At 45.1% G+C, this 115,343-nt stretch carries 85 protein-coding genes (1 of these 85 running past the window's edge); 31 read left to right on the top strand and 54 right to left on the bottom strand.

Annotated features, from left to right (window positions below; translation table 11 throughout):
* Window positions 1-156: 156 nt before the first annotated feature.
* The 6 genes from H9626_RS05660 to rpmH form a co-directional block, all read right to left on the bottom strand.
* Window positions 157-1,821, bottom strand: coding sequence for a nucleoside kinase (locus tag H9626_RS05660; RefSeq protein WP_225230897.1), 1,665 nt, complete (start codon window positions 1,819-1,821; stop codon window positions 157-159).
* Window positions 1,822-2,043: 222 nt separating this feature from the next.
* Entirely contained in the window at window positions 2,044-4,008 is a 1,965-nt protein-coding gene (gyrB, locus tag H9626_RS05665) for a DNA topoisomerase (ATP-hydrolyzing) subunit B (protein WP_178257324.1), read from the bottom strand.
* A gap of 216 nt (window positions 4,009-4,224) precedes the next feature.
* Window positions 4,225-4,665, bottom strand: coding sequence for a hypothetical protein (locus H9626_RS05670; RefSeq protein WP_191709877.1), 441 nt, complete (start codon window positions 4,663-4,665; stop codon window positions 4,225-4,227).
* Window positions 4,662-5,075, bottom strand: a complete 414-nt coding sequence (locus H9626_RS05675) for a PqqD family protein (RefSeq protein WP_191709878.1) — start codon at window positions 5,073-5,075, stop codon at window positions 4,662-4,664. Before H9626_RS05675 ends, H9626_RS05670 begins: the two co-directional genes overlap by 4 nt.
* A gap of 355 nt (window positions 5,076-5,430) precedes the next feature.
* A complete protein-coding gene (locus tag H9626_RS05680; RefSeq protein WP_191709879.1) occupies window positions 5,431-5,973 on the bottom strand; it encodes a GNAT family N-acetyltransferase in 543 nt (180 codons plus the stop codon).
* Between the two features lie 253 nt (window positions 5,974-6,226).
* Complete coding sequence (gene rpmH, locus H9626_RS05685) at window positions 6,227-6,388, bottom strand: 50S ribosomal protein L34 (protein ID WP_007571228.1); 162 nt, start codon at window positions 6,386-6,388, stop codon at window positions 6,227-6,229.
* 191 nt (window positions 6,389-6,579) lie between these two features.
* On the opposite strand from rpmH, the gene efp reads away from it, so the two are divergent.
* The 12 genes from efp (at window position 6,580) to H9626_RS05745 (ending at window position 23,166) form a co-directional block, all read left to right on the top strand.
* Window positions 6,580-7,146: an elongation factor P gene (gene efp, locus H9626_RS05690; RefSeq protein WP_178257320.1), complete on the top strand. Its 567-nt coding sequence runs from the start codon at window positions 6,580-6,582 to the stop codon at window positions 7,144-7,146.
* 309 nt (window positions 7,147-7,455) lie between these two features.
* Window positions 7,456-8,445 (top strand): glycosyltransferase family 2 protein, encoded by a 990-nt coding sequence (locus H9626_RS05695; RefSeq protein WP_191709880.1) that lies wholly within the window; start codon window positions 7,456-7,458, stop codon window positions 8,443-8,445.
* Window positions 8,442-9,131 carry a RadC family protein gene (radC, locus tag H9626_RS05700; protein ID WP_178257318.1) on the top strand — a complete coding sequence of 230 codons (690 nt, stop codon included), beginning with the start codon at window positions 8,442-8,444 and terminating at the stop codon, window positions 9,129-9,131. Before H9626_RS05695 ends, radC begins: the two co-directional genes overlap by 4 nt.
* 48 nt (window positions 9,132-9,179) lie before the next feature.
* Window positions 9,180-9,500, top strand: coding sequence for a metal-sulfur cluster assembly factor (locus tag H9626_RS05705; protein WP_178257317.1), 321 nt, complete (start codon window positions 9,180-9,182; stop codon window positions 9,498-9,500).
* A gap of 23 nt (window positions 9,501-9,523) precedes the next feature.
* Window positions 9,524-10,288 carry a UDP-2,3-diacylglucosamine diphosphatase gene (locus tag H9626_RS05710; protein ID WP_178257316.1) on the top strand — a complete coding sequence of 255 codons (765 nt, stop codon included), beginning with the start codon at window positions 9,524-9,526 and terminating at the stop codon, window positions 10,286-10,288.
* A 134-nt stretch (window positions 10,289-10,422) separates the two neighbouring features.
* Entirely contained in the window at window positions 10,423-10,812 is a 390-nt protein-coding gene (locus tag H9626_RS05715) for a hypothetical protein (protein WP_178257315.1), read from the top strand.
* Window positions 10,813-11,425: 613 nt separating this feature from the next.
* Window positions 11,426-14,464, top strand: a complete 3,039-nt coding sequence (locus H9626_RS05720) for a SusC/RagA family TonB-linked outer membrane protein (RefSeq protein ID WP_225230904.1) — start codon at window positions 11,426-11,428, stop codon at window positions 14,462-14,464.
* Window positions 14,465-14,486: 22 nt separating this feature from the next.
* Complete coding sequence (locus H9626_RS05725) at window positions 14,487-16,379, top strand: RagB/SusD family nutrient uptake outer membrane protein (RefSeq protein ID WP_191709882.1); 1,893 nt, start codon at window positions 14,487-14,489, stop codon at window positions 16,377-16,379.
* A 162-nt stretch (window positions 16,380-16,541) separates the two neighbouring features.
* A complete protein-coding gene (locus tag H9626_RS05730) occupies window positions 16,542-19,559 on the top strand; it encodes a SusC/RagA family TonB-linked outer membrane protein (protein WP_191709883.1) in 3,018 nt (1,005 codons plus the stop codon).
* Between the two features lie 26 nt (window positions 19,560-19,585).
* Window positions 19,586-21,268: a RagB/SusD family nutrient uptake outer membrane protein gene (locus tag H9626_RS05735; protein WP_191709884.1), complete on the top strand. Its 1,683-nt coding sequence runs from the start codon at window positions 19,586-19,588 to the stop codon at window positions 21,266-21,268.
* 39 nt (window positions 21,269-21,307) lie between these two features.
* The gene (locus tag H9626_RS05740) at window positions 21,308-22,186 is read left to right on the top strand and encodes a discoidin domain-containing protein (RefSeq protein ID WP_306666766.1); all 879 of its coding nucleotides are present in this window, start codon (window positions 21,308-21,310) and stop codon (window positions 22,184-22,186) included.
* 131 nt (window positions 22,187-22,317) lie between these two features.
* Window positions 22,318-23,166, top strand: coding sequence for a glycoside hydrolase family 16 protein (locus H9626_RS05745; protein WP_191709885.1), 849 nt, complete (start codon window positions 22,318-22,320; stop codon window positions 23,164-23,166).
* 82 nt (window positions 23,167-23,248) lie between these two features.
* Here H9626_RS05745 and H9626_RS05750 read toward each other — a convergent pair whose 3' ends face one another.
* Window positions 23,249-23,503: a type B 50S ribosomal protein L31 gene (locus H9626_RS05750; RefSeq protein WP_178255657.1), complete on the bottom strand. Its 255-nt coding sequence runs from the start codon at window positions 23,501-23,503 to the stop codon at window positions 23,249-23,251.
* A gap of 371 nt (window positions 23,504-23,874) precedes the next feature.
* A complete protein-coding gene (gene lptB / locus H9626_RS05755) occupies window positions 23,875-24,693 on the bottom strand; it encodes an LPS export ABC transporter ATP-binding protein (RefSeq protein WP_191709886.1) in 819 nt (272 codons plus the stop codon).
* 153 nt (window positions 24,694-24,846) lie between these two features.
* On the opposite strand from lptB, the gene H9626_RS05760 reads away from it, so the two are divergent.
* Window positions 24,847-25,590: an MlaE family ABC transporter permease gene (locus H9626_RS05760; RefSeq protein WP_178255655.1), complete on the top strand. Its 744-nt coding sequence runs from the start codon at window positions 24,847-24,849 to the stop codon at window positions 25,588-25,590.
* Window positions 25,587-26,354 (top strand): ABC transporter ATP-binding protein, encoded by a 768-nt coding sequence (locus H9626_RS05765; RefSeq protein ID WP_178255654.1) that lies wholly within the window; start codon window positions 25,587-25,589, stop codon window positions 26,352-26,354. Before H9626_RS05760 ends, H9626_RS05765 begins: the two co-directional genes overlap by 4 nt.
* A 97-nt stretch (window positions 26,355-26,451) precedes the next feature.
* Here the strand turns inward: H9626_RS05765 and der are convergent, their stop codons facing one another.
* The 16 genes from der to H9626_RS05845 form a co-directional block, all read right to left on the bottom strand.
* Window positions 26,452-27,765, bottom strand: a complete 1,314-nt coding sequence (gene der / locus H9626_RS05770) for a ribosome biogenesis GTPase Der (RefSeq protein ID WP_178255653.1) — start codon at window positions 27,763-27,765, stop codon at window positions 26,452-26,454.
* A 34-nt stretch (window positions 27,766-27,799) separates the two neighbouring features.
* Complete coding sequence (gene era / locus H9626_RS05775; RefSeq protein ID WP_178255652.1) at window positions 27,800-28,681, bottom strand: GTPase Era; 882 nt, start codon at window positions 28,679-28,681, stop codon at window positions 27,800-27,802.
* Window positions 28,682-28,763: 82 nt separating this feature from the next.
* The gene (locus tag H9626_RS05780) at window positions 28,764-29,768 is read right to left on the bottom strand and encodes a beta-ketoacyl-ACP synthase III (protein ID WP_178255661.1); all 1,005 of its coding nucleotides are present in this window, start codon (window positions 29,766-29,768) and stop codon (window positions 28,764-28,766) included.
* 112 nt (window positions 29,769-29,880) lie between these two features.
* Window positions 29,881-30,066, bottom strand: a complete 186-nt coding sequence (gene rpmF, locus H9626_RS05785; RefSeq protein ID WP_178255651.1) for a 50S ribosomal protein L32 — start codon at window positions 30,064-30,066, stop codon at window positions 29,881-29,883.
* 13 nt (window positions 30,067-30,079) lie between these two features.
* On the bottom strand, window positions 30,080-30,592 hold the full coding sequence (locus H9626_RS05790) for a YceD family protein (protein ID WP_191709887.1): 513 nt from the start codon (window positions 30,590-30,592) through the stop codon (window positions 30,080-30,082).
* Between the two features lie 261 nt (window positions 30,593-30,853).
* Window positions 30,854-33,964 (bottom strand): beta-galactosidase, LacZ type, encoded by a 3,111-nt coding sequence (gene lacZ / locus H9626_RS05795; RefSeq protein WP_178255649.1) that lies wholly within the window; start codon window positions 33,962-33,964, stop codon window positions 30,854-30,856.
* A gap of 79 nt (window positions 33,965-34,043) precedes the next feature.
* Complete coding sequence (locus H9626_RS05800) at window positions 34,044-35,012, bottom strand: lytic transglycosylase domain-containing protein (protein ID WP_191709888.1); 969 nt, start codon at window positions 35,010-35,012, stop codon at window positions 34,044-34,046.
* Between the two features lie 13 nt (window positions 35,013-35,025).
* Window positions 35,026-35,496: an amidohydrolase family protein gene (locus H9626_RS05805; RefSeq protein WP_178255647.1), complete on the bottom strand. Its 471-nt coding sequence runs from the start codon at window positions 35,494-35,496 to the stop codon at window positions 35,026-35,028.
* The gene (locus tag H9626_RS05810; RefSeq protein WP_178255646.1) at window positions 35,493-35,723 is read right to left on the bottom strand and encodes a DUF2007-related protein; all 231 of its coding nucleotides are present in this window, start codon (window positions 35,721-35,723) and stop codon (window positions 35,493-35,495) included. The genes H9626_RS05805 and H9626_RS05810 overlap by 4 nt, the downstream gene beginning before the upstream one ends.
* A gap of 102 nt (window positions 35,724-35,825) precedes the next feature.
* Complete coding sequence (locus H9626_RS05815; RefSeq protein ID WP_191709889.1) at window positions 35,826-36,515, bottom strand: S24/S26 family peptidase; 690 nt, start codon at window positions 36,513-36,515, stop codon at window positions 35,826-35,828.
* Between the two features lie 803 nt (window positions 36,516-37,318).
* Entirely contained in the window at window positions 37,319-40,378 is a 3,060-nt protein-coding gene (locus H9626_RS05820) for a DUF4906 domain-containing protein (RefSeq protein ID WP_191709890.1), read from the bottom strand.
* Window positions 40,379-40,389: 11 nt separating this feature from the next.
* Window positions 40,390-41,334: a DUF4906 domain-containing protein gene (locus tag H9626_RS05825; protein WP_191709891.1), complete on the bottom strand. Its 945-nt coding sequence runs from the start codon at window positions 41,332-41,334 to the stop codon at window positions 40,390-40,392.
* Window positions 41,335-41,363: 29 nt separating this feature from the next.
* Window positions 41,364-42,332, bottom strand: a complete 969-nt coding sequence (locus H9626_RS05830; RefSeq protein WP_191709892.1) for a FimB/Mfa2 family fimbrial subunit — start codon at window positions 42,330-42,332, stop codon at window positions 41,364-41,366.
* Window positions 42,333-42,469: 137 nt separating this feature from the next.
* Window positions 42,470-43,501 (bottom strand): hypothetical protein, encoded by a 1,032-nt coding sequence (locus H9626_RS05835; protein WP_191709893.1) that lies wholly within the window; start codon window positions 43,499-43,501, stop codon window positions 42,470-42,472.
* Between the two features lie 68 nt (window positions 43,502-43,569).
* Window positions 43,570-45,033, bottom strand: a complete 1,464-nt coding sequence (locus H9626_RS05840) for a DUF3868 domain-containing protein (protein ID WP_225230898.1) — start codon at window positions 45,031-45,033, stop codon at window positions 43,570-43,572.
* A 17-nt stretch (window positions 45,034-45,050) separates the two neighbouring features.
* Window positions 45,051-45,611, bottom strand: a complete 561-nt coding sequence (locus H9626_RS05845) for a DUF3575 domain-containing protein (protein WP_178255640.1) — start codon at window positions 45,609-45,611, stop codon at window positions 45,051-45,053.
* A gap of 322 nt (window positions 45,612-45,933) precedes the next feature.
* On the opposite strand from H9626_RS05845, the gene H9626_RS05850 reads away from it, so the two are divergent.
* Entirely contained in the window at window positions 45,934-47,181 is a 1,248-nt protein-coding gene (locus tag H9626_RS05850; RefSeq protein ID WP_191709894.1) for a glutamate-5-semialdehyde dehydrogenase, read from the top strand.
* Between the two features lie 137 nt (window positions 47,182-47,318).
* Window positions 47,319-48,284: a Rossmann-fold NAD(P)-binding domain-containing protein gene (locus H9626_RS05855; protein WP_178255638.1), complete on the top strand. Its 966-nt coding sequence runs from the start codon at window positions 47,319-47,321 to the stop codon at window positions 48,282-48,284.
* A gap of 360 nt (window positions 48,285-48,644) precedes the next feature.
* On the opposite strand, the gene H9626_RS05860 is transcribed toward H9626_RS05855, so the two are convergent.
* On the bottom strand, window positions 48,645-49,802 hold the full coding sequence (locus H9626_RS05860) for a glycoside hydrolase family 43 protein (protein ID WP_191709895.1): 1,158 nt from the start codon (window positions 49,800-49,802) through the stop codon (window positions 48,645-48,647).
* Between the two features lie 233 nt (window positions 49,803-50,035).
* On the opposite strand from H9626_RS05860, the gene ruvB reads away from it, so the two are divergent.
* Window positions 50,036-51,067, top strand: a complete 1,032-nt coding sequence (gene ruvB, locus H9626_RS05865; protein WP_178255636.1) for a Holliday junction branch migration DNA helicase RuvB — start codon at window positions 50,036-50,038, stop codon at window positions 51,065-51,067.
* A 5-nt stretch (window positions 51,068-51,072) separates the two neighbouring features.
* Window positions 51,073-52,563 carry an oligosaccharide flippase family protein gene (locus H9626_RS05870; protein ID WP_191709896.1) on the top strand — a complete coding sequence of 497 codons (1,491 nt, stop codon included), beginning with the start codon at window positions 51,073-51,075 and terminating at the stop codon, window positions 52,561-52,563.
* Between the two features lie 99 nt (window positions 52,564-52,662).
* On the opposite strand, the gene H9626_RS05875 is transcribed toward H9626_RS05870, so the two are convergent.
* A complete protein-coding gene (locus H9626_RS05875) occupies window positions 52,663-54,498 on the bottom strand; it encodes a DEAD/DEAH box helicase (RefSeq protein ID WP_191709897.1) in 1,836 nt (611 codons plus the stop codon).
* Between the two features lie 124 nt (window positions 54,499-54,622).
* Window positions 54,623-55,426, bottom strand: a complete 804-nt coding sequence (locus H9626_RS05880) for a CPBP family intramembrane glutamic endopeptidase (protein ID WP_178255633.1) — start codon at window positions 55,424-55,426, stop codon at window positions 54,623-54,625.
* Window positions 55,427-56,069: 643 nt separating this feature from the next.
* On the opposite strand from H9626_RS05880, the gene H9626_RS05885 reads away from it, so the two are divergent.
* Both H9626_RS05885 and H9626_RS05890 read left to right on the top strand, forming a co-directional pair.
* A complete protein-coding gene (locus tag H9626_RS05885; protein ID WP_191709898.1) occupies window positions 56,070-58,178 on the top strand; it encodes a glycoside hydrolase family 97 protein in 2,109 nt (702 codons plus the stop codon).
* 103 nt (window positions 58,179-58,281) lie between these two features.
* Window positions 58,282-59,595, top strand: a complete 1,314-nt coding sequence (locus tag H9626_RS05890; RefSeq protein WP_418833725.1) for a glycoside hydrolase 5 family protein — start codon at window positions 58,282-58,284, stop codon at window positions 59,593-59,595.
* A gap of 366 nt (window positions 59,596-59,961) precedes the next feature.
* Here the strand turns inward: H9626_RS05890 and H9626_RS05895 are convergent, their stop codons facing one another.
* From H9626_RS05895 to H9626_RS05935, 9 genes are all read right to left on the bottom strand, one after another.
* Window positions 59,962-62,307 carry a glycoside hydrolase family 3 N-terminal domain-containing protein gene (locus H9626_RS05895; protein ID WP_191709900.1) on the bottom strand — a complete coding sequence of 782 codons (2,346 nt, stop codon included), beginning with the start codon at window positions 62,305-62,307 and terminating at the stop codon, window positions 59,962-59,964.
* A 63-nt stretch (window positions 62,308-62,370) separates the two neighbouring features.
* Window positions 62,371-63,798: a sialate O-acetylesterase gene (locus H9626_RS05900; protein ID WP_191709901.1), complete on the bottom strand. Its 1,428-nt coding sequence runs from the start codon at window positions 63,796-63,798 to the stop codon at window positions 62,371-62,373.
* A 169-nt stretch (window positions 63,799-63,967) separates the two neighbouring features.
* The gene (locus H9626_RS05905; protein WP_191709902.1) at window positions 63,968-65,161 is read right to left on the bottom strand and encodes an AGE family epimerase/isomerase; all 1,194 of its coding nucleotides are present in this window, start codon (window positions 65,159-65,161) and stop codon (window positions 63,968-63,970) included.
* Window positions 65,154-66,545 carry an MFS transporter gene (locus H9626_RS05910; protein ID WP_191709903.1) on the bottom strand — a complete coding sequence of 464 codons (1,392 nt, stop codon included), beginning with the start codon at window positions 66,543-66,545 and terminating at the stop codon, window positions 65,154-65,156. The genes H9626_RS05905 and H9626_RS05910 overlap by 8 nt, the downstream gene beginning before the upstream one ends.
* A 24-nt stretch (window positions 66,546-66,569) precedes the next feature.
* Window positions 66,570-67,742: a glycoside hydrolase family 130 protein gene (locus tag H9626_RS05915; protein ID WP_191709904.1), complete on the bottom strand. Its 1,173-nt coding sequence runs from the start codon at window positions 67,740-67,742 to the stop codon at window positions 66,570-66,572.
* A gap of 7 nt (window positions 67,743-67,749) precedes the next feature.
* Window positions 67,750-68,874 (bottom strand): glycoside hydrolase family 26 protein, encoded by a 1,125-nt coding sequence (locus tag H9626_RS05920; protein WP_191709905.1) that lies wholly within the window; start codon window positions 68,872-68,874, stop codon window positions 67,750-67,752.
* Window positions 68,875-68,887: 13 nt separating this feature from the next.
* Window positions 68,888-70,687, bottom strand: a complete 1,800-nt coding sequence (locus tag H9626_RS05925) for a RagB/SusD family nutrient uptake outer membrane protein (RefSeq protein ID WP_191709906.1) — start codon at window positions 70,685-70,687, stop codon at window positions 68,888-68,890.
* An 11-nt stretch (window positions 70,688-70,698) separates the two neighbouring features.
* Window positions 70,699-73,926, bottom strand: a complete 3,228-nt coding sequence (locus H9626_RS05930) for a SusC/RagA family TonB-linked outer membrane protein (protein WP_191709907.1) — start codon at window positions 73,924-73,926, stop codon at window positions 70,699-70,701.
* A 416-nt stretch (window positions 73,927-74,342) separates the two neighbouring features.
* Window positions 74,343-75,236, bottom strand: a complete 894-nt coding sequence (locus H9626_RS05935) for a helix-turn-helix domain-containing protein (protein ID WP_191709908.1) — start codon at window positions 75,234-75,236, stop codon at window positions 74,343-74,345.
* A gap of 184 nt (window positions 75,237-75,420) precedes the next feature.
* Here H9626_RS05935 and H9626_RS05940 point away from each other — a divergent pair, with 184 nt between their 5' ends.
* From H9626_RS05940 to H9626_RS05950, 3 genes are all read left to right on the top strand, one after another.
* Complete coding sequence (locus H9626_RS05940) at window positions 75,421-75,990, top strand: Crp/Fnr family transcriptional regulator (RefSeq protein ID WP_191709909.1); 570 nt, start codon at window positions 75,421-75,423, stop codon at window positions 75,988-75,990.
* Window positions 75,991-76,106: 116 nt separating this feature from the next.
* Window positions 76,107-77,267 carry an acyltransferase family protein gene (locus H9626_RS05945; RefSeq protein WP_191709910.1) on the top strand — a complete coding sequence of 387 codons (1,161 nt, stop codon included), beginning with the start codon at window positions 76,107-76,109 and terminating at the stop codon, window positions 77,265-77,267.
* 199 nt (window positions 77,268-77,466) lie between these two features.
* The gene (locus H9626_RS05950; RefSeq protein ID WP_191709911.1) at window positions 77,467-79,674 is read left to right on the top strand and encodes an alpha-galactosidase; all 2,208 of its coding nucleotides are present in this window, start codon (window positions 77,467-77,469) and stop codon (window positions 79,672-79,674) included.
* 136 nt (window positions 79,675-79,810) lie between these two features.
* Here H9626_RS05950 and H9626_RS05955 read toward each other — a convergent pair whose 3' ends face one another.
* The 5 genes from H9626_RS05955 to dut all read right to left on the bottom strand — a co-directional run bounded on the left by H9626_RS05955 (window position 79,811) and on the right by dut (window position 85,456).
* Window positions 79,811-80,818 (bottom strand): class II fructose-bisphosphate aldolase, encoded by a 1,008-nt coding sequence (locus H9626_RS05955; RefSeq protein WP_178255618.1) that lies wholly within the window; start codon window positions 80,816-80,818, stop codon window positions 79,811-79,813.
* A gap of 280 nt (window positions 80,819-81,098) precedes the next feature.
* Entirely contained in the window at window positions 81,099-82,391 is a 1,293-nt protein-coding gene (locus tag H9626_RS05960) for a murein hydrolase activator EnvC family protein (RefSeq protein ID WP_191709912.1), read from the bottom strand.
* Window positions 82,388-83,227 carry a lipoprotein insertase outer membrane protein LolB1 gene (lolB1, locus tag H9626_RS05965; RefSeq protein ID WP_178255616.1) on the bottom strand — a complete coding sequence of 280 codons (840 nt, stop codon included), beginning with the start codon at window positions 83,225-83,227 and terminating at the stop codon, window positions 82,388-82,390. Before lolB1 ends, H9626_RS05960 begins: the two co-directional genes overlap by 4 nt.
* Window positions 83,224-85,011, bottom strand: a complete 1,788-nt coding sequence (locus tag H9626_RS05970) for a tetratricopeptide repeat protein (RefSeq protein ID WP_191709913.1) — start codon at window positions 85,009-85,011, stop codon at window positions 83,224-83,226. Before H9626_RS05970 ends, lolB1 begins: the two co-directional genes overlap by 4 nt.
* A 10-nt stretch (window positions 85,012-85,021) precedes the next feature.
* Window positions 85,022-85,456: a dUTP diphosphatase gene (gene dut, locus H9626_RS05975; RefSeq protein ID WP_178255614.1), complete on the bottom strand. Its 435-nt coding sequence runs from the start codon at window positions 85,454-85,456 to the stop codon at window positions 85,022-85,024.
* A 390-nt stretch (window positions 85,457-85,846) separates the two neighbouring features.
* Here dut and dgt point away from each other — a divergent pair, with 390 nt between their 5' ends.
* A complete protein-coding gene (gene dgt, locus H9626_RS05980) occupies window positions 85,847-87,178 on the top strand; it encodes a dGTP triphosphohydrolase (RefSeq protein ID WP_191709999.1) in 1,332 nt (443 codons plus the stop codon).
* Window positions 87,179-87,182: 4 nt separating this feature from the next.
* Here the strand turns inward: dgt and recO are convergent, their stop codons facing one another.
* Window positions 87,183-87,914 (bottom strand): DNA repair protein RecO, encoded by a 732-nt coding sequence (gene recO, locus H9626_RS05985; protein WP_178255613.1) that lies wholly within the window; start codon window positions 87,912-87,914, stop codon window positions 87,183-87,185.
* 4 nt (window positions 87,915-87,918) lie between these two features.
* On the bottom strand, window positions 87,919-88,650 hold the full coding sequence (locus tag H9626_RS05990) for a class I SAM-dependent methyltransferase (RefSeq protein ID WP_191709914.1): 732 nt from the start codon (window positions 88,648-88,650) through the stop codon (window positions 87,919-87,921).
* 161 nt (window positions 88,651-88,811) lie between these two features.
* On the opposite strand from H9626_RS05990, the gene argR reads away from it, so the two are divergent.
* Genes argR through H9626_RS06015 form a run of 5 tightly spaced genes read left to right on the top strand, consistent with a single transcriptional unit; the run spans window position 88,812 to window position 93,280 of the window.
* Complete coding sequence (gene argR / locus H9626_RS05995) at window positions 88,812-89,294, top strand: arginine repressor (protein ID WP_178255611.1); 483 nt, start codon at window positions 88,812-88,814, stop codon at window positions 89,292-89,294.
* 15 nt (window positions 89,295-89,309) lie between these two features.
* Window positions 89,310-89,879, top strand: a complete 570-nt coding sequence (locus tag H9626_RS06000) for a GNAT family N-acetyltransferase (RefSeq protein WP_178255610.1) — start codon at window positions 89,310-89,312, stop codon at window positions 89,877-89,879.
* 60 nt (window positions 89,880-89,939) lie between these two features.
* Window positions 89,940-91,148, top strand: coding sequence for an argininosuccinate synthase (locus H9626_RS06005; RefSeq protein WP_191709915.1), 1,209 nt, complete (start codon window positions 89,940-89,942; stop codon window positions 91,146-91,148).
* Window positions 91,145-92,113, top strand: coding sequence for an N-acetyl-gamma-glutamyl-phosphate reductase (argC, locus tag H9626_RS06010; RefSeq protein WP_178255608.1), 969 nt, complete (start codon window positions 91,145-91,147; stop codon window positions 92,111-92,113). Before H9626_RS06005 ends, argC begins: the two co-directional genes overlap by 4 nt.
* A 42-nt stretch (window positions 92,114-92,155) precedes the next feature.
* Entirely contained in the window at window positions 92,156-93,280 is a 1,125-nt protein-coding gene (locus H9626_RS06015) for an aspartate aminotransferase family protein (RefSeq protein WP_191709916.1), read from the top strand.
* 198 nt (window positions 93,281-93,478) lie between these two features.
* Here H9626_RS06015 and H9626_RS06020 read toward each other — a convergent pair whose 3' ends face one another.
* The gene (locus H9626_RS06020) at window positions 93,479-93,985 is read right to left on the bottom strand and encodes a TlpA family protein disulfide reductase (protein WP_178255606.1); all 507 of its coding nucleotides are present in this window, start codon (window positions 93,983-93,985) and stop codon (window positions 93,479-93,481) included.
* 106 nt (window positions 93,986-94,091) lie between these two features.
* On the opposite strand from H9626_RS06020, the gene yaaA reads away from it, so the two are divergent.
* Complete coding sequence (gene yaaA, locus H9626_RS06025) at window positions 94,092-94,853, top strand: peroxide stress protein YaaA (protein ID WP_178255605.1); 762 nt, start codon at window positions 94,092-94,094, stop codon at window positions 94,851-94,853.
* Between the two features lie 79 nt (window positions 94,854-94,932).
* Here the strand turns inward: yaaA and H9626_RS06030 are convergent, their stop codons facing one another.
* The 10 genes from H9626_RS06030 to H9626_RS06075 all read right to left on the bottom strand — a co-directional run bounded on the left by H9626_RS06030 (window position 94,933) and on the right by H9626_RS06075 (window position 112,295).
* Window positions 94,933-96,483 (bottom strand): TlpA family protein disulfide reductase, encoded by a 1,551-nt coding sequence (locus tag H9626_RS06030; RefSeq protein ID WP_191709917.1) that lies wholly within the window; start codon window positions 96,481-96,483, stop codon window positions 94,933-94,935.
* A 21-nt stretch (window positions 96,484-96,504) separates the two neighbouring features.
* Window positions 96,505-98,493, bottom strand: coding sequence for a DUF4954 family protein (locus H9626_RS06035; protein ID WP_191709918.1), 1,989 nt, complete (start codon window positions 98,491-98,493; stop codon window positions 96,505-96,507).
* A 13-nt stretch (window positions 98,494-98,506) separates the two neighbouring features.
* Window positions 98,507-99,763: a GTPase HflX gene (gene hflX, locus H9626_RS06040; protein WP_178255602.1), complete on the bottom strand. Its 1,257-nt coding sequence runs from the start codon at window positions 99,761-99,763 to the stop codon at window positions 98,507-98,509.
* 452 nt (window positions 99,764-100,215) lie between these two features.
* Window positions 100,216-100,695 (bottom strand): lipid-binding protein, encoded by a 480-nt coding sequence (locus H9626_RS06045; protein ID WP_191709919.1) that lies wholly within the window; start codon window positions 100,693-100,695, stop codon window positions 100,216-100,218.
* 14 nt (window positions 100,696-100,709) lie between these two features.
* Window positions 100,710-101,405 carry a BT_2262 family domain-containing protein gene (locus H9626_RS06050; RefSeq protein WP_178255600.1) on the bottom strand — a complete coding sequence of 232 codons (696 nt, stop codon included), beginning with the start codon at window positions 101,403-101,405 and terminating at the stop codon, window positions 100,710-100,712.
* A gap of 24 nt (window positions 101,406-101,429) precedes the next feature.
* A complete protein-coding gene (locus H9626_RS06055) occupies window positions 101,430-102,917 on the bottom strand; it encodes a SusD/RagB family nutrient-binding outer membrane lipoprotein (RefSeq protein WP_178255599.1) in 1,488 nt (495 codons plus the stop codon).
* Window positions 102,918-102,944: 27 nt separating this feature from the next.
* Window positions 102,945-105,905, bottom strand: coding sequence for a SusC/RagA family TonB-linked outer membrane protein (locus H9626_RS06060; protein WP_438616938.1), 2,961 nt, complete (start codon window positions 105,903-105,905; stop codon window positions 102,945-102,947).
* A 489-nt stretch (window positions 105,906-106,394) separates the two neighbouring features.
* Complete coding sequence (locus H9626_RS06065; RefSeq protein ID WP_191709920.1) at window positions 106,395-107,927, bottom strand: RagB/SusD family nutrient uptake outer membrane protein; 1,533 nt, start codon at window positions 107,925-107,927, stop codon at window positions 106,395-106,397.
* A 27-nt stretch (window positions 107,928-107,954) separates the two neighbouring features.
* Window positions 107,955-110,792, bottom strand: a complete 2,838-nt coding sequence (locus tag H9626_RS06070; RefSeq protein ID WP_191710001.1) for a SusC/RagA family TonB-linked outer membrane protein — start codon at window positions 110,790-110,792, stop codon at window positions 107,955-107,957.
* Window positions 110,793-111,131: 339 nt separating this feature from the next.
* Window positions 111,132-112,295, bottom strand: coding sequence for a site-specific integrase (locus tag H9626_RS06075; protein WP_178255597.1), 1,164 nt, complete (start codon window positions 112,293-112,295; stop codon window positions 111,132-111,134).
* 340 nt (window positions 112,296-112,635) lie between these two features.
* On the opposite strand from H9626_RS06075, the gene H9626_RS06080 reads away from it, so the two are divergent.
* Window positions 112,636-115,343, top strand: partial view of a SusC/RagA family TonB-linked outer membrane protein gene (locus tag H9626_RS06080; RefSeq protein ID WP_191709921.1) — the 5' portion only. The gene runs 358 nt beyond the window's last position; only the first 2,708 of its 3,066 coding nucleotides appear in the window; its start codon is at window positions 112,636-112,638; the stop codon falls past the right edge of the window.

Here is a 115,343-nt window from a genome sequence, read left to right on the forward strand (position 1 = left end):
AGTAGGTCGCCGCCGTTTTGACAGGGCAGAGTTCCGGTGGGTGTAGAAACCCCGATGCGAACTCTGCCTTTTTTTATGCCCCCGCGCGGGCAATGATAAGGGGAGCACAAGAAAAAAGCCATCCTGTGAACAAGATGGCTTTTGTAGTAATTAAGTTTAATATCTGAAACTGCTTCCGCCCAAAAATTCGCGTAGAAGGGAAGTTGGAGGAAGCTCCTTATCTTGTAGCGACGTAAAGTAAGATAAGAATTTCAGGAGTCGGTGGGCTTCTGAATATTCGGGACAGTTATTGGGTACTTTGCGCAAAATGGGTTCCGCATATTCTTTCATGACAGCAAGTTCGAACAATAAGGCCGAATTAAACATCGTATCTGCGTATTCTTGGTAAGGAAATATCCATTTATCTTCTCCTGCACGGACACTTGGCCAGCGTGCGATAGTTTCCTCTGCCGAGTAATTTCTGTATTTATAATCGCGGATAATTCGCCTTAATAATCGGTTGTCAGTTGTTGGAATATAGTTATGATTGTCTAATAAGATTGTAGTAAGAGCAGATACATAAATCTTATATTTGCTTTCAGCCGGAATATTGGGAGTCAGTGCAGGATTTAAGGCATGAATCCCTTCAAGTATTAAAACCATGTGGTCGTCGATGCGAAGTTTTTTTCCGCTCCATTCTCTTTTACCGGTTACGAAGTTAAAACGTGGTAGTTCCACTTCTTTTCCTTCAAGTAGTTCTTTTAGCTGCTCTTCAAAGAACGGTAAATCCAGCGCATAAAACGATTCAAAATCATGTTTCCCATCTATTCCGAGCGGAGTTTCCTCCCGGTTGACGAAATAATCATCCAGTGAAATAGGATAAGGCCTTATTCCGTTTGTCATCAGCTGAATGCTAAGTCTTTTACTGAAAGTCGTTTTCCCGGAAGAAGAAGGTCCTGAAATTAATACTAACTTAACCCGCTCCCCGTTTTGGTTACGCGAAGTAATCTCATCGGCTATTTGGGCTATTTTCTTTTCCTGAAGCGCTTCCGATACATTTATCAGGTCGGTAGCCAGTCCTTTGTTGCAAGCGATGTTGAAATCTCCTACGGTACTGATACCCAATATCCGGTTCCAGCGCTGGTATTCTTGAAAGACTTCCAGCATTTTTTCCTGTTTTACCACTTCTTCCAGCTTGTTGGGATTCTCCCGGTTCGGGATGCGCAGCAATAAGCCGTCGTAGTATTTTACGATGTCGAACAGCTGAATATATCCTGTGCTGGGAACCAGACTGCCGTAATAATAGTCTACCGTGTCTCCTAAGCGGTAGTAATATGAATAAAGCTGACCGGAAGTTTCCAGCAGTTTTGCTTTGTCTAACATGCCATGCTGCCGGAACAGGCGGACTATATCGTCAGTGTGCGACTCCGTGCGTTGAAAGGGAATATCCTCGTCGATGATTTCCTGCATTTTTTGTTTGATACGTTTCACATCATCTAATCCGATGCTGCGGTCAAGATGCAGGTTGCAATAATATCCTTTCGATACGGGATGTTCTAACGATATGCTTCCTTCGGGGTAAAGCTCTTCTACCGCCTTAACCAAAATGAAGCAGAGCGAACGTACATACGTACGCATACCCGAAGCGCTGGTAATGTCTAAAAACTCTACATCCTTATTATAATATACTCTGAAGTCAAGGCTTTCTACTTTGTTGTTTACTTTTGCACTTACCGTGCCGTAAGGCATCTGCAAGTCGAAACCTTTATAGATTTCTAATAATGATATTCCTTCGGGGAAATCTTTGAAGGAATTGGTGTTTTTGCAATATATCCGTACCATAATATATATGTTTATCCGGTGATTAATCAGTGCTTAATTTACTTATTAAAACAATCGGGGGATTCATTCGTACGGAATAAATAACAGAAGCGAGTGGTTTTTATGGTTTTTTAATCTTGGGATGCAGGGAAAGAGGAGATAAGAAAGACGGGGTGATTTCCGGTTATCGGAATCACCCCGTCTATATGAATAATCTGAACTTATCTGTAAGTTAAGAAGAAATTATGCGTCGATATTGGCATAAGTGGCATTCTTTTCGATAAACTCACGGCGCGGAGCTACATCATCTCCCATCAGCATGGAGAAGATGTAATCGGCTTCGGCAGCGTTTTCAATGTTTACCTGCTTCAGGATGCGGGTTTCGGGGTTCATGGTCGTTTCCCAAAGCTGTTCCGGATTCATCTCACCCAAACCTTTGTAACGCTGGGTATGGATGCCTTGCTCGCTTCCGTCGCCATATTTACGGATAAAGGCGTCGCGGTCTTCATCTTTGTAACAGTATTCGCTGATTTTACCTTTTGTGCATTTATACAGCGGCGGGTTGGCGATATACAGGTGTCCGCCCTGAATAATTTCGGGCATGTAGCGGTAGAACAGCGTCATGATAAGCGTGTCGATGTGAGAACCATCGACGTCGGCATCGGTCATGATGATTACCTTGTGGTAACGCAGCTTGTCGATGTTGGCTTTCTTGCTGTTGTCGTCGCCGTCTACGCCGAAGCGCACGCCCAATGCCTGAATGATGTTGTTTACCTCGTCACTTTCGAACGCTTTGTGCCACATGGCTTTTTCCACGTTCAATATCTTACCGCGGAGCGGGAGGATAGCTTGGAACTGCCGGCTGCGTCCCTGTTTTGCCGAACCGCCTGCCGAATCTCCCTCCACGAGGAACAATTCACACTCCTCTGCCACGCGGCTGGAGCAGTCTGCAAGTTTGCCCGGCAGTCCTCCGCCGCCCATCGGACTCTTGCGCTGTACCGATTCGCGTGCCTTGCGTGCGGCGATACGTGCCGTAGCAGCCAGTACCACTTTGTCTACTATTATTTTAGCTTCCTTCGGATGTTCTTCCAAGTAGTAAGTCAATGCTTCGCCTACGGCTTGGTTTACAGCTCCGCTCACTTCGTTGTTACCTAACTTGGTTTTGGTCTGCCCCTCAAACTGAGGTTCGCTTACTTTAACCGAGATAACGGCAATCAGTCCCTCGCGGAAGTCCTCGCCTGAGATTTCTACTTTTGCCTTTTCCAGCGCCTTGCTTTCCTCGGCATATTTCTTCAGCACACGGGTCAGTGCCGTGCGGAATCCGGCTTCGTGCGTACCGCCTTCGATGGTGTTGATGTTATTCACATACGAGTGAAGGTTTTCGCGGAATCCGGTGTTATACATGATGGCGCACTCGATGGGAATGCCCTGCTTTTCGGTGTTCAGATAGATAACATCGTCGATAAGCGGCGTATTGTTTGAGTTCAAGAAGCGTACAAACTCTTTTACGCCCTCTTCCGAGTGGAATACCTCTTGCTTGAACGAACCGTCTTCTTCCTTCTCGCGCTTGTCGGTCAGCGTGATGGTGATACCCTTGTTCAGATATGCCAGTTCGCGCATACGTGCTTGCAGGATGCTGTATTTATATTCGGTTACGGTGAAGATGCTGGCATCGGGCCAGAATGTTTGCCGCGTACCTGTAATGTCGGTCGTTCCCACTTCTTTTACCGGATACAGCGGTTTGCCGCATGAGTATTCCTGCTGGTAGATTTTTCCGTTGCGGAATACGTTGGTGGTCATGTGGGTAGAAAGGGCATTAACACACGATACACCCACTCCGTGCAAACCTCCGGATACTTTATACGAACCCTTGTCGAATTTACCTCCGGCGTGAAGAACGGTCATAACTACTTCCAGCGCCGATTTCTTTTCTTTCTCGTGGAAATCTACCGGAATACCGCGACCGTTGTCTTGTACGGTGATTGAGTTGTCTTCGTTGATGGTCACTTCGATGTGGGTACAATAGCCTGCGAGGGCTTCATCAATCGAGTTGTCCACCACTTCGTATACCAAGTGGTGCAGACCTTTTTCACTGATGTCGCCGATATACATGGCGGGACGTTTGCGTACGGCTTCCAGTCCTTCCAGTACCTGAATGCTGCTTGCCGAATAGCTGTTCCCGCTGTTTTGATTTACTTCTTCACTCATTTTTTATAACTTCTATTTTTAGCGTTCAAAGTTACTAAAAATACTTCGTTTTCCGAAGTGGTTCGATAAAAATTCAACTTCTATAAGTTTATTTCAATATCGTATCGGCGGATAAAAAATTAAGGTCTGTCGGCGAGAGCGTTTTGCCGACAGACCTTTGCGTATGGAAAAGACCTTCCTTGGAAAGTGTCTTTGGGGGATTTTCGTTAGGTTTGTTTAGGATGCGTTCGGGCGAGTGACATCGGTTCCTATAACTCGTCCCTGATGATGCCAAACTCTCCCGTCAGCAGCTGATGTTGTCCAATAGATGTAACTGCCTGCACCTACTTCACTGATGCTTTTTATTGTGGAATAAGTGGCATCCGTATAAACGGTACATTCCAAAGTACCTAAACCATCAGTACCTATTTCAGTCATGCCTTCAGCAATCCCATCGTTATTAGAGTCTTGCACAACTTGATTGCTGCTGTTTCCGCAGTGAGCCCCATCATGTGTACAGCCCAAAGCATACCATGTTTCCCACCGAGACGGTCCATGACTTTTTTCGTAGCTATTTGCTGCATCTACGCTGCAAGCAACTCCCCAACATACTGCTATATACTCATCGGGAACAAATGTTTCAATCTCCGTTCTGGGTGTAATCCATTTTGTTTTCATGATTTCTCCTCCGTTATAAAGTTATATTGAACATAATCGTTTACGAAACATCTGATTTCATTCTCCATGCTTCCGTCCTCATCATCGTGTGCAGCGCGGGCTTTCGCAAGAACCTGAGGGATGGTAGACGGCGTTTCAAACTGTTTCCACAGAAACTCCGCCGTGGGGTTAAGCGTTATCAGTGCGTTGATGTCTATTTCGAAGTTGGTGGGAACTAATACGCATTCGTCTCCCACCTTGCGCATAATCAGATTCGGATTGGCTTTATACACTTTGGCATACTCTATTTCTTTGCTTTTTTGCATGTATAAAGCAAACTCATTGTCAGAGAGAGGAATGAGTTGGGCGTTCGACAAACTTCCCATGTTGGGAAGAATGTACAACTTAGGTTTTCGGTAAATTCGTTTCATGTGCCATACTTTTAAAGGTTTTTGTTCGTGTCTTTTTCCTACTTTTGTTCTTCATTCATTCCTTTGGCCCATAGCACTTTTAAAAGCTGCCTATTTAGTATTAGTTGTTTATCTTTGCAAATTTAAATTTGTACAGATTCGACAAGTGTTAACAGATGTAAAGCATACGTAAATTTGCTTACATAACAAATAAGAAGCTGTTTTGAATTTACTGCCCGTGCACACACGAAAACGGGTACATCAAGCAAGAAAAACTTTTTGTAGAGACTCAAAACAGTTTCAAAGACAAGAAAATAGCCGGGAGTAGTTATCCGCCTGTGTCAGGAAATAGGATGTATTCCAGAAAGAAATAGAATCAGTTCAAACCGAACGCATCGGGGTAATGCACCATTCCGCTTATCCCGTTCAGCCCGTTTGCTTTCAGTTCCATCGCCATGCAACATGCGTCGAGGGCATCGAATGGGAACTTAATGCCGAATGCCGATGCCTTTTTATAGCCAAACCTCGGATAATAATCTTCATGCCCAAGCAGCAGTACGCCGCCATAGCCTAACGCCGCCGCTCTTTGGTGGGCTTCACGAAGAAGCATTCCGCCGATTCCCCGCCTTTGAAATTCAGGCAATACAGACAGAGGGGCGACAGACAAGACTGTATGCGTGCCGTTGGCGGATACGATTGTTACTTTCGACAGCAAAACGTGTCCCACGATTTTTTTGTCACCCGTTTCGGCCACTAAAGACAGCTCCGGAATGTAAGCGTCCGATTGCCGAAGCCGTTCCACCAAGATGTGTTCCGTGTGGTCGCTTTCTGGCATGTTACCGAACGCAAGGCGTACCACTTCTTCTACTTGTCCGAAATCTTTTTCCGTTTCTTGCCTGATTAGGATAGAATCATTCATTGTTTTTTTAAGTTAATCTGTTTTTACTGCCGGAGGGTGTCGTTTAAACGTGATCCGGCTTGGCGGGAAGCCTGAAAACGCTACCCATAGAACGGGGCAACCGTATGGGTAGAACCGGGTAACTCTACCGTTAGGAACAGCCAACGCTAACGGTAGCGTTTTGGGGGGCTGTGGCGGCGGTAAAAAACAAAAGCCGCAAAGACGTTGTTTTTATCTTTGCGGCTTTTGTCTTATTTTCTTTCCTGAGAGAATCTTACGCTTTAACGCCGTTGTATTCGTCAGATACGGTCAGTTTCTTACGACCTTTTGCGCGGCGTGCAGCCAATACTCGGCGACCGTTTGCAGTAGCCATTCTTTCACGGAAACCGTGTTTGTTTCTTCTCTTTCTGTTCGAAGGTTGATAAGTTCTTTTCATTGTTCGTATATGTTTTATGTTATTATTCTAAGCGTTCGGGCTGCAAAATTAGTGACTTTTTTTAAATAAACCAATAGCTAATTCATTTTTAGACAAATCTTTTTGTGTTTTTTCGTGATTTCAATTAATTTTGCATCCGAATTGTTGTCGACGAATCTATAATTACACATAATAATAAAGAATACAACATTATGATTAATGCTCAAGACATTAAAATCGGAACCGCTATCCGCATGGATGGCAAATTATACTTTTGTATCGATTTCTTGCATGTAAAACCGGGAAAGGGTAACACGTTCATGCGTACGAAGCTGAAAGACGTAGTTGACGGATACGTGTTGGAACGCCGTTTCAACATCGGTGAAAAACTGGAAGACGTGCGCGTAGAACGCCGTCCGTACCAATATCTGTATAAAGAAGGTGATGATTATATCTTCATGAACCAAGAAACGTTCGAACAAGTGCCCATCGCTCATGACCAAATCGAAGGCGTTGACTTCCTGAAAGAAGAAATGGTGGTAGACGTTGTGTCTGACGCTTCTACTGAAACAATCCTGTATGCCGAACTGCCGGTTAAGGTTCAGCTGAAGGTTACTTACACCGAACCGGGACTGAAAGGCGATACGGCTACCAATGCCACGAAACCTGCAACCGTAGAAACCGGTGCAACGGTACGTGTTCCGCTGTTCATCAACCAAGATGAAATCATCGAAGTAGACACACGCGACGGTTCATACGTAGGCCGTGTAAAGGCGTGATGAAATACTAACCGGCATCGTGCGCCACTTGTGCGCACCCCGCCGTAACAAGGACGCGGATTAGCGCGGTAACGACAGACTTTTCCGTCTGTGAAGCCGGCGTTAATCCGCGTCTTTTTGCATTCTTTCCGTGCTTATCAAGCCCGCCTGAACGCTACCGCTTGCGTTCCATTACGCTACCGCAAGCGCAGATGAAAACTACCGCTTGCGTTCCATCGTCCTACGGCTTGTATTTTTCCGCCTTCCGATTCGTTTATTACGCGGCTTTTCGCTATTTTTGTCCGGTAATGTTTTAAGAAAAAATACCCCATGCGATATTCCGTTATTGTTCCCGTATATAACCGTCCCGATGAGGTGGACGAACTGTTATGCAGCCTGACGAAACAGACCTTTCGTGATTTTGAAGTCATCATTATAGAAGACGGGTCTTCGCTGCCTTGTAAGAATGTGGCAGAGAAATACCGGGACAGTCTGGATATACATTATTATATGAAGCCGAACTCCGGGCCCGGGCAAACTCGAAACTACGGAGCGGAACGGAGCAATGGTGAATATTTGCTGATTTTAGATTCGGATTGCATTTTGCCCGAAGGCTATCTGGCTGCCGTCGAAGCCGAGTTGCAGCGTGAGCCTGCCGATGCTTTCGGAGGTCCCGACCGCGCCCACGATTCGTTTACCCCCGTACAGAAAGCCATCAACTACGCGATGACCTCTTTCTTTACCACCGGAGGCATACGGGGCGGCAAGAAAAAAATGGACAAGTTTTATCCCCGCAGTTTTAACATGGGCGTGCGTACGGAGGTATACCGGGCGTTACACGGATTTTCCGACATGCGTTTTGGCGAAGACATCGACTTCAGCATCCGTATTTTCAAAGGCGGATACCGTTGCCGCTTGTTCCCCGAAGCATGGGTGTGGCACAAGCGCCGCACCGACTTCCGCAAGTTTTTCAAACAAGTGCATAACTCCGGTATAGCCCGAATCAACCTGTATAAAAAATACCCCGAATCGTTGAAACTCGTCCACCTGCTTCCGGCAGTGTTCACCGTGGGCGTGGTTTTAATCTTGCTTGCCTCATTGGTTTGTGCATGGAGCCTGACGCTGTTGGCATTGTTTGCATTGATCATCTTTTTGGATGCTTCTTTTCAAAATAAAAGTATGAAAATAGGTATACTTTCCGTACTTGCCGCGTTTATTCAGTTAACGGGCTACGGGACGGGCTTTCTTCGTGCATGGTGGAAACGCTGTGTGTTAGGGAAAGACGCCTTTTCCGCTTTTGAAAAGAATTTCTATAAATGACGGATAAACTGAATATCAACCAATGGGCGGAAGAAGACCGCCCGCGCGAAAAAATGATGCTTCACGGTGCAGCTGCGCTGACCAACGCCGAACTGCTTGCCATCTTGATAGGCTCAGGAAATACCGAGGATACGGCAGTGGAACTCATGAGAAAGGTATTAGACGGTTGCCGGAACAGTTTGAGCGAATTGGGTAAATGTACGGTCGACGACCTCTGCCGCTACAAAGGCATCGGGCCGGCAAAAGCCGTCACCATTCTGGCTGCTTCCGAACTTGGAAAGCGCCGCAAAGAAGAAGAACCCGCCCGGAGGAAACAAATCCGCTGTTCCACGGATATTTACGACTGGTTTCATCCGCTGATGTGCGACCTTCCGGTGGAAGAATGTTGGATAATGCTGCTCAATCAAGCCTCGAAAGTGATTGATACGGTCCGAATCAGCCGGGGCGGACTGGCATCGACGCAGGTAGACGTGCGCTGCATCCTGCGCGAAGCCCTGCTGAAACGCGCCACGGCGTTTGTGCTCTGCCACAACCACCCGTCGGGCAACAGAACTCCCAGCACAGACGACGACCGCCTTACCCAGTCGGTAGCTGTGGCAAGCAAAACCATGAACATCCGCCTGCTCGACCATCTGATTGTGACAGACGGCGGGTATTATAGCTATGCCGATGAAGGCAGGCTTTGATATTCAATCTTTTTTATTACATTTGCAATACAGAATAATATAATGAATATGGATAACGAACAGAAATTAAAAATAGAGGAAAAGATAATCGAGATGCTGAAGACGGTATACGACCCGGAAATCCCTGTCAACGTATACGATTTAGGTCTTATCTACAAAATAGACTTGCAAGACGACGGTGAACTGGTTATCGACATGACGCTGACCGCTCCCAACTGTCCGGCGGCAGATTTCATCATGGAAGACATCCGCCAACGGGTAGAATCAGTAGATGGAGTAAAGTCGGCACAAGTCAATCTGGTATTTGAGCCCGAATGGGACAAAGACATGATGACCGAAGAAGCAAAGCTGGAGTTAGGTTTCTTATAACGACTAAAAGCAGGAAGGTATTTATGAAAAACGTATATTTTCTTTCGGACGCCCATTTGGGTTCGCGGGCCATTCCGCACAGCCGTACGCAAGAACGCAGGCTGGTGAATTTTTTAGACAGCATCAAGCATAAGGCGGCAGCCGTCTATCTGTTGGGTGATATGTTCGACTTCTGGTACGAATTTAAACTGGTAGTACCGAAAGGATATACGCGCTTCCTCGGCAAAGTGTCTGAACTGACGGACATGGGCGTAGAGGTACATTTCTTTATCGGCAATCATGACATCTGGTGCGGCGATTACTTGGAAAAAGAGTGCGGGATGATAATCCACCGTGAGCCGCTGACTTGTGAGATTTACGGCAAAGAGTTTTTCCTTGCCCACGGCGACGGACTGGGCGATGACGACCGCAAGTTCCGCTTCCTGCGTACGATATTCCACAGCCATACTTTACAGCGCCTGTTCTCTACCCTTCATCCGCGCTGGAGCATCGAATTTGGTCTGGAGTGGGCTAAGCACAGTCGTCTGAAACGTGAGAACGGGAAAGAGCCCCCCTATATGGGAGAAGACCGCGAGCCTTTGGTCTTGTTCACAAAAGATTACCTGAAAAACCATCCCACCATTAATTATTTCATTTACGGTCATCGCCACATCATGCTCGACCTGATGCTGAACCGTACCACCCGCATGATGATTCTCGGCGACTGGATTCATGAATTTTCTTACGCCGTATTCGATGGCGAAAACATGTTCCTCGAACAGTATATCGAAGGAGAAACGATATTGTAGATTTCCCGACAGAGACAGGCGTTTTAACCATTTCTGAAAAACAGTTGGTGTGTATGAACATAAAGAGAAACAATGTTGTTTTACAAAAAATATGATGTTGTAATTGCAAATGTTTTAACCGGAAATGTTTATTTATGAAGACTAAAATTTTATTGATGTTGGCAGTCATCCTGTCATCAGCAGCCTTATCTTCGTGTATGACCATCTTTTCAAACTCCCGTCAAACAGTCACTTTTATGGGCGAAGATGGAACCAGAATCTACGACGGAACGAATAATGTAAAGCTGTCGGAAATAAAAGACGGAGGCGTAACGACCGTGAAACTGAAAAAGAAACTGTCAGACAAAATAATGATAGCCAAGAAAGAAGGTTATAAAAACACTCCGTTTATCATCGAATCCCAATTCAACCCGAAAGCCCTGTGGAATATCTTGTTCTGGCCGGGCTTCCTCATCGATTTGGGTACGGGAAAGATTAACAAATACGACCCTGTGATCTATAATATCGAAATGGAAAAAGAGTAAAAATACTGCGGTAAGTCTTGTTCAAATCATGCGGATAAGTTCTTCTATTTTATTCGGACAACCGCTCCATGCATCAGATAGTATCTTTTCAAGTTCTGAAATGAGGTCCGGTAAGAATTAAAATAGAGATTTATCAATATAAATATCTTATATTGCCGTTTAATTTAATACGTAAAGTCTGCGGACAGTTGCAAAAAATCAGCAAACTGTCCGCAGACTTTGTTTTACCTTGAATTTTATTGTAAATTCAGTTAATGTTTTTTGCTGCTTCTCTTAGGAAAAATCGGCAAAGCATCAATTCTTATTCTCAGTAAAACTTCTCTAAAACCTCGTTCTATATGCTTATAGAGCCATTTGAACGATTTTTATATGTTTCTTGCTTATTTTTTGTTAAAGTATATGTATTGTATTTTACTATATTTGTGCCCGTAAGTTAATTTCTCAATTCATAGATTAATAAAGTTGAAAGAAGAGGAAGTTAACTTCTTGAGAACTATTATCCTTAATTTTAAAACTGAGAAAAACAATGAAATCAGATTCACTACGAAAAAATCCGAAATGGATTAACTGGATGGTATGCACAGGTTTCATGGTACTCTCTCCAATTCATTCGATGGCAACGAATTCCGTTTCGGAAATTCAAGTTAGTCAGCAGCAACAGGTAATTAAAGGAATTGTTGTTGATGAGGCAGGAGAAGGTATAATCGGTGCAAACGTGATGGTTGAAGGTACAAAAATGGGTACAATTACCGACTTCGACGGTCGCTTTTCTTTATCTATTCCAAAAGGAAGTAAGATCAAAGTTTCTTTCATTGGGTATAAAGACCAAATTGTCAGTCGTTTTAGCGCAGGTAAAGAACTGAGAATTGTAATGGAAGATGATTCGCAGTTATTGAGCGAGGTAGAAGTGGTGGCATACGGTTCGCAAAAGAAAGTGTCGGTTACAGGAGCCATTTCATCTATGAAAGGAGAAGATTTGTTGAAAACACCTGCTGCTTCTCTTTCCAACATTTTATCGGGACAGGTTACCGGTATTTCTTCTGTACAATACTCAGGCGAGCCGGGAGCCGATGCTGCTGATTTGTATGTGCGCGGTATCGCTACGTGGAACAATGCTGCTCCGTTGATTCAGGTAGATGGAGTAGAACGTGATTTTTCACAAATCGATCCGAACGAGGTAGAAAGTATTACTGTATTGAAAGATGCTTCGGCTACGGCTGTATTTGGTGTGCGTGGTGCGAATGGTGTTATCCTTATTACTACCAAACGCGGTTCAGAGGGTAAAGCCAAGATTTCGTTTTCTACTTCGGCAGGTGTTAATCTGATGACTAAACAGTTGAAGTTTGCCAATTCATATCAGTATGCTTCCTATTATAATGATATGATGGTGAACGATGGAGGTGTGCCGACGTTCTCTGAAGAACAACTTATAAAATTCCGTGACCATACTGATCCTATTCTTTATCCGGATATAAATTGGTTGGATTATTGTATGAATGATGCTTCATTTCAATCACAACACAATATAAATATTACTGGTGGAACAGACCGTATGCGTTATTTCGTTTCGGCAGGTATGTTTACTCAAGATGGTATGTTTAAGCAGCTTGCAGCTTCTGATGATTTTAACTTCAATTACAAACGATATAATTATCGTGCCAATTTAGACTTTGATGCAACGAAAACCACGTTGATTTCAGTAAATATCGGTGGGCGTATTGAGACTAAACGTACTCCAGAATCGGGAGAAGATCAGAACCAGTTATTTAGAAAACTGTATTGGGCTGTTCCGTTTGCGGGAGCCGGAATAGTTGATGGAAAACGTATCGTATCTAACAGCGATTATTTGCCGTTTACGGGGGTAGATGGATTGGATTCCTATTACGGAAAAGGTTTCCGTACTACTACTACCAATGTGTTGAATATTGACTTGATGTTAGACCAAAAGTTGGATTTTATAACGAAAGGACTTTCATTTAAAATCAAAGGTTCATATAATACAAGTTATTGGACGCAGAAAGTGGCAAGTTCTTCTATTGCGACTTATACACCCGTTATTCAAGATGATGGCTCGATAGCGTATCGTAAGAATGGTTCAGACTCTCAGTTATCGTATAGCAGAAATACCAACGGGGAAGGAAAGTCACGTGACTGGTATATGGAAGTTGCGTTGAACTATAACCGAAAATTCGGCGATCATAATGTGACCGGACTTTTATTATATAACCAATCAAAACGTTATTATCCCGGTGGAACTTACGATGATATCCCTTCGGCATACGTAGGCTTTGTAGGACGTGTAACGTATGATTGGAAAACACGTTACATGGCTGAGTTTAACGCTGGTTATAACGGTTCTGAAAATTTTGCACCGGGTAAGCGATATGGTTTCTTTCCGGCAGGTTCTATCGGCTGGATTGTCAGTGAAGAATCTTTCTTTAAACCGATAAAGAAAGTCATTAATTATTTAAAATTACGAGCTTCCGTGGGTATGGTAGGTAATGATAATAACGGAAACAACCGTTTCCTTTACTTGCCCGATGCCTATGTATTAGGAGGCGACGGCTATTATTTCGGTTCGAATGCTACAAGCGCGCAGCCCGGAGCTTACGAGGCAACCAAATCGAATATGGATGTAACTTGGGAAAAAGCTGTTAAACAGAATTACGGTATTGATTTTTCTATGTTTCATGAAAAATTAGGAGTTTCGGTTGATTATTTTATTGAAAAACGCCGCGATATTCTTACGCAACCCGATTACATGCCGGGTATTTTGGGTATGACGCTTCCTATCATGAATATTGGTAAAACTGAAAATAAGGGTTATGAAGTGCAGTTGAAATGGAATGACAAAATAGGTAACGACTTCCGTTATTGGGCAAACTTTAACCTTTCATTTGCGCGTAATAAGATTGTTTATAAAAATGAAGTCGACCAAAACGAACCGTGGATGTACGAAACCGGACGTACTATCGGTTCTCGTTCTATTTACAAATTCTGGGGATTCTACGATGAAACAGCAGATGCTCGATACCAAAAAGAATTCGGTATTCCTATTGCCGATCACGGTTTGTCTCTGAAACCGGGTGATGCCGTATTCGTTGATTTAAATAAAGATGGTGTTATTGACGGTGACGATTCTACACGTGATTTGAGTTTTACCGATACACCGGAATATACAGCCGGATTAAATCTTGGGTTTAGTTGGAAAGGATGGGATTTCTCTGCACAATTTACCGGAGCATGGAACGTTGACCGTCTGTTATCTGAGTTCCGCCAACCGTTGGGTGATACCCAAAATAAGGGATTGTTACTCTATCAGTATGAGAACACATGGCGTTCATCTGCCGATACTTATACAGCAAAATTCCCGCGCATATCAAAAGCGGCACAGGCAAATAACTATCGTGGTTCCGATCTGTATTTGTGTAATGCCAGTTATTTGCGCCTGAAGAGTTTGGAAGTTGGTTATAATTTCAGTCTGCCATTTATGAAAAAACTGAAAATGGACCAATGTCGTTTGTATGTAAGCGCTTACAATCTGTTTACGATAACCGATTTTATGTGGGGTGATCCGGAATCACGCCAGAGTGACCGTCCGAATTATCCGCTTACCCGTGTTATCAATGTTGGTCTGAAATTAGGATTCTAAATACTTAAATTTACATATAACTATGAAACATTTAACAAAGTGGTTTATAACGGCATTTGTAGGGGCTGTAACAGCTACGTCATGTGTCGATGAAATAAAGTTCGGCGACAGTTTCTTGGAGAAAGCTCCGAGTGTTGCCGTTACTCAAGATTCTATTTTCGGGAAGGCGGAATACGCCCGTCGCTTCTTGTGGACAACTTATAGCAAATTATATTACGGGTTAGCTACAAACTGGAATGATGTGGATGGAAAGATGAATACCGGTATGTTCGAGTGTTTGTCCGACTGCTTTCATAGCCATAATTCGTGGGATGGATTGAATAGACATTATTATCCCGGTACCTATACGGCTGTAACTGAAGATAATACTTCGGAAACTCGGTTTAGCTTTACGAAAGAAGAAACATGGGAGTGTATTCGTGCGGCGTGGATCTTTATTGAAAATGTTGACCGCGTACCCGATATGGATGAAATGGAGAAAGAACGTTTAAAAGCTGAAGCTAAAGTTATCATAGCTTCTCGTTATTTTGATATGTTCCGTCATTTTGGCGGATTGCCTATCGTTGAACAGGCTTTTGCGGCAGAAAACGATTATCAGGTTCCTCGCGGTACGGTAGAAGAAACGGTCAACTTTATGGTCAAGTTACTTGATGAGGCTGCATCCGTTCTTCCGTGGGATTTGACAGACGATGGCGAGTCTAACTGGCAAGGAAGAATGACTCAGGCGTCGGCTATGGGTTTGAAATGTAAGATTCTTCTTTTTGCGGCAAGTCCCTTATTTAACGATGACGAACCTTATTGTACAGAGCCTCCTCAGGAGGCGGTTACCGGACACATGGTGTGGTATGGTGGCTATAAGCCTGAATTGTGGCAACAGTGTTTAAAGGCTTGCGAGGACTTTTTCGATATGCTTGCGCAAAAAGGGCATTACGAATTGTTTCAACCTACGGGAACTACGTGTGACGATTATCGTGCGGCTTTCAATACGGCTTATTTCACACGAAATAACACTGAGTTGCTGATCTCTACCCGTATCATCGGTAAATATAATTGGGACTGGTGGTATTACTGGGGCGACTGGGTTCCCAATGGAGGATACACACCTACGTTGGAGTACATGGAAATGTTCCCGATGAGCGATGGTACACCGTTCGACTTTGACAAGGCGGTAGCCGAAAACAACATGTTCTTTGAAGATAATGATTATAACAAACCTACCCGCGACCCGCGTCTTTATGAAACCATCTTGGTAAACGGTGCTAAATGGAGTAACGGGCGTAGTATTGAATTATGGGCAGGTGGAGGCGATAATGCGAACAGTACTTCTACCGAAACCGGACAATACGCTACAGGATTCGGGCTTTATAAATTTTATAAAGAAGGAAAAGGTAGTTTGGCTGGGAATTTCTTGGAATGGCCTTACCTGCGCTTGGCGGAAATGTACTTAATCTATGCTGAGGCTTTGATGAAAAACAACCGGATAGACGATGCAATCAAGCAAGTCGACATCGTTCGCGCTCGTGTAGGGTTGAAAGGGCTGGTAGCATCGAATCCCGGAAAAGACATGAGAAATACCGATAACCTGATGGAAGCCATACTGAACGAACGGGCTTGCGAATTAGGACTGGAAGATGTACGTTTCTTTGATATGATTCGCAACAAGCGTGCTGATTTGTTCGAACGTCCGTTGCATGGATTGCTGATAGAACGTGCCGATGGAGGCAGTGGTTCATGGTTTGATAAACCGGATTCGGAGAGAGGGGAATTTCCGACTCAGTTCAAATATACTCCTTTCCAAATATCCAATGCCGGACGTTCATGGTGGAATGGATTTAATCCGAAATGGTACTTGGCTGCATTCCCGGTAAAAGAAGTAAATAAAGGATATGGATTAGTTCAAAATCCCGGTTGGTAATATAACGGCTTGCCCATTAAAAATACATGCGGTAGCGTTACCCGTTTCTATGGGTAGTGTTCAAGCATCTATGCGGTAGCGTAATCTATTTCTATGGGTAAGATTTTTGAGACCGATTTTTATGATTTAAGAATTGTCTAAGTTACTAAAAAACAGAAAACAATGAAGAAAAAGATATTGGCTTTGACTATGCTGGCATACATGGGTGTGCAAGTTATGGCTCAAGAAGAGAATAATATTACCGGCATGATACTTGACAGAGCCGGAAATCCTGTTTCGGGAGCGGCTGTCAGTATCGTCGGACAACCCGGTAGTTTGGTGTCAACAGACGCTACGGGTAAATTTGAAATTTCAGCGGCAAAGGATGATAAACTTCAAATTCTGACGCCTTATGATGCTACGAAAACAGTAGATGTAGAGCCCGGAAAAACCATGATAATTGTTATGGATTTGTCATCAGAGAAGGTGAACTATGGGTTCGGGTTGAATCAGACTTTCGCCGAATCAACGGGAGCTGTTTCAACTGTTTACAGTAATAAAATAGATAACCGTTCTTCGTATACGTTGGGAAATTCGATGTACGGAAACGTAGCAGGATTAACAACCCTTCAGAAGACTGGGGTAATGTGGGAACAGATACCTTCGATGTTTATTCGCGGACAGAAAACGCTAAATGGGAATAATGGCATCTTGATTGTGGTCGATGGATTGGAACGAGACAATGCATATAATGTGTTACGTTACCTGAATCCTGAAGAAGTAGAGTCAGTAAGTGTTTTGCGCGATGCTGCTGCCATTGCGCTGTATGGCTATAAAGGTGTAAACGGAGTATTGAATATCGTTACGAAGCGGGGAAAATACAAATCGAGGGAAATCAGTTTCTCGTATGATCACGGTTTTACTTACCAGAACCGTTTGCCCGAAATGGCGGATGCCTATACTTATGCACGTGCCATGAACGAGGCGTTGGCGAACGACGGCAGGTCGCCACGTTATACACGGGACGAACTGAATGCTTTTAAAAGCGGTAAATACCCGTATTATTACCCTAACGTAAACTGGTGGGATGAGGTATACAGAGATCGTGGAAAATCCGATATTGCTACGCTTACTTTCCGTGGAGGAGCTTCAAAGATACGTTATTTTACGATGTTGAATTTGCAGAATGGACGGGGATTTATAAACAATGCTAATTCGAATGAAGGCTTTTCAACACAAGAAAAATACTCAAAGGCTAATCTTCGCAGCAATTTGGACATTGATTTGACTCCGAAGACCAAACTTCAAGTTAACATAATGGGTACGTTGAATGAGTTCAGCCGTCCCGGTCTTGGTTCAGATGATTTGATAGGAAAACTTTATACCACTCCTGCTGCGGCATTTCCCATTCGTACGGAAAGCGGTTTGTGGGGAGGTAACACCACATGGACAGGATGGGCAAACCCTGTAGCTTTGACACAAGGCAGAGGCTACTCAAAAGGGCATACGCTTGGCCTATGGGCAGATATGACTTTAAGGCAGGATTTGTCTTCCATTACTGAAGGTTTGGGTGCATCTTTCCGTATGGGATATGATAATGTGGCATCTTATTGGGAAGATCATACGATGGAGTATCGATACGGAAGTACGTCGGTTACCGGATGGGAAAACGGAGAACCTTCTTCGTTTGCTGACTATGAAGCTGGAAAGGATACAGAAATGGCAGGTGGCAGTAAATTAGACTGGCAGTATCGTTCGTTTAATTTCATGGCAAATGTAGATTGGACTCGCCAGTTTGGAGACCATAAAATCTATACCACGTTGATGTATACTTATAAATACGATAATAACGTTAATATAAACTCTACTTTATACCATTGTAACTGGTCATGGTATACTCACTATGGCTTTAATAACCGTTATTTCTTGGATTTTGCTTTGGTCGCTTCGGCTTCTAATTTGTTGGAAACAGGTAATCAATGGCATGTTTCACCTACTGTTGGTTTAGCATGGAATCTGACAAACGAAGATTTTATGAAAGATGTTTCATGGTTGAATTTCTTGAAACTGCGTGGTTCGTTCGGAATCATTAACACTGACAATATTCCTTATAACGGTTATTGGAACACTACTATGAACGGAAGTGGAGGAGGATATCCTATTCAGGATGATTTCGGAAACGGAGGAGCTTGGCAAGAAGGTCAGCTTCCTTCATTGGGCGGAACTACAGAAAAAGGATATAAGTATAATGTCGGAATTGATGCTACTTTGTTTAATGGACTTACTTTGATGGTTGACGGATTCTACGAAAGACGCCAAGATATATGGGTATATACTGGCGGTAATGTTTCATCAATACTGGGAGCAACGTCTTCTTATGCGAATGCAGGTATAGTTGACAGCAAAGGTGTTGAAGTTGGTGTTGATTATACGAAGCGATTCGGAGATTTCCGCTTGAATTTGGGAGGTAACTTCAGTTTTACTAAAAACATTATCAAAGAACAATTGGAAGAGCCGAAAGCTTACGACTATTTGTATAGTACGGGAAAACCTGTCGGACAAATATTCGGATATCAAGCCGTTGGTTACTTTATAGATCAAGCAGATATTGATAACAGTCCCGAACAGCAATTTGGTGCGGTAAGTCCGGGCGATGTTAAGTATAAAGACCAAAATGGTGACGGTGTGATTAATGAGTTTGACCAAGTTGCTTTGGGATATAATTCCAGTGTACCCGAAATTTATTATGGTTTCAGCATCGGTGCAGAATGGAAAGGAATAGGTTTCAATGTTGATTTTCAAGGATTGGGAAATTATACGTCTTGGACAACGCTGAGTGGACTTTACCGTCCGCTGACTAATGGCAATACAATTTCCAATTACTATTATGCCAACCGTTGGACACCTGAAACCCCGAATGCACGTTATCCTCGTTTGTCTACTGAAACGGTTCAGAATAATAACCAAAACAGTTCCGTATGGCTTGAAAACGGTGCATTCTTAAAGTTGCGTAACTGTGAGGTATATTACAAATTGCCTCATTCGCTTATTAGTAAATGGCATTTGAATACGGCAAAAGTATACGTAAGAGGAGTTGACTTATTCTGTTGGGATCATATCAACGAAATAGACCCGGAATCACTTAGCAACGGTATACCTACCACGCGCTCTATTAACGTAGGTCTATCTATCGGATTCTAATATTAACCTAATTAAAGAAAAAACTTATGAAGTTGAAAAACATATTATTCGGATTAGCTTGTATGTCGTTCATGGCTTCATGCGCAGATTTGGATTATCGTGAATATACAACGTACGACAAAAGCTATGTATTTACTGATTTCGGACGAACCGGAGCGGTAGTGACTAATATTTACAGCTACTTGGATTCCGATCTTCCAGCAGACGGCTCGTTATGTTCTGCTTGTGATGAGTCTGAATATGCTTGGAGTTGGTCTACAGTACTTGGGTATACAGACGGACGCTGGAGTTCGACTAACGCTTACAGCCGTTGGAGTTTTGAGGGAATTCGTAAAGCTAATTTTTTCTTGGAAGAATCGGTTAACGCAGATTTTTCAGAATTGCGCTTTGACAAGAATTATGAAGCCGAAATGAAACGTTTCAATCGTTATCAGTATGAGGTCCGATTTTTACGTGCCTATTTCTACTTTAATTTGGCTCGGGCATACGGAGATGTACCTCTTATAACGAAAGTCTTGACGGAAGAAGAAGCTAATCAGGTCTCTCGTACTCCTGTGGCAGAGGTATTCGATTTTATAGTAAAAGAATGTGACGATATTGCTGATGAACTTCCGGTGGATTATACCAAGTTGGAGAATGATGCGGCCAATGGAACAAGTCCTGAAACCGGACGTATCACCAAGCAAGCAGTTTTGGCTTTGAAAGCCCGCACTTTATTGTATTGGGCGAGTCCTTTGTTTAACGAAGACAATGATCCAACATTGTGGCAACGTGCAGCACAAGCAAGTAAGGATGTTCTTGATTTTTGTGATGCAAATAATATACAATTAGGTAAATACTCTGAAATATGGGGTACAGAGAATTATAAAGCCAAAGAAATGATATTTGTACGCCGTATCGGTGATACTAATTCGCCGGAAACGACAAATTTCCCTGTTGGAATGGAGAATGGAAATTCAGGCAACTGTCCGTCTCAAACGTTAGTAGATGCTTATGAAATGCAGGCAACAGGAAAGGCTTGGAATGAAGAAGGCAGCGGTTATGATGCTAACAATCCGTATAGTGGACGCGATCCTCGATTGGGAATGACAATTGCTGTTAATGGTGATAAATGGCCGGATACTAATCCTAATCCGTTGGAAACATATACAGGCGGACGAAATGCTCTTCCTATAGCAGGAGCTACTCCTACGGGATATTATCTGAAAAAATATTTGGATAGTACCACAGATATCAGTTCGTCAACAGGAAGCGGCGGAAAGCGTCACAGTTGGGTTACTTTCCGATTAGGAGAATTTTATCTTAATTATGCAGAAGCTGTATTTAATTATTTGGGATCAGCCGATGCTACTGATGCTGTTTTTACAATGTCTCCGGTAGAAGCTGTGAATAAAGTACGCAATCGTGAGGATGTGAAGATGCCAGATTTCCCATCGGGAATGTCTGCCGATGAATTTATTCAGAAATATCGTCGGGAACGTATGGTAGAGTTGGCATTTGAAGGTCATCGCTTTTGGGATGTCAGAAGATGGAAAGATGGAGATTCGCAGAAGAACATTATAGAAATGCAGATTACAAAAAATGGTGATAACTATACATATAAGCGCGTTACTAAGTCTCGTTACTGGAATGATAAAATGTATTTGTTCCCGATTCCGGACAGCGAAATGCGTAAGAATCCGAATTTGACTCAAAATCCGGGATGGTGATGAGATAACTTTTATGTTGAACATCAAAATAGTAATTGTATGATGAAACTGAAATATATAATACCGATGCTGGCTGCTGTGTGGATGGGAGTTAGCTGTGATGATAAATTAGAATCCTTTGAGATGCAGGGGTATGAAGGAATTCCTGCGCCAGTTGAGGGAATGACTTCAGAAGCTTTGCCCGGACAAATCCAATTAAATTGGACTGTTCCTGAAGTGGCAGAATATGCTTATATAAAAATATGGTATGAAGATCCATTACAAAAAGAAACGATTTATAAGATTGTTTCGCCGGGAACAACTGAAATGCTTATAGACGATACCCGTGCCCGTTTTGGGGAATATGAAATTTTTTATCAGACTTTTAATATTCATGATGAAGGAGGAGAGATCAAATCGATTAAGGCTGTTTCGGGAGCTGCTCCTGCTACCTATACTTTAAGGAAATGTAATGTTACGGTCGATATGTTGAGTACGAACGCGCAAGAACCTACTGAGGGACCGATTGCGAATCTTGTAGATGGGAATAAGGGGAGCTTTTTCCACACTCGTTGGAATGAGCCTTTGATTCCGCTGCCGCATTATGTGCAGATTGATTTTGCCGAACCTCATGGAGATTTTGTAGTGAGTTATGTAAACCGAAGTGATAATACATGGACTACGGACGGACGTCCTACGGAAGTCGAACTGCAAATCAGTAATGATGGAGAGAAGTGGGAAACTATTACTACATTGACCGGTCTCCCCACAAGTGCTGGTAGTGAATATACATCGGATTATATCATGCCGGGCAAAACGTTTACTTATTTCCGTTTTAACGTAATCGCTACTTCGGGTAATACCAGTTACTTCAATATGGCAGAGCTTACGATGTCGGATTTGGAAGTGTACGACCCCGAAACAGTACCGTTGGAATAAGTTGGACGTGCTTGTGATATGAGTTTGTTAATTCATTTTCGATGTGAGCAGAAGGAGGGGATTGAAAAGTTCCCTTCTTTTGTTTTTGGAAAACCTGCTACATTTTTATACTTTTGGACAAAACTGAGAATATGAAACATTTGCAATTACTTTATTGCTTGGCGTTTGCCGCACTTTTTGCGTCGGCCCAATCCCAAGAAAATTACAAGTTGGTGTGGAGCGATGAGTTCGAGGTCGATGGGAGGCTGGACTCTACGGTGTGGAACTATGAAAACGGATATGCGCGTAACGAAGAATTACAGTGGTATCAGCCCGATAATGCCTTTTGTAAGGATGGGTTGCTGATAATCGAAGCACGGAAAGAGAGGCGGGAAAATCCGTTATATCAGGCTGGAGAAGGAGGCGATTGGCGCACTTCGAGGGAGTTTGTAGAATGTACTTCTTCATCGGTGACAACTGCCGGAAAGAAGGAATTTCTGTATGGAAGGGTGGTTGTCCGTGCACGCATTCCCGTAGGTAAGGGTGCGTGGCCTGCTATTTGGATGTTGGGCACTTCGATGGAATGGCCCTCTAACGGAGAAATCGACATTATGGAATTTTATCGGAAACAGGGTGTACCTCATATTTTAGCCAATGCTGCATGGGGAACAGACCAAAAATGGGTGGCAAAATGGAATAGCAAAGCCATTCCTTTCAGCCATTTCTTGTCGCAGAACCCTGATTGGGCTTCGGAGTTTCATATTTGGCGTATGGACTGGGACGAAGAAGCCATCCGGATTTATTTGGATGATGAGCTGCTGAACGAAATTTTGCTGAAAGATACTTATAACGGTACGATAGGGGAAGGGAAAAATCCGTTTATGCAGCCTCAATATTTGTTGCTGAACTTGGCTGTGGGAGGTATCAACGGCGGACCTGTGTCGGAGAACGCTTACCCTATGCGTTACGAAATAGATTACGTGAGAGTTTATCAGAAATAGCGGGAGAGGACGCAACATAAACAAAAAGAGGATAGACCTTTCAACAGGTTTATCCTCTTTTTGTATGGCTAAAAACCGATTTTTATTTTTTCATGCGGTTACCGTAGCGGCTCATGAACTTATCAACACGTCCTGCGGTGTCTACCAGTTTAGACTTACCTGTGTAGAACGGGTGTGAGCTGCTTGAAATTTCCAACTTAACCAACGGATAAGTTTCGCCTTCGAACTCGATTGTGTCTTTAGTGGCACAAGTAGAACGAGACAGGAACATGTCGCCGTTTGACATGTCTTTAAATACTACCGGGCGGTAGTTTTCAGGATGAATGCCTTTTTTCATTTCAGTATATACTTTTATTGTTATTATTTGCTATATACGGTAACACTTTTTCTGTAAAGTGTGTAATGGTCTGTTTCGGGTTGCAAAGATACAGCTTTTGCTTGAATTAGAAAAACTTTTACCGCTTAAAAATATTTTTTATTTTTTATGTGCCCATCTTATGGGGGAAGCCGCTGGACTTATTGAAACTTTCCTGCCCGCCGAATGTATGGGCAAGAGTTATCCCTGTTGTCCCCCCCCTGAAAACGCTACCGTTAGTGTTATCCATTTCATGCGGATGCGTTAACCATTTCTACCCATAGCGTTCACCGGTTCTATGGGTAGCGTTTTTCATGCCTCTGACCAATCCGGATAACGGCTTCCACAGCCGGTTATTCCCGGTTGTCTTTCAGCTGGAAATCTTTACGGCGAAGTACGAAACTGTTGCTGAGGTATTTTTCACGCACGATTTTGTTTTCAGCCAGTTCTTCCGGGGTTCCCTGAAACAGAATCTTTCCCTCGAACAGCAGGTAGGCGCGGTCGGTGATGCTCAGCGTTTCCTGTACGTTATGGTCAGTAATCAGAATACCGATGTTTTTGTCCTTCAGTCGCCATACGATGTGCTGGATATCCTCTACGGCAATCGGGTCGACTCCGGCAAACGGCTCGTCGAGCATGATAAACTTCGGGTCGATGGCAAGGCAGCGGGCGATTTCCGTACGCCGGCGTTCACCACCCGAAAGCTGGTCGCCTAAGTTTTTGCGGACTTTTTGCAGGCGGAACTCATTGAGCAGACTTTCCAACTTCTCTTTTTGGTATTCCACGGGCTTGTCGGTCAGTTCCAGTACCGAAGCGATATTGTCTTCTACGCTCATTTTGCGGAAAACCGAGGCTTCCTGTGCCAAATATCCTATTCCGTTTTGCGCGCGCTTATACACGGGATACGATGTAATATCTTGGTTGTTAAGGTAAATGTGACCTTCGTTGGGGACAATCAATCCGGTTGTCATATAAAAAGAAGTCGTCTTGCCGGCTCCGTTAGGACCCAGCAATCCCACTATTTCCCCCTGTTTTACGTTGATGGAAACGTGGCTTACTACGGTACGCTTCCCGTACTTCTTTACCAGATTCTCGGTACGTAACACCATGCGCCCGTCTTCGGGAAGCTGGAATTCCTCTTGCTGTGTGGTTGGTTGGTTATCTTCTGCCATGGCCTAAAAAAGTGAGAGAATATTCTTCGTTTGATGTCGCAAAAGTAGTAAAAATCTTGGGTTATGTGGTAGTTCGGGCGAATTTCGCTTCATTTTTATAATAATATAGCTAAAAAGCCTTACTTTTGTACCAAATAATTTTGTGAAAACAATATGGTTAAGCCAATCACCACTTTAGGAAAGTATCTGATATTGATGGGGAGGGTGTTTTCCCGTCCCGAACGTGTCCGGATGTATTTCAAGCAATATGTCAGCGAAATGGCGCAACTGGGCATCAACTCCATCGGTATCGTGTTGTTGATTTCGTTTTTTATCGGTGCAGTTATCTGTATCCAGATAAAATTGAATATCGAAAGCCCGTGGATGCCCCGTTTTGTAGTAGGGTATACCACACGTGAAATTTTGTTGTTGGAGTTCTCGTCTTCCATCATGTGTTTGATTCTGGCGGGAAAAGTGGGGTCGAACATCGCTTCCGAAATCGGAACAATGCGCGTAACCCAGCAGATAGACGCGCTTGAAATCATGGGAATCAATTCGGCTTCTTACCTGATTCTGCCCAAGATACTCGGACTGATGACAATGATTCCCTTCTTGGTGGTATTCAGTATTTTTGCGGGTATTTTCGGTGCGTTTTGTACGGCATGGTTCGGCGGCATCATGAATGCGACCGATTTGGAATACGGTTTGCAGTACATGTTTGTAGAATGGTACATTTGGTGCAGTTTCATCAAATCACTGTTTTTTGCATTTATCATAGCCAGCGTTTCGGCGTATTTCGGCTATACGGTAGAAGGAGGCTCTATCGCCGTGGGTAAGGCAAGTACCGACTCGGTAGTGTCGAGCAGCGTGCTGATATTGTTTTCCGATTTAATACTTACTCAACTGTTAATGGGATGATAGAACTGAAATCTGTAAGCAAGTCGTTCGAGGGGCGTACCGTCCTCGACAATATAAATTTTTCTTTTGAAAACGGGAAAACCAATCTGATTATCGGTCAGAGCGGTTCGGGAAAAACCGTGCTGATGAAGTGTATCGTGGGGCTGCTTACCCCGGAACAGGGCGAAGTGCTTTACGACGGCAGGGACTTTATCCACATGGATAAGAAGGAAAAACAATCGTTGAGGCGCGAAATGGGGATGATATTCCAAAGCGCCGCGCTGTTCGACTCTCTGTCTGTGTTAGAGAACGTGATGTTTCCGCTCGATATGTTTTCGAACGCTACCTACCGCGAGCGTGTGAAGCGTGCACAGTTCTGCCTTGACCGTGTGAACCTGATTGATGCGCAAAACAAATATCCGGGTGAGATAAGCGGCGGTATGCAGAAGCGTGTGGCGATTGCCCGTGCCATCGTGTTGCAGCCTCAGTATCTTTTCTGCGACGAACCCAATTCGGGGCTCGACCCTAAAACGTCGTTGGTTATCGACGAACTGATACATGGTATTACCACGGAATATAACATGACCACCATCATCAATACCCACGATATGAACTCGGTGATGGGTATCGGCGAAAGTATTCTCTACATCTATCAGGGACATAAAGAGTGGGAAGGTACTAAAGATGATGTGTTTACCGCCACTAACGAGCGCTTGAACAACTTTATTTTTGCTTCCGACCTGTTGCGGAAAGTAAAGACGGAGGAGAACAAAGAGAAGAAATAAATTATACGGCTTTGAGGCTCAAAGGAAAGGCGGCAAAACAATGAGATGAAAATCTCTTGCTTTGCCGCCTTTCTTTTGTTATAGAAGGATAAAAATCTTACTTCTGTCGGATGAAGATATTGATCGGAGTTCCCGACAGTTTCCAGCGTTCGCGTATTTTGTTTTCCAAGAATCGGCGGTACGGTTCTTTCACGTACTGCGGAAGGTTGGCAAAGAATACAAACGATGGAACCCGCGTATTGGGAAGCTGGGTAATGTATTTGATTTTGATATACTTCCCTTTGTTTGAAGGAGGCGGATATGCCTCTATCAGCGGGAGCAGCTCCTCGTTCAGTCGGGCTGTCGGGATGCGGGTATTGCGTGCTTTATACACTTCCTGCGCAGACTCTAATACCTTAAAGATACGTTGCTTGGTGAGTGCCGAAGCAAATATTATCGGGAAGTCGGTAAACGGAGCGAGGCGCTTGCGCACAGCGTCTTCATAAGTCTTCATGGTCTTGTTAGACTTTTCTTCCACCAAGTCCCATTTGTTGATAACTACCACAAGCCCTTTCTGATTGCGCAATACCAGTGAGAATATATTCAAGTCTTGGCTCTCTATGCCCCGTGTGGCATCCAGCATCAGGATACACACGTCAGAGTTTTCGATAGAACGGATAGAGCGTACCACCGAATAATACTCCAAATCTTCGGTTACTTTATTCTTCTTGCGGATACCGGCAGTATCTACCAAGTAAAAGTTGAACCCGAATTTGTCATAACGTGTGTAAATCGAATCGCGTGTGGTTCCCGCAATTTCGGTTACGATATTACGGTCTTCGCCGATGAAAGCATTGATGATAGACGATTTTCCTGCATTAGGACGTCCTACAACAGCAAAGCGGGGAATGTCATCCTCCAATATTTCGCCGGTCTCTTTGCGGAATTTGCTTAAAATCAGGTCGAGTAAATCGCCCGTTCCGCTTCCGCTCAAGGCAGAGATGCAAAAAGGGTCTCCTAATCCCAGCGAATAAAATTCTGCTGCATTATATTGTAAGTCGTTGTTGTCGGTCTTGTTGGCAACCACAATGATTGGAGTTTTAGAGCGGCGTAAGATGTTCGCCACCTCCAAGTCGAGGTCTGTAATTCCATTAACGATGTCTACCACAAATAAAATAACATCGGCTTCATCTATAGCCAACATTACCTGCTTGCAGATTTCTTCTTCGAATACGTCGTCAGAGTTTACCACCCATCCTCCGGTGTCTACTACTGAAAACTCTTTACCTAACCATTCACATTTACCGTATTGACGGTCGCGGGTTGTACCGGCCTGTTCGTTTACGATAGCCTGACGGCTTTGCGTCAGACGGTTAAACAGTGTCGACTTTCCCACATTGGGGCGTCCTACAATAGCTACTAAATTTCCCATATTTTCTATACTTTGTGCGGCTTCGCAGCCGGTATTAATCTAATTGATAGCCAAAGTTTTTTAATTCCTTATCAGAGTTTCGCCAGTCTTTATCCACTTTGACGAACGTTTCAAGGTAAATCGATTTCTGGAAGAAATGTTCCAGTGTTTTGCGTGCTTCGGTAGAAACCTTTTTCAGCGCCTTTCCTTGATGTCCGATGATGATTCCTTTTTGCGATTCGCGTTCAACGTAGATAACGGCATTGATATGGATACTTTTGGCTTCTTCTTTGAATTTCTCTACGACAACTTCTACAGAGTAAGGAATTTCTTTGTCGTAATACAGCAAAATCTTTTCGCGGATGATTTCAGTGACAAAGAAACGCGCCGGCTTGTCCGTCCATTGGTCTTTTCCGAAGTAAGGAGGTGAGTCGGGAAGCAGGCTTTTGATGCGTTTCATTACTGCATCGACGTTGAATTTTGCTTTTGCCGAAATCGGGATGATTTCAGCTTTTGGCAACATTTCGTGCCATTCATCGACCAGCTTTATCAGATTTTCTTGATTCGTCAGGTCGATTTTGTTGATTAACAACAAAACGGGGATGTCCAGTTTAAGCACTTTCTCCATAAACTCAGAGTTCTTGTCTGGCTTTTCGATTGTATCGGTCACATACAGTAACACATCGGCATCTGTCAACGCCGATTCCGAAAAATTCAACATAGACTCTTGGAGCTTGTAGTTAGGCTTCAATACTCCCGGCGTATCGGAAAAGACGATCTGCATATCGTCAGTATTGAGTATTCCCATGATACGGTGACGGGTAGTTTGTGCCTTGAACGTTGCAATGGAAATTCGCTCTCCTACGAGCAAATTCATCAGGGTAGACTTACCGACATTCGGATTGCCTACGATATTTACAAACCCGGCTTTGTGCATAATCTTTGTTTATTTTTGTTTGCCGACAAAAAAACGCATCGGGTTGGGATGCGTTTTTTATGTGCGTTGGTTATTTCCTTTTTTATTTTTTAGTACCGTCATAACCCCATTTCACGTAAGTGGCTCCCCAAGTAAATCCGGCGCCGAATGCGGTGAAAATGATGTTGTCTCCTTTTTTCAACTGGCTTTCATAGTCCCACAAACAAAGCGGAAGTGTTCCGGCGCTGGTATTACCGTAACGCTGTATGTTAATCATTACTTTATCTAATGGAACTTCAAGGCGAGAAGCTACTGCGTCAATGATACGCAAGTTCGCCTGATGAGGAACAATCCAGTCGATATTATCTTTATTCAGCCCGTTTCTTTCTGCAATAGCTGCTGTTACGTCCGACATGTTTGATACGGCATATTTGAACACCGTTCTACCTTCTTGGTGCAGATAGTGCATCTTATTGGCTATTGTGAAATAAGAAGGAGGACAAACCGAGCCGCCGGCTGCCATGTGAAGGAAAGGAAGTCCTTTACCGTCTGTGCGCAGAATAGAATCCATGATACCGTAATCTTCAGTGGTGGCTTCTACCATGCAGGCAGCAGCTCCGTCGCCGAAAATCGGACAAGTAGCACGGTCAGAGTAGTTGACCATAGACGACATTTTATCTGCGCCTACGATAATAACTTTTTTGCTTCTTCCGGATTGGATCATGCAAGCGGCAGTTTCCATAGCATATAAGAATCCGCTACATGCTGCCTGCAAATCGAATGCATAAGCATTTTTCAATCCCAGCTTGTCGCATAAGATAGAAGCTGTGGAAGGGAAATGATAGTCAGGAGTAGTGGTCGCAACAATTACGCAGTCGATAGAATCTGGGTCCGAATTTGTTCGTTGCATGAGTTGTTTGGCAGCTTTACGCGCCATGTAAGAAGTACCCAGTCCTTCTTCGTTGAGGATACGTCTTTCTTTTACTCCGATGCGTGTCATAATCCACTCATCGTTGGTATCGACCATTCTTGATAATTCTTCGTTTGTCAAAACATAGTCGGGTACATATCCGCCGATTCCTGTAATTACAGCATTGATTTTTTCCATCATTTCTAATGTTTGATAGTGTATTGAAAAAAAAGAAGCCGACAGAGCCGAAAGGCTCTCCGGCTTTATTCTTTCACCAACACGTTAAAGTGTCCAATGAAGTGCTTTTTATTTAGAGGGCTGCTTCTTTTACAATCGCAACTTTTCCTCTATAATAACCGCAAGCTCCACATACAGTGTGGTAAACGTGCCATTCGCCGCAGTTCGGGCAGATAGCTAAAGTAGGAGCAACTGCTTTGTCATGAGTTCTTCTCTTTGCAGTTCTCGTTTTTGACTGTCTTCTTTTAGGATGTGCCATTTTTCTAATTTATTTAATTGTTATCTAATATTTTCTTCAGTTCGTTCCAACGTGGGTCTATCTCGCCGCATTCTTCTTCTTCGTCGGCAGGATAATCCTCTTCTTCGGTAACGTTGGTAGCCAAGTGTCTGCTCAAGGCTTCCGCCATTGCTTGGTTACATTCTCCGGGGGCATGTACGTGTTTCATCGGCAGGCTGAGCGCTACAAACTCATAAATAAACCATGCTATGTTGATGTAACCCTCCTCTTCGGGAACGATAACAATCTCGTCATCGTCTGCATACTCACTGCCAAGTTTTACTTTCAACGTTTCGTCGGTGTTGACCGGCAGCGTTAAATCATCCAGACAGCGGTCGCATGAAACCACCACATTGCCCTCAATGTGGAAATTCAATATATAAATGCCCATGCTTTTCTTTACGGAAAGTGATACCTTTAAATTGCCTTTCTGTATCTCCGGGGCATCAATGTCGGTAAAGAATTGATTGGTCAGCGCATACTCATGCTGGCATGAGTCTTCACGCATGTTCTTTAATTCGATATTATATATATTGAGTTCTCCCACTTTGTAATGCCATAAAACTGGGCGACAAAGATACGAAGAATTATTTATTTAATCCAGTATTTCTACTTTTATTTCCTAAAAAATAACATAACTCAACAGAATAGCATGTCGGATTTCGTCTTATCGAGACTGATTTTTAAGCAGAAAAGCAACTGTCCGAAGTATAAGTTCCTCCGGCAGTTGCTTTTCGTCGTGTCGCTCTTATTCTGTTTTTGGTTAGAATTATTCGATGGCGATGCTGTGTTTAACAGGAGTCATGATGAATGTAAATTCATAGTCTCCATAAGGCAACATGTATTCATTCAGCGGTAAAGCTCCCCAACTGTTTACACATCCTAAGCCCATCTGTGCTTTATCAATCAAAACGTTTGTCAGGTCGGCTTCTTCTACTTCGTTGGAGTGTTCTTGACGTTTTTCCCAGCCTGAATCAAGCGATTCGATTGTATAGTGAAGGGCTGAAGCCGAGAACGGGGCTTCGGCGATGAATTGCAAGCCGCAACCTTCGTCATTTAATTGTTTCCACCAGCGGATGTCTGATTTCGTTCCGTTTTCTTGCGGGCGGATGTAGGCATAGAATTGGTCACTTACTTTTTGGTTGTAGATACCGAGGTCTGTCCATGCCTTGCGGTCGGCATAGTTTTCTATCGGTCCGCGTCCGTAATAAGAAATCTGCTCAAATGATTTCGGCATAACCAGTTGCATACCAAAGCGGAACAGGTTGGCTACTTTAGCTCCTTTGTCTGCTACCATTTTTTGGTTAACCTTTACAGCTCCTTTGTTATTGATGGTGTAAGTGAGGTAAAGTTTGGCAGATACGTTCTTCATGTCATATTCAGCAGAAACCACAATCTGGTTGTTTACCGATTCGCTCTTCAGTGAAACCAGTTTGATTCCCGGATTCTTCCAAGCTACGTATCTTTGCTGTAAGCCGGCTCCAAAGTCATTGTCGGTCGGTGCGCGCCAGAAGTTCGGTGTAAGCGCTGCTCCTTCTTTTATCATTTCCGTACCGTCTACGGTGTAGCGGTCGATATAGCCCGTAGCTTTGCTGAACTGGATGTTGAAGTTTTCACCGTTCACTTCCAGACAGTTGTAATTTGAGTCGTCTGTCTGAGGAGCAATAACGGCAAGATTACTTTCGGTAACGTTATTCAGTTCAAGTTTCGGAGCCTTGTATGGGTTCATCGTAAGCTGTGCTTTTGCTACAACATGTCCGGCAGGAATCAAGCCTTCGCGATTCTTCTGAACATACTTCACGTTGAGCAGCCATTCGCCGCAGTTGCAGGTCTTTCCTAAATCAAGCTTCAGGGTTGCGGTTTGTCTCGGTGCGACATTCAGTTTTTCTACCTGTCCGCTACGCATCACTTTGCCGTCTTTCAGCACTTCCCATTCCAAAGTATATGCCGAAAGGTCGCGGAAGAAATATTCGTTATACACTTTTATTTCGCCCTTGCTCAAATCGCCGGCAGTAGTCCAGATGTTTTGGTAATAGTAACCTACTTCATACATGTGTGGGTTAGGTTTGCGGTCGGGGCTGATTAAGCCGTTGTCGCAGAAGTTGAAGTCGCTGGCATCGAAGCGGTTGAAATCGCCACCGTAGGCGTAAATCATTTTTCCGTTCTTGCCTGTCCAGCGGCATGACTGGTCTACAAAGTCCCAGATAAATCCGCCTTGATATTTCGGATATTTGCGCACCAAGTCCCAGTATTCTTTAAATCCGCCTTCCGAGTTACCCATTGCATGTGCATATTCACACTGGATAAGCGGTTTCTGTTTGCTGTTGTCTTCGCAGTATTTTATACAGTTGTTGTAATCGTAATACATCGGGCAGAAGATATCCGTCTTTCCTGTTTGTCCGGCCTGTTCGTATTGAACCGGGCGGCTTGGGTCTTCCGCCTTAATCCAGTCGTAAGCCGCTTCAAAGTTAGGTCCGTATCCGGCTTCGTTTCCTAACGACCAGAAAATGATGCTGGGGTGGTTGAAGCTGCGCTGTACGTTACGCTGGTTACGTTCCATGTGGGCTTTTTTGTATGATGCGTTTTTTGCCAGCGTTTTATCGCCGTATCCCATTCCGTGCGATTCGATGTTGGCTTCGGCAACCATATATAATCCGTATTGGTCGCACAGGTCATACCAGAAATTATCGTCCGGATAATGGCAGGTACGTACGGCGTTCAGGTTAAACTGTTTCATTACCTGAATATCTTGAATCATGCGTTCGCGCGAAACGTAATATCCTCCGTCGGGATCCATTTCGTGGCGGTTTGCACCTTTGAACAATACGGGCTTGCCGTTAACCAATACTTGTGAGTCTTTCAATTCTATTTTGCGGAATCCTACTTTGATGGGGATGACTTCGCTTATCGTGCTGCCGTTTTTCAGTGTGGCACGCAGGGTATAGAGGTAAGGAGTTTCGGCAGTCCATTTGTTCGGATTGTCAACGTTGATGGTAGTCGAAACTTTGCCCGAACCTTTTACTTCCGAAGTGGCTACCGTTTGGTTTTGTGCATCAAGAAGTTCGAGAGTCACGTTTCCGCTACCTTTCAGGCTGAGGTCAATGGCAAGTGAGCCGTTTTTATATTCGCTGTCCAGATCGGGAGTAACGCGGATATCATCAATGCGTTTTTTGTTGCGTGTATAAAGGTAGCAGTCGCGAGCCACGCCGGTATAGCGGAAAAAGTCTTGGTCTTCCAAGTAAGTACCGTCGCACCAGCGGAATACTTGAAATGCTATCACGTTCTTTTGTCCCGGTTTCAGGTAAGAGGTAAGGTCGAATTCAGCTTCCAGCTTGCTGTCTTCGCTGTAACCTACATATCTTCCGTTAACCCACAGATACATGTTCGAGCTTACAGCTCCGAAATGCGCTACAATGTCTTTGCCTTTCCAGTCGGCAGGAACTACGATTTCGCGGCGATAAGAGCCTACATGGTTTTTCTCCGTCGGAACGTAAGGCGGATTACTTTCATATTGGTTTCTCCACGCATATCCGGTGTTTACATAAATGGGATCTCCGTATCCATTCAGTTCCCATACTCCCGGCACTTGCAGGTTATCCCAACCCTTGTCGTTGAAATCTGTTTTCCAAAAGTCAGTAGGGCGTGCGTCAGCGTTTTCCACCCAGAAAAACTTCCATGTTCCGTTCAGCGACATGAAGTTGCTTGATTTTTCTTTTACAGCCTGTGTTGCGGCTTCCGTAGTTTCGTAGGCGAAAAAGTTGGCGTGCATCGGGGCGCGGTTTACCGCATTTACCTCCGGGTCTTGCCATTCTTTGAAAGTCTGCCCGTTAGCAGCGAGGGTACATGCACCTAAAATGCCTAATAGAAATTGTTTTTTCATGATAAAAATTTAAGTTTTGTATAAATGTTTCGCCCACAAAAATAAACAATTTCTTGATATGCCACTGTATAAAAATCGGTCAATCAACTACCCAATTTTTGTCATGTGGCAGGGTCATCAGCGGATTGTAATACATTCCTTCCGTGTCGGGAAGATAAATGATATATTCCTTGTGGCTGTGGTTGGGAAGCGACTGTGAGCGCAACCACGGGTTCAGATTTCGTAACAGCGCGTAGCTTGTACCCTGACTTTTGGCAAACCGGGGCAAATCGCTGATGGTCGAGGTTACTTTTACCGTATGATAAGGAATAGGAGGGTAGAGGTCTTTGCGCTTCAGGCGGAAACCGAACTTTTTCGGGTCGGACAGCATGATCTTCACAGCCAGTATGCGGTAAACGTAGCGCGATGTTTCTTCTACCAAGTACAGATCGAGCGCATTGTCGGTATACTGCCGGTCTTGCTCGCGCGATATGCGTCCTTGTCCCGCGTTATACGAGGCTGCCACCGTTTCCCAGTTGCCAAAGCGGGCGTATGCCTGCTTCAGATACTTGCAGGCAGCTTCCGTCGATTTTTCTACATGATAACGTTCGTCTACATGATTGTTTACTTCCAGCCCGAATTCTTTGGCGGTAGTGGGCATGAATTGCCAAAGCCCCGCTGCACCGGCATACGAGCGTGCCGTAGGGTTGACGTTGCTTTCTATTGCCATCAGGTATTTGAAATCATCGGGCACACCGTTTTTCCGCAAGATAGGTTCTACGATGGGGAAGTAGCGGTTGGCACGCTTGATGATTTGTAACGACGTGCTGTGAAGGTAGGTAAACGCCATCAGCTCCCTGTCCATCCGTTCGCGGCGGTCGAAGCGCGTGAGGTCGATAGGTATGCCGCAGAAATCAATACTGTCGGGCACTTCCACGCAACTGTACGTTTCCGGCTTCACCGGTTCTTCGTGCGGCACAGCGCGGCAGTATGTAAAGCCTTGTAAAAACGGCGCAACAAGTAAGATGAAAAAAAAGATTCGCGTGCGTATATATTTCTTTATATTCATGTCGTTTCAGGAGTTATTCTTCCATTTTGAAGCTGTGTAATATCGATTCGGCAGTCTGTTCGTGAGCTTTCGGGCAAACGATGGATACATAAAAGCCGCAACTTGCGTCTTTAGCCATCAGGTAGCTGTACACACACCGTTCGGATTCACAGTTACCGGTTAGTTTGGCGCCATAAAATTGCGGCAGTTCAAACGATGTAACGTCCGTCTGTTCGGTCACCTCGTCGTCTGCCGCGATGTTTTTCAGTTCTTGCGGGAGTTCGGACACCTTAATACCTTCTCCGGCAAGCAGTTGTACCGTAATGTAATAATTCGGGTTAGAAACGATGTATCCTTCTTCCGAGTCATCCTCTACTTCGATGTCCTCCGGAGCCAGAAACGAAATGTCATACGATGCCCACCGGGTCGTTTTCAACTCTTGTGCCCCGACGGGAGCGATGCCCCCAATCAGGGTGGCAAGCGTAATCAAAATCAAATGTCTCATGCTTTTCTTTCCGCCACTACTTTCCGAGCGTATACTTCTTCTTCTTTATTAACCATTACCAATACATTTCCTGCCGTGCCCGAATAGGGTGACGTCACTACCGACAGAGTTTCATCTTTCAGCATCGCGTCAACACCAGCCGATGCCAGCAAACCTTTAACCAATTCAGCTTCCCAGAGGTCTCCTCTGAAAACTTCTACCAATGTGTCATACGCAGCCTCTTTCATAATCGTAACGTTTTTGTTTATAGCAAAGATAAGTATAAAAATTGAGATTATGAATTTTTGGCGAAGATATGTGTAAGGATTTTAGGGGCTGTTCCCGTTGTTTTATATCGAGTTGTATTTTACAATGCCGTATAAGAATTTGGGGGAATGGAAAGAATAATCTTTGTCTTTCCCATTCTTATATGTTATTGACATAATAAGGTTGTCATCCGTTTGGTAATAATCGGATGCAAACATATATTTGGTTACTATTCTTTGAAGAAAAAAGTCTTTTTTTTCTTTTGTCTCTTTTTGGTACTCATGGTCTTTTTCCAAAAACGTCGATAGTTCTGTCGTGAATTGTTCTTGCTGTTGTTTAGTTCTTACTATTTTGACAGCCTTGCGGGCTTTTAATCCTCCTTCTTCAACAGTTATGTTTTTTAGCGGATGTTCTCGTAATGTACGTTCATTATCAATGTTAAAAACTATAAAACGACCTATGAGTTGATTTAAATCATAGGCGGTAGAATAATTGATACGTTCAACAAACAATATCGACCCGTCTTTGATGCCTAAAGGTTCTAAAGAGTGTCCTTCTACGATGAGTTGGGTCAACTCTGACACATCTTTTTCAATATCACCATCTCTGTAAATGGGATTGTTTTTGGGTAGGGGTATTTCTCTGACATTGGGTTTGCCGCAACTTGGGTTGCCCGCATAAACAACTGGCATCTTTATGGTTGATTTGTTTATGAGGGAGCGTACAATGATATATGATATAATTCCTATACCTAATATAATCAAATTTGTCATTTCTAAACTGTTTTAATCGCGATTCTCGGTCGTATAATATTTAATGATGCGACTTTTAATCTAATAATATTGTAAAACAATAGTGTTATCCAAATAATTCTAATAATAACGGAGTCATTATGATATGAACTGACTGTCAGTATTATAAATATAAAACAAATGCTGATGTATGTTTTTTGTGTCCAGCTTTTATCTAATTCTTCGTTTTTAGGATTCACCATTGAAATGGTATAAATATAATCGGCGAAAAAGGCGACTGTCCACATAAGCAGAGGGGCAATAATGTCACATTGAAAATCTCCTATTTCAATAAAACTGAAATCTCCTTTGATGATGCTGCTATATGAGGAGACTAAAGAAATTATAGCCCACATAAATACATATATGCTTTTCTTATGCTTATATATTTGATGCCATCCCATATTGTTATTATACAATGTATTATTAAAAATGCGATGCAAAGTTACATTTTTATCTTGTTTTGATAGGTTTTGTTTTATCATTTTCTTAAAGAGAGTGTTTAATAACATGTTTTTTTCTATTCGGAAGACACCTCAACGCTACCCATAGGACGGCATGGTTTATCCGCATAAACACAGTAACGCTTGCGGTAGCGTTTTAAGGGATAAATAAGTGCTGTTATTCAGCGATTTATAAAAATAGTAATGCCCGGTTTCTTCCGCCGAAGAACCGGACATTGCCGAAGGAAAAGATTCAATGTTTATCTACGTAAACCGACTGAATCTAAGGTTTCTCTTTTCCGCAAAGAGGGATATTTATGTATATGAAGTTTTTGCTTCGTATTAATTAACCGGTTGTGCACTTTGGATTTCTTCATCGGTTGCATCGCGGACACAGCGGATAGGTCCACTTCCTTGTCCGGGATCCCAAGCAGAAATGATTGAACCGTTGTAGTGAAATCCGAATCGAACATTTTGGTTTGTAAATTTAGTGCTGGATAAAGTGCTTGCTTCCAAATCTAACTCGTTTGCAACTGTTGACATAACAGTTAATTCGTTTAGATTGGGAGTACGCCACTTTCCTATATCGCTCTTGTCGCTGGCTTCAAAATAGTTGTAGCATGGATTGCTTTTACCTGATGAAGCACCAGTTGCAGAAGAGTAAGTTGCATTTCTTCCTCGATTTTTTATGTAATCTTTCGCTACAATGAATGCTTTATATAATCTGTTTTGTTCACTAGTTTCAACGTGTTCTGCATACGGTCCATTAAAAACGCTTGAACGATAGATGTCTTTATCCATACGGTTATCAAAATCGAAAAGATAGTTCCTGTTGCCGTCCTGTAATCGTTTAAGTTGTTCGTAAACAGGACCGGCTAATGCTTCATCACCGTACGAGTTTTTGTCGGATTCTACATTCTTATAACTTGGTAAATTACGCACACAGCGAATCTGTGCTTTTGCTCCATACATAGGGCTACCTTTATGGTTTGAACCGTACGCCCCGACTTCTACTGCCCAATAAAGTTCCCATAAATCTTGGTTATTATCTTCGTTATTCGTCGTATTGGAATAATATAAAGCTCCTTTGTCTACGTAACTTGTCGGGTAATTATTTTTATTCATTTTATTTTTGTCTCCTGTATAGAGTCTTACATCTGTATTAAATGCATTTGTTCCTATACCCATACGTAAATATTGCGAGCGGGAAGGCAAATACCAACGAATTTCATCGTCATCAATCTGCCCGTTTCGGTTCAAGTCTCGGTTGCGTGATAAACAAGCGTAATATGCGCTGTTACGTTTATCACTTTCGTTTAATTCCTTCCATGTATGTCCGTCAGTACCTGTATTAGCTGAAAGGTAACCGATACGCCCGAAAGGAACTTCATTCCACTCCATTCCGTATGTATCCATTTTCATGTTAGCGCGTCCGTTTATCTCATTGCCTTCTGAATTTGCTTTTCGATAATACGTACTGTGGGGAGTGCCAAAACCTTCAATCACTCCGTATTCATTGTATGATTCAATACCCAAAGCATTGGTTGTTTGAGCTGCTTCCGTATTATAGAATGTAATGATGGAAGCCTGAGATATGTAAGTACGCGCTTTGGCATAGGTACTGTTTCCGTCCGGACTGGCTTTCCAGTTGCTGGCTATCAACAGTGTTCTTGGTTCTACGCGTGTAAATTTTTCCCAAGATACTTTGTTGCCCTCTAAGTCTTTAGTGTAAAAATATTCGTCTACAAAGACGGTAAAGCGAGCGTAATAGCTATTCCCGTATTGAGATACACGCAGACCGGTTATCGAAGGAGCATTATTAGGATTATCTATCAAGGCTTTTACAGCTTCACCCATTTTCTTACAAGCCTGCCACGGAGTAAGTAAATAACTTTCATTGCCTCGCACATTGGTATAAGAAGACAGTTGATTTCTTCCGGTTTGTGAATAAAATTCAACCCATTCGGTATCAATACCCGTCATGTCTGCTTCCTCGTTGATACCGGTATAAGGACGAATTAATTCTTCTGCTCCGGATTTAATGTTCATAGGAGAATGAATGGAAAGCATAAAGTTGGTGGCTATGGCATCCTCTATTTCATTTTCGCTGATGCCACTAATCTTTATATTATTGGCAACGGCTGAAAGATTATATTCTACGTACACCTGTTCGTAATGAGCATCCAGATTGAAAACTTCCGAACCTTCATCCAATTCGATTACATCTCCTTCAGCTCCGGGTTGTTCTCCATCTGTTTCTTCTTCAACTTCCACTTTGATGTTTTCTATTCCAAGAACAGACATTGTATAAGTGTAAATGCTGTTACGTTTTACAGAAAAGTTGTCGAAATTGTTATTATTCCAGTTTCCTAAGTGGAAAGTGTAAGAAGTAGCTCCTGAGTAGATTACTTTACCGCTGGCGTCGGTTTCCAAATAATTCCCTTTTATAACGATATAAGTGCCATAATCCGGTGCGTTGGTCCATGTCTTTGCATCGTCATCGGCTCCCGAATTTTCAGTGCCGTTCCATCGTTCGCGGTCATTGTAAGTAGTACATGGTTTTTTTGCGTATTGGATGTTTTCGGGAATACTGAAACCATCGCCAATCGTTGCAACCTGCCCATCGCTTACATCGAAGTTTGATCTGTTTTCAACTGCATAAAAACCTTCGGAAACGGCTGCATCTTGAGAATTGCCGTCTTCCATTACATAAGCCTTGCCCGCTACGTTATAAACTGAATAAGTTTGCGGGGTAAACGAAACCGTATTGCCTCTACGCTCACCACTTTCAACGGTATAGTTCATGTTGATGTTGAGTTTGATACGGGCAACTTCGCGCTTCATCCTTATTTCTCCGGAGGGTATTCCGTTGTCGCTTACCGTAATATCTCCACTTCCGGCTAAGGGACGGTAATTCCCCGGAAATGTAACAAATCCCCCGTTTATGACGTCTTGACGTACATTATACAGTGTCTTTAGAAATTCCGTTTTTCCGTTTTGTGCGGCAGCATCTAAGGCTTCTACAGGATTCGTCCAATAGTTTGTTTGTGTGGTAGTGTTTCCTACGGCATAAACGGTTTGCTTACCTTTATACAGCGTTGCATCTACGGTATATAACTGTCCTTCATTGGTAGCTGCTCCTTTTGTTATATTGGTAGCGTTTTGTGCTTTTAAAAAGCTGTCGCCATTAAAAATATAAAGGCGTAAGTCTCCTAACTCTGCATTGTCATTGTTTGCACGCGATACGGTTATTTCTTCAGAATTGGGCACGCTGAACTGCAATTTTACTTGCATGGCTTGGCTTGCATCCACTCCGTTTCCTTCAATCGTTAAATCGTCCTGACATGCCGATACTCCTACGGCACAGAGGACTGCTAATATGATATATCTTATCTTTTTCATAATACAAATGATTATTCAAAGGGTGGCACTGTTACATTATTTTCTTCCCACGGAGCAATAACAACTTGCAGGTTATTCACTTCAATTTCGCTTTCGTTTACCGTGGCATTAATCCGCAAGATTTGGTTACGTAAAAGTTCGTCGATGGGTTGATTGTTTTCTGTTTTTTTTATTGCGATCGGTTTATACTGCCCGTTATTCAGCCCTACTGTGTAAGCGTTGTTGCCCGCTCTCGATTCATATAAGTAATAGATAAATGTATGATCACCACCTTTGTTTATAGTTTCTGTTTCTTCGAAAGAGTGACTTGAATAGCTTGTGCTTCCGAGATTTTCCTGAGAAAACAGAGGAGTTTGGTTGGTAAAGAAAGCACCAAAGTCGACTGAAGTTATCGGCAAGTCAGCTCCTGAATTATTTGTGATGTTCAAGTCGATGCGAGCTATAGCACGGGTAACCGGAATTGTCACGGAAAATCCATCGGATATGTATTGTTGCAATAACTCGCCTGCCATAGGCAGACCGCTGTTTGCTATATCCGAATACGTAGCAGGAAAATTAGCGCTAAGCAATGTACCTTTAAAGGCAGAAGCATCGAATCTACTACCCGTAGCGTAAGAATCGAAATTCTGATTAACGCTGGCTTCATTGACCACGGCGTAAAAATCGGTGTTTTGAGCAGGTATCCCTAATATGGAAAAGGTTTCTTCTTCACTATCGGTATTGACAGAGAAAAGATGATTGATTATAACTTGACCTTCTTGCACTAAAATAAGGCGAACGGTTTTTATCCCTTCGTTAGTTAAGAAATTATCATCGTTGGCACGTGTATTTAGTTTGACATATACGTTTGCCTTTTCCTTGCTCTCCGGAGTGTAATCGTCTTTTATGCAAGAACTTGTTACTCCAATTAATAAAAGTAGTAACAGAAAACTCAGATATCGGTTTGTCTTTTTCATAAGCTATATCTCCTTAATCTGTTTAAAGGTTAGTTCCACTCCGGTTTGCCATCTACAATCACCCAGTCGGGCACAACGATTTCGGCATTCAGTCCGTGGAATTGTATTTCGATCGGAAGTGTGGCTTCTTGAAGGGTTACCGATTCTTCGATTGCATCGTTGCGCGTGATGTAGTTATAAAGATTTCCGCTGATGAGCGGTGCAGCATCTTCGCCCGCTGTCAGGTCGCGAAGCACGAGGGTGTGTTCGCAGCAGTCTGCAGTAACGTCACCGTGGTCGTCCATACGGAAAAGAGCGAGGTCTTGCGTGCGGTAACACTGATTTTCGGCATCGTATACCAATTCGGGGTAAATCGTACCTTTTTGTGAAGCGTCCGTATTGATTTCGTTATTGAAAGAACATTGGGCATTCGAGTTTTCGATGCTCAACTGGTAAGGGATGGATGCGTCTTGCTGGCGTGTGGGGGCAGGCAGACCGTAGATGCGCACATCCACATTTACGTGGGCGCTGTACAGTGTTACCGTGTCGCGATACATCACGCCTTCTTGCGAGGGCATCGTAAATTCATGCTGACCCAAATAGTTGTGGTCGTGATTGGTTACGACATCCTCGGTCTCGTCTCCCCAGTTCGGGCTTTGGAGGAAGATGTCATCAAAACTGGTAGCAGTTACGTTTACTACTTGCGTAGCGTCGTAGGCATTACCCACAGCAACTACTTTGTAGCGTTGTCCGGGTCGTAGCTTGAACGACGGTTTGGCGGAGAATGTCGCCAGTTCGTCCTGATTGTAAGTGCCGACACCTAAGATGTGCCCGCCTTCGTCGAAAACATACAGGTCTACTTTATCCATGTATTGATACAGCACATCCTTATCGCCGTCGGCGAGATATTGGAAGTAGATGGTTACGTTATCGCAATCATCGAAATCTTCCTTGATGCAGCCGGTTGCCAGGACGAGCGCAATCGCTGCGGTAAACATTATTCGTATATATCTTAGCATAAATTTCTTGGTTTTTTAGAAAACTGTATGTTTGAATCTGAAGATAACCGGGGCGGGCAGAACGAGTGGACCGCCCCGGTTTTCCTTTATGCTCTTGCTTGTGGAGCAAGAAAAAACAGTTGTTTATATGGAGGATATTAGTTCCAAGTAACAGTACCGTCGACCAATTTCCACGGTTTGATAGAAACTTCAGCAACTACGTTTACATCTTCAGCACCAATAATAGTATTACCGATAGCTTTATCGGGTACTTTCAAACCGTCAAAGTTATATACATAACCTGCTTTAAATTCGGTAATTTTACCTTCATCATTAATTCCTAATCCGGCTTGTTCTTCTGCTGTCAGATCAGCAGCGTTTGAGACAATATAATCTTTTACAGTTGCATAACCAGCACCTTTGATAGGACCATCAACCCAAACGCGGTCTGGAGTAACTGTAATATTGCTGTAACACAAAGTCAGGATAGGCTTACCCGGGAATACATTGTAGCTGTAAGGACCTGCCCATGGACCTCCTGTTTTCCAATCAGCACCAATGGCATCGCTAATTGAAGTATTAGCAGATGCTTCAGCCCAACTATTGTAAGTTGTAGATACAGCATCTTCGCTCAATTTAACGCCGTTCATAAACAAACCGTCAAAAGTAATAGTCTGGAACCAGCAGGCACCTTCGCTATCATCGTGGCTGATATTAGAGAAGTTCAGATAAGCAGTTTTATGTTCCGGATTCAAAGCTACGGTATAAGTCTTAGATGCTTCATCGTAATCTTCTGCCGTAATGTTTTCTTCTGCAAACATCGGAGCTGCAAGTCCTGTTTGAACAGCATCCAAAGTCATGGTTGCTTTACCGTCATTGATAGAAACAGCAAGTTTTTGCGGGCCACGTACTCCTTTAAATACAAATTCATTAGCTTCCTCTATTGAAGTAAATGGACCTGCTTCCTTACCACCGACACTTGCAGTCAATGTTAGTGTAATTTCTTGAATTTCTACATCTTCAGTTTCAAGTGTTGATTCACCTACTCTACTTGCTAAAGCATCAGTAGAAATGTGTACTCTTACCGAAGCGTCACCTTGAATGCCACCATTTTCTACAACATCTTCATTTGAGCACGCGAACAAACCCAAGCCCGCAAATGCTAAAAACAAACTCTTTGAAAGTTTCATAATACAAAAATTTTTAGTTAAACAGTTTGATATTAATAGTTTTCGTTCTTTATTTTGATTGACTTCTATTATTCAGCCATGTACTCGTTATAGCGGAGGAGCTGATTCAAGTTGTCGGACGCTTGTGTGTAACCGGCTTCGGCGGCGCGGCGGAAAGCGGCTTCGGCCTTTGCTGTTTCGCCCATGCTGATGTATGCCGCACCCAGCATGTTCTGCAGGGCACCGTCTTGCGGAGCACGTTCCAACATTTCGGCAGCCTCGGCAGTGCGATTGGCTTCAATCAGCGCCAGCGCAGCGTTGTTAAGTGCAGTAACATCGGTGGGATGTCCTTTCACTCCCGCTAACAAACATTCCGTATATTCGGGCGTGCCTTTTCCGTAACTGTCTGCCACCTGTTGTATTTCGCTTACACTCATCAGGTCGGGGCGAGACTGAATCATTTTCCGTCCTTCTTCGATGGTGAAATGACGCACATTATACTCTACGCGGTATTCGTTGCGGCGTACGGGAGGATACATTTCGTTGAGCAAACGCTGGTAGATTTCAGGCGGTACAAGGGCCTTCAACTGTTCTTCGCAGGCATCCTTGTCGCCTCCGCAGTTGTCTATGATGTCTAATACCTCATTCTGTTTCAACAGTTGCGGGCGTTTTTCCACTTCGCGGCGCAGCCCTTCCCAGTCTTCACCTTTCCATGCCACATGATAGATGGCAGGATCAATGTTCTCCATGTCTTTCTTTACGTATTCGGTAAAGGCTTTCGCACGGCGTTCCGAGAGGTTCATGTTATAGTCGAACTTGCCTTCGGGCGAAGCATATCCTGTAACGTAGATACCCGTAATAGTCAGGTCATCATTGTCTTTCACTACTTCGATGGAATGATGCACACTGTCAAGCTCCGAACGATTGTTTAAGTAATTCGGGTCAATCCGATGGCTGTCTTGCCGGAACTGGATATGAGCCGCGCGTGTTTCGGAACGGCGTTTCACCACCTCTTCTTTCGGAGCAATAAACGGCTTGTAATAAGTAGGATTCATGGGCGGGAAAATGTCGCCTGTGGTAGCTGTTTCGCCACCCTCATTGCAGAGTGCACATCCGATGACCTGTCCGCGTAACTGTATGTTTCCGCCTATCATCCAACGTTTGAACGGAACCGATGCCATGTATTCCACGGTTTGTTCCGAACCATTTTTACGGCGTATCACCGCTATGGCATCAGGATTCAGCCGCACATGGTCGAGCGTTTCTACGCGCTGCTGTACACGGTCGCGCACTTTACCGTTGATAATCACCGGAGGCAATTCCGCCTCTTGGCTTCCGTCTGCCGAAAGGATAACCGGCGTGAGTCGCAACGAGTGTTGCCGTTTCATGTCCAGCTCATCAAGGTTCAGCTCCATGCTCACATTCGCCTGCCGGTCGGCAGTTTTCGTCACCTCGCGGTTTGTCACTTTGATTTCACTCAGGTAAACCGTTTGCCCGAAGGCATATCCGCCTGCTGCCAGCAGGATAGCTAAAGATAGAATATGTTTTTTCATTGTGCGTTCCTCCATCATCATTTAATTATGTAAATCAGCGATACGGCAGCTTTGGTCACACCGAAATAGTCTTTCTTGTCGCTTCCTTTCCACTCCCCGCAGTGAGGGCATTCGTACTTGTCATAATCGGCATGAATCCATCCCGCTCCTATTTCAAGCCCTAAGTTCCAATGTTTACCCAGCACAAACTGATAGCCGTAGCCGATGCCTGCGCCTACCATCCATCCTTGATAACGATTGTTTTTAAAAGACGGGAAAATCCCCAAGTCCATGCCCGCTACGTTAAACTGTCCGCCCAGTGCATGGAGCGCAAAGAAATGACCGTTAAATGCCTCGCAGAGCCAGTAGCGTGCTTCGGGTTGCACGAGCCAGTGTTTCATTTTCTTGTCATTTTTAAAGTGGAAGGGATTGTAATTTCCCGATACATCTAATGTCCACTTGGGAGCTAACCGGAACTCTGCCCCTAAGTTGAGCGTGGTAGTCACGTCGTACAGCAGGTTTGTCTTGACAGCAACTTTCTGTGCCGAAGCCGTCAGTGTGACAAACAGGAACATAATCCAAACGAATACCTTTCTCATAATATTAAAATCTTTTTTTGTTCTCTTAATATTTCGTTTTCGCTGTCAAAATTAAGCTAAGGAGATAATTTTTCGTCGTGAAGCAATTCCCAATATGTCAGAAACGGATTCCTATTTTGTCATAAATACTGAAAGACAAATTGGTAAATTATTTATATATAATTGGTTATCCCATAAATCGGGCCGATTGCTTCTCATTCCGTAAATGAGACGAATTGACAAATTGGGAAATCTTTTGCTTATGAATTTTATTGAAACCTATGTAAAGAATTTCAGAAGAAAAGCTAAATTTGCCGATAAAGTGCCTAATAAAACAACAGAAATGAATTTACTTGAAACTTTTCAGAGCGTTCGTTCCGCTTCGCGCCGGTTGGCTATGGCGGACGAAAAACTTATTAACGATGTATTGCGCGCTACCGCGGATGAGGCTTTGCGGTCTGCCGATACCATTCTTGCAGCCAATGCCGAGGACTTGTTACGTATGAATCCTGACAATCCCAAATATGACAGACTGAAATTGACGCCCGAACGTTTGGAAGGCATTGCCTCCGATATGCGGAATGTGGCAAACCTGCCTTCACCCCTGAACCTGACGTTAGAAGAACGTACGTTACCCAACGGGTTACACCTGAAGAAAGTCAGTGTTCCTTTCGGCGTTATCGGTGTCATCTACGAGGCGCGTCCCAACGTTAGCTTCGATGTCTTTTCACTTTGTCTGAAGAGCGGAAGTGCCTGCCTGTTGAAAGGCGGCAGCGATGCCGACTGCTCGAACCGGGCGATAGTGGAAGTGATTCACCGTACGCTGGAGCGTTTCGGTGTCGACCCGAACACGGTGGCTCTGCTTCCGCCCGACCGAGAATCGACTGCCGAACTGCTTCATGCCGAAGGATATGTTGACCTGATAATTCCGCGCGGCAGCAGCGGACTGATTACTTATGTGCGCCGCGAAGCAACTGTGCCGGTCATTGAAACGGGGGCGGGGATTTGTCATACGTATTTCGATGCGGCAGGCGATGTTACCAAAGGAGCGGCGATTATCAACAATGCCAAGACGCGCCGCGTCAGCGTATGCAATGCGCTCGACTGCCTGCTGGTTCACTCCGCGCGTTTGGCAGATTTGCCGCAGCTTTGCGCTCCTTTGCAGGCAAGCCGCGTAATACTTTATGCCGATGAGACGGCATATCGCGCATTGGAGGGTAATTATCCTGCCGAGTGGCTCTGTAAAGCAGACGCCTCCAGCTACGGAACGGAGTTTCTGGACTACAAGATGGCGATAAAAACCGTGGGCAGCGTAGAAGAAGCGGTTACACATATATATAAATATGGTTCGAAACACAGCGAGAGCATCGTGACCGAAGACTTGAAAGCCGCTTCGTTTTTCCAGCGTGCGGTAGATGCCGCCTGCGTGTATACCAATGCCCCCACCTCGTTTACCGACGGCGCACAGTTTGGCTTGGGAGCCGAAATAGGCATCAGCACCCAGAAGCTGCACGCCCGCGGTCCGATGGGGCTGCGCGAGATAACCACCTATAAGTGGCTGATTGAAGGTAACGGACAAATCAGGAAATAAGGATTGAAACGCAGATAATAATTTAATTATCAATTCAATCTGCGTGAATATGCGAAAATCTGCGTTTCTTCGTCATATCAATTAATTTTGTACTTTATTATATGTATATTTGCCAAAACCTAATTTATAGATAGCTTATGAGAACCTATACCAATGTATTCGATTTGGGCGATTTGAAAACAGCCCTTGCCGAGGCCTTTGAAATTAAGAAAGACCGTTATAAATATGAATCGCTGGGTCATCACAAAACCTGTTTGCTGATATTTTTTAACAACAGTTTGCGTACTCGCCTGAGTACCCAGAAGGCAGCCCGTAACTTGGGTATGGACGTAATTGTGTTAGACGTAAATCAGGGAGCATGGAAGCTCGAAACGGAGCGTGGCGTAATAATGGACGGCGACAAGAGCGAACACCTGTTGGAAGCGATTCCTGTTATGGCATCTTACTGCGACATCATCGGAGTACGTTCGTTTGCCCGCTTTGAGAGCCGTGACGACGATTATACCGAAAAAATCCTCAACCAGTTCATCCGGTATTCCGGCAAGCCGGTATTTTCGATGGAAGCCGCTACGGGACATCCCTTGCAGGCGTTTGCCGACCTGATTACGATTGAAGAGTACAAACGGACGGAACGTCCGAAGGTGGTACTGACGTGGGCACCTCATCCGCGCGCACTGCCTCAAGCCGTGCCCAATTCGTTTGCCGACTTTATGAATGAAGCCGATGTGGATTTCGTGATTACCCATCCGCACGGTTACGAACTCGACCCGAAGTTTGTTCGCGGGGCACGGGTGGAATACGATCAGATGAAAGCCTTTGAGGGCGCTGACTTTATTTATGCGAAAAACTGGGCATGTCCGGGCGTGACGAATCCTGCCGATTACGGAAAAGTATTGAGTAAGGATATGAGTTGGACGGTAGATGAGGCACACATGGCGGTGACGAACAATGCTTTCTTTATGCACTGTCTGCCCGTCCGCCGTAACATGATTGTGACCGACGACGTGATAGAAGCACCCACCTCGCTCGTGATACCCGAAGCTGCTAACCGGGAGATTTCGGCAACGGTCGTATTGAAGAGAATGTTGGAAGGGCTGAAGTAATTCCGCGTATCAGCTGATGTAGGGGCGTATGCGATACGCCCTGAATACATGGGCTTATTGGCGTGGATGTTTTTGGGCGTATGCGATACGCCCCTACGTTTTATGCTTAAAAATGCGTAGGAAATACGCCTTTTTTGCCCTGCGTGTGAAGCCTGAAAATTCATGCGGAAGAGTTGACCGGTTCTATGGGTAGAAACTAACAACGCTACCCATAGAACCGGTCTGTTTTATGGGTAGCGTTTTCGCTTGTTTCCAGTCACGGGTTTATCGGCTAAGAAATCCGATTCAAGCGGTAGTGTGTGAGAATGCTTTCGTGATGCAGGCGGTGTGCTGTCGCCAGCCGTTTCGCATTGAAAGCCGTTAGTTAAGTAAGTGGTCGAAGTCGTTTATCGTCCAACTGTCTCTCCACTGGATAACCGGTTTGCCTTCGTTAAACTGAATCGGCAGCCAGATATACCGTGCGTCGCTCGGATGCTTCGGCCGCCAGTTATCAGCCATGAAAATGAAAGCATCCTTTTTACCGGGAACAGGAAGTACAAACGTACTCTGTCCGTGGAAGGTGAGTTCGGCATCCTTGCCTACACACGGATTGGGGTGTTGCGTCCACGGTCCCCAGATGCTCGGTGCGGAAAACATGCGTGCCTCGTTCGGGTCCCAGCCTGTACATCCCGAAGTAATCATCCAATACGTACCGTCTTTCTTGAACAAGGCAGGCGCTTCATTGTGTCCGGCAGGTGCGATGCGCGTATATTTTCCCGTGTGGCTTTGGTAATCGTCGCTCAATTCGGCTATATGAAGAGTCAAGTTATCTTCCGATGAATAAATGTGATATGCCTTGCCGTCGTCGTCTACAAATAACTGCATGTCTCTTGCCATCTGTCCGCCCTCCAAATCGCGTTTCACGAACAGTCCTTTGGCGATGGCGTCATACCAAGCCGGTGTCCACCATTCGGTATATTTCCCGGCATCCAGCGTATCCAGTACCGCACGCTGCTCGTCAGTCATGTCGAACGGCAATTTCCCCGGATTGATGCGTCCGGAACGGAGGTATTTGAAAGGTCCTGTCGGACGGTCGGCTACCGCCACCGCCGAACGTGCGGCCGCATATCCCTTGCCTTTCAGCTCCAAGTGAAACCACATTACGAATTTGCCCGTCTTTTCATTGTAAATCACCTTCGGGCGTTCCATGATACAGCCTTGCGTTATTTCGCTGGTCGTGTCGTTGGTCACTACGGGCAACACGGCACCTTCGTTTTTCCAATCGGTAAGATTCGGTGATGAATAACACATGATACCCACCATCGCACTGCTTGTTGTGTCCGATTTGTTTTCGCCGTACCAATAATACGTACCCTCGTGATAAAGAATACCGCCTCCATGTGCGTTGACATGTACGCCCGCATTATCCGGCCATATTTCCATCGGACGAATCTCTTTAGCCTCTTGTTGCTGTGTGCAAGCCGAAAGAGCCAGCGTGCAGATACACACGGCCCATACAAATAAAGTTGTCTTTTTCATATACATAATTAGGTTTTAGTGGAGGCAAACTTACAGAAAATCAGCAGGAGAAGCCGATAAAAATCAAGCGGAATACAATAAAAATCAGGCAACATGTATCTTTTCGGCGTTTGGAGTGCGCTTATGGGGCGGATTTCTATTTTCCGATGCGGGCGTCAGGCGGTTCTTGTTTTCATGAATTTATCTGCTTTTCGCCCCTTTTTTTCATTTATAGTTTGTACTTTTGCATTGATATGGAAGAACAATTCGACATACGAGACTATAAACCGACGGGTAAAGAACGTGATTTCGAAAATGCACTTCGCCCGTTGCAATTCGGAGATTTTAGCGGACAAGACAAGGTGGTGGATAATCTGCGCATCTTTGTAAAAGCTGCCCGTTTGCGTGCCGAGGCACTTGATCATGTGTTATTACACGGCCCTCCGGGATTAGGTAAAACTACATTGAGTAATATTATTGCCAACGAATTGGGAGTGGGATTTAAGGTCACTTCAGGGCCGGTCCTCGATAAGCCGGGCGATTTGGCAGGAGTTTTGACCAGTTTGGAACCGAACGACGTGTTGTTTATCGACGAAATACATCGCCTTAGTCCGGTAGTGGAGGAGTATCTGTATTCGGCAATGGAAGACTACCGCATTGATATCATGATAGATAAAGGGCCTTCGGCACGAAGCATCCAACTCGATTTGAATCCTTTCACACTGGTGGGTGCCACCACTCGCAGCGGTTTGCTTACGGCTCCGCTCCGTGCCCGCTTCGGCATCAACTTGCATTTGGAGTATTACGACGACTCGGTGCTGACGAAAATTATCCTTCGCTCATCGAAGATACTGAATGTTCCCTGCGACGTGGAAGCCGCCGGCGAAATCGCTTCACGCAGTCGCGGAACGCCCCGTATTGCCAACGCTTTGTTACGCCGCGTGCGCGATTTTGCCCAAGTAAAAGGCTCCGGACGTATCACCATCGAGATAGCCCGCTATGCGCTTGAGGCATTGAACATCGATCGCTACGGACTGGACGAGATAGATAATAAGATACTCTGTACGATTATAGATAAGTTTAAAGGCGGCCCTGTGGGATTGACCACCATCGCCACGGCGCTGGGTGAAGATCCCGGTACACTGGAAGAAGTGTATGAGCCTTTTTTGATCAAAGAAGGATTCTTGAAACGTACGCCTCGCGGCAGGGAAGTGACCGAACTGGCTTATAAGCATTTGGGAAGGAGTATTTATAATGGTAATAATAACAGGACTTTGTTTGATTAAGTTTTATGGCTGAGTTGAAATCTTTGGCTAAAGATACTGCCATTTATGGAGTGAGCAGTATTGTAGGGCGTTTCTTGAATTATCTGCTGGTTCCGCTTTATACGGTTGTATTGCCGGCAGCGTCGGGAGGATATGGTGTGGTCTCTAACGTGTACGCCTATACAGCTTTGATATTGGTATTGCTTACTTTCGGAATGGAAACCGGCTTTTTCCGTTTTGCCAATAAGTCGGGCGAGAACCCTGAAAAAGTTTATGCCAATACGTTGCTGTTTGTAGGCGGGCTGTCGTTAGTATTTGTGGCGCTCTGCATCATTTTCTTACATCCTATTTCGGCATTTTTAGGTTATCCCGACCATCCCGATTACGTAGGGATGATGGTGCTGGTGGTTGCACTCGATTCTTTTCAGTGCATACCCTTTGCCTATTTGCGCTATAAGAAACGTCCCATAAAGTTTGCCGCGATAAAGCTGTTTAATATCATCGGGAATATCTGTTTGAACCTGTTCTTTTTGTTGCTCTGTCCGTGGCTTGATGCACAGGGTTACGATTGGGTTTCATCTTTTTACAATCCCAATTATTTAGTAGGATATATCTTTGCGTCAAACCTTATCATGTCTGCCGTACAGATGTTTTTTTTCTCATCGGAACTGCGCGGATTTTCTTACCGCATTGATTGGGGACTGATGAAGAAAATGATAACCTATTCATTTCCTATTCTTATCTTCGGGCTGGTAGGCATTTTGAACCAGACGATTGACAAGATGATTTATCCCTTTTTGTTCGATGACCGTCAGGAAGGTTTGGTTCAGTTAGGTATTTATAGTGCAACCAGTAAAGTTGCGCTCGTTATGGCGATGTTTACACAAGCATTCCGATACGCTTACGAACCCTTTGTATTCGGGAAAACAAAAGATGCAGACAACCGTAAGGTGTATGCTGCCGCCATGAAATACTTCTTCATCTTTTCGCTGCTCGCATTCTTGGCGGTGATGGGATACATGGATATTTTGAAATACATGGTGGCGAGCGACTATTGGGAAGGGCTGGGCGTAGTAGCCATCGTAATGGGAGCTGAAATCTTTAAAGGCATTTACTTTAACTTGTCATTCTGGTATAAACTGACCGACGAGACCCGATGGGGAGCTTATTTTTCGTTGATAGGCTGTATAGTGATACTTGTATTAAACGTTTGTCTTGTGCCCCGTTATGGATATGTTGCCTCGGCGTGGGCATCAGTTGCGGGATACGGAGTGATTACGTTGCTTTCATACGTTATCGGGCAAAAGAAATATCCGGTTTCCTATCCTTTGAAGGAAATGGCAGTTTATTTGATACTGGCTGTGGTACTGTTTGCTCTTTATCAAGCAGTAGAGATACCAAATGTTGTGTTGCGTTTGATATACCGCACGCTGTTAATCCTTGTATTTGTAGCTTATATAGTAAAGAAAGATCTGCCGCTGAAAAGCATTCCGATAATCAACCGGTTTGTAAAGTAAGCCGCTTATAATGAAAGAGGGAGGAATATCCGGATAGATGCTTTTGCATGTTCCGGTATTCCTCCCTTTTTCTGCTTTTATGTTGTGATGTGAATCGGCTTATTTTTTACGCTTCTTTCCGCGTTTTCCCCAGTTTTCATCCATGAAACCTGCATCGAAATCCTCATTATCCTGTTGGAAGAACTGCTTCCAATCGTCTTTCCGTTTCGATTTGGCAGGTTTTACCGCTTCTTCTTTTTTCCGTTTGCCCGACTCTTTTTTATCGCGCTTTTTGCCTGCCTTGTCGCTCTTTCCACTATTCTCATCGGCATATTCCACTACCACTTTACGGCCGTTAACCGAAGTCTTGTTTAAAGCCTTCACTACCAGTGCGGCTTGCGGCTCAATAACTTCAAAGAAAGAAAAGTTCTGCATCAAGTCGATTCGTCCTATCTGGATGCGTTCTTTCTTGATATGACGGTTAATCATGTCGATAATCTGATTAGGGAAGAAGCCGTCCGTCTTTCCTAAATTCAAGAACAGTCTCGTGTAACCTTTCTCAGCCTTGCGCGAACGTTCGCCGCCCCGCTCTTTGCGCTCCTTGCGTTCTCCCTTCTTGTTCTCGGCATTCGGTTGTTCGATTTCAGGCGCATTCTTATAGTAATCAAGGAATCGGTTGAACTCCATTGATACCACGCGCTTAATCAAATCTTCTTTGCTCAGCCACTCGAATTTGCGGTAAATGCTTGGCAAGAACGTTTCGATTTCTTCCTCATCTACTTTTACCTTTTCGATGTCGTCGATAACCTTGATGAGCTGTTGCTCACAGATTTCCTTTCCCGAAGGCAATGTGCCGAGGTCGAATTTCTTTTTGATAATCCGTTCTATTTCGCGCATTTTCCCTTTCTCGCGCAGGTTGATGATAGAAATAGAGACACCCGTTTTTCCGGCACGTCCGGTACGTCCGCTGCGGTGCGTGTAACTTTCCGTATCATCGGGCAGTCCGTAGTTGATTACATGAGTCAGGTCGTTAACATCCAGTCCGCGGGCAGCCACGTCGGTAGCCACCAGCAACTGCAAATGACGCTGGCGGAATTTCTGCATCACCAAGTCGCGTTGCGCCTGACTCAATTCACCGTGCAGCGAATCGGCATTATAGCCGTCTTGAATCAACTTGTCGGCAATTTCTTGCGTTTCCTTGCGTGTGCGGCAGAAAATGATACCGTAAATCTGCGGATAAAAGTCGACCACACGTTTCAACGCCAAGTATTTATCTTTGGCATGTACAGTATAAGCAATGTGATGAACGTTTTTGCTTCCCTCGTTTTTCGTACCGATGGTAATTTCTTTGGCATCGTGCAGATAGGTTTTGGCGATACGTGAGATTTCAGGGCTCATCGTAGCCGAGAACATCAGCGTATTGCGGTCTTCAGGTACTTGTTCCAAGATGGCATTGATGCTGTCGGTAAATCCCATGTTCAACATTTCGTCAGCCTCGTCCATAACCACATCACGGATGGTTTCCAGACGAGCCACCTTGCGCTCCATCAAGTCGATGAGACGTCCCGGAGTAGCCACGATGATGTGTACCCCTTTTTTCAAGCTCCGTATTTGGCTTTCTATGGACGAGCCGCCGTATACAGGCAATATTTTCAGGTCGGTGATATACTTGGAATAATCTGTTAAGTCTCCTGCTATCTGCAAACACAGTTCGCGTGTAGGACAAAGGATAAGTGCTTGCGGCACACGGTTCTTAATATCAATTTTTTGTATCAGCGGCAGACCAAATGCGGCTGTTTTTCCGGTTCCGGTTTGTGCCAGAGCCACTACGTCATTACCGTTCCCCAGCAAATAAGGTATTACTTCTTCTTGTACGGGCATGGGATGCTCATATCCCATTTCTTCGATTGCTTTGCGTATTTCCGGGGAAACGCCCAATTCTTCAAATGTTTTCATTTATCGTTTCAAATATCTAATTCGGCTGCAAAGATACGCACATTTACTGATATATAGGTATTTCTATGCACTTTTTTACCAAACTATCAGCGATTGAAGAACCGGGCTTTTACTGTTCGAATGCTCAAGCCGTTTCCTCTTGCCAGTCAGCCGGTTGCGGAAGCAGCTTTTTGCGGAAAATATAGATACAGGCAAGGGTAAGCACTACGCCTGCCGCAGCGATACAGATGGCATCGGTTGTTCCGAAAGCCTCTTGCATGGTGGCATCGGGATTATCGGAATAAAGAAAAAGTACGACGGAAGTTCCGTTGTTGATGAAATGCATCAGGATGCTGGGGATGAGGCTTCCGCTACGGTAATAAATCCATCCCAAAGCCAGTCCGAGTACGAAAGCGAACGGGATTTGTGCCGGATTGCCGTGGATGGCACCGAACAGCAGTGAAGAAACAATGATTGCTGCGGCGGGTTTCTTCCATTTGCGTAACAAGTGTCCTTGAATAGCCCCCCTGAAAAGCAATTCTTCGGCAATGGGTGCCATGACAACGATGGCGATGATTCCCGCCGGGTGGTGCATCATGGTTTCAAACGTGGCTTCCATGTTGTTGGGGAGGTTGACCAGCTCGCTCAAGTAGTTACACCATAGTCCCATGCCGATGATGAACAGGATAGATACTGCCAATACGCTGCCCGAATTGTAATAAGCAAGTGTCTGTCGGTTCAGCCGGACGTATTTCCACGCAAGCAGGTGAACGACCAAAGCGAGCGTTCCGATTAATTGCGACATCAGCAGCAGAGTCACTCCGCTTGGATCTGTCAGGTTAGGAAGTTGGGTGGTGTGATGATAAACCATGTAGCCGCAGGTAAAAACTCCTTGCGTGGCAAACTGATAAATGAGATAATAGAGCAATAGTTTGATGGTACGTCCCATAATGAATAACAGTTTTTATCTTGTTAAAAATATTGAACCTCTTAAACCTTTCCTGACCCTGCGGAAGCACGAAAAAATTTCCACCGCTATGCCCTGAAAAAACGCTACCGTTAGTGTGGTCCATCCCATGCGGTAGTGTTAACAGGTTCTACCCATAGCGTTGCCCGGTTCTACCCATAGAATTTTTCAAGCCTCCGGATAGGCTGGAGAAGGCTTAAAACAAGCTCATTATAAGTTTTAATCACTTCATTACAAATGTAGGCGATATTCCTTTGCCGTAAAAATAAAAATGTAAAAATTTAAACAAGTGCAGAGAAACAATTGTTCACTCCGCTTTCTTTTGTCGTCAAAAAATCCGAAATTTGCATGTACGGAAATGTCTGCAATCGGGGTAAGTGACACAAGTCGGTTCTTTTGTCCGTTTTATCGCATGAACCAAACAGTTTATCCGCATGTTTTATCAGAGGCTTCGGATAGCGGCGGAACAGGCGCGGGAGAGGTGAGGAATGGAACCCTGAACGTTAAGTATTTCTGTGAGAAAAGTTGTTATCATTATAACCAGATGCTCTCAGCAGATTTTGGAGGGCATGTTTTATTATTAATAGTGTAAAGTAAAAATGTTAATCATTAAACCCCGTATTCTATGAGACTTATCATTTTTATCGGTATGTTGTGTTGGATGGTGGCAGGAACGGTTTCTGCGCAAACGTTGGATTCGCCCGATGGTAATTTAAAGCTGAATTTCCGCCTGCTGGATGACGGTACGCCCGTTTACTCCCTTCAGTATAAGGGAAAAGACGTTATTAAAGAAAGCAAGATGGGCTTCCGGATACGTCCGTCGTATGTATTCAATAAAGATTTTACGATAACCGATACGCGCTTTTCTGAATCGGACACCACGTGGAAACCGGTGTTGGGCGAAAACAGTGAGATTCGAGACAACCATAAAGAAATGTTTGTAGCCTTACAGCAAAACGGAACCGGCTGGCTGTTGAACATCCGTTTCCGCCTTTTCAACGATGGCTTGGGCTTCCGTTACGAATTCCCCGTACAGAAAGAACTGCGTAACTTTACGCTCGATGGCGAAACCACGGAGTTCCGGTTGACGGGCGACCATAAGGCTTTCTGGTTGCCGGGCGATTACGATACCAACGAATATCCTACCACGGTGTCGAAACTATCGGAGGTAGCCTCGCTGACCGAGAAAGTGCGTCAAGAACCTTTGGCAGCGAAAGCCTTCACGCCGGGACTTGCCGTACAAACACCGCTGATGCTGAAGTCTGCCGACGGACTGTATATCAACATCCACGAAGCTGCGTTGGTAAATTATCCGGCAATGTGCCTCGACTTGGATGACAAGGCTTTTGTTTTGACCTCTCATCTGACGCCCGACCGTAACGGAGCGCGCGGTTTTATCCAGACTGGCAGTGTTACTCCGTGGCGTACGGTGGTGGTGAGCGACGACGCGCGCGACATACTTGCTTCGAACTTGATATTGAACTTAAACGAACCTTGCAAGCTGGCAGATACATCGTGGATTCACCCGGTGAAGTACGTCGGTGTGTGGTGGGAATACTTTACCGGACAAGGCTCTACGTGGGCTTATACCAATAATCAGGACATCGTAATCGGTGAAACAGATTATACGAAAGAGAAACCGAACGGAACACACGGGGCAAATACGGCTCACGTGAAAGAATACATCGACTTCGCTGCAAAACATGGTTTCGACGGCGTATTGGTAGAAGGATGGAACGAAGGTTGGGAAGCGAACTTTGCCTACATAAAGGAACACATTTACGATTTCGACAAACCTTATCCCGATTTCGATGTGGAAGAACTTCATCGTTATGCGGCAGAGCGTGGCGTGAAAATCATCATGCACCACGAAACCACTTCATCGGTTGCCGATTATGAACGCCAGATGGAAGATGCTTTCCGCTTTATGGCAGATAACGGATACGATGCCGTAAAGACCGGTTACGTAGGCCCGATTATTCCGCGCAGCGAATATCACGACGGACAGTGGATGGTAAACCACTACCTGCGTGTGGCGAAAACGGCTGCCAGATATAAGGTGATGGTCAACTCCCACGAGGCGGTACGTCCTACCGGATTGTGTCGTACTTATCCCAACTGGTTCGCCCAAGAATCTGCCCGCGGAACAGAGTTTGAGTCTTTCAACGGCAATACGCTTGAACATACCACCATTCTTCCGTTTACACGCCTGATGGGAGGCCCGATGGACTATACGCCGGGAATCTTCGAAGGCGACCTTTCGGTTTACGGTTCGAACAAAGCGAAACTCAGTACCACGCTCGTCAAACAGTTGGCACTTTACGTAACCATGTACAGTCCGCTCCAGATGGCTGCTGATTTGTATCAGAATTATGAAAAATATCCCGACGCTTTCCAATTTATTAAAGATGTGGCAGCAGACTGGGACAATACATATATCCTCGAAGCCGAACCGGGTGATTACATTACGATAGCCCGTAAAGCAAAAGGCAAAAACGAATGGTACATCGGCGGAATAACCGATGAAAATGCCCGCGAAGCAGTCATCGACCTCAGCTTCTTGCCGGAAGGAAAGAAATATGAAGCAACGATTTATGCCGACGGAAAGAAAGCCGACTGGCGCACCAACCCGAAAGATTATGTAATATCCACGAAGAAAGTAACCCGCAAAACCGTATTGAAGCAACGCCTTGCACCGAGTGGGGGAGTGGCTATCAGCATCAGGGAATTATAAAAAGGAGTTATAAAAGAAGTATCATCCTTTGATAAGATAGTAGCAGTAAATCTGCCCGGACCAAGCTACTTTTGTGCAGAAACTTTAACCGGTAAATCTTATGATGAAACAATTTTTCTGCGCTGTGGCGGTAGCTTTGTTATGCATATCCTGTTCATCGCCCAAGCAAAAGGCGGAACAGGATATGTTTGTATCTGTAAAAAACGGTCAGTTTATCCGTAATGGTAAACCGTACTATTATGTAGGGGCGAATTTCTGGTATGGAGCCATCTTGGGTTCGGAAGGAACGGGCGGTAACCGGAAACGTTTATGCCAAGAACTGGATTCGTTGAAAGCATTGGGAGTAAACAACTTGCGTGTGTTGGTCGGGGCGGATGGAAAATCCGGCGTTCCGACAAAAGTAGAGCCTACCTTGCAAACTGCTCCCGGAGTGTATAACGATACGATTCTGGCAGGACTGGATTATCTGTTGATGGAAATGGGCAAGCGCGACATGCTGGCTGTGCTTTACCTGAATAACTCGTGGGAGTGGAGCGGCGGTTACGGGCAATACCTTGAATGGGCAGGTTTCGGAAAAATCCCCGTCCCGGCGATAGACGGCTATGAGGCTTTCATGAATTATGTAAAACAGTTTCCGCAATCGGAGGCGGCGAAAAGGCTTTTTTCAAACTATGTTAACGATATCGTGACACGTACTAACCGTTATACGGGGAAGCGTTATACCGATGACCCCACCATCATGTCGTGGCAAATAGGTAACGAACCGCGTGCTTTCTCCCAAGATAATAAAGAAGCATTTGCCGATTGGTTGGAAAAGGCAGCAACTCAACTTGATTCGCTTGCTCCCCGTCAGTTGATATCTACCGGGAGCGAAGGTAAAGCAGGTTGCGAAGAAGACATATCGCTGTTCGAACGGATTCATCAGAATGAACATATTGATTACTTGACCATCCATATCTGGCCTTATAATTGGGGGTGGGTATCGGAAGACAGTTTGCAGCAGAAGCTGGATAATGCCAAACAAAAAACCGAAAAGTATATAACGGAACATTTGTCCGTGGCAGAACGCTGCGGCAAACCGATGGTAATCGAGGAGTTCGGTTATCCGCGCGACGGATTTAAATTTGAAAAACATGCCCCAACCGTTGCCCGCGACAGCTATTATGAATCGGTTTTCGGTTTGATAAACAAACATGCCCGTACGGGAGGCCTACTGGCTGGATGTAATTTCTGGGCATGGGGCGGAAGCGCATCCCTTCCTACCGGGCATGATTATTGGAAACCGGGTGACGATTATACAGGCGATCCGGCACAAGAAGCTCAAGGGCTTAATTCCGTATTCAGCACTGACAGCACAACCCTCTCTTTGATTCGGAATATCAATGCAATTTTGTCATGTTCTGATGAGTCTTATTGATACAGGTCAAAAAAATACGGCCATTCCGGTATGTTTTTCTTTTTCGTTGGAAAGATTATCCGAAATGGTCGTATTTTTGTGTTGTAAAACATGAAATAAGTTTCTTGATAACACCTTATAAGGAGAGAAATACAAAGATTGAAAGGATAACGACTAAACTGAAAACAGAATGAAAGAGGTAAAAAGTTTGCTTCGTTCTATCAGAAAGAATCTGGAATGGAGCGCAATGGTAATGTACGGCGGAATGTATAACAAGTAATCGCCGTGTTAATTTGAGAGAATTTGAAGTTGTATAACAAGAAAAGGTTGCACCGTAGACATTCATACGGATTGCAACCTTTTTCTTTATCTTGCCTTGTTACCGAATTAACGATTAGGGGTGTCCCATACTTTTGTTTGCGTACAAGTAATGGTAGTTTGCTGATTACCGCACGATAATTTGAAGTCGCCTTTCTCCAGTCTCCACTTGCCGTCGTATCCTACGAACGCTAAGTCATTAGCTTTCAATTTAAATGTTACGGTCTTGGTTTCACCCGGTTTTAAAGAGATTTTCTCGAAGTCTCTCAAGCGGATATTGTCCGGTGTACTGCTGGCTACGAGATCGCTTGAGTATAACAATACGCTCTCTTTGCCCTCTCTGCCTCCGGTATTGGTGACGTCTACCGTTACGGTGAGTTCTTCATCGGGGTTAAAAGATGATTTGTCTGCGCGGAGGTTATCATATTGGTAAGTGGAGTAGCTTAATCCGAAGCCGAATTGCCATTGAACGTCCATAACCGAATCGTAATTGTAGTTCCCTGCCATCTGACCGATATTTTCACAAGGCTTGTAATCGTAAGTGGCTAATGAGTTGATGAGTTTCGGGTAAGTGAAAGGCATCTTTCCGCTGAAGTTCACATCGCCAGCCAATAAATTAGCCAGCGCATCCCCTCCGTAATTACCGGGGAGCATGATATTGACGACAGCTTTCGCCAGCGGAACAATGTCGTTGACAATACGTGGACGCCCTTGATTCAGAATCAATACAATCGGTTTCCCGGTAGCCGCCAATGCCTTTACCAGATTACGCTGGTTGGCAGAAAGCGTAAGGTCGGTCAGGTTTCCGGGAGTTTCACAGTAAGAGTTTTCGCCGATGCAAGCAATGATAACGTCTGCGTTGTTGGCTGCGGCTACTGCTTTATCTATTTCCGGCGTGTTTTCCTCCCACCAGTTGTCGTTTTTATAAGGAGCATAAGTCACTCCCGGTTCATAGATTACCTGTTCTTTTCCGTATTTGTTACAGAGAGCCTCGTAAATGGTATTGTAATTCTGTGCATATTCATCCGCACGATGTCCTTGCCAGCTATACGACCATCCCCCGTTGAGGCAACGCATGGAGTTGGCATTCGGCCCGGTCAGCAGAATCTTTTTCCCGCGAGCGATGGGCAGTATATGGTCATCGTTTTTCAATAACACTTCGGACTCTTCCGCTGCATGAAGTGCTTCTTCCGCAAATTCAGGCGAAGCAAAACGGTCGTACTTGCTGATGTCCCAATAAGGATGTTCGAATAACCCCAAGCGGTACTTCAATCGCAATACACGGGCTACGGCATCATCGATACGGCTCATTGGCACTTCGCCTTCTTCAACCAGCTCTTTCAGGTACGTGCAGAAGCTGACCTCGTAAGGAACCATTGACATGTCGATTCCCGCATTAATGGCTATCTTGACAGCTTCTTTCTTGGTAGCGGCGATATGGTCGCGCGTACATAAATTATTGATGTCCGCCCAATCGGTTACAATCAGCCCGTCCCAATTCAAGTCTTCTTTCAACCAGTCGGTAAGCAATTCCTTGTTGGCGTGGAAAGGCATTCCGTTATCTACGCCCGAATTGACCATCAGACTCAGTGCGCCGGCGCGGATGGCAGACAGAAACGGTGCGAAATGTTTTTCGCGCAATTCGCTGCGGGGAATAGCCGACGGTGTACGGTCTTTTCCCGAAACGGGTACACCGTAACCCATATAATGTTTCACACAGGCTGCTACCCGGTTTTCGCCGATGTGATTCGGGTCATCTCCTTGAAATCCACGGATGGCAGCAACTCCCATTTCTGCATTTACATAACAGTCTTCGCCGTAGTTTTCCCACATGCGAGGCCAGCGAGGGTCGCGTCCCAAGTCTACCACCGGCGCGTAAGTCCACGGAATACATCCCGCTTTGGTCTCATAAGCAGAGATTTCCGCTCCTCTTTCTACCAACTCACGGTTGAAGGTTGCCCCCATGTTGATGCCTTGCGGGAATAGCGTACCGTCGAGCGTATAGGTTGTTCCGTGTATTTGGTCTACTCCGTAAATACATGGAATGCCAATCTCTTTCATCGATTTGTCTTGGATTTGCTTAATCATGGCTGCCCATACCTCTTTCTTTTGAGCCACGCTCAACGGAACGTTTAGCAGCGAGCCCACTTTGTATTTCCCTATAACCGTATCGAGCATTGCTTCGCTGAGGGCAAATCCGTTTTTGCTTTTCTCGAAATCCGTAACCACATCAATGGTTATTTCACACATTTGCCCTACCTTTTCGTCGAGAGTCATTTGCTTCAGCCACTTCTGAATATTGGCTTCTATTTCCGGATCGGGTGTGATGGCAGGCGGTACGGTCTGTCCGGCGGACGAGACACAGGCACTGGCGCAAAGCATGGAAGCGAGCGCTATGTTTTTTATTTGATTCATACAGATTGGAGTTTAATCGTTAGTTTTTCATTATTATGACGTTATTGGGTGAAATGCGGATATTTATTTTTCCCAGCTATCCGTACGGAAAGGAATGAGCGGCAGTCCGCGCAGGTTTGCCACATTGCCGGGCAGAAAATCGCGGAAAGCATACCGTACGGCAACCGGGCGGTCCACTTCCTTGCAGGTAACTTTTATTTGGTTTCTTCCTGTCAGTTCGGCTTCTGCCGGATGGAACACCCTGTCTTCGCCCGCCATTTCAAAGCCTGTCATTCCGTTCATACGATTGAAACCGTTATCGGCGTGACTGAAACTGAGAATGGCAGCATTGTCTTTTATTTCCATCGATAAGAAGGAAGGGCTGTCCGCCTCGATTCCACTAACGTGATACGTTTTGCTCAACGCCTGATAAGCCAACCGTTCGCCTACGTGTTTTTTATCTTTCGGATGAATGTTGCAGGCTTCATACGGTTCTACCAAATCATTGGTAGAAATCATGGCACTGTTCGGTATCAGCGATTGGGCTTTGAACTGGGCTTCGCGCAACAAGGCACTTGTCGTTCCTTCTGCCGAACCGTATGGCGCTATCTCTACGAAATAAAAAGGCAGTTCGCCAAGTCCCCATTCCTTGCGCCAAAGCTCCGCCATCGTTTTCAGCCGTTCGGCGTAAGTGGAGTGCCTTCCCACGTTCGACTCTCCCTGATACCACAAGAACCCCTTGATGGTGTACTGCTGGAGAGGTTTCAACATTCCGTTATACATCAATACCGGACTGAGGCAATGCCACCAGTCGTGCGGAGCATCCTTGCGGATATCGCGAGACAAATCAATGTCGGGATATTGAGATACGATTTCGCGGGGAAGCCAGCCTTCCACCATCGACCCTCCCCAACTGCAATGGATGATGCCTATCGGTACGTTTAACACGCGGTTCATCATCATGGCAAAATGGAATGCTGTGGCGCTGAATCGGGGTGCATTTTCAGGAGTGCTTGTTTTCCAACTTCCCGTACAGCGGTCTACGGGCTTCAGTTGTCCGTTCTTTTCGACGGTAGCCATGCGGATTCCCTTCCACTGTCCCGCCGCGGCTATGGTTTCGTTGGCACCGGCTATCGGGCAATTATCAAATCCCGCGAGAGGCATCTCCATATTCGACTGTCCGGAACAAAACCATACTTCGCCGATAAGCACATTGTTTAACTGCACGGTCTCGCCGTCGGATATTGAGATGGTTTGCGGTTCATACGAAGCGGCAGGTGTGTCTACCGTCGCGAGCCACCGCCCTTTCTCGTCCGTACGGGTGAGGTAAGTCTTCTCGTTCCACGACGTGTGTACGGTTATTTCCGTTTGAGGTTCTGCCCATCCCCACAGCCGGGCTTGGGTTTGCTGCTGAAGCACCATGTTGTCGCTTACGATGTCCGGCAAGGTTACTTTTCCCCATGCCATAACGCTCGCCAATAACAAGACAGCAGTGCTGAATGGTCTTTTCATAATTTCAAAGTATTAGTAGTTTATATTCTATGGTAAATTTGCCTGAACTATATGCAGAAATTCTCCGCCTTTGTGTTCCCGAAAACGCAACCGTTAGTGTTAATCATTTCTATGGGTAGAACTGTCCGGTTCTACCCATAGTGTTGCCCTGTTCTATGGGTAGCGTTTTTCAGGCAAAACGCTCGTTGATTTCCAAGCACATACGTCCGTTGTGATACGGACATTTCCAGAACCCGGCTTTGTCGTCGTTGCGATTGATGCTTCCATCGGCAAAGCGGCTCCAGTACCACTCCCCGTTTTCGCGGTCAATCAGCTTGTCTTTGATAAACTGCCAGCAGCGGAGTGCGGTCGACAATGCTTCCTCGTCGCCGAAGTGCTGGTATAAATTCAAGTGACCTACTACGTTCTCGGCCTGCACCCACCAGTGAAGTTCGCGGTCGGTCTCACCCTTATCAGAAAAACGTTCGTACATCATGCTTCCGTCGGCGTTCAGTCCCTCATCCGCAGCACGGGCTATCCGCACGATAACCGGCTCAATTTGTTTCAGAACCGTTTCATCGCCCAAAACCAATGCCGCTTCATGAATCAGCCACGAAGCCTCGATGTCGTGTCCGTAAGATATAAGGTGATATTTATTCGTCCAGTCATCTTCGAAAAACAGGTTCAGGTGATACGTTTGCGTGTCTAATATCTTGGTGACGAATAACTCTATCAGGTTTTTCAACTGAGTTTTCAACCGCCCGTCTTTCCATACCCGATACAGATTGGCGTACGGTTCGAGAATGTGCAGATGGGTGTTCATGGTTTTCTTCTCGTTTTCGTCTTTATCGCTCAGACGCATGTCGGCTATCGGTTGCCAGTCGCGCGTCAGCGCTTCCACATATCCGTTTTTCTCTGCATCGAAACTGTATTTCTCAATAACCTCGAACAGCCGTATGGCATATTCCAACGCCTCTTCATCGCCGGTGGCACGGGCATATTCGCTCAGTCCGTAGATGGCGAAACCTAAGGCATAGATTTGTTTTTTAGTGTCGAGCGGATTCCCTTCGCAATCCACCGACCAATAAATGCCTCCAAACTGCTTGTCGTAAAAAAAGTCGAGCAGATAACGTTTGGCGCGTGTGGCAGTAGCCAGATATTCCGGCTTTTTCAACAAACGGTAGGCAGCGGAGAATGTCCAGAGGATGCGGGCATTCAGAATCGCCCCCTTAGGCTCGTCCGGCATTAAGACATCCTCTCCGCTGATGCGCCCGTAAAATCCTCCCCGCTCGCGGTCGGTCATCTTATTCATCCAGAACGGAAGGATATTCCCCTCTAATTCTTCTGTAACCTCCTTGCGGAGTGTGTTTATCGTTTCAGTCATTTTTCTGCGTACGTTTTAAGTTTAACTTATCAATGATATTCTTCATTTTCTGCTCGCCCAGCGGATAGCAAACGATAAAGAGCGTAGAGATGCAGGCTGCCGCAGCAGGAAGCCAGCTCAGAAACATCTTGATACCGTTGATGGTTTCCGCACTCTGTTCGGCATTGGCTTGGAATCCGAAGTAAGAAAGCAGCCATCCCGTAACGGCAGTACCGATTGCCCAGCCAAACTTCTGGCTCATGGATGAGGCACTGAATATAAGTCCGGTGGCACGGTTTCCGGTATTCAGCTCAGAGTAGTCGGCACAGTCGGCATACATCGACCACAAGAGCGGGAAGATGCTTCCGGCACAAATGCTTATCAGACATTGGAAGAGAAAAATCAGTACCAAGTCGTCTTTATCGAACCAAAAGAAGATAACGCTCAGCACGGCGGCTATCAGCATGGCAGCAGCAAAGGTAGTCTTTTTCCCGATTCGGTTACTCAGCGGAGCCGCCAGTATTACCCCGATGATGTTGGCTATTTGTCCCACGGAAAGAAACAGCCCGCTCAATACGAACGACACGCCGAACAGGGTAATGGAATGGAAATGCTCTTCTACGATGAAATATTTGAAATAGTAAACCGCAGCCCCGTCGCGGATGGAATTGAATACCAACGTCCCGATTCCCGCCCCGAAAAGAATCCACCACGGCTTGTTGTGAAACAAATCCCTGATGTCATTCTTCAGCGAAGTACGCTGTTCGTTGATCGGCTTTACGCGCTCTTTCGTCCAAGCGAAACAGCCCAAGAACAGAACGATGCACATTACGGCAATAACCGCCACCGCCATCAGCCAGCCCGTCTGCTGGTTGGCAATCTCCTTGCTATGTCCGCTAAACGCATTGACCATCGGCATGAAAAGCAACAAGGCAATGAAACTGCCGAGGTAGGCAAACATCATGCGGAACGTAGACAGCGTGTTTCTTTCTTGCGGGTTCGGGCTCATTACACCAAGCAGCGAAGCATAAGGCACGTTGATGCCGGAGTAAACCATCATCATCAGCGAGTAAGTGATGTAAGCATATACCAGCTTGCCGGCATCCCCGAACGGAGGAGTGTAAAAGGTAAGCACGCCGATGAAACCGAAAGGAACGGCGAGAAACAAGAGGTAAGGACGAAACTTCCCCCAACGGCTGCTTGTGCGGTCGGCAGCGATTCCGATAATGGGGTCGAAAACCGAATCCCAAACACGGGTGACTAAAAACATGGTTCCTACCATCGCCGCAGGCAGTCCGAATACGTCTGTATAAAAAATCATCAGGTAGGCCCCGAAGAGTTTCCAAAACATCGACGATGCCATATCCCCGAATCCATATCCTATTTTCTCCCTGAGTTTTATCATAGTGCTTACCTTTCGTTTATTTGTTTATTTCATTATTTTCATGTTTTTGTCGATTAACTTCTTCAGCGTTTCTACCGAAGCCGTGGTGGTCAGTCCGTCTTCGGGCGTATTCATACAGTAGTCTACCAACCGGTCTATCGTAGAAACCGCCACGTGCATCCGTGTATCGGAAGAAGCATAGTAAATATACACCGTACCGTCTTCGTCGGCAATCCATCCGTTAGAAAACAACACGTTGGAAACATCGCCTATGCGCTCATCGCCTTCGGGAGCCATGAAGTATCCGCCCGGCGAAGCTATCACCTGCGAAGGATCGTCTAATGAAGTCATGTACAGATAAAGAACGTAGCGCAATCCGGCAGCACAGCCACGCACTCCGTGGGCAAGGTGCAACCATCCTTTCGGGGTTTTGATGGGATGAGGTCCTTCGCCGTTTTTCACCTCCTTGATGGTATGGTAGAAACGTGCGTCGATAATCTTTTCCTCGTGAATTTCGGCATGGGTAATATCGTCAACCAACGCCCAGCCGATACCTCCGCCGCTTCCTGCATCGATAAATCCATCCTGCGGACGGGTGTAAAGCGCATATTTCCCGTTTACAAACTCCGGATGAAGCACCACGTTCCGTTGCTGACTCTTTGTTTTCAAGTCCGGCAGGCGTTCCCATGTTTTCAAGTCTTTGGTACGAGCGATTGCCGCCGTAGCGGTAGCTGCCGAAAGGTCTCCTGCAGGTGCGCTGTCATCGTGACGTTCGGCACAGAAGATACCGTAAATCCATCCGTCCTCATGCGCTGTCAGTCGCATGTCGTAGATGTTGGTGGCAGGAATAACGTCATCGGGCATCGTAATGGGATAATCCCAGAAACGGAAATTATCTACACCGTTCGGACTCTCGGCAACAGCAAAGAACGATTTGCGGTCGGCACCTTCCACCCGTACCACCAACAGGTATTTCCCGTTCCATTTGATAGCTCCTGAGTTCATGGTAGCATTCACTCCGATACGCTCCATCAGATACGGATTGGTATCTTCGTTTAAATCATACCTCCAGAACACCGGCGTGTGAGCGGCCGTTACAACCGGGTATTTATAGCGTACGTATACGCCATTTGTGTTTTCAACAGGTTCATTTTTACGTGTTATCAGTGTCTCATATTTAGCGAACAGCGTTTTTACTTTTTCTTTAAACTGACTCATAATATCTTCATTTATTGTTTTTGACTATACTTTTTATATCGCCAACGAATACGGTTTTCGGATTTTCATAAAACTTGATGAAATCTTTTTCCGAAACCTGTCCGGGATAAGGAGCATAGAAATGGTTTTCTTTCTCTCGTGCATTTCTCCAGACTAAGACATAGCTGATGGGATATTTCTCAATTACGGGCAACAGGGTTTGAGTCCACCATGTAGAATCGGGTATGGTTTCATAACCGGTCTCTGTTATTGCCATAGCCTTGCCGTGAGCTCTGCTTACCTGTGTCAGAATCTGCAATGACTTGTCTAAGTTTTGCTGATAGCTTTCATTATCCCCGTATTGATAAATATCCACACCTATCAGGTCTACGATGCTGTCTCCCGGATAGCGTTCCAGATATTCGGTAGAATCGTTAGGCTCTGTACCCGGTGAGTAAGCCCATAGCAACTGGTCGGCTCCTTTTTCCTTCATGCGGTTATAAGTCATCTGCCACAAGGCTTTATACTCATCCGTCGTACAAAGATTCTGTCCCCACCAGAACCAGCTTCCGGTATGCTCGTGCCACGGGCGGAACAATACCGGAACTTTTATGCCTTCCGAGGTTTGTATGGAGTTTAAGTAATCGGCAACCTTGTCTATCCATCCGATGAATTTGTCATGATTGGCTCCTCCCGGCAAGATGGATTTCACCACGGTAGAATCGGAAACGTCCCATGTATCTTTTCCGGTAAGCGGATTATCGGTATGCCAACTGAAAGAAACCATTCCGCCCCGTTGATATTGTGCGACGGTTTCTTTGCGGATACGGTCGAGCGAGACATTATCGAGATTCCTGTCTCCCCAGATTTCCATCCTTCCCAAATCGAATGACATGATAGCGGGATAGTCTCCGCATACGCTTTTTACATCGCTGCGGGCAGAGTCTCCGTCCCAACCTATTCCGTAAACCGGGTCATCGTGATGACCGAACATGAATACACCCTGTTCAGGTAAGGTCTTTAAGGTTTCCAGCATTGCTGAGGCTTCCGGAGTCCGGAAGTTCCCGGCAGCTTCTTCTTTAGCTGCCTGAGAACATCCGGTTAACCCCATTGTTAGTACCATAAAGATATGAATATATGTGCGGTTTTTCATAAGATTCAGAAATTTATTGTCTCCAACCAGTATAATCAGCATTCGAACCCCATCCCGGATTCTGTTCCAAATGTTCCGATAATGAAACCTGACTTTCAGGGATTTTCAAGAATCCTGCCGTTTCATTGTATCGCTGGGCATAACCACCGTTTTGAGGAACATTCTGTGTCGGTATGGCATCGTTTATCAGGATATCCACATTTTGCTGTTTTTCCAATGCTGCGGCAGCGATGTGCCAACGGCGAATGTCGTTCCAACGTACACCTTCAAAAGCCAATTCCCAACGGCGTTCGTTCTGAAGAGCTTCCAAAGAATAACTTACGGGAGGCAATCCTACGCGGGCACGTACCCGGTTCATACCCGTAGCGTCTTCTTCCAATTCAGACTGCATTAATAGTACATCGGCAAAACGAACCAGTACCAAATCATGAATGTTTCCGAAGTCGAGCGTAACGCTGTATTGCCAGTTGCTTGCCCCATACATCAGAAATTCAAATGAAGGCAGATAATCCATTCCTGGGAAACTTTCCGAATCGGTGTTTCGGCAAGAGATGGGGGCCGATTTCATATTGAAATAACCGGTTTCCTGCATATAATCGTTCCAGCCTCCGGCTCCCCGTTCGTAATTGGGCAAATCGTCAACATCGTAAATAGAAGCTGCACGGCGCGGGTCATTCGGTTCGGCGGCTTCCCAGTCGGCAACCAGATTCGGAGCTACCGGACCGGCTCCCCATCCTTGTCCGAAGGGGAATGTATTGGCATAGTTCTGTCCGCCACGTACACCGAAGTGAAGAGCATATTGATTAGACATACCGGGATATCCGTCGCCACTGCCTACGTAAGTTCCTTGCTTGTTGAACTTAATCATAAACAAGGCTTCAGGATTGATGGCATTATCGTTTTCTACCCATGACAGTCCTTGTCCTTGAGTGTAAGGGAAGTCTTCTACGGTGCAACGATTAGTATATGCCCATAAATTGCGGAAATCGGAGGTAACCAATGAGTAACCGGAATTATTGACACAATCATCAATATAGTCGATTACCTGCTGTTTGGTTAACGTGCTGCCGTCAGGAAGGGTTACTTCTGTCAGCGGATTATAAGTCGTACTGGTTAAGTCTGCCAGTTCTTCTCCGTTGCAATACATTCCGGTATAAAACAGCCAAGCACGTCCCAGCATGGCTTCGGCTGCATATTTGTCTACATGTCCGGCCTGTGCAGCATCGGTTCTTTGGTCGGGCAGTAAGTCGCAGGCATTTTTCAAGTCCTGCAAAATCTGTCCCCACGTTTCGGCAGCAGTAGCTTGCGGTTTGTCTTCAGCCTCCAATGTCGTCATTAAAGGGATGGAACCGTATTGTGATGCCAATTCATAATAGAAGAAAGCGCGTAAAAACAGAGCCTCTCCCAATAATTTGTCATGGTCGGCTTCCGAAATATCTTGGCAGTTATCCAACGATTCGATAAAAGCATTGGCACGTCCTACTCCTTCGTAACGTACTTGCCAGAATGACTCTGTCATGTCATATCCGTAATTAGTCAGAAGGTCCATAGCCTGCATCAATCCGTCGTTGCTTCCGCCTCCTCCCAAATTATCATCGCTTGCCAACATTGAGAGGTAATAGAAAGAAGTCTGAGGGGTAGAGATTGCTTGATTCAGATTCGCATAAATACCCGTCAGCATTTGCTGTGCATCTGTCAGGTTCGTGGGAAACGTACCTGTGTTCTTTTGTGTATAGTTCGTTGTATCAAGGGCATCGTCGCAAGCACCTAATGCGAGAGATGCACCTATCAATAAATATAAATACTTTTTCATATCAGTTTTCTTTAGAATTTAATGTTAACGCCTACCATATAAGTTCTCGGAGCAGGGTAATAACCTACGTCAATACCTGAAGCCCAACTGTCACCTACGCCGGCATTTGCACCGATTTCCGGGTCCATGCCTTTATATCCTGTAATGGTAAACAGGTTTTGTGCGGTAACGTATAAGCGGAGTTGCTGCATCGGGCATTTTTTCCAGATATTCTTCAGGTCGTAACCTAACGTCAGGTTTTGCAGACGGAAGTAATCGGCATCTTCTACGTAAATATCGGAAATTTGTGCGAAGTTTGTGTTACTACCGGCAGTCAGGCGCGGATATTTGTTGGATGTACCTTCACCGTTCCAGTATTCAAGCACTTCGGCAGAATAGTTGTCATACCGGTTACCCATGAACTGACGCCATGAGCGGATGTTTTGTTGTCCGAATGCGCCATAAGTAGTAAACGATAAGTCCCATCCTTTGTAAGACGCACTGAAACTGATGCCACCTGTAAAGTCGGGATGCGGGTTTCCGATTTCGGTTTTGTCGGCTTCTGTAATCGTACCGTCACCGTTTACATCTACAAACTTCAAGTCGCCCGGCTGGATGGATGAACCTTGCAAAGAGTTGGCTGCATTGCCCTGACAGTTCTTGTCCAAGTATGCCTGAACATCGGCTGCATTCTGCATGACACCTTCCGTTTTGTAACCATAGAAATAACCGATGGGGTGTCCTACCTGCATACGGTAGATAGGAGCGGTTCCGTTTGAAAGAATATTTGATTCGCCTTCGATGTAGCCATTTCGGTTATTGATTCGGGTTACTTCATTCTTGTTGTGGGCAAGGTTCAGATTGACGTTGTAACGGAAATCACCTTTCTGGTCATTCCATCCCAATGCGATTTCGAAACCTTTGTTACGTACGTCTCCACCGTTTACATAAGGAGCGTCAAGCCCGTAAGAGTCCAAGATAGGAGCCTGAACCAGTAAGTCTTTCGTATTCTTGATATAGTAGTCGAACGCAAAGTTTAACCGTCCGTTCAAGAAACGGGCATCGATACCAAAGTCCCATTGTTCGGATGTTTCCCAAGTAACCTCTTCGTTCGGTAAGTTAACGGCATATCCTCCTTGTGTAGCTCCGTCTTTATTGTTTCCGAACGGATAACGTCCGTAGGTATCGAAAGCTACCATTGACACGTAATAGAAATTGTCGATGTTACAGTTACCGTTCTGTCCCCAGCTTGCACGCAACTTCAGGAAATCCAGCCAGTTTTGCGATTTCTGCATCCATTTTTCGTTGGTCATTACCCAGCCTACCGAAGCCGACGGGAAAGTACCCCAACGGTGTCCGCGGGCAAAATTGGAAGAACCGTCACCGCGTACAATTAAACTTGCCATGTAGGTTTCTTTCCAGTCGTAGTTCACACGGCCGAAGAATGACGACAGCGCGCTGTCTCCCCACGGAGCGCCGGTAGCGTCTCGCGGTGTTGAAGCGGTACTGTTAGAAAGATAAGCCATTTCCCAATTACCGAAAAGGGTGCTTGATGCCGTGGCACTGATGTCTTCGCCCATACCGAAGCCACTCTTTTGGAAAGACTGACCGAGCAATACGTCGAAGTGGTGTTCATCTTTCACATCGAACGTATAGTTTAATGTGTTTTCAACCGACCAGTTCCATCCTGTACCCATGCTTTGCTGTACTTCATCGTCGGTACGCTGGTCGCTGATGTCGTTCAGGTGATAGATGCCGTTGTATCTTCTATAAGAGTTCGAGCTTTGGCGGTAGCTTACCTGTCCTTTGTAAGTCAGTCCTTTGATGGGCTGCACTTTCAAGTATCCTACCATGTTCAGCGAATAGTTTTTGCTGATGTTGTTACCGTGGTCGATGTAAGTCATTTTGGCGATAGGGTTGGTAGAATAAGGATTGTAACCAAACCATCCGGCATTGTTCAAATCATCGTAACCGTAATACTCGCCGCTTTCGTTGTAAACCGGAATCAGCGGATTGGCGCGGAGTATTTCCGACAGCGTGTTTGAAGATTGTCCGTTGGTGTAAATACCCGAACGCTGGTTGTGATTATAGTAGAAGTTCTCTCCGAAAGTGATGATATCTAAATCATCCTTGCGCCACAGTACATGTTCAGAGTTCAGGCGGACGGTAAAGCGCGAATAATCGGAAGCAGCCGGTTTACCCAGCGTACCTTCTTGCTTCATATATGATATACCTGTTGAAAACTTCGAATATTCCGATCCGCCTGCAAGGTTGATGGAGTGGCTCGTGGTGATAGCCCCTTTATTGCGGATAGCTTCCATCCAGTTTGTGCCGGGGTCTGAGCCATTCATATACGCATCATACTGTTCTTGCGACATGTAGTCGGTCCAGTTATACGGCTGTCCGCCCTCTGCCACGTTTACCCGGTCCATTACCTCCATGTATTCGCGTGCGTTCAGCAGATCAGGCATTTTGTAAACATCTTGCCAGCCCACGTAACCATCGTATGACACCTGCATTTTGCCTTCTTTCCCCTGCTTGGTCGTGATAAGGATGACACCGTTGGCAGCACGCGCACCGTAGATGGCTGCCGAAGCCGCGTCTTTCAATACGTCTACACTTTCGATGTCGGCAGGGCTGATGGTGTTGATGTCGCCTTCCACACCGTCGATGATGTAAAGCGGAGTAGTAGAACCGTTGGTACCCGCACCACGTATGTTGACACGGTATCCTTCGCCCGGCTGTCCGGAAGAAGCTACGATGTTAACACCGGGTGTCTGGCTCTGTAAAGCACCGAGGGCATTGGTGGTGTTCAGTTTCTGGATATTGTCTCCCTTCACCTGTACCGTGGCTCCCGTTACCAGTTTCTTTTTCTGTACACCGTAACCTACCACCACCACTTCGTCGAGTGTTTCAGAATCTTCTTTCAGCGTAATCTGTAAGGCAGATTGGTTTCCGATGGTTATTTCTTGGCTTACATATCCGATGTATGAAACCGTGATGACCGCTCCTTCAGACACGTTAAGGCTGAAGTTACCGTCGATGTCGGTAATCACTCCGTTAGTAGTTCCTTTCTCAAGGATGTTGGCCCCGATGATAGGGATGCCACTCTCGTCGACAACAGTTCCTGTGACTGTTTTGGCTTGTTGGGCAGTTTGGTAAGTATCGACCGAAACTGCGAAAGCCTGCGGAGTTCCTGCTACGATTGCCGACAGGCAGACTCCTGCAACTAAAGCTGCTTTTTTTGCGTTTACGTTCATAAATAGATATGTTTAGATTGTATTAAGGTTATAATTCGTATTTCACTGTTTTAGATTTAATTCTAACACATCGTGTCTTATTCATTACAACGAGTGCAAAATTACGGGGTTGGACGGTTATGAACAAATACAATTTTATCACATCGTAATACTTTCTTAACACGGTTGCAAAGTCGTTTTTTTGCCTGCAAATGTCTCGAAAAACGCTACCGTTAGTGTTAGTCATCTCATGCGGTAGCGTTGACTATTTCTACCCATAGCGTTCACCCGTTCTATGGGAAGCGTTCCGGGCGTACGGATAAGCCCGGTTCTACCCATAGGGTGAGACTACGCTTCGGCTTGTTTCTTGTCAGGCAAAATAAAACCCGTGTTTGGAGCGGGAAACACGGGCATGTAGTGAGATGAAGCATAAAATGTCAGATTACTATCTTTTTCTTACAGTAATTTTCCCGGAACTCTTTCGGGGAACAGTTCTTCTTCTTCTTAAAAATACGGTTGAAATTAGAAAGATTGTTGAAGCCGCATTCGTAACAGATTTCTGCTACCGACATGGTAGAGTCGACCAGTAGGCGGGAAGCATGACCGAGGCGGATGTCGATGATGTAATCAGACAATACCTTTCCTGTACGCAGCTTGAAGAACCGGCTGAAGGCTACGGCACTCATGCCTACCATGCCGGCTAATTGGTTCAGGCGTATTTCCTCCTGATAATGGTCGTTGATGTATTGTTGTATTCTCTGTACGCGGCGGCTGTTTGCCTGTATTTCTACTTTGGCAAAAGACGATGATGACAGTTTGTGGGCGCTGTCGATGAAGAAAGACAGTTCATATAATAAGGTAAGAAACTGGGTGACGGCATAAAACCCTTTGGTTTCGGGCAAGGTGTCAAGCAGTGCGTATATTTTCATGATGGCAGGCAAAGGAAAACATAACCCGTTTTGAGCATGGTTCAGCATGGTTTTCACACGGTCGAACTGGTTGGTGTCGATGAGGCTGTCGAAAAAATGCGGAGAAAACTGAATGGTAATTTCACGGATGTCTTCCGAGTGGCAGTCGGCCTGCTCCCACACGTGTTCAAGGTCGGCGCTCGTAATAAGTACAAGGTCGTATTCGGCAACGGTTTCCACCGAATCGCCCACAATGCGCCTCAGTCCCGTTCCGTGTTCGATGAAATTCAGTTCAAACTCCTTGTGGCAGTGGATAGGGTAGGTAAACTCTTTCTTGTGGCGGTCAACGATGTAAAAGCAGTCTTTGTCTGATAGCGGGGTAATTTCGCGGATGATGTGTCGTTCGGCATAGTCTTTGTTCATAAGGCAATATTCTACTAAAGGTTATGCAAACAAAGATAGTGATTATGCGGTTTCCACCGACACCGATTGGGAGGTTTTTCTGTAAAGAATTGCTTTTGTCTTTGGCTTGTATGAAAAGTATGCGTTTCCGGCGATACAGATACATGGAAAAACTGTAATTTTGTAAGATAGATAACCGAGTATTATGACATATACCTTACAACATATAAACGCCCTTATACCGCTTTCGCCCGAAACCGAGCGTGAACTTTGTGCCTGCCTGACACCGTTCCGCTTCCCCAAACGTCACCTGCTGGTAGAGAAGGGGAAACGTACGGGAGCCGCTTACTTTATTGAGCGGGGCATCACGCGCTCTTATTGGCTGGTAGACGGTGAGGAAATCACCACCTCGTTTGCCGCTGAGGGAAGCATCGTATTCAGCATGGATGAATTTTACTACGATAAGCCGAGTGAAGAATATGTGGAAACGCTGGAGGAAACCGAAACTTGGCGCATTGGTCTTGAGGACTTGCACCGCTTGTTCCGCACCAATTTGGAGTTGGCGAATTGGGGACGTATTATTCACCAAAATGAATATCATCGCTTGCACCGTTCGCATAAAGAGCGGCTGACGTTACCTGCCGCTCAGCGTTACGAAGCCTTTTGCCGGCAGTTTCCGGAAGTGGTGCAGCGTGTCCAACTGGGTTACATTGCCTCTTATCTGGGGATTACGCTGCCTACGCTGAGCCGGCTGAGAGGGAAAAGAAACGGTTAGCGTTCGGCGTTGCAGATTGTGGTTGTTTTTTGTCGTAGGACAAAACTTTATCGGAAGAAGATGCGTAACTTTGTGCCAATTATTTCTGAATACATTAAAACGAAAAACAATCTATTATGTCAAGACCTTCTTCCGCCGCATTCGCGGATTCAAAGCCCCACTACGAATTGTTAGACGGACTGCGTGGGGTAGCTGCCCTGTTAGTGGTGTTCTATCACATTTTCGAAGGACTGTCTTTCGCTGCCGGAGGCACACTCATTACTACTATCAACCACGGTTATCTTGCCGTAGATTTCTTTTTTATCCTTTCGGGGTTTGTTATCGGCTATGCTTACGATGACCGTTTGGGTAAAACCATGACGCTGGGTAATTTCTTCAAACGCCGACTCATCCGTTTGCATCCCATGATTGTACTGGGTGCGGTATTAGGCGTAGTGTTTTACGTATTGCAAGGATGCGAACAATGGGACGGTACACACGTGGCTACGTCGTTCATCATGCTGGCTCTGCTGTGTGCCATGTTCTTCATTCCCGCTGCTCCGGGTGCCTGCTATGACATTCGTGGAAATGCCGAAATGTTTCCGTTGAACGGTCCGAGCTGGTCACTGTTCTTCGAATATATCGGAAACCTGCTTTACGCACTCTTTATTCACCGGCTGAGTACGCGGGCGCTGGCCGTACTGGTAACGCTGACAGGCATCGGTCTGGCTTGGTTCACGCTGTTCGATGTAGTGGGTTACGGTATGATTGGTGTAGGCTGGACGCTGGACGGACTGAATTTCTTCGGCGGACTGCTGCGTATGTTGTTCCCCTTCTCGCTGGGCATGTTGTTGTCTCGTAAGTTTAAACCGCTGAAAAACGTGCGGGGTGCGTTTTGGATTTGTTCGGTAGTATTGCTCGCGTTATTCTGCGTACCCTATATCGAAGGAAAGCATGTCATCACCTTTAACGGATTATACGAAGCGGTTTGTATCTTCGTTATTTTCCCGTGTTTGGTATGGCTGGCAGCTTCGGGTAAGACAACCGACCGTCACTCTACGCTGATATGTAAATTTTCGGGCGACATCTCTTACCCGCTCTATGCGGTACACTATCCTGTGATGTATCTGTTTTATTCATGGTTGATAGAGAATAAATATTATACGCTTGGCGAGGTATGGCATGTTGCTCTTGTGGTTTATGTAGGCAGCATCCTGTTAGCTTACGCTGCATTGAAGTGGTACGATGAGCCGGTTCGTAAATGGCTGACCAAACGTTTTTTACCCAAGAAGAAATAAACAGATAAATTAGGTCGGTGTATAAGGGTTACTGAATCGTCTTTTCTTGAAAGATTCAGTAACCTTTATTTTTATGTATACCGAGAATACAAGAAGGGCAACGAATCAACATCTGTATTATTTTCTGCTGAAATAGTACCATTGGTTTTGTTGTTTATTCCGTACTTTTGTTGTTGTAAAAAATCTAATATCAATAAACATGAATATCAAGAAAAGTATGTATTTGTTTGCCGGAGCATCAATGCTTAGCGGCGGACTTTTTGCCCAAACCGTGGCAGTCTCTACCCCTCATACTTCGTTGGTTATTGAAGCATCAGTAGGAGGCGAGTTAAAACAGATTTATTATGGAAGCAAACTGACAGACGGCGGGTTGGAGAATATTACGGCATCGGGCAATGCTGCGTTGCCGGTTTATCCGGTGTATGGGATGAATTGTCAAAGTGAAACGGCTTTGGCTGTAAAACACGACGATGGAAACATGTCGTTACAGATGGAAGTGGTAAAAGTAGAAAGCGATAAGGATGCCTCCTCAACGCTCACCACTGTTTATTTGAAAGACAAAGTTTATCCGTTTTACGTAAATGTTTGTTACAGGGCATATCAAGACGTGGACGTCATTGAAACTTGGACCGAAATCACACACAATGAGAAGAATCCCGTTATTTTAAATCAGTTTGCTTCGGCATACTTGCCCATCCGTCGCGGAAACGTATGGCTTTCGTCGCTCTACGGTTCGTGGGCAAACGAAGGGCGTCTGCTGCAAGAATCCTTAGAGCCGGGGATGAAAGTAATAAAGAATAAAGACGGCGTTCGTAACTCGCATACGGCTCATGCTGAAGTGATGTTTTCGCTCGATGGAAAGCCACAAGAAAATACAGGAAACGTAATAGGGGCTGCTCTTTGTTATACCGGAAATTATAAATTACGCATTGATACCGATGACAGTGAGTATCATCATTTCTTTGCAGGCATCAATGAAGAAAATTCGGCATATAAATTAGAAAAAGAAGAAGTTTTCCGCACGCCGGTGCTTGCGTTTACTTATAGTAAGGAAGGATTAAGCGGAGCAAGCCGTAATTTTCACCGTTGGGGACGCGAATACAGGTTAGCAAATGGAGATGTTCCGCGTAAAATATTGTTGAATAGTTGGGAAGGTGTTTATTTTAACATCACGCAGGAAGGCATGGACCAAATGATGGCAGATATTGCTGCAATGGGAGGCGAACTGTTTGTCATGGACGATGGATGGTTTGGCGATAAATATTCGCGTGATACCGACAATTCTTCATTGGGAGACTGGACGGTAAATAAAAAGAAACTGCCCGAAGGAATCGAAGGACTGTTGCGTGATGCCAAAAAGAATGGTGTGGAATTTGGGCTTTGGATAGAACCCGAAATGACAAATACCAAAAGCGAACTCTACGAAAAACATCCCGACTGGATTGTTAATGCCTTAGGGAGAGAACCCGTAACCGGACGTGGCGGTACGCAGTTGGTTTTAGACTTGGGGAATCCCGAAGTACAGGATTTTGTATTTGGTGTGGTAGACAATCTGATGACCAAATATCCCGAACTTGATTACATTAAATGGGATGCGAATATGGGAATCATGAGTCACGGTTCTACCTATCAGACCAAAGACAATCAAAGCCATTTATATATTGATTACCATCGCGGATTTGAAAAAGTATGCCAACGCATTCGGGCTAAATATCCGAAACTTACGATTCAGGCTTGTGCCAGTGGTGGCGGACGTGCCAATTATGGCTATTTGCCTTATTTTGATGAATTCTGGGTGAGCGATAATACAGATGCTTTGCAGCGTGTATATATGCAGTGGGGAACTTCTTATTTCTTCCCGGCGATTGCAATGGCGTCGCATATCAGTGCAGCTCCCAATCATCAGACATTCCGCTCCATTCCTTTGAAATACCGCATCGACGTAGCCATGAGCGGACGTTTGGGCATGGAGATTCAGCCTAAAAACATGACAGACGAAGAGAAAGACTTGTGCCGCAAAGCGATAGCCGATTATAAAACCATTCGTCCGGTAGTACAGTTCGGCGATATCTACCGTTTGATGTCTCCATACGATAAATTGGGAGTAGCTTCGCTCATGTATGTTTCTCCCGAAAAAGACAAGGCGGCATTTTATTGGTGGAAGATGGAAACTTTTGTGAATCAACACTTGCCGCGTGTGAAGATGGCAGGACTGGATGCCGGCAAAGTGTATCGGGTTCATGAGTTAAACCGCATTGATAACGAGCCTTTGTCGTTTGAAGGTAAAACTTTTACGGGTGCTTATCTGATGGATAACGGACTGGAGATACCGTGCACACATCGGGTAGATTATCATAAACAGAACGATTATGCCAGCCGTGTGTTGTATCTGGAAGAAGTAAAATAAAGCGTTTATAACGTTTTCTTGAGTTGCGTTCCGCATGTGCGGGACGCAATTTTTATATCCCCATTAAGGATATATAAAACAAGCGGGGCTACGTCATGATTGACATAGCCCCGCTGCTTAATTTATGGTTAGTTTATTAGCATTGAGCCAATTTACCATCCGAACCCAACACGTTGATGATTTTGTGTTTGTACATCTTTTCCATGTTGTCGCGAGCCGGGCCCAAGTATTTACGCGGGTCGAACTCAGCCGGTTTTTCAGCGAATACCTTGCGGATTGCAGCAGTCATAGCCAGACGAGAGTCTGAGTCGATGTTGATTTTGCAAACAGCAGACTTAGCAGCTTTACGCAATTCTTCTTCAGGAATACCGATGGCAGCTTCCAGTTTACCGCCGTATCGGTTGATTGTATCAACTTCTTCCTGAGGAACTGAAGAAGATCCGTGAAGAACGATGGGGAATCCCGGAAGTTTTTCCATAACAGCGTCCAAAACTTCGAATGCCAAAGGAGGAGGAACCAAACGGCCGGTAGCCGGGTCAACGTGGCATTGTTCGGGTTTGAACTTGTATGCTCCGTGAGAAGTACCGATTGAAATAGCCAAAGAGTCGCAACCTGTACGAGTAGCAAAGTCGATAACTTCTTCAGGGTTCGTATAAGTGTGGTGTTCTGCGCAAACTTCGTCTTCAACGCCAGCCAATACGCCAAGTTCACCTTCTACTGTTACGTCGAATTGGTGAGCGTATTCTACTACTTTCTTAGTCAAAGCAACGTTTTCTTCGTATGGCAAGTGAGAACCGTCAATCATTACTGAAGAGAATCCCATGTCGATGCAAGATTTGCAAAGTTCGAAAGAATCTCCGTGGTCAAGGTGAAGAACGATTTCAGGATGAGCGCATCCCAATTCTTTAGCATATTCTACTGCTCCTTCAGCCATGTAACGAAGCAAAGTCTGGTTTGCATAGTTACGAGCGCCTTTAGATACTTGCAGAATAACCGGTGATTTGGTTTCTACGGCAGCCTTGATGATAGCCTGCAACTGTTCCATGTTGTTAAAGTTGAAAGCCGGGATAGCATATCCGCCTTTGATTGCTCTGGCAAACATATCTCTTGTGTTTACCAAACCTAAATCTTTGTAATTAACCATTGTTGTATAATTTATAGTTGTTAGTGATTAAATTCCATGTGCAAAAATAAGAATAAATGTTAGAATGCAAACAGCTATGAGGGGAAAAAGTTTGTGTAGCTTTGGGTTTATTAACCCGAACAGAGAAAATAGGGTGGGTTAGGGGCAAATGGATGTAATGTAGATGTTGCAAATTAGTATGTATAGAACTTTTATTTTCTATTCGGAGGACGAAGGTACGCTATGGGTAGAAACAGGGAAAACTATGGGTAGAGTTGGCAAGCGTATGCGGTAGTGTTTTTTATCGCTTCAGCCACTGTTCAGGATTCAGTTTTGCCGTTTCCTTTCGCAGTTGGAAGTGGAGGATGGTATTTCCCTCTTTGTCAGTATTTACTTCTCCCAAAATGTCGCGGGTACGTACGGGGCTGCCTTTCTTCACGCGGACGGAAGAGAGGTTGCAGTATACGGATATGTAGCTGCCGTGGCGGACCAGTACGTTGCTCAGTCCGTTGTATTGGAATACGGCAGAAACCTCTCCGTCGAAGATGGCTCGGGCATTTGCTCCTGCCTGCCCTTTTATATCGATTCCTTTGTTATCAAGGCGGACGTTCCTCAGTCCTTTCACCTGATATTGTCCGTAATGTCCTACGATGACGTATGCGCCTGTGATGGGGATGGGAAGGATGCCTTTGTTTTTCTCGAATGTGCCCGACAGCCGGCGGTCTTCCGAGTCGGTTTTATACACTTCTACCTTTTTGGCGGGAGCGGTTTCCTTAGGTGTCGAGGCAGTTTCCTGCTTGGGTGCAGATTTCTTCCGCGCTTCTTCCGCCCGTCGTTTAGCCTCCTCCTCGGCACGTTTACGCGCCTTTTCTATTTCGGCTTCGATGAGGCGGTCTATTTGTGCGTTCAGCTTATCGGCGGAGCGGCGTTTTTGGGCAAGCTCCTTCTGTATGCTGTTCTGTTTTTTCTGTAAAGAAGCCAGCAGCGTTTTGCGTTCCTGCTCCTGTGCCTGCAGTTTGGCTTTTTCTGCTTCTCCTTGTCGCAGCAATACTTCTTTAGCCTCGCGGCTTGCTTGGAGCGTGTGCGTTTTCTGTTCTATCTGTTTTTGCTTGCGTTGCAACTGCAATGCCTGTCTGCGCTGATAGTCGGCATATTCGCGCACATAGCGCATACGCCGATATATTTGATTCAGATTTTCGGCAGAGAATATGAACATCAGCTTTTCTTGAACAGACTTGTTGCGGTACATGTACCGCACAGACTGTTCATATTTCTTCTTTTTGTCTTTCAGGTCATGCTCCAGCTGTTTTAATTCGATGGCAAGCCGGTTTATTTCCAGTTGGATGGTACGGACATCGTTTTCTATTTGCCAGATGTATTTCTGGCGTTCGTCTATCTGTCCGGTAAGGAGGGCAAGGTTACTGAGTTGGCTTTTCACGTCTTTTTTTGTTGACATGAGCAGCGATTCCGACTTGGATATTTGTTGATGCAGCTCGTTACGCTGCTTTTCCAAGCGGCGGATGGTAGGTGTGGTTTGCGCTTCGGCAACTACAACCCCTATGCAGATAAGAAGTAACCCTACCCAGTGTTTCATGATTTCAGTAACTGTTTCATCAGTTCTTCCAAACCTATTTCTTTGTATTTTGACGATAATTCAGTCTTGGCGTCCCAGTTATCGTTTACCGAAAGACGCGATAGCTTCATGTCGAGCGAAAATACTTTTTTCGTATCATCGCCCGCCGTGATGAACATGTGTTGCGGAAAAGCCTTTCCGTCTAACCGTCCGAAACTTCCGTACATCCAGCTCAGGGCATACGGTGTACCCTTTACTCCGATTCGGGTGTTCTCCAGCAGTCCGTTTACAGTCTCCGTAACAAAACGGTAAGACAGGTATTTTCCCTGTTTGGCTTCCAGCACGGCCTGTTCGCCTTCGGAAGTGATTCTGAACTTCGTAACGTCGTTTGCGGTAAGCTGCGCTTTTCCGGGCAAGAAAAGTTCGTTCATGAACAGCGATTGAAGCACGTCGAAATCCAGCTCCGCATTAGCCAGCCTGCTCAGTTCGGCGAACGAAACTTTTACGTAACGCTTGTTCAGCCGGTCAATCAGCAGTACATTATCCGGTGTGATATCCATACGCGCCACCTCAATGCCCAGCAGCGGAGCTACCGACAAGCGGATAACCTCCCCCCGCCGGATACGTAGCGTGGCGTTTACTTTGGCGTTTCCTTTTGTTCCCATGTCTAAGTTTAACGCAGCTTTTGCCGTAATGTTCTGCCATTGGGGTGTTTGGCTTATCACCTTTTCCATGTAATCAGTACCCGACAGACCGCCTATGGTAGGCGTCCGTCCCAGTCTGCGCGAAGAAGAACATGCCGCCATCGTTACGATAACGACAGTTACCGACAGGTAATATAATAGCTTCTTTATCATTCTGCAATGTATCTTTTTAATGCAATTTTGCGTTTCAACCGTTTAATCTCTGCTTCAGTGGGCGGAGTAGAACCGTCGTCGGTCGATACCTCCATGCCGTCGGCCTTTTTCCAATACTCCAAAGCCTTTTCTTTTTCTCCCAATTTGTAATAGATGTCTCCGCAATGTTCCACGATAACCCGGCTGCTGTCTCCGCCGTTTTTCAGCGCCTGTTCGATGTAGATACGCGCTTCGGTGTATCGTTCTTTCTCAAACAGAATCCATGCATACGTGTCCAGATAAGTTGCATTTTCGGGTTCGGCTTTCACGGTGCGATAGCTCATTTCCTCCGCTTTATCCAGATGCTTCCGTTCTACAGACAAATAATAAGCGTAATTGTTCAGCGTGGCGATGTTGTTCGGATTATATACCAGCGACGAATCGTATGCAGCGTAAGCTTCCGCCTTCATCTCTTTGATGTTGTAAATATCGCCCAAAATGGCATAAAAATCGGATACGATGGCCTTATCGCTCTTGGCATTTACCTGCTTTACACCCTTTTGGAAAACATCGAGCGCTTTATCCGTATCCTCTTTTTGGTAATAAGCCAGTCCGAGGTAATAGTAAAACTCCATTGCGTCGGGGTTATACTCCAATGCCGGGGAAGCCACTTTTATCACTTCATCCAAGTTATTGTCTCGGATGGCATAGCTTAACAGTTGCAGGCGTGCGGGCTTGTTTTCCGGATCAAGCGCAAGTACCTGATGAAGCACCGGAACCGATTCTTTTTCCATGCGCTTGGTTATCAGGTATTGGGCGCATAACATCGCCAAGTCGGCGTTCTGCTGCGGACGTTTCAGTATTTCGTTGAACAACGATACGATTTGCGTACTGTCTTTCGTAGTCTGTTCTGACTGTACGATAAGCTGTCGCATGATGTCCATTTTCGTGGCAGATTCCACATCCTCGTTCAGCAGAATCGTGTCGAGCTGTACGTGGTACAGGCTGTCTTGCCCTGTCTTTTGGTAATACGAAGCCATCGAAAGCAATGCCGGAGCGTAACCCGGTTCTTCTTTCAGAATCTTCTGATACGTATCGTAAGCCTCTTGCGGGTGTCCGTTATTCAGGTACACATCCCCCAATATGGTTTTATAACGCATGTCGTACGGATATTCTTTCGAGAGGCTCTCGATTTCCTGAAACGCCTGTTCCTGATTGTTCATCAGTAAATACATGCGGAATTTTTCCATACTGATTTGTTCCGACTTGCCGTCCAGCTCCTCCAAGCGGTTAAGTGTCTTGATTACCTCTTGGTAACTTTTCGTTTGGTTATAAAGCTCTATCAGAGCCATAAGCGGTTCCAAGCGCGAGGGAAACTGATGAGCCATGTCCTCGTAGACGGCGATAGCCTTTGGCAAGTCGCGTTTGCTTTGATAATATGCGGCCAACGTCTGTTTGTACCAAAAATTCGATTCGTCGGAACGGACAGCCTGTTTCAATGCCTGTTCGCTCTTTTCCTCTTGTCCCAACACCATGTAAAATTGAGATATTTCGTACAGCGTGGCTGCCGAGCCGGGATAAATGTCCAGACAGTGGCGGTACAACTCGAAAGCCGCATCGTATTCCCCCTTTTGCTTCATGCGTACCGCCTCCAAAAAGTAATAATCATACTTTCTGCGCTGTTCGTACGTCAAGGGGTCTTTTTCCGTTACCGGCAAGTTTTGGGTGGCAGGAAGCGATTTCCGGCTGCTGCCACATGCCGTAAGTATCGACAGAAGACCGATGATAACTATAATCTGTTTCATGTTACACTGCTTATTTTCTTCCCGTATGTCCGAATCCGCCTTCACCGCGTTCCGTCTCGTCGAGCGTTTCTACTTCTACCCATTCTGCCTGTTCGTGGCGTGCGATTACCATTTGGGCGATACGCTCTCCATCTTCTACTACAAAGTCTTCCGCAGAAAGGTTTACCAAGATAATGCCGATTTCACCGCGATAATCCGCATCGATGGTTCCCGGCGTGTTCAGCAGCGTAATGCCCTTTTTCAGTGCCAATCCGCTGCGCGGACGCATCTGTGCCTCAAATCCGCGAGGCAGGGAAATATACAGCCCCGTAGGGACAAGGCAACGCTGCAAAGGTTTCAGCACGATGGGTTCGTTCAGATTGGCGCGGATGTCCATTCCCGCCGAACACTCGGTAGCATATTGAGGTAGAGGATGTTTGGATTTATTGATGATTTGTACCTTCATTTACGTATGTTTTTATTGTTTTTAATCGTGCGAAGTTACACATTTCGCGGAACTTACAGGCGAGTTTACCATTTTTTATATGTTTGCGGACCTTTTGGCGCAGAAAAAAGACACTCAGAGCCTGTTTTACTCCGATTTTATACCCCCAAAAACGCAACCCATAGCGCAGGTCAACGCTACGGGTAGAACCGGGCAATTCTTCCCATAGCGTTGACCTGCGCTATGGGTTGCGTTTTACGGTACGAAAACGATGCTGTTCCCTCTGTCCGGAAGAACTGTTAAGTGGTTTACTATGAGGATAATATGAAAATTCAGCAGGTGCTGCCTCGGTTTATGGGAAAAATATCCTTATATTCGCAAACAAAAAACTGATAGAGCGCAAGAATCATGATGAACTGGAAGCAACTCATTTCTAACAAACGTTTCGGACTGGAGTTTTTGCATGAAAACCGGAAAGACGACCGTACCGAGTTTCAACGCGATTACGACCGGCTTATCTTTTCGGCTCCTTTCCGGCGTTTGCAGAACAAAACGCAGGTTTTCCCGTTGCCGGGAAGCATATTTGTGCATAACCGCTTGACGCATAGCTTGGAAGTGTCGTGCGTGGGACGTTCGCTGGGTAGCGAGGCGGCTGCCGTTTTGTTGAAGAAACATCCCGAACTGGCGGATACACACCTTTCAGAGATAGGTTCCATCGTGTCGGCAGCTTGTCTGGCACACGATTTGGGAAACCCGCCTTTCGGACATTCGGGCGAGAAGGCCATCGGAACCTATTTTTCGGAAGGAAAAGGCTTGTCACTCCGTCCGCTTGTTTCCGATGCCGAGTGGGAAGACCTGACCCATTTCGAGGGAAACGCCAACGCTTTCCGTCTGCTTACCCACCAATTTCGCGGGCGTAGGGCAGGCGGCTTCGTCATGACTTATTCTACACTTGCTTCCATCGTGAAATATCCCTACTCATCTCGCCTTGCCGGAAAGAAACAGAAGTTCGGCTTTTTCTTGAGCGAAGAAGAAGATTATCGCCGGATAGCCGACGAGCTGGGTATCACGCGCATCAGCAAAGAAGGCGAACCCTTGCGTTATGCCCGTCATCCGTTGGTTTATCTGGTAGAAGCGGCAGACGACATCTGTTACCAGATGATGGATATCGAGGATGCCCATAAGCTGAAGATTCTGACAACCGAGGAAACCAAAGACCTTTACCGGCGGTTTTTCAGGAAAGAACGGTTGGGACACATCGACGAAATCTGCCGCTTGGTAACCGATACCAACGAACAAATAGCCTATCTGCGTTCTACCGCCATCGGCGTACTGATAAAAGAATGTACGCGCGTATTTACCGAAAACGAAGATGCCATTCTGAACGGAACGTTCGAGGGAGCGTTAATCAGACACATGGCAGATCCGGTGAAGGATGCCTATCTGCATTGTTCGCAAACGGCTTTCGATAAAATCTATTGTGCAAAAGATGTACTGGATATCGAACTGGCGGGTTATCAGGTTATCACTACGCTGATAGACCTGATGATAGAGGCGGTCCGCTTCCCCAACAAAGCCTATTCGAAGTTGCTGATAAACCGCGTGTCGCAGCAGTATGACGTGCAGGCTCCTACACTGTACGGGAAAATACAGGCGGTGTTAGATTATATTTCGGGCATGACCGACGTTTATGCACTCGACCTTTACCGGAAGATTAACGGTAACAGCCTGCCGGCGGTATAAGAAGTTAAAGGCTGCCGAACAGTTCTTGAAGCACACCGAGCGACTTGAGTTCGGGAAAATCGGGCAGGTGGAGGCGGTAATATTCACAGATAATTTCCAGACAGCGGTTGCGCTCTGCCCGGTTCATGGCGAAAAGGTGCATCGTTTCGTAATTCATGCGTACCAGCTTGCTGATGTGTGAAGCTTCTTGCGGGTAAAGGAACATGCCGTGAAAGGGACGGGCAGAAACGAAGCTGGCATTCAGCATATCGAAATAAGCCCCTTCGGTGTAATGCTCAAGATTGGGGTAAAAACCGAGAAAGCGAGACAGGCGGATGAGAAACACCAGATGGAAATTGGCGAATCCGGCGGTACAGGCATCCAGCCAGCGGACAGAATGAGAAAGGTAAGCAAAGAGGGGCTTATTGGCTCCCTCTTCTCTTAATATGCGGTCGAGAAACTCGGTGAGAAACAAAACAATCCCCGACTTATACGGGTCGTAAGGGAGTGACTGGAGAATATGCCAGAAGCGCGCTTCCTTTACCAGATGAATGTTGGAACGCGGACGAATATCCGCCTCACACTCTACAAAAGAGAAAGGCTGGAATAACACATTGCTGACTTTCGCCTTACGCGAGCGGGCGGCAGGAATCTGGAATGACATCATTCCTTCTTGTTCCGTATAAAGATGAGCGATGTTCGATTTGTCATTATAGCGTACCGTTGCCAGCACGATGCCTTTTACCGTTTGTAACATCTCACTAATTTCTTAAAGTCAGTTTCGCCAAATAAGCATAGTGTGAGCCTTCCTCTACCATCTCTGCCTTAAATCCATATTGGGCAGCGTATAAAGAAAGCGTATCGAAATCAATATACAGCCAATCGAACGTATCGCCCTTTACCTGCTTATATTGCATCCGGAAATCAATTTCCCCGTAATAATCTCCAGCCAAGTCGATAAGATAGCTGCCGTCTTCTTCCTCAAACAGGTATTTCAAATCGCTTGAATCCATGAGTACGTATCCTCCGGGACGCAGCAATAACTTCATCCGTTGAAAGAAATCGCCGAGATGTTCCAGTTTTCCTATAATGCCCGAACCGTTCATCAACATTAATATCGTATCGAAAGATTCGCAGAAAAGAGGGTCGAACAGATTAACCGGCATGGCGTTCAGTCCCCGCTCTTTCATTACTTTGACCGAAAGCGGAGAAATATCAATGGCAGTTGCATCTTTTCCCATTTCGCGCAATGCCAGCGTATGACATCCGCTTCCGGCTCCCACATCAAGTATCTTTCCCGTAGAGAGCCGTAGGGCAGTCTGCTCTATCGGCGGCATTTCGTTATAACTGCGGAAAAGTGTGGCTACCGGAATCTCGTCTTCATCGAACTGTGAGGAAAACACGCGCAGTCGTGCCGCTTTTCCGTACTTGAAAAAATCGTAAATCGCCGTCCCCATCGGGTCTTTGTTTTCGGGCAATATCAAAGTATTCATGCTGTCTGTAATGTATTTTGCGACAAAATTACGAAAATTAAGCGGTTATTTATACATTTAATTCGTATTAAATTTCGATAAAGCGCCTAATTTTTTTTGTTTTTATGCATGATTTTCTAAAAATATCCGTACTTTTGCGCCGATTAAAGAATAATTATACAATGAAGAACAAGAATAGCCGACTTGATTCGATTAAGATGATAATCTCCAGCAAGGAGATAGGAAGTCAGGAAGAATTGTTGCGTGAGTTGTCGAAAGAAGGTTTTCAACTGACGCAAGCTACTCTTTCGCGCGACTTGAAGCAGTTAAAAGTAGCTAAGGCTGCCAGCATGAACGGCAATTACGTATATGTATTGCCCAATAACACGATGTATAAACGAATGACCGACCCGCAAAGTGCAAGCGAAATGCTTCGTCACAACGGATTTGTTTCCATCGAGTTTTCAGAAAACATAGCCGTAATAAAAACTCGTCCGGGGTATGCCAGCAGTTTGGCGTATGATATAGATAATCATAATTTCCACGAGATAATAGGAACCATCGCAGGCGATGATACAATTATGCTTGTAATCCGTGAAGGTTGTTCACGCACAAGCGTTAAACATGCACTTGCCACTATAATACCGAATATAAATCTAAATTAAGCGATAAGAAAGAAAATGGATACTACTAAGCAGATTGATGTTATGGTAGCCGACGCCTCTCATGAGGTTTACGTTGACACAATATTAAATACGATCAGGGAAGCAGCTAAAGTACGGGGAACCGGCATAGCGGAACGTACGCATGAGTATGTGGCCACGAAGATGAAAGAAGGAAAGGCAATCATTGCCCTGTGTGGGGACGAATTTGCCGGATTTACTTACATCGAATCGTGGGGAAACAAACAGTATGTGGCTACTTCCGGTTTGATTGTTCATCCCAAATACCGTGGCTGCGGTTTGGCTAAGCGAATCAAACACGCTTCGTTTACGTTGGCTCGCCTGCGCTGGCCGAAAGCCAAGATATTCAGCCTTACCTCCGGCGCAGCCGTCATGAAAATGAATACAGAGTTAGGTTATGTGCCGGTTACTTTTAATGAACTGACTGACGATGACGCTTTCTGGAAAGGATGTGAAGGCTGCATCAACCACGAAATTCTGATGGCTAAAAACCGTAAGTTCTGTATCTGCACTGCCATGCTGTACGACCCGGCACTGCACACAGACGATAAAATTACTAATTTTTAAATTAATCCCGTCAGCAAGTCGACCACGCTGGTAGGCTCGTTGCCCAAATACATAATAACTATGGAAGAAAAGAAAAAAGTAGTCGTTGCGTTCAGCGGCGGATTGGATACATCGTTTACAGTCATGTATCTGGCGAAAGAAAAAGGTTATGAGGTTTATGCTGCTTGTGCAAATACGGGAGGGTTCAGCCCGGAACAGTTGAAACAGAACGAAGAAAATGCTTATAAATTAGGTGCGGTAAAGTATGTTACTTTAGACGTTACTCAGGAGTATTATGAAAAGAGTTTGAAGTACATGGTATTCGGAAACGTATTGCGTAACGGTACTTATCCTATTTCGGTAAGCTCGGAGCGTATTTTCCAAGCATTGGCTATCGCACGCTATGCAAACGAAATCGGAGCACATGCTATCGCTCACGGTTCTACGGGTGCCGGAAACGACCAAGTACGTTTCGATATGACTTTTTTGGTCATGGCTCCGGGGGTAGAAATCATTACGCTGACCCGTGACATGGCGTTGAGTCGTGAGTATGAAATCAACTACTTGAAAGAACATGGTTTTGAAGCCGACTTCACAAAACTGAAGTATTCATATAATGTAGGTATTTGGGGAACTTCCATTTGCGGCGGAGAGATTCTGGATTCAGCACAGGGATTGCCCGAATCGGCTTATCTGAAGCAAGTCACCAAAACAGGAAGCGAACAGTTGAAACTGGAATTTAAGAAAGGTGAGCTGTATGCCGTAAACGGTGAAGTGTTCGACGATAAGATTAAAGCGATACAAAAGGTAGAAGAAATCGGTGCTGCCTACGGAATCGGACGCGACATGCACGTGGGCGATACGATTATCGGTATTAAAGGACGTGTAGGCTTTGAAGCCGCAGCTCCGATGCTGATTATCGGTGCGCATAAATTCCTTGAAAAATACACCTTGAGTAAATGGCAGCAATACTGGAAAGACCAAGTGGCCAACTGGTACGGAATGTTTTTACACGAAAGCCAGTACCTCGAACCCGTTATGCGCGATATAGAGGCAATGTTGCAAGAGTCTCAACGCAATGTTAACGGTACGGTTATCTTGGAACTTCGTCCGTATTGTTTCTCTACCGTAGGTGTAGACTCGGCAGATGATTTGGTGAAGAATCCTTTCGGCGAATACGGCGAAATGCAGAAAGGCTGGACGGCAGAAGATGCAAAGGGATTCATCAAAGTGCTTTCTACTCCGCTTCGTGCTTATTACGCTAAACATAAAGACGAGGAGAATATATGATAAAGGCAGGAATTATAGGAGGAGCAGGTTATACGGCAGGCGAGCTTATTCGTTTGCTGATTAACCATCCGGATGTAGAAATCAAATTTATCAACAGTTCCAGCAATGCGGGAAACAAGATAACCGATGTTCACGAAGGCTTGTACGGCGAAACCGATCTGGTGTTTACCGATGAACTTCCGCTTGACACCATCGACGTATTGTTCTTCTGTACCGCTCACGGCGATACGAAGAAATTTATGGAAAGCCACAACGTGCCGGAGGATTTGCGCATTGTCGACCTTTCAATGGATTACCGCATCAAAAGTCCTGAGCATGACTTTGTTTACGGATTGCCCGAACTGAATCGCCGGCTTATCTGCCAGAGCAAGCACATAGCCAATCCGGGATGCTTTGCTACCTGCATTCAGTTGGGATTGCTTCCGTTGGCGAAACATCTGATGCTGAATGGCGACGTAATGGTAAACGCCATCACAGGCAGCACGGGGGCCGGTGTAAAACCGGGGGCTACAAGCCATTTCAGTTGGCGGAATAATAACCTGAGCATTTATAAGCCGTTCACCCACCAGCATGTTCCCGAAATCAAACAGTCGCTGAAACAGTTGCAGAACAGCTTCGATTCTGATATCGATTTTATCCCTTACCGTGGAGACTTTGCGCGTGGCATTTTCGCCACGATGGTAGTAAAAACCAAAGTTGAACTGGAAGAGATTATCCGTATTTATGAAGAATATTATGCCGAAGACTCGTTTACGCACATCGTTGACAAGAATCTTGACCTGAAACAGGTGGTAAACACAAACAAGTGTCTGATTCATTTAGAGAAGTATGACGATAAGCTGTTAATCGTATCTTGCATTGATAACCTGCTGAAAGGTGCGAGCGGTCAGGCGGTACACAACATGAACTTGATGTTTAATCTGGAGGAAACCGTGGGCTTGCGCCTCAAACCGAGCGCTTTCTAAGCAAACCTGTCGGATTGAATCCGCTTAATAAAGAAAACGATAATGAAACTATTCGATGTATATCCCTTGTTCGATATCAATATCGTGCGGGGAAAGGGATGTCACGTATGGGATGCCAAAGGAGAAGAATACCTCGACCTTTATGGAGGACATGCAGTCATTTCTATCGGACATGCGCATCCGCATTACGTAGAGGCTATCGCCAAACAGGTAGCCACGTTGGGATTTTATTCCAATTCTGTCATCAACAAATTACAGCAGGATGTGGCTGACCGTTTGGGAGCTATTTCCGGTTACGATGATTATCAGCTGTTTTTGATTAACTCTGGAGCGGAGGCAAATGAAAATGCGTTGAAGCTCGCTTCATTCCATACCGGACGTACTCGTGTGGTTTCATTTGCTAAGGCGTTCCACGGACGTACTTCGCTGGCGGTCGAAGTAACCGACAATCCTAAAATCATTGCGCCGATTAATGACAACGGGCACGTTACATACCTGCCGCTCAACGATACGGAAGCGATGAAGGCAGAACTTGCGAAGGGTGATGTCTGTGCAGTCATTATCGAAGGCATTCAGGGAGTGGGAGGTATCCAAGTGCCCACCGATGAGTTTATGCAGGCGTTGCGCCGGGCGTGCGACGATTACGGTACGGTACTGATACTTGATGAAATCCAGTCGGGATACGGACGCAGCGGTAAGTTCTTCGCACATCAGTATGCCGGTATCCGCCCCGATATGATAACCGTGGCCAAAGGCATCGGAAACGGTTTCCCGATGGGAGGTGTGCTGATTAGCACGAAATTTAAACCCGTTTACGGACAGTTGGGTACTACTTTCGGAGGAAATCACTTGGCATGTGCGGCAGCCATAGCCGTACTCGATGTGATGAAAGAAGAAGGCTTGGTAGAAAATGCGGCAAAGGTTGGAGCGTACCTGTTAGAAGAGCTGAAAGGTTTCTCGGCAATCAAGGAAGTGCGCGGACGCGGCTTGATGATAGGCTTGGAGTTTGCAGAACCGATTAAGGAACTCCGCAGCCGCTTGCTGTTTGAGCAGAAAGTATTTACCGGAGTCAGCGGTACGAATGTCATTCGCCTGCTTCCCCCGCTCTGTCTGAGCATGAGCGAAGCCGACGATTTCCTCTCTCGCCTACACAAAGTAATAGGCTGACGAAGGCTTGAAAAATTCTACCCATAGGACCGGTAAGTTCTATGGGTAAGACCGGTCAACGCTACCGCATGGGATGAGCAACACTAACGGTAGCGTTTTTATAATGCAGGCGCAGGATTTGCGAAACGTAGTCGATATGTCCGACAAGCATTCGCAAATCCTGCGCTCTTTTTATGATAACTCCTGAAAAAGAAGCTGTTACAAAGCAGCTTCTATCTTGTCCATCAACGTCTGAAATTCTTCTTTCGTGTAGCCTGATGAAGTATAAATCAGTTTTCCATCTTTGCCGAACAGGTAAGCGCGCGGAATGCTTTGGTCGGCAAAAAGCGAGAAAACTTCCCGTTTGGGGTCGGGGTAGAGCGGGAAAGTGAATTTTTTACGTTCGTTATATTTTTTCAGGTCGGCATCGGTATGCTCCCGTCCGATGACCAACAATTTGAAATCCGGATTATCTTTGTATTTGGGGTAGAGCGTTTTCTGTACATCTGCCAGTTCGAGCTGACACGGAGGACACCACGTAGCAAAAAGGCTTACCAGCACCACCTTTCCTTTCAAATCGTCGGGCGTGATATTACCGTAAGTCTCTGAGTTAAGAGTGATGGCGGGCATGGGGTCTCCCAACTTGATTTTTTCCGTCTGCGCTTGGGCGCATACCGCTACCAGCAGCATAGCCAATACGCTCCATAATTTGAAATGTTTCTTCATAATTTTCCTTTTTTAGAGTTTCGCCGACAAATATATCCGGTTTTACTGAAAATTCCGCTGCGTGTCTTATCTTTGTAAAGAGATTTAACGAAAAACAAAATAACTTATGATGCTATTCATTTCATGCGCCAAAACGATGACCGCACGGTCGCGCGTCAAGGTTCCGTTTGTGTCGGTGCCTCATTTTGAGGCAGAAGCGCGGGATAACGCGATGGATATGGCGCAATTTACGGCAGAAGATTTAGGACGATTGTTACATATCAATTCAAAGTTGGCGGCAGAAAACTGCCTGCGTTACCGCGATTTCTTTTCGCCGGACAACGCACCGCTTCCGGCTCTGTTGGCTTATACGGGTATTGTTTTCAAGCGTATCAATCCGCAAGATTTCACCGAAGAAGATTTCCGTTACGCCCAAGACCACTTGTTTATCACCTCGTTTCTTTACGGGCTGCTTCGTCCGCTCGACGGAATCAGAGGCTATCGTCTGGAAGGCGATGTCCGTCTGCCGGAGCGGGGCGACGTTACGATGTTCGATTTCTGGAAACCGCTGCTGACGGATTACTTCATAGCCGAAATCAAGCGCAAGGGAGGCGTGTTGTTTAATTTGGCAAGCGGCGAGATGAAAGATTTGTTCGACTGGAAACGGGTATGCCGCGAGGTGGAAGTCATTACGCCGGAGTTTTACACCCGAAAAAACGGACGCTTGGCTACGGTGGTGGTTTACGCCAAAATGTGCCGTGGCGAGATGACGCGCTTCATCCTGAAAAACCGGATAGAGCGGGCTGAAGACCTGAAAGCTTTCGAGTGGGAGGGCTTTGCGTTCGATGAGGCAGAGAGCGGAAGCGGCAGGCTGGTATTTGTAAACTGAACGTTTCGGATGGAAAAACCGGTGTGCCCGTGTTCGTACTGAACACCGGCACGCCGGTTTCTGTTTTGTGGCAGAGTATTTATTCTTCCGAAGCCCGCAGCAAGTCTTTCTCTAAGATGTCTGCTCCCGGAAAGCCGATGTGTTTGCTTTTCAGTTTTCCGTCGTGGCTGATAATCAGGTAAGCAGGAATGCCCGTAATGCCGTAAGCCGAACAGACATCCTTCCATTGCGTTTCCGTGAGCCGGAAGTGTACGCCCGTCATTTCTTTCAGCGTTTCTTTCCAGATGTTTTCGGGCGACGACGGTCCTGTAAGGTAAATATAAACAATGTCTTTCGATGCCAATTTCTGTCGTAACGGCTTCATGGCGCGAATGCTTTTCCGGCACGGGCCGCACCATGTAGCCCAGAAATCAATCAGGATGGCTCTTCCGCGATGAGGCGCAATAAGCTGTGGCAAGATGTCTGAACCGGCTATCTTGTCATCCAGCGTGGCGATAACTGCCTCGTGCGACGATTCGCTGCGTGCCGCTTCGAGCAAGAGTGTTTCGCTTTTCTGCTCAACGTATCGGCGGATGTCTTCGAAAGTCAGGTCTTTCAGCACCTTCCGGTCTGCCGATGTCAGTATCGGATTTTTCAGCAAGCGTTCGCAAAGCGGGCGGACGGCCTCTTTGTCTTTCCTGATAGCCGATTTTACGGCATCGTTTTGTGTCAGGTCTTTTTCCGCCAGACGGTATGATTTCAAGGCGTGCGAGGTTCCTGTCGTAGCCAGTTCGGTATTGATGATTTCCGCTGCGCCGTCAAACCATGCCTTTTGTTTCCGTCTGTACTTGTCTTCCAGCAAAGAAGATGCCGCCATGCTTAGGCGTGGAAGACTGACATAAATGGTGACTTCTTCTTCCGGGACAAGAAATATCGGCAAGATGGCTTTGTTGACCGACAAGTGTACCGTATCGGGTTGCAGCATGTCGATTTCGGCATGGAACGAACCGTCCTGACGTACGGTAACATTGTTTTTCCACGTATTGGGAAACAGTTTATCGGTATAAGTCAGCAACATATCTACCCCCATGCGTGTGTCGTATCCTAACAAATATCCGTTGACAACGGCTTTTCCGGCCGACAATCCGGGTTCAGGCAGCTCCGGTATGGTATTTTCCGGCTGCGATTTCAAAAAATTAGGTATATAAACGTAGGGTTCTTGCCGGCTGAGCTGAACGCCGTAAATAGTCCATCCCGTTTCCTCTTCCACAAAGTCGACTTCATGAACGCCCCTCGGAATGGGAGCAAACGAGAAAGTAACATTCAGTTTTCCGCTTTCAGGAATCCGTTCCGGCTCAGTGGTTCCTCCGATGGAAATATTTTCAGCTTCCCGTAAGCGGAAACTGTTTTTTTCGGTTGTCAGGTAAGTATCGGGTGAGATAACCGCTATTTCTCCCGGTTTTCCGTATATCACCGCGTCTACCTGAGTTTGTTCGTCGGTCAGAATGATTTTCTTTATTTCTATTTCTGCTGTGTTGGTCGTAATAAATCCGGGATGTTCAACCACCCGTTTCTGTATATGTTGTGCTTGTAACCATACAGGCAGACAGCATAAGATGCTCACTACGATTGTTCTTACGATTCGCTTCATGGCTTGATCACTTCCTGTTTTTTACAACAAATTGCTTAAACGTTCTATCAGTTCGTTTCCTAATTCGGTTTTTACCTTAATATGCTCGATGACTGCCGTGACAAAAGGATTGCTTTCGAATACGCCGCGCACTTCCTCAAAGTCGCGCATCTGTTCTTCCTTGCTGCCATCGGCTCCGAATCCGGTCATCGATGACAGTGAAAACTCTTTCTTGGCATCTTCATAAACCATGCGGTCGAGCCATACCACGGCTTCCTGCCAGCGTTTTACGATAGCGGCAATGTCTTTTGCCGTTATTAGCTCAGCCTGAAGTCCGTAAAACTCCAACATCTTTTCGTAAGCCCACGTCCATTCATACGTATAATAATGAGCGTGCATTTCGGCAAACCGGTCGTGTATGCGGTCTACCGAATTCAGATTGCCGGATTCGATATCGTTCATCAGCCGCTCGATTTCGCTCTTCGGAGCAATCAGTCCCGAAATATCCACCCATTCACCCGTACCGGTTTCGGTGGCAGGTTTCAGTCTTGTACGGATAGCTTCATTGCTTTCAAAACGAATGCCTTCCAAGCGTTTGATAACAGAATTACCTAAAAACTTATGGATGGCGGTTTCGTAAAAATGGATTCCTTTGTTCAGCGACGAGTTTTTGATTTTCGCGCTTTGGTAAGAATAAGTGCCCGACGTCTCGCCCGATACCCGTGCCAATTCCTTTAAGATGTTCCTTCCTGCCATCATCTTTTGGATGGTGTACGGGCTGAGCAGGTTATAATTTATCTGGTCGAGGCGGTTCGGGTCGGTACGCAAATCGCGTTTGGGCCATTTTTGTGCATCGCGGATAGTACCCACGCTGCGCAGGTTTACTCCCGGAACCAGATACGTGGTATTCTTTTCCTCTATCAGGTACGAGAACGGCAGGTTGGACGTATCGGGATGAGCCACATGGCGTCCCATTACCAGCGAAAACGCACCGATACGTGCCGGCCACAAGACGTAAGAGTCGGATGCTGTTTTGGCTCCCCGCTCCAATGCCCCTTGATGGATAGGCCCTAACTTATACATGTGGTTGCTTTGGTTCGACCCCGACCCTGCATTCATGAATGAAAACATACCGGCTATCAGCAGCGTAGACTTGTGATGGGTAACGGTGAAAGGTCCGGCAAAGATGGCACAAGCCTCTCCGTTCTCTCCCTGACAGTTGCTGAAAAACAACGAGTCGGATGCCGAATAGTTATGTCCGAGGTGACAGGCTTGTCCTACAAAGCAGCGGGTAAGCATCGTACCGTCTTCTACATGCGAGCCGCTCGATATAATGAAGTCATCACATATCACACCGTATCCGATGTGTACCGGAGCTTGCTCGTTGCTGTTGATGCTGCCGTTCTTTAATCTTCCTGCCCCTTCTATTTCACAAAAATCGCCGATGCGTACATTCTTAATATAGCCCGCATCTACAATAGTAACATGTTTGCCTATGACACCCGTTTCCGACGCATGTTCATCGGCATATTCTCCGATGATTTGTTTCATGCGTTCAATCAGGGCAGGACGATGACGGTACAACGCCATGATATAGGCTTGATGCGCCGACAAGCGGTCGTGGATAACCACTTCGCGTCCGCCCGTTTCGTTCAGAACCGATACTTCTACGCCGTTACCGAAGCGGCTGCGTTTATCCACCAAAATGATATCTACGTTTTCGATAAACGTATGTTCGCCTATCTGGTAGTTGGCTATGTAGTTCTTTACATTTTCAATGCAACAGTTGTCGCCCACCGTTACGTTATGTAGCGTAACGTAGAACAGTCCGGCATGTTTGGTCATGCCTCCTGCCAATTTGAATTCGTCTTCGAATATACCCAGACGGACTTTTCCCGAAAAGCGGGTATGATGTATGTAGTCGGTTTTAAAAGCCTCGGCTACTTCTACGCTCCCCCAGTCGGCTGCACTGCAATGCTGACTTTCCAGTTGCGCAATTTCTTCATTGGTAAGTGAGCGGTATGGTTTCATGATTGTCGTTATTTTATTCCTCGTCGTAAGTCTGATACAGGAAATCGTTGTACGGATACTTCTGTACGTGCAGTTCCCTTACTTTCGTATATAATAAAGTTCTCAGTTCTTCAATGTTGGTTTTGTTTCGTGCCGAAATAAAGATGCAGTTATCGTTTAGTTTTGCCATCCATGTTTTCATCAGCTCTTCCAGCGTAATGTTTTCTTTGGTTTTCGGCGTAAGGTCGTCGGCTGCCTTTTCTATATACGTATAAGCGTCGATTTTGTTGAATACAATCATGGTAGGCTTTCCTCCTGCACCCAAGTCGGCTATCGTCTTGTCTACTACTTGTATCTGCTCCTCAAAGTCGGGGTGGGAGATGTCTACCACATGCACCAGCAAGTCTGCTTCACGCACTTCGTCCAAAGTCGATTTGAACGATTCCACCAAATCGGTAGGCAGTTTGCGGATGAACCCTACGGTATCTGACAGCAGGAACGGCAGGTTTTCAATGATAACCTTACGCACCGTGGTATCGAGCGTGGCAAACAATTTGTTTTCGGCAAACACCTCACTTTTTGAAAGCAGGTTCATCAGCGTCGATTTCCCCACGTTGGTATATCCCACCAGTGCCACGCGGATTAGTCGTCCGCGGTTTTTGCGCTGCGTGCTTTTCTGCGTGTCGATGTCCGCCAAGCGTTGTTTCAGCAAAGCCATACGGTTTAAGATGATACGGCGGTCCATTTCGAGCTGCGTTTCACCCGGTCCGCGCAGCCCCACAGAGCCCTTTCCGCCTCCGGCTCCCGAACCGCCGCCCTGACGTTCCAAGTGCGTCCACAGTCGCTGCAAGCGCGGAAGCATGTATTTATATTGCGCCAACTCTACTTGTGTTTTGGCATGGGCAGTCTGGGCACGCATGGCGAAGATATCCAATATCAGCGACGTGCGGTCAAGAATCTTTACCTTCAGTTCTTTTTCGATGTTGCGAAGCTGCTTTGCAGAAAGCTCATCATCGAAGATAACCATACCTATTTCAGTTTCCTCGTCTTCGTTCTGCGTAGCAAGATACGCACTTATTTCTTCCAGTTTACCTTTACCTACGTAGGTAACTGAGTTTGGTGTATCCAGCTTTTGGGTGAAACGTTTTACGACTTCCGCCCCCGCCGTCTCGGCGAGAAAAGCCAGTTCATCCAGATATTCATTCGTTTTACGTTCGTTCTGGGTTTGTGTAATCAAACCTACCAGAACCGCTTTTTCGGTTTGCGCTTTTGATATTACAAATTCTTTCATTCAGCTTATTTTATTTACTAAACGTGGCAAATATAGCGAAAAAGCGCACATCTGTAATGAGATATGCGCTTTTTTTCATAACAATTTGTTTCCATATCCGACTGATGATGCCGGTCTGTCTTTCTTTATTCTTGCAAAATACGGGAAAGCATACCGGGACAGGTCAAAAGGCAGACAGGTAAAATCTTAAATCCATCGGCTCGTCTTGCTCGGTTTTTCGGGATAAAAAGTTTGTTTGAACGTTATCCGGCATTGTCGGGAGGTATGAAAAAATTCTACCCATAGAACCGGGCAACGCTATGGGTAGAACCGGACAACACTACCGCTTGGAACAACTAACGCTAACGGTAGCGTTTTTCCCGATAAAACAGGCGGTATGTAAGCATAAAAAAAGCTGCCGGATTTACAACAAATCCGGCAGCTTTTTATAGGTCGATGTGTCTCTGTTTTAATTAGAAGTCATCATTCGGGAATCCGGTACGACGGAATCCGGAAACCTTGTAAGTCAATCCGTTAGGGTCATCGTCAAACTGAATCATGTAAACGATGCTGTCTGCCGGCATTCCGCTGGGAGTAGTTGCTGCGCCTTCCATGATTTTACCTTCCGTGATTCTTACTCCTTCTACGAAATCATTGGTGGTAAAGGTGCGGGCATTGTAGTCTACGTTTACTCTTACTTTATAATTCCGAAAGTTTCCACCGTCTTCCAGCCACATTTCAGTCGGAACATTGGCTGCCGTATTGTATGTGTACATGCGGAAATGTCCTGCGCCTGAATCGCCTACCTCATTTCCGTTTTGCATTATCGTAGCAGTGACCCACCAGTCGCCTGCCATCTTTTCTACTGCCGTACCGCCCGGTTCTGTTTCGTTATCGCATGACGTGAAAGATACTGACAGTGCGGTTAATAATAGTATCAAATATTTTTTCATAATTCGTTGAATGCTTATTTAGTTAATGTTACAGAAAGAGTACTGCCGGCATAACCTATTGCTAACGTGATTACGCCTGTTGCGGGATCGTACGAGCCGCTCTGTATTGTCAACGGGTCGGTAATGCCCAGTGCATCAGATGACCAACTGCCTACTTCCTGCAAACTGATAGTGTTATCGGCGTTGAGTGTTATGATGGCTTCTGCATGGAAGTCGTAAGTCGGTTCGAATCCCGGATTCAGTCCGTACCATTGGAAACCTCCCAGCAAGTCGTCAATCGTGTAAGTTCCATCACCATTGTCGGAAATCACTACCGGAGCATCAGTATAGTGACGGGTTCCGATTGCTGTTTCTCCGAAATAAGCGCTGGCGAAGTTATTAGGATCTACTACCATTACTTGTCTTGTATCAGTAACAGAAAATCCGTCTGTATTGGCAACAGAATAAGTTAAATCGTAAAATCCCGGTGTCGTGGTATCCACCGTACCGCTTATTACAACTCTGTCCGTAATGTCTTCTTCGCCTTCGGTAGCCGTATAGCCCGGTTCTGTATAAGTATCGCCGACAGACAGTTTAATGAAATCGTCTCCATTCAGGGTCAGTTCGGCAAAATAGGTTACCACAGAGGGGTCGTCTACTGAATCTTCACAGGAAGTGGTGGCGAATAACAGCGCCCCACTTACCATGATACTATAAATAAATTTTTTCATACGTTTTTTCGTCATTTAAAGTGATTATTTGATGTCCCACCATACCGGTGTGCTTCCCGGAACTGCTGCCGGGGTGTTCGTATTGTGCAAGCGGGCACTTTGCGGATAGTTCATACGCTTTATCAATCCTCCGCCCTGCAATCCGTTGGTCCACGGTTCAATCAAGTCGCCGGGATTGTAACCCGTAGTATTGTTCTCGAAAAGGTCTTCCTGAGAAGCGGTAGTAAGTTTCGGACAGTCGGTACGACGGATTTCACTCCATGCCTCCATGTGATCCATGCAGAACAGTGCTACCCATTTCTGCATATAAATCAGTTCCAGCTTGTCGGATGCTGTATCCCAAAGAGAAAGGATATTATCTTCTTGTCCTGCCATGTCGCGTACTTCAAAGTCGTGGGCTACACCACGTTCGTAAGCCGCTTTTGCCGCTGCTTCATTATTATTAAAGCGTAATTGCACTTCGGCAATCAGGAATTGCAGTTCAGCTTGGGTAAAGAAATAAACCGGTTGGGTAGCTCCGCTATTGTCTGAATGTGTATAGTTAAACGCACTGACGTTTTTGTTTTTCCAATCGGAATTTATTTCTTGCGAGCGCGTTTTTCCGCCCGGTATTTGTCCTACGTAAGTATTACTTTCCGTTGCAACATCGAAAGCGTATGAGATACGGGCGTCTCCGGTTGATTGCAGATACGAAATAATGGGATAAGCTGCACAGTGGTTACCGGTTAAGCCGACGGCATTCGTTTCATACCACGGGTTACGTTTGTCTGTTTCGTTAGAGAAACCGGAGAAAGCAGCGTCACCTGTAAAGAATTCGTTGTTCTGAACCAATGTCTGAGCCCGGCTTATGAATTCGTCTCTGTCGATATTGGCATCGATGAAGCGCAAATACATACGCAGGCGAAGTGCGTTGGCAAATCCTCTCCACTGGGTAAGGTTTTGGTCGAATACCAAATCTTCGCTGTCCATAGCCGAATTGTCTGTCAGTTGACTTTCAGCTTCGTCCATTTCGGCAAGCACGCCTCTGTAAACGTCTTCTCCGTTATCCCATTTCGGGTTAGGATTTTCATTTCCCAACAAAGCCTCCGTATACGGAGTTTCGTTCGTATTGTCAACCATCACTTGGAGTCCGTAAGCACGCAATACGGTTGTAGCAAAGCGGTCGGCTTCATTTTCGCTGTTATCCAAAACCTCTTTTGCATCCATCAGCGCACCTGCATACATGATGCGGTAAGAATAATCCAGCACCTGTGATGATTCGTTAAACAGGTATTGAGCCAAATCATTGTATTGGTTTGATTCGGGCTTTTGGTCATAATACTGAGCGAAAAAGCCAGCATAGTTATGGATATCACCTCCTACGGCCGCAGCGATACTTCCTTCAACGGCAGGAAATATCAGGTCGGGAGTAACGTCTTCGTTGCCGGGATAGTTCGGGTCGTCATTGATGTCCAAATCGCAACTGCTCAACAACCCTGCAATTAACGTGGTATATAGAAAAAGTTTTTTCATAAATGTTTCTTTTGTTTTGAGTTAAGTTTAGAATTTAACATTCAAGTTTATACCGAAATTACGTGAACTCGGGTTAGAAGAAAACTCACCATAGTTTCCGCTCAAATCATTACCGAACGAGGTGGTTTCGGGATCGATAAACGTATTGCTTGACGGTGTCCACAAGAACAGGTTGTTTCCGTAAGCAGAGATTCTGACGCCCTGCAAAGGAGTTTTGGCAAGCCATTTCTTCGGCAAATCCCAACTCAATACGATAGAACGAAGTTTTACAAACGATTTGCTAACCAGCTGCAAGTCTCCACCGATACCTCCGGTTGAATCATAGTAATAGTTACATATATTAGAACTTGTAATCGGAGTTGTGTTTTCTACGTAAGATACCGTTCCGTCTGCATTAACGATTTCGTTTACAGAGTTCGGGATGATAAACGTGTTACGGTCGTTGTAAGCAGTTTGGATAGCATTACCGGTAAAGTAGATGTTATCCTTCGTACGTGAATACATGATACCGCCCTGACGGATATCGAAGTCGGCACTCAGTGATACTCCTTTATATGAAAGTCTGGTTGACACACCCATCTGATAACGGTTGTTCATATCGCCATAGATTTGGAACTCGTCTGCAGCAACCGGCATACCTGTGCTGGAGTTTACGATGATATGTCCTTCCGGATCGTATTTGGCAGCTTCAGCTTTAAATACACCGACCGGTTGGCCTACGATGGCATACATACTTGTACCACCATTCAAACCCTGAATAACGGTTTCTCCACCCAATTCTTCCGGCAGGCTGATAACCTTGCTCCAGTTCTTGGTAAAGTTCAGCGTAACATCCCAAGTAAAGTCACGGGTTTCAATCGGAGTTACATTAAACAGCAATTCGATACCATGATTACGAATCTTACCCAAGTTGATGTTCTGAGCCGTGTATCCGGTAGCAGGGTCCATGCTCAATGACATAATCTGTTTGTCGGAATTACGGTTATAGTAAGCAAGGTCGAAAGAAATACGGTTATGCAAGAACGCCATGTTCAAACCAAATTCATATTCGGTTGTCATTTCAGGACTCAACGTGTTACTACCTAAAATATTACCTACCGAATAAGCATTAACTCCGTTCAAAGGGAAAGTCAGGCTACCAAATGCAATCGAGTTGGCAGATGCAGCGTAAACCGGATTAATCATATAAACATCAGCATCGTTACCGGTCTTACCCCAGCTTGCACGCACCTTACCGAAGGTGATGATGTCTTTCAATTCGTCGTCAAACAGTTCGCTGAAAATGAAACTTCCTGTTACGCCCGGATAGAAGAAACTGCGGTTTTCTTTCGGCAGTGTAGATGACCAGTCATTACGAGCCGTTACTGTCAAGTAAACCATGTCTTTCCATGAACCTTCGAATTGTCCGAACACACCCATCAAACGACGCATTTCCGAATACTGTGTTACGTTCGGAGTGTCGGGAGAGTTAGACAAATTATACCATGTAGGGATGGTTAAATTTGTAACGGTAGATTGCTGATAAGAATATCGGCGTTCGTTGCCGTTGAAACCAACCAGCGCATTGATGTGGAAATCATTTACAGGCATCGTGAAAGTCAACAGCAAGTCTTGGTTGATTTCACGGCGGCGGCTTGTGCGGATGCGGTATTCACCGGTTTCGCCGCTGAACGGGCTACTTGAGCCTTGACCCACACCGTTAGGAGTTCCGTCGTAATAAAGAGCGTAAAGGTTTTCCGTTCCGAATTCGTTTTGTCCGGTAGTGCTATCCAAGCCCATACGGTACGTAAACTTGAAGTATTTCAAGAAATCGTAGTCCAACTGGAATTTACCATAAAAACGTTCCGAATTATAACTGTTCAGATTGTGATTCAATACGTAATAAGGGTTGGTTACACCGTAAGGAGTATAATAATATCCCGGAGTATTGAACGGGTCGTCTTGGTTCTCCATCCATCTTACATCAATGTCACGCGGAGTTTGCCACAAAGAGTTAATCATGGAAAGTCCTTGACCGGTTGTAGCAAACTTGTTTTCCTGATAAGCATAGTTCAATGAAGAACTGAACGTCAAGTTACCAATTTTATGGCTGCCACGTGCCGAGAAGGTGTATTTGTCATACGAGTCGGCATCCGTAGGAATCATTCCGTTATCGCTGATTTGCGAGAAAGAAACGAAATAAGTACTTTTATCTGTAGCTCCGTTGAATGACAAACTGTTGCTGTAACGGAAACCCGTATCAAAGAAGTCTCTCATGTTATTCTTTACCGGCAAATACGGTTTCATCTTCTGAGAGTTCTGATAAACATTACCATACAACTGCATAGAACCGTCGAAACGCGGACCCCACGAACCGTTTTCCAACATTGTGTGCGTACCGCTCCATCCCATACCGAACTCATTCTGCATTTCCGGAACACGGAGAATATTCGACCATTGAAGTCCACCGTTATATTCAATGCCTAATCCCTTGTTCTTTTTACCGGTCTTGGTGGTAATCATAACCACACCATTCGCCGCGCGCGAACCATAAAGCGCCGTAGCCGCAGCACCCTTCAAGATAGTCATATTCTCTACATCGTCAGGGTTCACCGCGTTTGCACCGTTACCGAAGTCGAAACCGGCATTAAGTTCATCGCTTGAATTTTCCGTATCGTTATTCAAAGGCACACCGTCGATAACATACAAAGGCTGGTTTGTTCCGCTCAACGAGCTGACACCACGAATAATAACCGAGTTAGACGCTCCCGGGTCGGATGAAGTAGCCGAAATCTGCACCCCGGCAATTTTACCCGCCAAAGCCGACATGACATCCGAGGTACGTGATTCAGAGATCTTTTCTCCACCTACTGACGTAGCCGAATATCCCAACGCCTTTTCCGAGCGTTTGATGCCCATCGCCGTAACCACTACTTCTTCCAACTGCTCTGAGTTAGAATGCAGCACAACCTTCACAATCGGCTGAATCTTAACCTCTTGCGATTCCAGTCCGATGAAAGAAATCACTAAAGTTTCCGCCGAACTACACGGGAATGTAATGTATTGATAATTAATACTATATGAACTTTAAGCAACGGAGTATGAATGTGTTGTAGCTGCTTCTATGCGAGGTTTCCACTTCGATTTTCTACCTTTTATGTACTATTTCTTTCCTATTTTGTGAATTGAGTCAGAACCTTTTTAGACTTTTATGTCTGCGAAAATGCAGGAAGAAATTCCCCACCAAAATCTCCCATAAAACGCTACGGGTAGTGTTACACATCCCATGCGGTAGAGTTTACAGTTTCTACCCATAGAACCGACCAACTCTAACGGTAGAATTTTTCAATCTGTCGGGTGGAATGTAATGTGTTTATTATAAATATATTACAGGATTAAGCGAATCCATGTAAAAAAATAGAAGTGCCGAGTATTATTTAATACAAAACAATACTCAGCACTTCTTAAAATGTTATCTTTCGGAACTCTCCGTTTCTATTAATATCCCGGATTTTGTTGTTCGCGAAGTACGCTGTTCGCATTTACCTCACTGACAGGAATCGGCAAAAGAGCACGGAAATATGTGCGGTCGAATTTACGTGAATCTGCATTCAGAGAGTAATGCCAACCTTTGTTGTTCTCGTCTTCATAGCGTACGATGGTTTCGTTATTACGCATTGCGTCAAAGAAACGCTGTCCTTCGCCTACCAGTTCTTTACGACGCTCCAGCAAGATACGTTCCAACGAAACGTTTGAAGCCGTTACTTGTTGGCTTGATGTTGTCGTACGGTTTTGGATAAGTTCGTTGAGATAGTAAGCCGCATCCGATGTATTACCCAATTTCATGGCAGCTTCGGCTGCATTCAGATACATTTCAGACAAGCGCAGGATAGGCAAATTCTGCAAACGCATATCCCCTTCGCTTCCCATCGGGAACTTATCGATGAAAATACGGTTGTCTCCATACGTTTTATACATGTCGCTGGGTGTACCGTCTTCATTCTGCTTCATTTGAACGGGCAATATAACGTTAATACGAACGTCGTTAGCATCTTGTGAAAGCATATCTACAAACGATTTTGTACAGATAGCGTCAGCATATCCATCTTCGTTATATAAGTATCCGATACCTTCACGGTCTGCCCAGTCATCAGAGCCACTGTTAATCAGTTCGAAAATCATTTCTGAGGTGTGATTGGCATCCGATTTATCCCAAGCAGCTGCATATTGGTTCATCGCCCATAACTGGTAAGGAGAATTTTTGATAACGTCTTCTGCCATGTCGAATGCACCTTTATCGTTATTCATATATAAGTATACACGGCTCAACAATGCTTTAGCAGCCCATTGGTCGATGTATCCCTGATTTTCGCCCGGTTTTGTTGATACCGGCAGGGCATTCATATCAATGGCATCTGTCAGGTCTTTCACCACTTGCGTATAAACTTCGGCTACGGTTTTACGTCCTTCTAACGCATCAATCGTCAGGGGAGTAGTTACGATAGGAATACCTAATGAAGCACCGTTATCTGCCGTATAAGGCATTCCGTAGATTTTCACCAAATCAAAGTGAACCAATGCGCGCACCACTTTAGCCTGTGCATAGATGCTGTTCACTTCAGCTTCGTAGTCATCTTTATCGGCTATCGCACCGTTGTCAACAGCTTCAATGATACGGTTGGCACGGCGGATTACGTTATAAGGTACGTTCCAAATGCTGGGTGCATCGTCTTCTCCATATCTCATTTCGTAGCATGACGAAGAACGCATTCCCTGAGTACGTGCCTGCATATCGTCGCCGCGAACGTCTCCGTAATAAAACATACGGGCTGCATAGTATTCCGTGTAGGTAGAGTTTCCCTGCAATCCGTCGTACATACCATACATGGCTGTTTTCGCATCATTATAGGTTACGATGGCAGAAGAGCTGGGAGCACCGGTCGACGGATCCAAGTCCAACCATTCGTTTACACACGATGACAATCCGATAACTGCCACCGTCAAAGCTAATGATTTATATAATGTTTTCATTTTAATTGCTGTTCTGGGTTAATTATATTAGAAACCTAATTCAATACCGAATGTAACCGTTCTTAATGCCGGAGTTTCAAACGTACACAATCCGTTAACCGGAGTTTCAGGATCTACATACAAGCCGTCCGACTTCCAAGTAAGCAAGTTGCTTGCCGATACAAAGGCTCTCAGCTTGTTGAATCCCCATTTCCGGGTAATGTTTTCAGGTATGGTGAATCCGAGTGTCAGGTTCTTGATACGCAAATGGTCAGTAGACATCATCCAGCGAGAAGACTGAACATTTGTATTACCGTATGCAAACTGCGGAAGTTTCGCGTTGTCGCCCGGTTGCTTCCAAGTATCTTCTATCTTATAATATGCCGGTACGTTACCTAAATAGTTATACGTACCACCGTTTGATTGCAACCAAGTAGCATAGTCGTACGCATGACCGCCCAATGAATAAGTCAATGTCATGTTGAAATCAATCCATTTCCAACGTACATAGTTGCTCAAACCTCCCTGTACTTTCGGTTCAACTTTTCCGATAATAGTCTTGTTGGCTTCAGCATAATTGGTAGTGGTTTCGTTCGTACCATCGTTTTTATAGAACATTTCTTTACCGGTTTCGGGGTCTACACCTGCATATTCATAAGCATACAGTGAGTAATAAGATTCGCCGATGCGGTGAATCAGCGGACCACTGATCATTTCGTTCTGGCTGCCATCCAGTTTTATCAACTCGTTTTTGTTGTGGCTGATATTGAAAGTAGTAGTCCATGTAAAGTTCTCATTATCGAAGTTGTTTGATTTCAACTCAAATTCAAAACCACGGTTTCTCATAGAACCTACGTTCATCAGTGTGTTGGCATCGCCGTCTCCGTCGATAATACCTACTACTCCGGAAATAGCTTTATCCATCAAAAGGTCTTTTGTATCGCGGTTATACCATTCGAAAGTCAAACTCAAACGATGGAACAACGTCAAGTCAAGACCTACATTGGTAGCATAGTTCTTTTCCCATTTCATGTTCGGGTTTTCGATGGTTTCTTCGGCTGAACCGGCATTTTTACCATAGTTATATCCGTAACCGTACAGTCCCATGTAAGCATAGTAATCGCTGGGCTGCGTACCGTTGACACCGTAAGATACACGAAGTTTAGCGTCTGTAATCACATCTTTTATATCTTCCATGAATGATTCACCCGAAATTCTCCATGAACCAGAAACAGACCAGAAGTCTCCCCAGCGGCTTTCTCTTGACAAACGTGAACTTCCGTCGCGGCGGTAGCTTGCGCTAAAGTAGTAACGTCCATCGTAATCATAGTTAAAACGTCCCAAGAACGAAGTCATACGATAACGATTCACAACACTTGCTGCACGAGTGTCTCCTGCATTATTGATTTCAGGCAAGTATGAAGGATAAGTATTACCGTTTGCATACACATAATCGTAACGGTAATCTTCTGTTTCGAAGCCTAACAAAACATCGATGTTATGCTTTTGGGCAATAGTTTTATTATAAGTCAACTGAGTCTGTGTGTTCAATTTGCCACGGTTACCCATTACACGTTGGTAAACACCGTTCGATGAACGTCCATCGTTAGAACGCGGATCCCACCATACACGCTCGTTGTTTTGGTTGAAGTCGTAGCTGATAACCTCTTTCACATTCAGGTTGTCCCAAATGTTCCATGTAGCAGCCATTGAACCCAAGAAACGGTTTACGGTACTGCGGTTATAGTTATAGGTTTCTGTTTGTACCGGGTTAGCTCCATTCAGTGCAGGGAAGTTTGTACTGAAAGAACCATCTTCATTATACGGGAATGTAGAAGGAGATGCAGTCATGGCATAACACATGATGGGGCTGGCATAACTTGTACCTTCATTATTTACATTCTGATTAGAGTTGGTAAACATTGCATTGGCTTCCAACGTAATTCTTCCTGCCTTATGCGTTACATTGGCTCTACCTGTGAAACGTTCGTAACCTGATACATTAGTAATACCGTCTTGTTTCATGTATGAGAATGAAGAGTAGAAACTCGTTCTGTCGTTACCACCTTGTGCACTGATTTCGTAATTCTGGTGGAAACCGTTGCGGAACAAAACGTCTTTCCAATCGGTATAGCCCGACCACGGTTCGGCAGCAAATTGGTCAATGTTTGAATCAGCAAAAGCAATTGCGTCAGCTTCTGTTTCTCCTTGATTCATCGCATAGTTTTTCAAACCCAGATGCAAGATTTCGCGACGGTCAGCTCCGTTCAGAATCGGGCGGTAGTTGATAGCCATGTTAGAAAAACCCCAGTCGCTTCTTACATTAAAACGAGTCTTTCCTGCAGCACCCTTCTTGGTCGTGATAACAATCACACCGTTTGCCGCACGCGAACCGTAAAGTGAAGCAGCCGCAGCATCCTTGATAACCGTCATTGACTCAATGTCATTGCTGTTCAGCGTAGCCATCAAGCTGTTACCAGAGTCGGCATAAGAGAACTCACTGACGTTGGTATTCAGCATCGGAACTCCATCGATTACATACAGAGGCTCGTTGCTGGCATTGATAGAACCCATACCGCGGATACGGATTGAAGCAACGGCACCGGGCTGTCCGGAAGTAGAAGTAATCTGCACACCGGAAACCGAACCTGCCAAGCGGTCTTGTACGCTGACAGTCGGTACATCTTCCAATTTTTCTGTGGTTATGCTTGAAGCAGAACCGGTAAATGAAGATTTCTTAAAGTTACCGTAACCTGTTACCACAACTTCGTCCAACACTTCAGCATCCGACTTCAGCACAACCTTCACAACCGGCTGAATCTTAACCTCTTGCGATTCCAGTCCGATGAAAGAAATCACTAAAGTTTCCGCCGAACTATTAAATATTATAATATATTGTTAATCAGCGTATTACTCTTTATTCGTCAAAGATGTTCTATGCGGCAACCCTAATTCTATAAAACTGAAAGCCCATGTCGGATAAAAAGGTTCTACCCAAAGTGTTCTTTGGGCTTCTGAGGATATGTTGACGCCCTCTAAAATTCTATGGGAAGCGTTATAAGGTTTTACCGCATGTTTTAACCAAAACAAAGGCTTGCGTTGACCAAAACATGCGGTAGAATTTTGTGAAACATAAAGTGCTGAAAATCAATCCCTATTTTGAAGGCGGGCGAGGCAAATGATGAAGCTGGAATTTATTGATGAAAGATAACATGATTGGCGGAGTTAAAACTTACACTGTTTCAGGTCTTTGATGATTGTTCCTGAGAAGATTTCGCTGTAAATTTCTGTTGTCTTTACACTGCGATGTCCTAACAGCTTTTGAACCGTGGTTATTTGTACACCATTATATATTAATAATGTGGCGTGGGTATGTCGGGCGGTGTGAAAAGAAAAATGTTTGTTTAACTTTGCCAATACTTTTATTCTTTTCAGCTCACGGTTGACGGTAGAGTTGAGCGGTAGCGAAAAAAATGATTTCAAATCAGACTTATAACGGTCTAATATAGTGAGCGCTTTCCCGTGGAAAAGCAAATAAAGAGGAAGGCTGATTTTAACTCCCGTTTTTTGTGAACGGAAACTAAGCCATTGACATCCGTCTACTGTAATGAGGTTTTGAGCCGTCAGCCGGACAAAATCAGAGTAGCGCAATCCACTGTAACAACAAAATAAAAAAGCATCAAGCGTATGCTGTAAGTGCGCGTCGTGGCTCGGTAAGGTCAACGTTTCTAACTGCTTGACTTCCGACGGAAGCAAAAAAACATGTTTGCCTTGTGTTGTTTTTATCCGATAATTCTGAAAAGGATACGTATCGTAGCTTAAATACCCCTGACGAATTGCCTCGTTGGTTATCGTACGCAAATGTTTCATGTGTTTGGCTATCGTGTTGACCTGATACCGACGGCTAATCATGAAACTTTCAAACTCAAGCAAAAAATTATAGGTCAGGTCGTGAAAACTGAGCGACGGACGGAACGCCTGCAAGATGTCGAGCGTGGTTTTCATGTTGTTTTTGGTACTGTCTTTGCGCAATGATTGTTCTACCCATTTTCTACTGAACGCCAAAACTCCCGTTGCTTTTTGTTCGTTTTTCGTCATTTCGCTTTTCAACAGTGCCAGTGAAATCGGTTTTCCTTGTTTCCAGCAGTTTAATTCTTTTGCCTGAAGACTTAATATAAACTCATCAAGCATTCGGTTCAATTCTTCTTCTTGCGGGTGTGAAACAATTTGTCCGTGTTTTGCGTCCCATTGTCGGGGAAATATATATAAATGTGTCGAAAAGTAAATCTTCTTTTTCTCCAGATATGCTTCCACCTGAATCAATGCTTTGCCTTCTTTGTTTAACTTTTTTTTGCGGTTGTACACCAGTCGGTAATTAATCTTTCTCATACGTTTGTTTTTTAATGAAATACAATAAAAAATAGGTTTCAGTTAATAAAAAAGGATTAACAGCCGTTGCTTAGTAATAAATTAAAATTATAAAGACCTTACAAAATATTTACCTTTTATAACACAGTTCGGAATGATACTTTCTAACAAAAAAATAAGTATTTTACGAAAAAATATTCATTTGAAATTCATTTTATCGAGGTAAAAGTGTTAAAAAGCAACTTTTTTGGGTATAATACTTGAATAATCGTAAAAAATAAAAATTTTATCATTATCTTTGCGCCTTGTTAGAGTGAATGAAAATTTATTAATGTAAAGTTAAACTTTAAGAGAGATTTTTATGAAAAGAAAATTGATGCTGTTAATGACCTGTCTATTCATAGGCATAGGTCTGGTAAACGCTCAGGTTTCTAAGGTGACAGGTAATGTCACTTCGGACGAAGACGGTTTACCCGTTGTGGGCGCATCAGTGTTGGTAAAAGGAACCACTGTAGGTACAGTTACCGACATTGACGGTAATTTTACGTTGAGCAATGTGCCAAGTTCGGCGGAAACTTTAGTGATTTCTTTCATCGGACTGGAATCGCAAGAGGTTAAGATTCAGCCGGTAGTGAAAGTGGTGTTGCACTCTGATTCTGAAGTGTTGGATGAAGTTATCGTAACGGGATATGGTACTTTTAAAAAGTCTTCATTTACAGGAGCTGCTTCAACTATGTCACCCGATAAACTGAAAGATGTTCCTACCGTGTCTATGGAGGATAAGTTGGCGGGTTCTATCCCCGGTGTGCAAATTAGTTCTTTCTCCGGTGCTCCGGGAGCTACTACTTCTATTCGTATTCGCGGTATGGGGTCTATGAATGCAGGTAATGACCCGTTGTATGTAATTGATGGAACTCCAATGTTATCTGGTAACATAAGTGGGTTTAATGATCCTGCTACCGGAGGTGGATATAATAGTACAGGTACAAATATATTGTCTACTTTGAATAGTAACGATATTGAGTCTATTACGGTTATTAAGGATGCTGCGGCTGCCTCCCTTTATGGTTCGCGTGCGGCAAACGGTGTGATTGTCATTACTACCAAGAAAGGTGCTGCCGGAAAAACACAGTTTAATTTCCGTAGCGACTGGGGTTTCTCTAACATGGCTATCAATTATCGTCCGGTTTTGGATGGAGATGCACGCCGTGAGTTGATTAAGACTGGCCTGAAAAATTATGCTATTGATGAAATGGGCGAAAGTGAAGCAGGAGCTTTGGCTTATGCGGAAGACAATATAGACAAGTATGCAGCTAAGCCGGCAAACGGATGGACGAACTGGAAAGATATTTTGTTTAAGAACGGTAGCCATCAGAATTATGAGATCAACGCTCAGGGTGGCAATGAAAAAACAAAATTTTATTCTTCATTGGCTTATACTAAGCAGGAAGGTATCACAATGAATGCCGGATTGGAACGCTTTACAGGTACTGCCAATGTGACTCATGAAAGCGGACGTATCCGTCTGGAGGCTTCTACCTTGTTTTCTCGTGTAAACCAAGATCAGGAAACTGAAGGTGCGGCTTTTGCCAGCCCGATTATGTCGTATGCATGGACGGCTTCTCCGTCGATGACGGTTTATGATGAGGAAGGGAATTTCAGTACGAACTTTCCGTTGACCAATGGGGCTAACCCGGTTCAGTCTGCTACATATAACTATGACCGCAGTAAGATTACACGTTCATTTAATACGATTGCTGCTACGTGGACTATTTGGGATGCATTGAAATTGCGTGAGAAGATTTCATTCGATTATACTAATATTATACAAGATGTTTGGTGGGACCCGCGTTCTAATGATGGGCGTTCTTCTAATGGTGTAATGCAGCGTTATACAGGATATAATGAAACGCTGAATACACAGACTCAGTTGACTTACGTGAAGACATTTGCTCAAAAGCATAACTTGGATGTTTTGTTGGGATTTGAAACCGAGGATTACAAAACAGGTTATACTTATGCTTCGGGTCAACAATTCCCCGGACTGTTGAACGAGTTGATCAATGCCGGAGAAACTTCAGCTGAGACTTATGCACAGTCTTCACGATTGACCTCTTATTTGGGACGTATTGACTATAATTTCGACCATCGCTACTATATCGGTGGAAGTTTCCGTCGTGACGGAAGTTCTCGTTTGGCTAAAGACAACCGTTGGGGTAACTTCTGGTCGGTTTCAGGCTCATGGAGATTTATGCAAGAATCTTTCATGGAGTCATTGCGCGATGTCATTACCGATGGTAAACTGCGTGTGTCTTACGGTGTGAACGGTACGCAGCCCAGCGATTATTATGCTTATATGAACTTATATAAGTATGGTCAGAAATATAATAATCAATCGGGTATGGGTATTATTGGTGTAGGTAATCCTAATTTGAAGTGGGAAAAGAACAAAGCGTTTAATATCGGTTTGGATTTGACTCTATTCGAACGCCTTTCTTTGACTTTGGATTATTATAACCGTACAACCAGCGATTTGCTGATGAACATGCCGATTTCGTTTGTTCCCGGTTATTATGAAGATACTAATTATTCAGCTGCTATGTTGCAGAATATAGGTTCGTTGAGAAATAGCGGTGTTGAATTTAGCATTTCTTCTACCAATATTCAGACTAAAGATTTTATGTGGACTACATCGTTGAATTTGGGACACAATAAAAATAAAGTTGTGAAGTTGGATGGTGTACAAACTGAAACAATTGATGCCGTAAATCCGGTTTTGATTCATCGAGTGGGTGAGCCTTACTATTCTTATTATATGTATGAATATGCCGGCGTAGATCCTCAAACCGGTAATGAAATGTATTATAAGAACGGTGGTACGAACGAAACCACTACCAATGTGGCAGAAGCAAAACAAGTCATCGTAGCTCATCACGACCCGAAAGTAGAAGGAGGTTTGACTAACTACCTGAAGTGGAAGTTTATCGATTTCAACTTGACGTTGACTTATTCTATCGGTGGAAACGCATACGATTATGCTACTTGGTTGCATGATAACGGCGGTTCTAA

The sequence above is a fragment of the Phocaeicola faecium genome, assembly GCF_014837055.1.
Lineage (GTDB): Bacteria > Bacteroidota > Bacteroidia > Bacteroidales > Bacteroidaceae > Phocaeicola > Phocaeicola gallinarum.

Coding starts and splice junctions, on each gene's coding strand:
- H9626_RS05660 (WP_225230897.1), bottom strand. CDS start 1,821: ATGGTACGGATATATTGCAAAAACACCAATTCCTTCAAAGATTTCCCC.
- gyrB (WP_178257324.1), bottom strand. CDS start 4,008: ATGAGTGAAGAAGTAAATCAAAACAGCGGGAACAGCTATTCGGCAAGC.
- H9626_RS05670 (WP_191709877.1), bottom strand. CDS start 4,665: ATGAAAACAAAATGGATTACACCCAGAACGGAGATTGAAACATTTGTT.
- H9626_RS05675 (WP_191709878.1), bottom strand. CDS start 5,075: ATGAAACGAATTTACCGAAAACCTAAGTTGTACATTCTTCCCAACATG.
- H9626_RS05680 (WP_191709879.1), bottom strand. CDS start 5,973: ATGAATGATTCTATCCTAATCAGGCAAGAAACGGAAAAAGATTTCGGA.
- rpmH (WP_007571228.1), bottom strand. CDS start 6,388: ATGAAAAGAACTTATCAACCTTCGAACAGAAAGAGAAGAAACAAACAC.
- efp (WP_178257320.1), top strand. CDS start 6,580: ATGATTAATGCTCAAGACATTAAAATCGGAACCGCTATCCGCATGGAT.
- H9626_RS05695 (WP_191709880.1), top strand. CDS start 7,456: ATGCGATATTCCGTTATTGTTCCCGTATATAACCGTCCCGATGAGGTG.
- radC (WP_178257318.1), top strand. CDS start 8,442: ATGACGGATAAACTGAATATCAACCAATGGGCGGAAGAAGACCGCCCG.
- H9626_RS05705 (WP_178257317.1), top strand. CDS start 9,180: ATGGATAACGAACAGAAATTAAAAATAGAGGAAAAGATAATCGAGATG.
- H9626_RS05710 (WP_178257316.1), top strand. CDS start 9,524: ATGAAAAACGTATATTTTCTTTCGGACGCCCATTTGGGTTCGCGGGCC.
- H9626_RS05715 (WP_178257315.1), top strand. CDS start 10,423: ATGAAGACTAAAATTTTATTGATGTTGGCAGTCATCCTGTCATCAGCA.
- H9626_RS05720 (WP_225230904.1), top strand. CDS start 11,426: ATGGCAACGAATTCCGTTTCGGAAATTCAAGTTAGTCAGCAGCAACAG.
- H9626_RS05725 (WP_191709882.1), top strand. CDS start 14,487: ATGAAACATTTAACAAAGTGGTTTATAACGGCATTTGTAGGGGCTGTA.
- H9626_RS05730 (WP_191709883.1), top strand. CDS start 16,542: ATGAAGAAAAAGATATTGGCTTTGACTATGCTGGCATACATGGGTGTG.
- H9626_RS05735 (WP_191709884.1), top strand. CDS start 19,586: ATGAAGTTGAAAAACATATTATTCGGATTAGCTTGTATGTCGTTCATG.
- H9626_RS05740 (WP_306666766.1), top strand. CDS start 21,308: ATGATGAAACTGAAATATATAATACCGATGCTGGCTGCTGTGTGGATG.
- H9626_RS05745 (WP_191709885.1), top strand. CDS start 22,318: ATGAAACATTTGCAATTACTTTATTGCTTGGCGTTTGCCGCACTTTTT.
- H9626_RS05750 (WP_178255657.1), bottom strand. CDS start 23,503: ATGAAAAAAGGCATTCATCCTGAAAACTACCGCCCGGTAGTATTTAAA.
- lptB (WP_191709886.1), bottom strand. CDS start 24,693: ATGGCAGAAGATAACCAACCAACCACACAGCAAGAGGAATTCCAGCTT.
- H9626_RS05760 (WP_178255655.1), top strand. CDS start 24,847: ATGGTTAAGCCAATCACCACTTTAGGAAAGTATCTGATATTGATGGGG.
- H9626_RS05765 (WP_178255654.1), top strand. CDS start 25,587: ATGATAGAACTGAAATCTGTAAGCAAGTCGTTCGAGGGGCGTACCGTC.
- der (WP_178255653.1), bottom strand. CDS start 27,765: ATGGGAAATTTAGTAGCTATTGTAGGACGCCCCAATGTGGGAAAGTCG.
- era (WP_178255652.1), bottom strand. CDS start 28,681: ATGCACAAAGCCGGGTTTGTAAATATCGTAGGCAATCCGAATGTCGGT.
- H9626_RS05780 (WP_178255661.1), bottom strand. CDS start 29,768: ATGGAAAAAATCAATGCTGTAATTACAGGAATCGGCGGATATGTACCC.
- rpmF (WP_178255651.1), bottom strand. CDS start 30,066: ATGGCACATCCTAAAAGAAGACAGTCAAAAACGAGAACTGCAAAGAGA.
- H9626_RS05790 (WP_191709887.1), bottom strand. CDS start 30,592: ATGCGTGAAGACTCATGCCAGCATGAGTATGCGCTGACCAATCAATTC.
- lacZ (WP_178255649.1), bottom strand. CDS start 33,964: ATGAAAAAACAATTTCTATTAGGCATTTTAGGTGCATGTACCCTCGCT.
- H9626_RS05800 (WP_191709888.1), bottom strand. CDS start 35,012: ATGAATATAAAGAAATATATACGCACGCGAATCTTTTTTTTCATCTTA.
- H9626_RS05805 (WP_178255647.1), bottom strand. CDS start 35,496: ATGAGACATTTGATTTTGATTACGCTTGCCACCCTGATTGGGGGCATC.
- H9626_RS05810 (WP_178255646.1), bottom strand. CDS start 35,723: ATGAAAGAGGCTGCGTATGACACATTGGTAGAAGTTTTCAGAGGAGAC.
- H9626_RS05815 (WP_191709889.1), bottom strand. CDS start 36,515: ATGACAAATTTGATTATATTAGGTATAGGAATTATATCATATATCATT.
- H9626_RS05820 (WP_191709890.1), bottom strand. CDS start 40,378: ATGAAAAAGATAAGATATATCATATTAGCAGTCCTCTGTGCCGTAGGA.
- H9626_RS05825 (WP_191709891.1), bottom strand. CDS start 41,334: ATGAAAAAGACAAACCGATATCTGAGTTTTCTGTTACTACTTTTATTA.
- H9626_RS05830 (WP_191709892.1), bottom strand. CDS start 42,332: ATGCTAAGATATATACGAATAATGTTTACCGCAGCGATTGCGCTCGTC.
- H9626_RS05835 (WP_191709893.1), bottom strand. CDS start 43,501: ATGAAACTTTCAAAGAGTTTGTTTTTAGCATTTGCGGGCTTGGGTTTG.
- H9626_RS05840 (WP_225230898.1), bottom strand. CDS start 45,033: ATGAAAAAACATATTCTATCTTTAGCTATCCTGCTGGCAGCAGGCGGA.
- H9626_RS05845 (WP_178255640.1), bottom strand. CDS start 45,611: ATGAGAAAGGTATTCGTTTGGATTATGTTCCTGTTTGTCACACTGACG.
- H9626_RS05850 (WP_191709894.1), top strand. CDS start 45,934: ATGAATTTACTTGAAACTTTTCAGAGCGTTCGTTCCGCTTCGCGCCGG.
- H9626_RS05855 (WP_178255638.1), top strand. CDS start 47,319: ATGAGAACCTATACCAATGTATTCGATTTGGGCGATTTGAAAACAGCC.
- H9626_RS05860 (WP_191709895.1), bottom strand. CDS start 49,802: ATGAAAAAGACAACTTTATTTGTATGGGCCGTGTGTATCTGCACGCTG.
- ruvB (WP_178255636.1), top strand. CDS start 50,036: ATGGAAGAACAATTCGACATACGAGACTATAAACCGACGGGTAAAGAA.
- H9626_RS05870 (WP_191709896.1), top strand. CDS start 51,073: ATGGCTGAGTTGAAATCTTTGGCTAAAGATACTGCCATTTATGGAGTG.
- H9626_RS05875 (WP_191709897.1), bottom strand. CDS start 54,498: ATGAAAACATTTGAAGAATTGGGCGTTTCCCCGGAAATACGCAAAGCA.
- H9626_RS05880 (WP_178255633.1), bottom strand. CDS start 55,426: ATGGGACGTACCATCAAACTATTGCTCTATTATCTCATTTATCAGTTT.
- H9626_RS05885 (WP_191709898.1), top strand. CDS start 56,070: ATGAGACTTATCATTTTTATCGGTATGTTGTGTTGGATGGTGGCAGGA.
- H9626_RS05890 (WP_418833725.1), top strand. CDS start 58,282: ATGAAACAATTTTTCTGCGCTGTGGCGGTAGCTTTGTTATGCATATCC.
- H9626_RS05895 (WP_191709900.1), bottom strand. CDS start 62,307: ATGAATCAAATAAAAAACATAGCGCTCGCTTCCATGCTTTGCGCCAGT.
- H9626_RS05900 (WP_191709901.1), bottom strand. CDS start 63,798: ATGAAAAGACCATTCAGCACTGCTGTCTTGTTATTGGCGAGCGTTATG.
- H9626_RS05905 (WP_191709902.1), bottom strand. CDS start 65,161: ATGACTGAAACGATAAACACACTCCGCAAGGAGGTTACAGAAGAATTA.
- H9626_RS05910 (WP_191709903.1), bottom strand. CDS start 66,545: ATGATAAAACTCAGGGAGAAAATAGGATATGGATTCGGGGATATGGCA.
- H9626_RS05915 (WP_191709904.1), bottom strand. CDS start 67,742: ATGAGTCAGTTTAAAGAAAAAGTAAAAACGCTGTTCGCTAAATATGAG.
- H9626_RS05920 (WP_191709905.1), bottom strand. CDS start 68,874: ATGAAAAACCGCACATATATTCATATCTTTATGGTACTAACAATGGGG.
- H9626_RS05925 (WP_191709906.1), bottom strand. CDS start 70,687: ATGAAAAAGTATTTATATTTATTGATAGGTGCATCTCTCGCATTAGGT.
- H9626_RS05930 (WP_191709907.1), bottom strand. CDS start 73,926: ATGAACGTAAACGCAAAAAAAGCAGCTTTAGTTGCAGGAGTCTGCCTG.
- H9626_RS05935 (WP_191709908.1), bottom strand. CDS start 75,236: ATGAACAAAGACTATGCCGAACGACACATCATCCGCGAAATTACCCCG.
- H9626_RS05940 (WP_191709909.1), top strand. CDS start 75,421: ATGACATATACCTTACAACATATAAACGCCCTTATACCGCTTTCGCCC.
- H9626_RS05945 (WP_191709910.1), top strand. CDS start 76,107: ATGTCAAGACCTTCTTCCGCCGCATTCGCGGATTCAAAGCCCCACTAC.
- H9626_RS05950 (WP_191709911.1), top strand. CDS start 77,467: ATGAATATCAAGAAAAGTATGTATTTGTTTGCCGGAGCATCAATGCTT.
- H9626_RS05955 (WP_178255618.1), bottom strand. CDS start 80,818: ATGGTTAATTACAAAGATTTAGGTTTGGTAAACACAAGAGATATGTTT.
- H9626_RS05960 (WP_191709912.1), bottom strand. CDS start 82,391: ATGAAACACTGGGTAGGGTTACTTCTTATCTGCATAGGGGTTGTAGTT.
- lolB1 (WP_178255616.1), bottom strand. CDS start 83,227: ATGATAAAGAAGCTATTATATTACCTGTCGGTAACTGTCGTTATCGTA.
- H9626_RS05970 (WP_191709913.1), bottom strand. CDS start 85,011: ATGAAACAGATTATAGTTATCATCGGTCTTCTGTCGATACTTACGGCA.
- dut (WP_178255614.1), bottom strand. CDS start 85,456: ATGAAGGTACAAATCATCAATAAATCCAAACATCCTCTACCTCAATAT.
- dgt (WP_191709999.1), top strand. CDS start 85,847: ATGAACTGGAAGCAACTCATTTCTAACAAACGTTTCGGACTGGAGTTT.
- recO (WP_178255613.1), bottom strand. CDS start 87,914: ATGTTACAAACGGTAAAAGGCATCGTGCTGGCAACGGTACGCTATAAT.
- H9626_RS05990 (WP_191709914.1), bottom strand. CDS start 88,650: ATGAATACTTTGATATTGCCCGAAAACAAAGACCCGATGGGGACGGCG.
- argR (WP_178255611.1), top strand. CDS start 88,812: ATGAAGAACAAGAATAGCCGACTTGATTCGATTAAGATGATAATCTCC.
- H9626_RS06000 (WP_178255610.1), top strand. CDS start 89,310: ATGGATACTACTAAGCAGATTGATGTTATGGTAGCCGACGCCTCTCAT.
- H9626_RS06005 (WP_191709915.1), top strand. CDS start 89,940: ATGGAAGAAAAGAAAAAAGTAGTCGTTGCGTTCAGCGGCGGATTGGAT.
- argC (WP_178255608.1), top strand. CDS start 91,145: ATGATAAAGGCAGGAATTATAGGAGGAGCAGGTTATACGGCAGGCGAG.
- H9626_RS06015 (WP_191709916.1), top strand. CDS start 92,156: ATGAAACTATTCGATGTATATCCCTTGTTCGATATCAATATCGTGCGG.
- H9626_RS06020 (WP_178255606.1), bottom strand. CDS start 93,985: ATGAAGAAACATTTCAAATTATGGAGCGTATTGGCTATGCTGCTGGTA.
- yaaA (WP_178255605.1), top strand. CDS start 94,092: ATGATGCTATTCATTTCATGCGCCAAAACGATGACCGCACGGTCGCGC.
- H9626_RS06030 (WP_191709917.1), bottom strand. CDS start 96,483: ATGAAGCGAATCGTAAGAACAATCGTAGTGAGCATCTTATGCTGTCTG.
- H9626_RS06035 (WP_191709918.1), bottom strand. CDS start 98,493: ATGAAACCATACCGCTCACTTACCAATGAAGAAATTGCGCAACTGGAA.
- hflX (WP_178255602.1), bottom strand. CDS start 99,763: ATGAAAGAATTTGTAATATCAAAAGCGCAAACCGAAAAAGCGGTTCTG.
- H9626_RS06045 (WP_191709919.1), bottom strand. CDS start 100,695: ATGAAAAAATATTTGATACTATTATTAACCGCACTGTCAGTATCTTTC.
- H9626_RS06050 (WP_178255600.1), bottom strand. CDS start 101,405: ATGAAAAAATTTATTTATAGTATCATGGTAAGTGGGGCGCTGTTATTC.
- H9626_RS06055 (WP_178255599.1), bottom strand. CDS start 102,917: ATGAAAAAACTTTTTCTATATACCACGTTAATTGCAGGGTTGTTGAGC.
- H9626_RS06065 (WP_191709920.1), bottom strand. CDS start 107,927: ATGAAAACATTATATAAATCATTAGCTTTGACGGTGGCAGTTATCGGA.
- H9626_RS06075 (WP_178255597.1), bottom strand. CDS start 112,295: ATGAGAAAGATTAATTACCGACTGGTGTACAACCGCAAAAAAAAGTTA.